General features: G+C 70.8%; 87 protein-coding genes, 1 tRNA gene, 3 rRNA genes and 1 riboswitch (2 of these 92 running past the window's edge). Of the genes, 29 read left to right on the top strand and 62 right to left on the bottom strand.

Annotated features, from left to right (window positions below):
* Positions 1-582 carry the start of a GNAT family N-acetyltransferase gene (locus ACK1X7_RS34640; protein WP_390792731.1) on the bottom strand. It extends 2,334 nt beyond the left edge of the window, so the window shows 582 of its 2,916 coding nt (coding positions 1-582); its start codon is at positions 580-582; its stop codon lies beyond the left edge, outside the window.
* A gap of 189 nt (positions 583-771) precedes the next feature.
* Between ACK1X7_RS34640 and ACK1X7_RS34635 the strand changes: the two genes are divergently transcribed.
* Entirely contained in the window at positions 772-1,053 is a 282-nt protein-coding gene (locus ACK1X7_RS34635) for an HPr family phosphocarrier protein (protein ID WP_020867963.1), read from the top strand.
* 204 nt (positions 1,054-1,257) lie between these two features.
* Here the strand turns inward: ACK1X7_RS34635 and ACK1X7_RS34630 are convergent, their stop codons facing one another.
* From ACK1X7_RS34630 to ACK1X7_RS34615, 4 genes are all read right to left on the bottom strand, one after another.
* On the bottom strand, positions 1,258-2,037 hold the full coding sequence (locus ACK1X7_RS34630; protein ID WP_385151621.1) for a GntR family transcriptional regulator: 780 nt from the start codon (positions 2,035-2,037) through the stop codon (positions 1,258-1,260).
* 238 nt (positions 2,038-2,275) lie between these two features.
* Positions 2,276-3,070, bottom strand: a complete 795-nt coding sequence (locus ACK1X7_RS34625; protein WP_385151623.1) for a M23 family metallopeptidase — start codon at positions 3,068-3,070, stop codon at positions 2,276-2,278.
* Positions 3,071-3,084: 14 nt separating this feature from the next.
* Positions 3,085-3,248: riboswitch (cyclic di-AMP (ydaO/yuaA leader) on the bottom strand.
* A gap of 298 nt (positions 3,249-3,546) precedes the next feature.
* On the bottom strand, positions 3,547-4,929 hold the full coding sequence (locus ACK1X7_RS34620; RefSeq protein ID WP_385151658.1) for a M16 family metallopeptidase: 1,383 nt from the start codon (positions 4,927-4,929) through the stop codon (positions 3,547-3,549).
* 20 nt (positions 4,930-4,949) lie between these two features.
* Positions 4,950-6,320: a M16 family metallopeptidase gene (locus ACK1X7_RS34615; protein ID WP_385151626.1), complete on the bottom strand. Its 1,371-nt coding sequence runs from the start codon at positions 6,318-6,320 to the stop codon at positions 4,950-4,952.
* Between the two features lie 313 nt (positions 6,321-6,633).
* Here ACK1X7_RS34615 and ACK1X7_RS34610 point away from each other — a divergent pair, with 313 nt between their 5' ends.
* On the top strand, positions 6,634-9,087 hold the full coding sequence (locus ACK1X7_RS34610; RefSeq protein ID WP_385151629.1) for a DNA gyrase/topoisomerase IV subunit A: 2,454 nt from the start codon (positions 6,634-6,636) through the stop codon (positions 9,085-9,087).
* A 305-nt stretch (positions 9,088-9,392) separates the two neighbouring features.
* Here the strand turns inward: ACK1X7_RS34610 and ACK1X7_RS34605 are convergent, their stop codons facing one another.
* Entirely contained in the window at positions 9,393-9,719 is a 327-nt protein-coding gene (locus ACK1X7_RS34605) for a sel1 repeat family protein (protein WP_385151632.1), read from the bottom strand.
* A gap of 303 nt (positions 9,720-10,022) precedes the next feature.
* Between ACK1X7_RS34605 and ACK1X7_RS34600 the strand changes: the two genes are divergently transcribed.
* The 3 genes from ACK1X7_RS34600 (at position 10,023) to ACK1X7_RS34590 (ending at position 13,507) form a co-directional block, all read left to right on the top strand.
* On the top strand, positions 10,023-10,997 hold the full coding sequence (locus ACK1X7_RS34600; protein ID WP_390792730.1) for a sucrase ferredoxin: 975 nt from the start codon (positions 10,023-10,025) through the stop codon (positions 10,995-10,997).
* Positions 10,998-11,138: 141 nt separating this feature from the next.
* Positions 11,139-12,809 carry an ATP-binding protein gene (locus ACK1X7_RS34595; RefSeq protein WP_413116102.1) on the top strand — a complete coding sequence of 557 codons (1,671 nt, stop codon included), beginning with the start codon at positions 11,139-11,141 and terminating at the stop codon, positions 12,807-12,809.
* Positions 12,806-13,507: a response regulator gene (locus ACK1X7_RS34590; RefSeq protein WP_364006902.1), complete on the top strand. Its 702-nt coding sequence runs from the start codon at positions 12,806-12,808 to the stop codon at positions 13,505-13,507. The genes ACK1X7_RS34595 and ACK1X7_RS34590 overlap by 4 nt, the downstream gene beginning before the upstream one ends.
* Positions 13,508-13,530: 23 nt before the next feature.
* Here the strand turns inward: ACK1X7_RS34590 and ACK1X7_RS34585 are convergent, their stop codons facing one another.
* The 3 genes from ACK1X7_RS34585 to ACK1X7_RS34575 form a co-directional block, all read right to left on the bottom strand.
* The gene (locus ACK1X7_RS34585) at positions 13,531-15,138 is read right to left on the bottom strand and encodes a solute symporter family protein (RefSeq protein ID WP_413116101.1); all 1,608 of its coding nucleotides are present in this window, start codon (positions 15,136-15,138) and stop codon (positions 13,531-13,533) included.
* The gene (locus tag ACK1X7_RS34580; protein WP_398159941.1) at positions 15,135-15,587 is read right to left on the bottom strand and encodes a DUF485 domain-containing protein; all 453 of its coding nucleotides are present in this window, start codon (positions 15,585-15,587) and stop codon (positions 15,135-15,137) included. The genes ACK1X7_RS34585 and ACK1X7_RS34580 overlap by 4 nt, the downstream gene beginning before the upstream one ends.
* 220 nt (positions 15,588-15,807) lie before the next feature.
* Entirely contained in the window at positions 15,808-17,928 is a 2,121-nt protein-coding gene (locus ACK1X7_RS34575; protein WP_385151649.1) for a DNA gyrase/topoisomerase IV subunit B, read from the bottom strand.
* A 441-nt stretch (positions 17,929-18,369) separates the two neighbouring features.
* Here ACK1X7_RS34575 and ACK1X7_RS34570 point away from each other — a divergent pair, with 441 nt between their 5' ends.
* The gene (locus tag ACK1X7_RS34570) at positions 18,370-18,600 is read left to right on the top strand and encodes a DUF7455 domain-containing protein (RefSeq protein WP_030842698.1); all 231 of its coding nucleotides are present in this window, start codon (positions 18,370-18,372) and stop codon (positions 18,598-18,600) included.
* A 162-nt stretch (positions 18,601-18,762) separates the two neighbouring features.
* Here ACK1X7_RS34570 and ACK1X7_RS34565 read toward each other — a convergent pair whose 3' ends face one another.
* From ACK1X7_RS34565 to ACK1X7_RS34540, 6 genes are all read right to left on the bottom strand, one after another.
* Positions 18,763-19,593: a S1 family peptidase gene (locus tag ACK1X7_RS34565; RefSeq protein WP_385151652.1), complete on the bottom strand. Its 831-nt coding sequence runs from the start codon at positions 19,591-19,593 to the stop codon at positions 18,763-18,765.
* Between the two features lie 178 nt (positions 19,594-19,771).
* Positions 19,772-21,349 carry an RNA polymerase sigma factor gene (locus ACK1X7_RS34560; RefSeq protein WP_385152276.1) on the bottom strand — a complete coding sequence of 526 codons (1,578 nt, stop codon included), beginning with the start codon at positions 21,347-21,349 and terminating at the stop codon, positions 19,772-19,774.
* 461 nt (positions 21,350-21,810) lie between these two features.
* On the bottom strand, positions 21,811-22,764 hold the full coding sequence (locus ACK1X7_RS34555) for a FadR/GntR family transcriptional regulator (protein ID WP_361498745.1): 954 nt from the start codon (positions 22,762-22,764) through the stop codon (positions 21,811-21,813).
* Between the two features lie 206 nt (positions 22,765-22,970).
* Positions 22,971-25,172, bottom strand: a complete 2,202-nt coding sequence (locus ACK1X7_RS34550) for an ATP-binding cassette domain-containing protein (protein WP_385152273.1) — start codon at positions 25,170-25,172, stop codon at positions 22,971-22,973.
* Positions 25,173-25,302: 130 nt separating this feature from the next.
* The gene (locus ACK1X7_RS34545) at positions 25,303-26,064 is read right to left on the bottom strand and encodes an NUDIX hydrolase (protein ID WP_413116100.1); all 762 of its coding nucleotides are present in this window, start codon (positions 26,062-26,064) and stop codon (positions 25,303-25,305) included.
* 257 nt (positions 26,065-26,321) lie between these two features.
* Positions 26,322-27,821: a DUF4192 domain-containing protein gene (locus tag ACK1X7_RS34540; RefSeq protein ID WP_385152270.1), complete on the bottom strand. Its 1,500-nt coding sequence runs from the start codon at positions 27,819-27,821 to the stop codon at positions 26,322-26,324.
* Positions 27,822-27,931: 110 nt separating this feature from the next.
* On the opposite strand from ACK1X7_RS34540, the gene ACK1X7_RS34535 reads away from it, so the two are divergent.
* Positions 27,932-30,097 (top strand): RecQ family ATP-dependent DNA helicase, encoded by a 2,166-nt coding sequence (locus ACK1X7_RS34535; RefSeq protein ID WP_385152267.1) that lies wholly within the window; start codon positions 27,932-27,934, stop codon positions 30,095-30,097.
* Between the two features lie 227 nt (positions 30,098-30,324).
* Entirely contained in the window at positions 30,325-30,942 is a 618-nt protein-coding gene (locus ACK1X7_RS34530) for a hypothetical protein (RefSeq protein WP_385152264.1), read from the top strand.
* A gap of 130 nt (positions 30,943-31,072) precedes the next feature.
* Here the strand turns inward: ACK1X7_RS34530 and ACK1X7_RS34525 are convergent, their stop codons facing one another.
* The 5 genes from ACK1X7_RS34525 to abc-f all read right to left on the bottom strand — a co-directional run bounded on the left by ACK1X7_RS34525 (position 31,073) and on the right by abc-f (position 35,913).
* The gene (locus ACK1X7_RS34525; protein ID WP_385152261.1) at positions 31,073-31,732 is read right to left on the bottom strand and encodes a hypothetical protein; all 660 of its coding nucleotides are present in this window, start codon (positions 31,730-31,732) and stop codon (positions 31,073-31,075) included.
* A 68-nt stretch (positions 31,733-31,800) separates the two neighbouring features.
* Complete coding sequence (locus ACK1X7_RS34520; RefSeq protein ID WP_361498731.1) at positions 31,801-32,502, bottom strand: ribonuclease HII; 702 nt, start codon at positions 32,500-32,502, stop codon at positions 31,801-31,803.
* 190 nt (positions 32,503-32,692) lie between these two features.
* The gene (locus ACK1X7_RS34515; protein WP_385152258.1) at positions 32,693-33,586 is read right to left on the bottom strand and encodes an ADP-ribosylglycohydrolase family protein; all 894 of its coding nucleotides are present in this window, start codon (positions 33,584-33,586) and stop codon (positions 32,693-32,695) included.
* Between the two features lie 11 nt (positions 33,587-33,597).
* Positions 33,598-34,257 carry a histidine phosphatase family protein gene (locus ACK1X7_RS34510; protein ID WP_361498727.1) on the bottom strand — a complete coding sequence of 220 codons (660 nt, stop codon included), beginning with the start codon at positions 34,255-34,257 and terminating at the stop codon, positions 33,598-33,600.
* Positions 34,258-34,266: 9 nt separating this feature from the next.
* Positions 34,267-35,913, bottom strand: coding sequence for a ribosomal protection-like ABC-F family protein (gene abc-f, locus ACK1X7_RS34505; protein ID WP_413116099.1), 1,647 nt, complete (start codon positions 35,911-35,913; stop codon positions 34,267-34,269).
* A gap of 121 nt (positions 35,914-36,034) precedes the next feature.
* Between abc-f and ACK1X7_RS34500 the strand changes: the two genes are divergently transcribed.
* A complete protein-coding gene (locus tag ACK1X7_RS34500; RefSeq protein ID WP_390792725.1) occupies positions 36,035-36,661 on the top strand; it encodes a TetR/AcrR family transcriptional regulator in 627 nt (208 codons plus the stop codon).
* A 76-nt stretch (positions 36,662-36,737) separates the two neighbouring features.
* On the opposite strand, the gene ACK1X7_RS34495 is transcribed toward ACK1X7_RS34500, so the two are convergent.
* From ACK1X7_RS34495 to nrdR, 3 genes are all read right to left on the bottom strand, one after another.
* Complete coding sequence (locus tag ACK1X7_RS34495) at positions 36,738-37,346, bottom strand: YdbC family protein (protein WP_216341753.1); 609 nt, start codon at positions 37,344-37,346, stop codon at positions 36,738-36,740.
* Positions 37,347-37,502: 156 nt separating this feature from the next.
* The gene (locus tag ACK1X7_RS34490) at positions 37,503-40,364 is read right to left on the bottom strand and encodes a vitamin B12-dependent ribonucleotide reductase (RefSeq protein WP_413116098.1); all 2,862 of its coding nucleotides are present in this window, start codon (positions 40,362-40,364) and stop codon (positions 37,503-37,505) included.
* Between the two features lie 114 nt (positions 40,365-40,478).
* Positions 40,479-41,000, bottom strand: coding sequence for a transcriptional regulator NrdR (nrdR, locus tag ACK1X7_RS34485; RefSeq protein WP_014055368.1), 522 nt, complete (start codon positions 40,998-41,000; stop codon positions 40,479-40,481).
* A 442-nt stretch (positions 41,001-41,442) separates the two neighbouring features.
* On the opposite strand from nrdR, the gene lexA reads away from it, so the two are divergent.
* Positions 41,443-42,246, top strand: a complete 804-nt coding sequence (gene lexA / locus ACK1X7_RS34480) for a transcriptional repressor LexA (protein ID WP_385153723.1) — start codon at positions 41,443-41,445, stop codon at positions 42,244-42,246.
* A 201-nt stretch (positions 42,247-42,447) separates the two neighbouring features.
* Here the strand turns inward: lexA and ACK1X7_RS34475 are convergent, their stop codons facing one another.
* From ACK1X7_RS34475 to ACK1X7_RS34460, 4 genes are all read right to left on the bottom strand, one after another.
* Complete coding sequence (locus ACK1X7_RS34475) at positions 42,448-44,448, bottom strand: ATP-dependent DNA helicase (RefSeq protein WP_390792723.1); 2,001 nt, start codon at positions 44,446-44,448, stop codon at positions 42,448-42,450.
* A gap of 238 nt (positions 44,449-44,686) precedes the next feature.
* Complete coding sequence (locus ACK1X7_RS34470; protein ID WP_385153729.1) at positions 44,687-45,385, bottom strand: GNAT family N-acetyltransferase; 699 nt, start codon at positions 45,383-45,385, stop codon at positions 44,687-44,689.
* Between the two features lie 77 nt (positions 45,386-45,462).
* Positions 45,463-47,337: an IucA/IucC family protein gene (locus ACK1X7_RS34465; RefSeq protein WP_390792874.1), complete on the bottom strand. Its 1,875-nt coding sequence runs from the start codon at positions 47,335-47,337 to the stop codon at positions 45,463-45,465.
* Positions 47,338-48,093: 756 nt separating this feature from the next.
* Positions 48,094-49,893: a diaminobutyrate--2-oxoglutarate transaminase family protein gene (locus tag ACK1X7_RS34460; RefSeq protein ID WP_413116929.1), complete on the bottom strand. Its 1,800-nt coding sequence runs from the start codon at positions 49,891-49,893 to the stop codon at positions 48,094-48,096.
* Between the two features lie 260 nt (positions 49,894-50,153).
* Here ACK1X7_RS34460 and ACK1X7_RS34455 point away from each other — a divergent pair, with 260 nt between their 5' ends.
* Positions 50,154-51,326 carry a trypsin-like serine peptidase gene (locus ACK1X7_RS34455; RefSeq protein WP_361512903.1) on the top strand — a complete coding sequence of 391 codons (1,173 nt, stop codon included), beginning with the start codon at positions 50,154-50,156 and terminating at the stop codon, positions 51,324-51,326.
* A gap of 94 nt (positions 51,327-51,420) precedes the next feature.
* Here ACK1X7_RS34455 and hflX read toward each other — a convergent pair whose 3' ends face one another.
* The 6 genes from hflX to miaA form a co-directional block, all read right to left on the bottom strand.
* Positions 51,421-52,923: a GTPase HflX gene (hflX, locus tag ACK1X7_RS34450; protein ID WP_385149328.1), complete on the bottom strand. Its 1,503-nt coding sequence runs from the start codon at positions 52,921-52,923 to the stop codon at positions 51,421-51,423.
* Between the two features lie 120 nt (positions 52,924-53,043).
* On the bottom strand, positions 53,044-54,624 hold the full coding sequence (locus tag ACK1X7_RS34445; protein ID WP_385149331.1) for a M1 family metallopeptidase: 1,581 nt from the start codon (positions 54,622-54,624) through the stop codon (positions 53,044-53,046).
* Between the two features lie 85 nt (positions 54,625-54,709).
* Entirely contained in the window at positions 54,710-56,929 is a 2,220-nt protein-coding gene (locus ACK1X7_RS34440) for a RelA/SpoT family protein (protein WP_413116097.1), read from the bottom strand.
* A 137-nt stretch (positions 56,930-57,066) separates the two neighbouring features.
* Positions 57,067-57,999: a diaminopimelate epimerase gene (gene dapF, locus ACK1X7_RS34435; RefSeq protein ID WP_390792720.1), complete on the bottom strand. Its 933-nt coding sequence runs from the start codon at positions 57,997-57,999 to the stop codon at positions 57,067-57,069.
* A 166-nt stretch (positions 58,000-58,165) separates the two neighbouring features.
* Positions 58,166-58,663, bottom strand: a complete 498-nt coding sequence (locus ACK1X7_RS34430; protein ID WP_361494146.1) for a hypothetical protein — start codon at positions 58,661-58,663, stop codon at positions 58,166-58,168.
* A gap of 108 nt (positions 58,664-58,771) precedes the next feature.
* The gene (gene miaA, locus ACK1X7_RS34425; protein ID WP_361494148.1) at positions 58,772-59,710 is read right to left on the bottom strand and encodes a tRNA (adenosine(37)-N6)-dimethylallyltransferase MiaA; all 939 of its coding nucleotides are present in this window, start codon (positions 59,708-59,710) and stop codon (positions 58,772-58,774) included.
* Positions 59,711-59,899: 189 nt separating this feature from the next.
* Here miaA and ACK1X7_RS34420 point away from each other — a divergent pair, with 189 nt between their 5' ends.
* Together ACK1X7_RS34420 and ACK1X7_RS34415 are read left to right on the top strand one after the other, a co-directional pair.
* A complete protein-coding gene (locus tag ACK1X7_RS34420) occupies positions 59,900-60,154 on the top strand; it encodes a hypothetical protein (RefSeq protein ID WP_413116096.1) in 255 nt (84 codons plus the stop codon).
* Between the two features lie 24 nt (positions 60,155-60,178).
* On the top strand, positions 60,179-60,421 hold the full coding sequence (locus ACK1X7_RS34415) for an antitoxin (protein WP_078644170.1): 243 nt from the start codon (positions 60,179-60,181) through the stop codon (positions 60,419-60,421).
* A 112-nt stretch (positions 60,422-60,533) separates the two neighbouring features.
* On the opposite strand, the gene ACK1X7_RS34410 is transcribed toward ACK1X7_RS34415, so the two are convergent.
* Entirely contained in the window at positions 60,534-61,298 is a 765-nt protein-coding gene (locus ACK1X7_RS34410; protein ID WP_390792718.1) for a class III extradiol dioxygenase subunit B-like domain-containing protein, read from the bottom strand.
* 22 nt (positions 61,299-61,320) lie between these two features.
* Complete coding sequence (gene miaB, locus ACK1X7_RS34405) at positions 61,321-62,772, bottom strand: tRNA (N6-isopentenyl adenosine(37)-C2)-methylthiotransferase MiaB (protein WP_390792872.1); 1,452 nt, start codon at positions 62,770-62,772, stop codon at positions 61,321-61,323.
* A 182-nt stretch (positions 62,773-62,954) separates the two neighbouring features.
* Between miaB and ACK1X7_RS34400 the strand changes: the two genes are divergently transcribed.
* Positions 62,955-63,677: an IclR family transcriptional regulator gene (locus ACK1X7_RS34400; protein WP_413116928.1), complete on the top strand. Its 723-nt coding sequence runs from the start codon at positions 62,955-62,957 to the stop codon at positions 63,675-63,677.
* 97 nt (positions 63,678-63,774) lie between these two features.
* On the top strand, positions 63,775-64,764 hold the full coding sequence (locus ACK1X7_RS34395; RefSeq protein WP_385149348.1) for a TAXI family TRAP transporter solute-binding subunit: 990 nt from the start codon (positions 63,775-63,777) through the stop codon (positions 64,762-64,764).
* Positions 64,765-64,885: 121 nt separating this feature from the next.
* On the opposite strand, the gene ACK1X7_RS34390 is transcribed toward ACK1X7_RS34395, so the two are convergent.
* Both ACK1X7_RS34390 and ACK1X7_RS34385 read right to left on the bottom strand, forming a co-directional pair.
* Positions 64,886-66,331, bottom strand: coding sequence for a sensor histidine kinase (locus ACK1X7_RS34390; RefSeq protein WP_398159935.1), 1,446 nt, complete (start codon positions 66,329-66,331; stop codon positions 64,886-64,888).
* Between the two features lie 19 nt (positions 66,332-66,350).
* Complete coding sequence (locus ACK1X7_RS34385; RefSeq protein ID WP_385149355.1) at positions 66,351-67,061, bottom strand: response regulator transcription factor; 711 nt, start codon at positions 67,059-67,061, stop codon at positions 66,351-66,353.
* Between the two features lie 306 nt (positions 67,062-67,367).
* Between ACK1X7_RS34385 and ACK1X7_RS34380 the strand changes: the two genes are divergently transcribed.
* From ACK1X7_RS34380 to ACK1X7_RS34345, 8 genes are all read left to right on the top strand, one after another.
* Positions 67,368-68,144: an amino acid ABC transporter ATP-binding protein gene (locus tag ACK1X7_RS34380; protein WP_216346816.1), complete on the top strand. Its 777-nt coding sequence runs from the start codon at positions 67,368-67,370 to the stop codon at positions 68,142-68,144.
* A gap of 89 nt (positions 68,145-68,233) precedes the next feature.
* Positions 68,234-69,145, top strand: coding sequence for a glutamate ABC transporter substrate-binding protein (locus ACK1X7_RS34375; RefSeq protein WP_382959837.1), 912 nt, complete (start codon positions 68,234-68,236; stop codon positions 69,143-69,145).
* 73 nt (positions 69,146-69,218) lie between these two features.
* A complete protein-coding gene (locus tag ACK1X7_RS34370; protein ID WP_385149359.1) occupies positions 69,219-69,866 on the top strand; it encodes an amino acid ABC transporter permease in 648 nt (215 codons plus the stop codon).
* Positions 69,863-70,807, top strand: coding sequence for an amino acid ABC transporter permease (locus tag ACK1X7_RS34365; RefSeq protein WP_385149362.1), 945 nt, complete (start codon positions 69,863-69,865; stop codon positions 70,805-70,807). The genes ACK1X7_RS34370 and ACK1X7_RS34365 overlap by 4 nt, the downstream gene beginning before the upstream one ends.
* Positions 70,808-71,030: 223 nt before the next feature.
* On the top strand, positions 71,031-72,782 hold the full coding sequence (locus ACK1X7_RS34360; protein WP_385149365.1) for an FAD-dependent monooxygenase: 1,752 nt from the start codon (positions 71,031-71,033) through the stop codon (positions 72,780-72,782).
* Between the two features lie 184 nt (positions 72,783-72,966).
* A complete protein-coding gene (locus ACK1X7_RS34355) occupies positions 72,967-73,056 on the top strand; it encodes a putative leader peptide (protein ID WP_309471148.1) in 90 nt (29 codons plus the stop codon).
* A 96-nt stretch (positions 73,057-73,152) separates the two neighbouring features.
* Positions 73,153-73,695, top strand: coding sequence for a cysteine dioxygenase (locus ACK1X7_RS34350; protein ID WP_385149368.1), 543 nt, complete (start codon positions 73,153-73,155; stop codon positions 73,693-73,695).
* Positions 73,696-73,700: 5 nt separating this feature from the next.
* Positions 73,701-74,087 (top strand): rhodanese-like domain-containing protein, encoded by a 387-nt coding sequence (locus tag ACK1X7_RS34345; RefSeq protein WP_385149371.1) that lies wholly within the window; start codon positions 73,701-73,703, stop codon positions 74,085-74,087.
* Between the two features lie 162 nt (positions 74,088-74,249).
* Here ACK1X7_RS34345 and recX read toward each other — a convergent pair whose 3' ends face one another.
* The 4 genes from recX to ACK1X7_RS34325 all read right to left on the bottom strand — a co-directional run bounded on the left by recX (position 74,250) and on the right by ACK1X7_RS34325 (position 77,621).
* Complete coding sequence (gene recX, locus ACK1X7_RS34340; protein WP_390792716.1) at positions 74,250-74,861, bottom strand: recombination regulator RecX; 612 nt, start codon at positions 74,859-74,861, stop codon at positions 74,250-74,252.
* Positions 74,862-74,864: 3 nt separating this feature from the next.
* Positions 74,865-76,004 carry a recombinase RecA gene (gene recA, locus ACK1X7_RS34335; RefSeq protein ID WP_361494182.1) on the bottom strand — a complete coding sequence of 380 codons (1,140 nt, stop codon included), beginning with the start codon at positions 76,002-76,004 and terminating at the stop codon, positions 74,865-74,867.
* A 136-nt stretch (positions 76,005-76,140) separates the two neighbouring features.
* Positions 76,141-77,346: an AI-2E family transporter gene (locus ACK1X7_RS34330; RefSeq protein WP_385146324.1), complete on the bottom strand. Its 1,206-nt coding sequence runs from the start codon at positions 77,344-77,346 to the stop codon at positions 76,141-76,143.
* An 80-nt stretch (positions 77,347-77,426) separates the two neighbouring features.
* Positions 77,427-77,621, bottom strand: a complete 195-nt coding sequence (locus tag ACK1X7_RS34325) for a DUF3046 domain-containing protein (protein ID WP_014055336.1) — start codon at positions 77,619-77,621, stop codon at positions 77,427-77,429.
* 79 nt (positions 77,622-77,700) lie between these two features.
* Here ACK1X7_RS34325 and ACK1X7_RS34320 point away from each other — a divergent pair, with 79 nt between their 5' ends.
* Positions 77,701-78,693: a hypothetical protein gene (locus ACK1X7_RS34320; protein WP_398159932.1), complete on the top strand. Its 993-nt coding sequence runs from the start codon at positions 77,701-77,703 to the stop codon at positions 78,691-78,693.
* A 19-nt stretch (positions 78,694-78,712) separates the two neighbouring features.
* Here ACK1X7_RS34320 and ACK1X7_RS34315 read toward each other — a convergent pair whose 3' ends face one another.
* From ACK1X7_RS34315 to ACK1X7_RS34305, 3 genes are read right to left on the bottom strand one after another with little or no spacing between them, the layout of a single operon-like run.
* A complete protein-coding gene (locus ACK1X7_RS34315) occupies positions 78,713-79,015 on the bottom strand; it encodes an AzlD domain-containing protein (RefSeq protein ID WP_385146328.1) in 303 nt (100 codons plus the stop codon).
* Positions 79,012-79,725 (bottom strand): AzlC family ABC transporter permease, encoded by a 714-nt coding sequence (locus tag ACK1X7_RS34310; protein ID WP_385146353.1) that lies wholly within the window; start codon positions 79,723-79,725, stop codon positions 79,012-79,014. Before ACK1X7_RS34310 ends, ACK1X7_RS34315 begins: the two co-directional genes overlap by 4 nt.
* A 28-nt stretch (positions 79,726-79,753) precedes the next feature.
* A complete protein-coding gene (locus tag ACK1X7_RS34305; RefSeq protein ID WP_385146330.1) occupies positions 79,754-80,605 on the bottom strand; it encodes an AraC family transcriptional regulator in 852 nt (283 codons plus the stop codon).
* An 81-nt stretch (positions 80,606-80,686) separates the two neighbouring features.
* Here ACK1X7_RS34305 and ACK1X7_RS34300 point away from each other — a divergent pair, with 81 nt between their 5' ends.
* On the top strand, positions 80,687-85,351 hold the full coding sequence (locus ACK1X7_RS34300) for an ATP-dependent helicase (protein WP_385146332.1): 4,665 nt from the start codon (positions 80,687-80,689) through the stop codon (positions 85,349-85,351).
* 134 nt (positions 85,352-85,485) lie between these two features.
* Positions 85,486-86,292 carry an Fpg/Nei family DNA glycosylase gene (locus ACK1X7_RS34295; RefSeq protein WP_385146334.1) on the top strand — a complete coding sequence of 269 codons (807 nt, stop codon included), beginning with the start codon at positions 85,486-85,488 and terminating at the stop codon, positions 86,290-86,292.
* Here the strand turns inward: ACK1X7_RS34295 and ACK1X7_RS34290 are convergent.
* The 10 genes from ACK1X7_RS34290 to ACK1X7_RS34245 form a co-directional block, all read right to left on the bottom strand.
* Positions 86,226-86,525, bottom strand: a complete 300-nt coding sequence (locus ACK1X7_RS34290) for a hypothetical protein (protein WP_385146336.1) — start codon at positions 86,523-86,525, stop codon at positions 86,226-86,228. The genes ACK1X7_RS34295 and ACK1X7_RS34290 overlap by 67 nt on opposite strands.
* A 336-nt stretch (positions 86,526-86,861) precedes the next feature.
* Complete coding sequence (locus ACK1X7_RS34285) at positions 86,862-87,344, bottom strand: Dps family protein (protein ID WP_385146338.1); 483 nt, start codon at positions 87,342-87,344, stop codon at positions 86,862-86,864.
* Between the two features lie 139 nt (positions 87,345-87,483).
* Positions 87,484-87,870: a helix-turn-helix domain-containing protein gene (locus ACK1X7_RS34280; protein WP_014055327.1), complete on the bottom strand. Its 387-nt coding sequence runs from the start codon at positions 87,868-87,870 to the stop codon at positions 87,484-87,486.
* A 109-nt stretch (positions 87,871-87,979) separates the two neighbouring features.
* Positions 87,980-88,498 (bottom strand): CinA family protein, encoded by a 519-nt coding sequence (locus ACK1X7_RS34275; RefSeq protein WP_385146340.1) that lies wholly within the window; start codon positions 88,496-88,498, stop codon positions 87,980-87,982.
* Positions 88,495-89,127, bottom strand: coding sequence for a CDP-diacylglycerol--glycerol-3-phosphate 3-phosphatidyltransferase (pgsA, locus tag ACK1X7_RS34270; RefSeq protein ID WP_385146342.1), 633 nt, complete (start codon positions 89,125-89,127; stop codon positions 88,495-88,497). Before pgsA ends, ACK1X7_RS34275 begins: the two co-directional genes overlap by 4 nt.
* Positions 89,124-90,620, bottom strand: coding sequence for a 30S ribosomal protein S12 methylthiotransferase RimO (gene rimO, locus ACK1X7_RS34265; protein ID WP_413116095.1), 1,497 nt, complete (start codon positions 90,618-90,620; stop codon positions 89,124-89,126). The genes pgsA and rimO overlap by 4 nt, the downstream gene beginning before the upstream one ends.
* 63 nt (positions 90,621-90,683) lie before the next feature.
* Positions 90,684-91,514: a helix-turn-helix domain-containing protein gene (locus ACK1X7_RS34260; RefSeq protein WP_385146344.1), complete on the bottom strand. Its 831-nt coding sequence runs from the start codon at positions 91,512-91,514 to the stop codon at positions 90,684-90,686.
* 189 nt (positions 91,515-91,703) lie between these two features.
* Entirely contained in the window at positions 91,704-94,526 is a 2,823-nt protein-coding gene (locus ACK1X7_RS34255) for a DNA translocase FtsK (RefSeq protein ID WP_398159930.1), read from the bottom strand.
* A 176-nt stretch (positions 94,527-94,702) separates the two neighbouring features.
* On the bottom strand, positions 94,703-95,380 hold the full coding sequence (locus tag ACK1X7_RS34250) for a response regulator (protein ID WP_385146347.1): 678 nt from the start codon (positions 95,378-95,380) through the stop codon (positions 94,703-94,705).
* Between the two features lie 274 nt (positions 95,381-95,654).
* Complete coding sequence (locus tag ACK1X7_RS34245; protein ID WP_385146349.1) at positions 95,655-101,210, bottom strand: HAMP domain-containing protein; 5,556 nt, start codon at positions 101,208-101,210, stop codon at positions 95,655-95,657.
* Positions 101,211-101,461: 251 nt separating this feature from the next.
* On the opposite strand from ACK1X7_RS34245, the gene ACK1X7_RS34240 reads away from it, so the two are divergent.
* Positions 101,462-104,089: a SpoIIE family protein phosphatase gene (locus ACK1X7_RS34240; protein ID WP_385146355.1), complete on the top strand. Its 2,628-nt coding sequence runs from the start codon at positions 101,462-101,464 to the stop codon at positions 104,087-104,089.
* An 88-nt stretch (positions 104,090-104,177) separates the two neighbouring features.
* Here the strand turns inward: ACK1X7_RS34240 and ACK1X7_RS34235 are convergent.
* The 8 genes from ACK1X7_RS34235 to thyX form a co-directional block, all read right to left on the bottom strand.
* Positions 104,178-104,250 (bottom strand) — tRNA-Thr (locus ACK1X7_RS34235).
* Between the two features lie 61 nt (positions 104,251-104,311).
* Positions 104,312-105,010 carry a DegT/DnrJ/EryC1/StrS family aminotransferase gene (locus ACK1X7_RS34230; RefSeq protein WP_385146351.1) on the bottom strand — a complete coding sequence of 233 codons (699 nt, stop codon included), beginning with the start codon at positions 105,008-105,010 and terminating at the stop codon, positions 104,312-104,314.
* Positions 105,011-105,115: 105 nt separating this feature from the next.
* Positions 105,116-105,232: ribosomal RNA gene (rrf, locus tag ACK1X7_RS34225) — 5S ribosomal RNA — on the bottom strand.
* 92 nt (positions 105,233-105,324) lie between these two features.
* Positions 105,325-108,446: ribosomal RNA gene (locus tag ACK1X7_RS34220) — 23S ribosomal RNA — on the bottom strand.
* Positions 108,447-108,729: 283 nt separating this feature from the next.
* Positions 108,730-110,256, bottom strand: a 16S ribosomal RNA gene (locus ACK1X7_RS34215).
* Together the 16S, 23S and 5S rRNA genes form the textbook arrangement of a ribosomal RNA operon.
* 509 nt (positions 110,257-110,765) lie before the next feature.
* On the bottom strand, positions 110,766-112,451 hold the full coding sequence (locus ACK1X7_RS34210) for a ribonuclease J (RefSeq protein WP_216345254.1): 1,686 nt from the start codon (positions 112,449-112,451) through the stop codon (positions 110,766-110,768).
* 124 nt (positions 112,452-112,575) lie between these two features.
* Positions 112,576-113,475 (bottom strand): 4-hydroxy-tetrahydrodipicolinate synthase, encoded by a 900-nt coding sequence (gene dapA, locus ACK1X7_RS34205; RefSeq protein ID WP_361510289.1) that lies wholly within the window; start codon positions 113,473-113,475, stop codon positions 112,576-112,578.
* Between the two features lie 198 nt (positions 113,476-113,673).
* Positions 113,674-114,414 carry an FAD-dependent thymidylate synthase gene (gene thyX, locus ACK1X7_RS34200; RefSeq protein WP_216345252.1) on the bottom strand — a complete coding sequence of 247 codons (741 nt, stop codon included), beginning with the start codon at positions 114,412-114,414 and terminating at the stop codon, positions 113,674-113,676.
* Positions 114,415-114,592: 178 nt separating this feature from the next.
* Between thyX and ACK1X7_RS34195 the strand changes: the two genes are divergently transcribed.
* A complete protein-coding gene (locus ACK1X7_RS34195; protein ID WP_361510292.1) occupies positions 114,593-114,835 on the top strand; it encodes a hypothetical protein in 243 nt (80 codons plus the stop codon).
* Positions 114,836-114,900: 65 nt separating this feature from the next.
* A protein-coding gene (locus ACK1X7_RS34190; protein WP_385152616.1) for a hypothetical protein crosses the window boundary here: on the top strand, positions 114,901-115,343 show its 5' portion. 109 nt of this gene lie beyond the right edge of the window; only the first 443 of its 552 coding nucleotides appear in the window; its start codon is at positions 114,901-114,903; the stop codon falls past the right edge of the window.

Raw genomic sequence — 115,343 nt, 5'->3', positions numbered from 1 at the left:
CATGACGGCCAGGGAGCGGTCGGTGGGTTCGAGGTCGAATTCGAGGCGGACGACGCCGTCCTCGAAGCTGCGCTTCTGGGTGTAGCCCGCGTCCGTGAACACCTTGATCATCTTGGTGTTGGCGGGCAGCACCTCGGCGGCGAACCTGCGGATGTCCCGCTCGCGCGCTACGGCGGCGATGTGTTCGAGGAGCGCGGAGGCCACCCCGCGGCCCTGGTGGGCGTCCTGGACGAGAAAGGCGACCTCGGCCTCGTCGGCGGGGGAGGCGGCCGGCATCCCCTGTCCGTCGATGCGGTCGTACCGCACGGTGGCGATGAACTCATCCCCCACGATGGCCGCCAGGCCCACCCGGTCGACGTAGTCGTGGTGGGTGAAGCGGTGGACGTCGCGGTCGGAGAGGCGCGGGTAGGGCGCGAAGAAGCGGTAGTACTTCGACTCGTCCGAGACCCGCTCGTAGAAGCTGACCAGCCGCTGGGCGTCATCGGGGGTGATGGGACGGATCTGTGCCGTGCCACCGTCCCGCAGCACCACATCGGCTTCCCAGTGGGTCGGGTAGGCGTGATGGTCCGACGGGCTCCGCATGGGCCCAGGGTACGGGCCCGCCCGGTCCGGATGGTGGACACCCTTGCGTCGGGGCCGAGTGTCGGGGGAAGGTCCGTATCGGGCCAGTCCGGGCACGCTCGGGCTCACTCGGACATCGTCCGGGTGAATCCGGACACCGTATGATTTTGGTCTAGACAACCGCACCCGTCACACCTGAAGGGCAACACCATGGCTGAGCGCCGCGTCACCATCGGCTGGGCCGAGGGCCTGCACGCCCGCCCTGCGTCGATCTTCGTCCGGGCGGCCACCGCCGCCGGCGTCCCCATCACGATCGCCAAGGGCGACGGCACCCCGGTCAACGCCGCCTCCATGCTGGCCGTGCTGGGCCTCGGCGCCCAGGGCGGCGAGGAGGTCGTCCTCGCCTCCGACGCGGACGATGCCGAGGTCGCGCTCGACCGGCTGGCGAAGCTGGTGGCGGAGGGCCTCGAGGAGCTTCCCGAGACCGTCTGACCCCCCGCTGATTCGCATGCGAGTCACACGTGTTTCCCGTGTGATTCCCGTGCGACTCGAGGATTCGGCACGACGGGGCCGCGGTGACCATTACGGCCACCGCGGCCCCGCTGTTTTTCCGCTTCCACCCCGACTCGGAGGACCGGGAACCAGGCGCCACGAATCCGCGCAGAGAATTCCCGAGAATTGTATACGGGATATCTGTTAATTCCGGCCGCTCGCCGTGTTTACGGAATGTTTCGAAGCCCTCACCGGGATCGGGCGGCGCTGCCGGTATTCCGCCAGCGCGCGCTCGGTGTGCGCGGCGGCGAGCGCCCGCGCCCGGTCGGCGTCGCCGCGCGCCACCGCGTCCACCAGTGCGCCGTGCTCCGCCCAGGACTCCACGGCCCGCGCGGCCGGGTCGGGGTGCCGGGCGCCCCCGGGCGATGTGGCGTGCGGTACGGGCTGCGGCGCGGGAGCGGCCGCGTACACCCAGGCGGTCTTGCGGCGCAGTTGGACGAGCATCGCGGCCAGGCTCGGGCTGCCGGACGCCTGGGCGAGCGTCTCGTGGAACCAGTCGCCCAGCGGCGGCAGTTCGCCGAGCCGGCCGTGCTGGGCCCGCTCCCGGCCGAGCCGGACCAGCCCGCGCAGCACCTTCAGATGGGCCTCGGTGCGGCGCTGTGCGGCCCGTGCGGCGCCCAGCGGCTCCAGCAGTGCCCGGATGTCCAGCAGATCGGCCGCCTCGCGCTCGGAGGGCTGGGCGACGCAGGCCCCCGCGTGCCGCCGGGTCGTCACGAAGCCCTCGGACTCCAGGGTGCGCAGGGCCTCGCGGACCGGCACCCGCGAGACGCCGTAGCGCCGGGCGAGAAGTTCCTCGGTGAGCCGGCTGCCGGGCCGATATGTGCCGGAGACGATGTCGTCGCGAATCGCCGTGCACACCGCATGCGCCGAAATCCGGCGACCGCCCTGGACCTCGGTCGTATCCCCGCTCACTTCCGGTCCCATATTGTCGAAACCTCCGCCTTAACGCCCGCGAAACGCATCCATGGAACGCGCATTGAACGACTCTATTCCAATCGGACGTCTTTTCCGATGGCGGAGTGCATTTCATGGATATTTTTTGGTCAGCGGGCGGCGGCACGCCGAAGGCCCCGTCCGGTGGACGGGGCCTTCTCGGATTCTCGCGGGACCGCGGGCGTGCGCGGAGTCCCGCGGGGCCGGACGTTCGCGGAGTGCCGCGAGATCAGACGTTGACGCCGTGCGAGCGCAGATACGCCAGCGGGTCGATGTCCGAGCCGTAGTCCGGGCTGGTGCGGGCCTCGAAGTGCAGATGCGGTCCGGTCACGTTGCCGGTGGCGCCCGACAGGCCGATCTGCTGGCCGGGGGTGACCTTCTGGCCGACCGAGACGCTGATCGACGACAGGTGGCCGTACTGGGTGTAGGTGCCGTCGTTCATCTTGATGACGACGTTGTTGCCGTAGGAGCCGCCCCAGCCCGCCTCGACGATCTCGCCCATGCCCACGGAGTGCACCGAGGTGCCGGAGGAGGCGTGGAAGTCGATGCCGGTGTGGCTGCCGGAGGACCACAGTCCGCTGGACGCGTGGTAGCCGGTGGAGACGTAGGAGCCGCTGATCGGCGTCTCGAAGGTGTTGAGGCGCTTGCGCTCGGCCTCGCGCGCCGCGCGCTCCTTGGCCTCACGCTCGGCCTTGGCCCTCTTCTCCGCGGCCTCCGCCTTTCTGGCGGCCTCCTGGCGGGCGATCGCCTCCGCCTTGGCCTTGGCGGCGGCCTGCGCGGCGGCGGTCTCCTGGGACTGCGCCTGGGCCTCGATCTGGTCCGCGATCCCGTCGCCGATCACGATCGCCTGGGTCAGACCGGTCTGCTGGGGGCTGGGGCCCGTGTCGGCCGCGAACGCCTGTCCGGTGATCCCGGCGACGACGCCCGAGGCGACGGTGGTGATGCCCACGACGTTCGCGCCGGTGCGGACGTTGACCTTGGTGGTCCGGCGGTGTTTCCCGGTGGCAGTGCGGGTGGACGCCATACTGAGGCGCACTCCTTTCCTTCCTTCTCGCCTACCGGGTTAGCTGACGGGTTCGGAGCAGGAAGGTCTCCTACGGACTCCTCCCCCGGCCGGGGAAGGCGCCCGATTCACCCCTGGGGACGTGTGGGTCCCCGGCTCCCCTGGCTCGCGCCGTACGGGGACTCGGCGATGACTGTCCGTGCCGCGGATGCGGCGGGTTGCTGGCGAACAGCCGGACTGACGCTAAACGGGCCCGCTTTCGATCACCAAACGGTTCCGGTTTTTTGTTGCTCTCCCCACAAACCAAACAAGCTGTCACTGCCGCAAATCGGGCATGAAGGAAGGACCCCGGCACCCTTACGGGGGCCAGGGCCCTTCCGCTGTGAACTCGTCGACCGGACCGGCTGCCGGACCGTCAGCCAACCCGGATCGTCGGTGAGCCGGCCGGATCGCGGGTTCTTGGATCGGATCCGGCCAACCGGCCAACTCGAAGCGGCTCAGCCGGAGATGACGCTCACCTCGCCGATGCCCAGCGCCCGGACCGGCTCCTCGATCGCCGAGGCGTCCCCGACCAGCACCGTGACCAGCCGGTCCGCCGGGAAGGCGGACACCACCGCGGCGGTCGCCTCCACCGTGCCGGTCTCCGCGAGGCGGGCGTACAACTGCGCCTGGAAATCGTCCGGAAGGTGCTGCTCGACCTGGTCGGCGAGGGTGCCCGCGACGGACGCCGCCGTCTCGTACTTCAGCGGGGCGACGCCCACCAGGTTCTGCACCGCGACATCGCGCTCCTCGTCGGTGAGCCCCTCCTCCTTCAGCGTGCGCAGCACCTTCCAGAGGTCCTCCAGCGCGGGCCCGGTGACCTCGGTGGCCACCGAGCCGCTGATCGCCAGCATGGCGGCGCCCGCGGAGCCGCCCGAAGGCGCCGGGGGCGCGGAGCGCAGCACCTGGCCGAAGGCGCGCACCCCGTAGGTGTAGCCCTTCTCCTCGCGCAGCACACGGTCGAGGCGGGAGGTGAGAGTGCCGCCCAGGCAGTACGTGCCGAGCACCTGCGCGGGCCAGACCCGGTCATGGCGGTCGGCGCCGACGCGCCCGATGAGCAACTGGGTCTGCACCGCGCCCGGCCGGTCGACGATCACCACACGGCCGAGGTCGTCGGCGACGATCGGGGGAACCGTGCGCGGCACGCCCGCCCCGCCCGTCCAGGCGCCCAGGGTGTCGGCGAGCGCCCCGTCGAGGTCGACCCCGGTGAGGTCGCCCACGATGACGGCGGTGGCCGTGGAGGGGCGGACATGCGCCTCGTAGAAGGCGCGCACGGCCGCGGCGTCGATGCCCTCGATGGTCTCCTGGGTGCCCTGGCGCGGCCGGGACATCCGCGACTCGGCCGGGAAGAGGGCCGCGGAGAGGGCCATCGAGGCGCGGCGGGCCGGGTTGGCCAGCTCATGGGGGATCTCGTCCAGCCGGTTGCGCACCAGCCGCTCGACCTCGCCGTCCGGGAAGGCGGGGGCGCGCAGGGCGTCGGCCAGCAGCCCGAGCGCCTTGGGCAGCCGGGAGACCGGGACCTCCAGGGAGACACGGAGGCCGGGGTGGTCGGCATGCGCGTCCAGCGTGGCGCCGCAGCGCTCGAGCTCGGCGGCGAACTCCTCGGCGTCGTGCTTGTCGGTGCCCTCCGACAGGGCGCGCGCCATGATCGTGGCGACGCCTTCGAGCCCGGCCGGCTCGGCGTCCAGCGGCGCCTCCAGATTGATCTCGACGGCGACGACCTGCTGGCCGGGTCGGTGGCAGCGCAGCACCGTAAGGCCGTTGGGCAGCTCACCGCGCTCGGGGGCCGGGAACGCCCACGGCTTGGGCGCGCCGCCCTTGGGCTGCGGGTGGAAGGTCATGGTCGCGGTGACGGCGTCGCTCACTGGGCCGCCTTCCCTTCTGCGTCGGTCTCGGCGGCTTCGGCGGTGTCGGCTGCGTCCTCGGCGCCCTCGACGGGCTCGTAGACCAGCACGGCGCGGTTGTCGGGGCGCAGCCGCGCCGCGGCCACGGCCCGCACCTCCTCGGCGGTGATGTCGAGCACCCGCTCCACGGCGGTCAGCGCGAGCTGCGGGTCGCCGAAGAGCACCGCGTACCGGCAGAGCTCGTCGGCCCGGCCGCCGACCGTGGCCAGCCGGTCCAGCCACTCGCGCTCGATCTGCGCCTGCGCCCGCTCCATCTCCTGCGGGGTCGGCCCCTCCTCGGCGAAGCGGGCCAGCTCCTCGTCGACGGCGGTCTCGATGGCGGGCACCTCGACGCCGCCGGAGGTCTTCACGTCCAGCCAGCCCAGCGAGGGGGCGCCGGACAGCCTCAGCAGGCCGAATCCGGCGGCTACGGCGGTGCGGTCGCGGCGCACCAGGCGGTTGTGGAGCCGGGAGGACTCCCCGCCGCCGAGGACGGTCAGCGCCAGATCGGCGGCGTCGGACTCACGGGTGCCGTCGTGGGGCAGCCGGTAGGCGGCCATCAGGGCGCGGGCCGGGACCTCCTCCTCCACGACCTCGCGCAACTGGTCGCCGATCACCTCCGGGAGCGTGCCGTCCCGGGGCGGGCGCTTGCCGTCGTGGGAGGGGATGGAGCCGAAGTACTTCTCGATCCAGGCGAGCGTCTGCTCGGGGTCGATGTCGCCGACGATCGACAGCACGGCGTTGTTCGGGGCGTAGTAGGTGCGGAAGAACTCCCGCGCGTCCTCCAGGGAGGCCGCGTCCAGGTCGGCCATGGAGCCGATCGGGGTGTGGTGGTACGGATGGCCCTCGGGGTACGCCATGGAGACGAGCTTCTCGAAGGCGGTGCCGTACGGCACGTTGTCGTACCGCTGGCGGCGCTCGTTCTTGACGACGTCGCGCTGGTTCTCCAGACTCTCCTCGTCCAGCGCGGTCAGGAGGGACCCCATTCGGTCGGCCTCCAGCCACAGGGCGAGCTCGACCTGGTGGGCGGGCATGGTCTCGAAGTAATTGGTGCGCTCGAAGCTGGTCGTGCCGTTGAGCGAGCCGCCGGCCCCCTGCACCAGCTCGAAGTGGCCGTTGCCGGTCACCTGCGCCGAGCCCTGGAACATCAGGTGCTCGAAGAGGTGAGCCAGGCCGGTGCGCCCCTTGACCTCATGGCGCGAGCCGACGTCGTACCACAGACAGACCGCGGCGACCGGGGTCAGATGGTCCTCGGAGAGCACCACGCGCAGGCCATTGGCCAGGCGGTGCTCGGTCGCTTTCAGGCCGCCGGAGCCGGCCTGCTGCGTGGCCGTGTGACCCATGGGCATGTACGTCCCTTCGATCGCGTGATGGAGCGCGTGCCAGCCGCATGCGCAGCGCTTCTGTCACTGTATGCAAGGGGACGGACATCTGGCGAAGTTCCGGTCCGTTCCCGTCCTCCCGAGCTGCCCCGAACCGTTTCCGCGGCCTCTCGGGCGCCGGACCTCGCCCTTCGAGGGGCCGTGATACGGGGCCGCCGGGCCCGGTTTCGGAGCCCGCTCCGGCCCTTGCCACCCCGGCCCGTTCCACACTTGTCGGCGGCGCGGGCCACAATGGTCGGCGTCAGATCCCGTATCGGCAGTTGAAGGAGCCGCAAGCGCGATGGCCCGCCGCCGCACGAAGACCCCGCCGCCGGACGACTTCGAGGAGCGCATCCTCGACATCGACGTCGTCGACGAGATGCAGGGCTCCTACCTCGAGTACGCCTACTCGGTCATCTACTCGCGCGCGCTGCCCGACGCCCGAGACGGGCTGAAGCCCGTGCACCGCCGCATCCTCTACCAGATGAACGAGATGGGGCTGCGCCCCGAGCGCGGCTTCGTCAAGTGCGCCCGTGTCGTCGGTGAGGTGATGGGAAAGCTCCATCCGCACGGCGACGCGTCGATCTATGACGCGCTGGTGCGCATGGCGCAGCCGTTCTCCATGCGCCTGCCGATGGTCGACGGCCATGGGAACTTCGGCTCCCTGGGCAACGACGACCCGCCCGCCGCGATGCGGTACACCGAGTGCCGGATGGCGTCGGCGACCTCGCTGATGACGGAGTCGATCGACGAGGAAACGGTCGACTTCTCACCGAATTACGACGGCAGTGAGCAGGAGCCGGTCACCCTCCCCGCCGCCTATCCGAACCTGCTGGTCAACGGCACGTCCGGGATCGCGGTCGGCATGGCGACCAATATGCCGCCGCACAACCTGGGCGAGGTCATCGCCGCCGCCCGCCATCTGATCAGGCACCCGGGCGCCGACCTCGACACCCTGATGCGCCATGTGCCGGGCCCCGACCTGCCCACCGGCGGCCGGATCGTCGGCATGAGCGGCATCCGGGACGCCTACGAGACCGGGCGCGGCACCTTCAAGATCCGCGCCACGGTGGCCGTGGAGGACGTGACGGCCCGCCGTAAGGGCCTCGTCGTCACCGAGCTGCCCTTCGCCGTGGGGCCCGAGAAGGTCATCTCCAAGATCAAGGACCTGGTCGGCGCGAAGAAGCTCCAGGGCATCGCGGACGTCAAGGACCTCACCGACCGCGAGCACGGGCTGCGGCTGGTCATCGAGATCAAGAACGGCTTCAACCCCGAGGCCGTGCTGGAGCAGCTCTACAAGCTCACGCCGATGGAGGAGTCCTTCGGCATCAACAATGTGGCGCTGGTGGACGGCCAGCCGCTCACGCTGGGGCTCAAGGAGCTGCTGGAGGTCTATCTCGACCACCGCTTCAACGTGGTCCGGCGGCGCAGCGAGTTCCGCCGCACCAAGCGGCGCAACCGGCTGCACCTGGTCGAGGGTCTGCTGGTGGCCCTCCTCGACATCGACGAGGTCATCCGCCTCATCCGGCAGAGCGACAACGCGGCGGAGGCCAAGCGGTCCCTCATCGAGCGCTTCGGCCTCTCCGACGTCCAGACGCAGTACATCCTGGACACTCCGCTGCGCCGGCTGACCAAGTTCGACCGGCTGGAGCTGGAGTCGGAGCGCGACCGGCTCAACACCGAGATCGAGGAGCTGACCCGGATCCTCGACTCCGACGCCGAGCTGCGCAAGCTGGTCTCCGGCGAACTGGCCGCGGTGGCCAAGAAGTTCGGCACCCCGCGCCGCACGGTACTGCTGGAGTCGTCGAACGCACCGGTGACGGCGGTGCCGCTGGAGGTCGCGGACGACCCCTGCCGGGTGCTGCTGTCCTCCACCGGGCTGCTGGCCCGCACCGCCGACGGCGAGCCGTTCCCGGTCGAGGGGAAGGCCAAGCGCGCCAAGCACGATGTGATCCTCTCGGCGGTCCCGGCGACGGCCCGGGGCTCCGTGGGGGCGGTGACCTCGACCGGGCGGCTGCTGCGGCTCACGGTGATCGACCTCCCGATGCTCCCGGAGTCGGCCGGGCCCCCCAATCTGGCGGGCGGCGCGCCCATCGCCGAGTTCCTCTCCCTGGAGGAGGACGAGGAGCTGATCTGCCTCACCACCCTGGACGAGTCCTCACCGGGGCTCGCGATCGGCACGGAGCAGGGCGTTGTCAAGCGCGTGGTCCCCGACTACCCGGCCAACAAGGACGAGTTGGAGGTCATCGGCCTCAAGGAGGGCGACCGGATCGTGGGCGCGGTGGAGCTGCGCACCGGCGAGGAGGATCTGGTCTTCATCACCGACGACGCCCAGTTGCTGCGCTACGCGGCGAGCCAGGTGCGGCCGCAGGGGCGCGCCGCGGGCGGTATGGCGGGCGTCAAGCTCGGCTCCGGCGCCAAGGTGATCTCGTTCACGGCCGTCGACCCGGCGAGCGACGCGGTGGTCTTCACGGTCGCGGGCTCGAGCGGCACGCTCGATGACTCGGTACAGCAGTCGGCCAAGCTCACCCCGTTCGACCAGTACCCGCGCAAGGGCCGGGCCACGGGCGGAGTGCGCTGCCAGCGGTTCCTGAAGGGCGAGGACATCCTGGTCCTGGCCTGGGCCGGCGCGACCCCGGCCCGCGCGGCGGGGGCGAACGGAACCCCGGCGGCGCTGCCGGACATCGACCCGCGCCGGGACGGCTCGGGTGAACCGCTCGCCAAGCCGGTGACGGTGGTGGCCGGGCCGGTGTAGCCCGGCACGAGCAGGACGAGGGGCGCGGCACCGCGAGGGTGCCGCGCCCTTCGCCGTGTGCGGGCGCCCGCGGCGTGTGCGGGCGCCCCAGCGTTGCCAGGCCGACAGGCACGCTCGCCGTTCACGGACACCCGCAGCGTTCACGGGCCACCGCGCCGTTCACAAGCACCCTCGCGGCTCACGGACGCCCGCGGCGTACACAGGCCCCCGCGCCGTTCACTCCCCCGGCCCCGGCACCCTGGGACGGCGGAAGGCTGGCGGCGGGCCCCGAGCCTCGCGGGCGGCGGAGGGCGGCGCCACACCTGTCAGTGGCCGCTGCCGTTGCGCCGGGCGCGCAACTGCCGGAGGGCGAGGCGCGCACCGGCGTGGCCGCGGTCCGCCGCCCGCCGGAAGTGCCGCTCCGCCTCGCCCAGCTCACCGTGGTCCAGATGGACGGTGCCGAGCACCACCATGGCCGAGAGGTCACCCGCCGCGGCGGCCTTGCCGAGCCAGTGGACCGCCTCGGCGTACGCGCCCCGCTCGCCCAGCCCGATGCCGTAGACGGTCATCCCTCGCGGATCACCGGCCTCGGCCGCCTTACGGGCGAGCGGTTCGGGAATCGGCCGCCCCTCGTCGTAGGCCGCCCTCACCATCGCCCTCAGTCCGGGGTCCAGCGAGCGCGCCCCGCGTCTCCCCCGGCGCCTGCGCCACCGCGCCCATAAACCGCCCATATCCGCCCCCTCCACCCCCGAAGCGCCATTGTCGCGCCTGGCTCCCACGCCGTGGAACGGCAGGCACACGGCGGGATGCGGACTGCCGCCCTCCGCCGTATGCGGACCGTAAGGCGCTCATGCGGCTCCCGCCGCCCGCTCTTCCGGGGGCTCAGGTACACACGCACGGGGCATGCTCACGACTCCGGTGCGCACTATCGATCAAGAGAGGTTAGGCTTACCTTCGTGAGCACGTGCGCGACCGCTTCCCGCGACCTGTCCGAGCCGCTCGCCGGGACGGCGGCCACCGCCCCCACCTGGCTGCTGGTGGAACAGCCCGGGCCCTGGGGCACCGAGGCCCTCACCGCCAGCCGGCTCGACAGAGCCCTCGGACGCGCGCTGGAGCACGCCGCAGAGTACACCGGCGTACGGGTCGCGCTGATCCGCCGCCCCGGCCGTCACGCCGATCTGCACACCGGCGCCCGGCACCGGGTCTTCGTGGCCCACACCCGGCCCGGCCGCTCCTGGATCCGCACCACCGCCCTGGACGATCCCGCAGGGCTGCTCGGTCTGGACTTCGCCGCGCTGGGCGCGGGCGATCCCGGCGGGCTCACCCTGCGCCCCCACGACCCCGCGGCCTGGGAGGAGTACACCGGCGATCCGCTGGTGCTGGTGTGCACCAACGGCAAGCGCGACCGCTGCTGCGCCCTCCTCGGCCGCCCGCTGGCGGGCGAGCTGGCCGCCTCCGGTGTCCACGGCACCTGGGAGATCACGCATATCGGCGGCCATCGCTTTTCCCCCACCCTCGTCGTGCTGCCGCACGGCTACACTTACGGCCGCGCCACCGCACAAGGCGTCAAGGACGTCATCGAGGCGCTGCGGCAGGGCCGGGTGGTCACCGAGGGCTGCCGCGGCCGCTCCGCCTGGGAGCGCCCCGGCCAGGCGGCGGAGCTGGCCGTCCGCGAGCTGACCGGCGAGGACGGGGCCGACGCGCTGACCGTCGCAGGGAGCGCGGGCGAGGCCCCGGTCTGGTCCGTGACCGTCGCGCACCGCGACGGCCGGGCCTGGCGGGTGAGCGTCGCGCGGGTCGCCGCGGCGCCCCCGCGGCCGGAGAGCTGCGGTCTCCCGCTGGGCTCCCCGGCCCGGATGGAGGTCGTCGGGATCCGGGCCGCCCGGCGGCCCGCACCCGGCGTACGGGCGATGGCCGCCGGCCGCCTCTGAGCCCACGCCCCGCCCCCGTCGCCCTCCGAGATCGCCGCCCCGCTCCCTGAACCCGAGCCGCCCCGGAAACGCGCCTCTCGGGCCCCTCCCCCGGGTCCTGGCGCGGCCCCTCCGGCCCGCCCTTGGTTACCCTTCGTTGCCATGAGCGCCGCGATACCGCCGGGGCAGGCAGCCACGGCCACAAGGTGGCGCATCGGCTGGCCCCGACGCGTCTTCTCCCAGGTCCTGCTGATGCAGCTCGCCATCGCCACGGGTGTCACCGTGCTCGCGACCGGCCTCTTCCTCGCGCCGCTCAGCGACCACCTCGACGACCAGGCCATGCGCCGCGCCCTCGCCATCGCCCAGACCACGGCCGCCGAGCCCCGGCTGGCCGAGGCGCTCCAGCACACCCGGCCCACCCCCGACGGGCCCGTGCAGACCGAGGCGGAGCGCATCCGCCGGGCGACCGGCGCCGAATATGTCGTGATCATGGATCGGCGCGGGGTGCGCTGGTCGCACACCTCCCCGGGCGAGATTGGGAAGCATGTCTCCACCGACCCCACCGACGCCATAGAGGGCCGGGAGATCATGGAGATCGACGAGGGCACCCTCGGCCGGTCGGCCCGCGGCAAGGTGCCGCTGCGCGCCGAGAGCGGCCGCATCGTGGGCGCCGTCTCGGTGGGCATCTCCTACGAGAGCGTGCGCGCCCGGCTCGTCGCCTCGGTCCCGGAGATGCTCGCCTACGCGGGCGGCGCGCTCGCCGTCGGCGCCCTGGCGGCGTATGTGGTGGCCCGACGGCTCCAGCGGCGCACCCATGATCTGGCCTTCTCCGATATCTCCGCGCTGCTCGCCGAGCGCGAGGCGATGCTGCACGGCATCCGGGAAGGCGTCGTCGCCCTGGACGCCCAGGGCCGCATCCGGCTGATCAACGACGAGGCGCAGCGGCTGCTGGATCTGTGCCCCGAGGACACCGGCCGTGCCCTGGAGGCGGTGCTCGCCCCGGGCCGTACGACCGATGTGCTGTCCGGCCGGGTCACCGGGGCCGATCTGCTGACCGTCAGCGGCGGCCGGGTGCTGGTCGCCAACCGGATGCCGACGGACGACGGCGGTGCGGTGGTCACTCTCCGCGACCGCACCGAACTGGAGCGGCTGGGCCGCGAACTGGACGGCACCCGGGGGCTGATCGACGCCCTGCGGGCGCAGGACCATGAGCACGCCAACCGGATGCACACTCTCCTGGGCCTGCTCGAACTCGAACTGCACGACGAGGCGATGGAGTTCATCACCGAGGCGATCGGAGTGCACCGGGCCACCGCCGAGCAGGTCACCGAGCGGGTGCACGATCCGCTGCTGGCGTCCCTGCTGGTCGGCAAGGCCGCGGTCGCCACCGAACGCGGGGTCTCGCTGTCCGTCGCCGAGGACAGTCTGCTGCCCAACCGGCTGGTGGACCCGCCGGGGCTGGTGACGATCGTCGGCAATCTCATCGACAACGCCCTGGACGCGGCGGTCGGTTCGCGGGAGCCGCATGTCGAGGTGGAGCTGTGCGCGGACGAGCGTACGGTGCTGCTGCGGGTCTCCGACACCGGCCCCGGGATACCCGCCGACCGGCGCGATGTGGTCTTCACCGAGGGCTGGTCGACCAAGGAGCCGCCCGCGCACGGCAAACGCGGCATAGGGCTCGCGCTGGTCCGCCGCCTGGCCGAACGCCAGGGTGGCAGCGTCCGCGTGTCCGACCGCGAGGGCGGGGGCGCGGAGTTCACCGTCGTCCTCCCCGAGGCACTGGCCGAACAGCCGGCCGGGGCACCGCTGACCGCGACAGGAGAGCCGCGATGACCCTTGGATCCGGACCGGGCGGGCTTCTGGAGGTGCTGGTCGTGGACGACGACGTCCGGGTGGCCCGGGTCAACGCCGCGTACGTCGGCAAGGTGGCCGGTTTCCGCGTCGCGGGGCAGGCGCACTCCGCCGCCGAGGCGCTGGCCGTCCTGGAGACCACCCCCGTCGACCTGGTGCTGCTGGACCACTATCTGCCGGATGAGACGGGGCTGTCGCTGGTGCGGCGGCTGCGGCAGCTCGGCCACCACACCGACATCATCATGGTGACCGCGGCCCGCGATATCGCGACCGTCCAGGCGGCGATGCGCCATGGCGCGCTCCAGTACCTGGTCAAGCCCTTCACCTTCGCGGGGCTGCGCGCCAAGTTGGAGGGGTACGCGGCGCTGCGCCGCGCGCTGGAGGGCGACGGCGAGGCCGGACAGGACCAGGTGGACCGGATCTTCGGCGCCCTGGGCGGCGCCTCGGCCGGCCCCGCGGAGTTGCCCAAGGGCCATTCGGTGCTCACCGCCGATCTCGTACGGGAGGTGCTGCGGGGCGCCGAGGGCCCGCTGTCGGCGCAGGAGGTGGCCGAGCGCTCCTCGCTCAGCCGACAGACCGCACAGCGCTATCTGAAGCTGCTGGAGCGCACGGGGCGGGTGCGGCTCAGCCTGAAGTACGGCGAGACCGGCCGCCCCGAGCACCGGTATGTGTGGGTCTGAACCCCGCCCGTAACCCCTGCTTGTCAGGCCGCGCCCGCTCCGGTGAGGGCCCGCACCTCCGTCTCGGCGTGCTTGGCGGCATGTCCGGGGACGTCGGCGGGGGCGGGTGAGGTGACCGTTCCGAGCCAGCCCGCGAGGAACCCGAGGGGCACCGAGACCAGGCCCGGGTTCTGTAGCGGGAAGAGGTGGAAGTCCACCCCGGAGAAGATCGCGTCCCGGCCACCGGAGACCACCGGGGAGAACACCACCAGCACCACCGCCGGAAGCAGCCCCCCGTAGACCGACCACACCGCGCCACGCGCGGTGAACCGCCGCCAGAACAGCGAGTACAGCAGCACCGGGAGGTTCGCCGACGCGGCGGCGGCGAACGCGAGCCCCACCAGGAACGCCACATTGAGGTCGTCGGCGAGCAGCCCGAGCCCGATCGCGGCCGCCCCGATCCCCACCGCGGCGATCCGCGCGACCACCACCTCGCCGCGCGGTGTGCGGCCCGCCCTTCGGCTCAGCGCGCCATACAGGTCATGGGCGACGGAGGCCGAGGAGGCGAGGGTGATCCCGGCGACGACGGCGAGGATGGTGGCGAAGGCGATGGCGGCGACGACCGCGAACAGCACCGTGCCCCCGGTCGATCCGGCGCCGCCGCCGAGATCGAGCGCGAGCAGTGGAACGGCCGTGTTCCCGGCGGCGTTGGAGGCCCGTACGGCATCGGTACCCAGCACGGCCGCCGCGCCGAAGCCGAGCACGATCGTCATCAGGTAGAAGCCGCCGATCAGCCCGATGGACCAGATCACCGAGCGGCGGGCGGCGCGGGCGGTGGGCACGGTGTAGAAGCGCGAGAGGATGTGCGGCAGCCCGGCGGTGCCCAGTACCAGCGCCAGGCCGAGGCTCATGAAGTCCAGCCGGGCGGTCCAGCCGCCGCCGTAGGTGAGCCCGGGGGCGAGGAAGTCCACGCCATGTCCGCTGTTGCGCGCCGCGGTGCCGAGCAGGGCGTCCAGATCGCCGCGGAAGCGGATGAGCACCAGGGTGGTCAGCGCGATCGCCCCGCCCATCAGCAGCACGGCCTTCACGATCTGGATCCAGGTCGTGGCCCGCATCCCGCCCAGCGCCACGAAGACCACCATCAGGGTGCCCACACCGATCACCGTCCAGGCACGGGCACGGCCGCCCGTCTCCCCGATCAGCAGGGCGACCAGACTGCCCGCGCCGACCATCTGGGCCACGAGATAGAGCACACAGACCGTGACCGAGGAGACGCCCGCGGCGATCCGGACCGGGCGCTCCCGCATCCGGGCGGCCAGCACATCGGCCAGGGTGAACCGGCCGCAGTTGCGGACGAGTTCGGCCACCAGCAGCAGGACCACCAGCCAGGCCACGAAGAAGCCCACGCAGTAGAGCACCCCGTCGTAGCCGAAGAGCGCGATGAGCCCGGAGACGCCGAGGAAGGAGGCGGCGGACATGTAGTCACCCGCGATGGCGAAGCCGTTCTCTATCGGGGAGAACAGCCGCCCGCCCGCGTAGAACTCCTCCGGCGAGCGGTGCCGTCGGCGCCCCGCCCAGGTGGTGATCCCCAAGGTGGCCGCCACGAAGGCGCCGAAGAGCAGCAGCGCCAGGCTCCGCTGATCGCCGGTCACCGGCCGCGCCCCCGCATCATCTCCTGCGTCACCCAGCGCAGTTCGAGCGCGACCCGGTCCCGGCGCAGCCGTGCGTGCCGGGCGTACGCCCAGGTCAGCAGGAAGGTGGTGGCGAACTGCCCGAGCCCCGCGACCATCGCCACATTGAGCGTGCCCACGACCGGGCGGGCCATCAGACCGGGGGCGGTGGTCGCCGCGACGACATAGGCGAGGTACCAGAGGAGGAACGCGGCGACCGCCGGGAAGACGAACCGGCGGTAGCGCCGGCGCACCTCCTGGAACGCGGCGCTGCCGTGCACCTCCGTGTAGACCTCCCGGGCGGCGGGCGGCCGCGCGCGCCGAGTTCCGCTGTCCGTGTCGTCCGGCTCGCCCCAGCCGGACGCGAGCGTGTCGTACCACGGATCTTCCACCCGCGCCGCTCCCCTATCGCGAGCGTTGTGCATGTCCACCCCGAACACTCCTTGTTCACCGCCGCATTCGCCGCGTGACCAAGGATGGGCAGACCAGAAAGATCCAGGACCCTTCAATACCGGACGTTCACCCCATCAGGTGACTCAGGTGATGAACAGTCCGGAACCGGCGCTCCGGAAGCGGGCCGGGCGGGAAAACGCCGACGGGGCCTCCCCAGTGGGAGACCCCGCCGAACCGGCCGTGATGACGGGCCGGGCGTCAGACGTCGATGCGCGACCGGTCCAGGGTCGCCGCCGAGTTGGTGATGAACTCCTTACGGGGCGCGACCTCATTGCCCATGAGCAGGTCGAAGGCGCGCTCGGCGGCCTCCAGGTCGCTGATGTTGATGCGCCGCAGGGTGCGGTGGCGCGGGTCCATCGTGGTCTCCGCGAGCTGGTCGGCGTCCATCTCACCCAGACCCTTGTAGCGCTGGATGCCGTCCTTGTAGCGGACCTCGCGGCGCTGGAGGTCCAGCAGCGTCTCCTGGAGCTCCTGGTCGGAGTAGGTGTAGACGTACTTGCTCTGCCCCCGCTTGGGGTTCACCAGCTCCACCCGGTGCAGCGGCGGCACCGCCGAGAAGACCCGTCCCTGCTCGACCATCGGCCGCATATAGCGCTGGAAGAGGGTGAGCAGCAGACAGCGGATGTGCGCGCCGTCGACATCGGCGTCGGCGAGGAAGATCACCTTGCCGTAGCGCGCCTGGTCGATGTCGAAGGTCCGGCCCGACCCGGCCCCTATCACCTGGATGATCGCGCCGCACTCGGCGTTCTTGAGCATGTCCGAGATCGACGACTTCTGGACGTTGAGGATCTTGCCGCGGATCGGCAGCAGCGCCTGGAACTCGGAGTTCCGGGCCAGCTTGGCCGTACCCAGCGCCGAGTCCCCCTCGACGATGAACAGCTCACTGCGGCCCACGTCGTCACTGCGGCAGTCGGCCAGCTTCGCGGGCAGCGAGGAGGACTCCAGCGCGGTCTTACGGCGCTGCGCCTCCTTGTGCTGACGGGCCGCGATGCGCGTACGGGCCGCGGCCACGACCTTCTCCAGGACGGCACGGGCCTGCTGCTTGGCATCCCGCTTGGAGGAGGTCAGGAACTCCTTGAGCTCCTTGGAGACCACATTGGCCACGATCCGGGAGGCCGCCGAGGTGCCCAGCACCTCCTTGGTCTGGCCCTCGAACTGCGGCTCGGCCAGCCGGACGGTCACCACCGCCGTCAGGCCCTCCATGGCGTCGTCCTTGACGACGTCGTCCTCGGCGACGCGCAGCAGCTTTGCGGAGCGCAGCGCCTCGTTGACCGTCCTGGCGATCGCGCGCTCGAAGCCGGCGACATGGGTGCCGCCCTTCGGGGTCGCGATGATGTTGACGAACGACTTCACGGTCGCGTCGTATCCGGTGCCCCACCGCAGCGCGATGTCGACGCCCAGGTCGCGGGTGACCTCGGTCGGCGTCATATGGCCGCGCTCGTCGAGAACCGGCACGGTCTCCTTGAAGCTGCCCTGCCCGGACAGCCGCAGCACATCGCAGACGGCCTTGTCCTGGGCGAGGTACTCGCAGAACTCGCTGATCCCCCCGTCGTAGCGGAAGGTCTCCTCGACCGGCCCCTCCCGCCCCTCCAGGGCCCGCTCGTCCCGGACGACCAGGGTCAGCCCCGGCACCAGGAACGCGGTCTGCCGGGCGCGGGCGTACAGCGTCTCCAGGGAGAGCTTGGCGTCCTTGAGGAAGATCTGGCGGTCCGCCCAGTAGCGGATGCGGGTGCCGGTGCGGGTCTTGGGAACCCTCTTGCCCTTGAGGAGGCCGCTGGACGGGTCGAACGGAGCGTCCGGCCCGGATTCGGTGAAGATCCCGGGGACGCCGCGGCGGAAGCTGATCGCGTGGGTCACGCCGCGGTCCACCTCCACGTCGAGGCGGGCGGACAGCGCGTTCACCACGGAGGCGCCGACGCCGTGCAGACCGCCGGAGGCCGCGTACGAGCCGCCGCCGAACTTCCCGCCGGCGTGCAGCTTGGTCATCACGACCTCGACGCCGGACAGCCCGGTCTTGGGCTCGACGTCCACCGGAATGCCCCGGCCGTTGTCGCGCACCTCCACGGAGCCGTCTTCGTGGAGGATCACCTCGATGTGGTCGCAGAAGCCGCCCAGGGCCTCGTCCACCGAGTTGTCGATGATCTCCCAGAGGCAGTGCATGAGGCCACGGCTGTCGGTCGAGCCGATGTACATGCCAGGGCGCTTGCGCACTGCCTCGAGCCCCTCGAGGACGAGAAGGTGCCGCGCGGTGTAGTTGGAGCCGCCCCGGTCTGCTCCGGTCAGCAGCGCAGTGGACGGCACGGACGTGTCGGCGGTCACGCGGTTCGCTCCTCGCTGAATTTCTTGTTGGCCCAGCAATGGGCACGATGGTGGCATGGTCGCCCGTCAGAGCGTACTGGGGCCTGATAGAGCCTTTGTGCCGCCACCCGTTGAAACGTCCATGCTAGTCGCACCCGCCACCGTTTCGCTCGTACGTTCGATATCCGGCGGGGGTGACGCACACATCACGTTCCCTTTCAGGCATGAACCATTTAGGCTCCGGGCACGTCATCATTCACAACCGGCAACCCGGCCGGGAGGGTGAACCAGACAAACGACTCGATACACCAAAGCTAGGCAATACGGCTCATTCGCCGCCAAACGTCACCATCCGGCCTACTCAGAAGCAATTTTTGGGAAAAAGCCACGAGCGGGAACGATTTCAGGCTGGTTGGATGTTGACCCTGGTACGACAGCTCGTCGAGCTAGAGAAGAGGCGACGTGACTACTGTTCTGACCCCCGCGAGCCCGTTGACGGCCGCTGACCGCTGCGACCGCTGCGGCGCCCAGGCGTACCTGCGCGTGGTGCTGATCAGCGGTGGTGAACTGCTCTTCTGCGCCCATCACGGGCGCAAGTTCGAGCCGGAACTCAAGAAGATCGCCGCGGAAATACAGGACGAGACCGAGCGGCTCACCGCAGCTCCGGCGTCCGCGTCCGACGACGAACGCTGACGCCTCACACCCACACGACGACGAGCGACGCCGGCCCAGGGCCGGATCCCGGGCGGTCTGCCCCCGAGTGGGGCGGCCGCCCACGCTCGTTCCGTGGGCCCGTCCGCACCACCCCACGGGCCCTCCGGGGCTCCGCATTCACCCCCATCGCGGGGCTTCGCATCAGCCATGGGCGGCCACCAGATCGGCCACCGCCGAGATCCTCGTGTAGACCCCGGGCCGCCCCGCCACCGCGCATCCACTGCCCCAGGACACCAGGCCCACCAGCCGCCCCCGGGCGACCAGCGGCCCTCCGCTGTCCCCCTGACAGGCGTCCCGACCCCCGTCCGGCAGCCCCGCGCAGACCATGGACCGCGGGTCGTAATCCCCCTCCGCGTTGCCCGGATAGGCCCGCTCGCAGACCGTGTCGGCCAGCACCTGCACGGACGCCGTGCGCAGCGCCGACGCATAGCTGCCATCGCCCCGCGTATCGCCCCAGCCGTACACCGCGGCCTTTTCCCCCGGCCGGTACGCCCGGTCGCCGCTGCCCGCCATGGGGATGGTGTACGCCGCCGGCACCGCGACCCCCAGGGTGAGGACCGCGATGTCCCCGCCCCTGTTGTCGCCCTCGTACGCCGGATTGACCCACACCCGCGCCGTCGGGTACTCCACCCCGTTGCTCTTCCGCAGGTCATTGCGGCCGATGATCACCCTGAGGTCCTTGACCTGCCGCCAGTCCATGCCGAGCACCCCACGGCTCAGACAGTGGGCCGCCGTGACGACCGTCGTGGGCCCCACCACCGCCCCGCCGCAGAACTGGCCCGACCTCTTCTCCCCGAAGAGCGCACGGCTGGCCAGGGCCACCGTCCAGGGCGCCTCGACCGTACGGGCCGGATGCCCGCCGATCACGACACGGTCGGCCGTCGCCGGAGCGGGTGCGGTGAGCACCATCGCGAGCGCGGCGGCCAGCGGCACCACCAGGACGACGAGGAGCGAGCGGAGCGACGTACGCATGCAGCCTCCTGACCATACGGAGCGTCTCGCACACTCAGAGTTACCCCCTATGTCGCAAACCGCATCCCGAGTGGGCCAAGCGGGGAACATGGCGCCGACGCAGCGCGAAGGCCGGGCCCCTCGAGGGGCCCGGCCTTCGCGCTGCTGTACCGCTTCGGTTATGCGGCGGCGGTCCGCATCAGTCCAGGTAGTCCCGGAGGACCTGGGAGCGGGACGGGTGGCGCAGCTTCGACATCGTCTTGGACTCGATCTGACGGATGCGCTCACGCGTCACGCCGTAGACCTTGCCGATCTCGTCGAGGGTCTTCGGCTGGCCGTCGGTGAGGCCGAAGCGCATCGAGACCACGCCCGCCTCACGCTCGCTGAGCGTGTCGAGCACGGAGTGCAACTGCTCCTGGAGCAGGGTGAAGCTGACCGCGTCGGCCGGGACGACCGCCTCGGAGTCCTCGATGAGGTCACCGAACTCGCTGTCGCCGTCCTCGCCCAGCGGGGTGTGCAGCGAGATCGGCTCACGGCCGTACTTCTGGACCTCGATGACCTTCTCGGGGGTCATGTCGAGCTCCTTGGCCAGCTCCTCCGGGGTGGGCTCGCGGCCCAGGTCCTGGAGCATCTGGCGCTGGACGCGCGCCAGCTTGTTGATGACCTCGACCATATGCACCGGGATACGGATGGTGCGGGCCTGGTCGGCCATGGCGCGGGTGATCGCCTGACGGATCCACCAGGTGGCATACGTGGAGAACTTGTAGCCCTTGGTGTAGTCGAACTTCTCGACGGCGCGGATCAGACCGAGGTTGCCCTCCTGGATGAGGTCCAGGAAGAGCATGCCGCGGCCCGTGTAGCGCTTGGCCAGGGAGACCACCAGACGGAGGTTGGCCTCCAGGAGGTGGTTCTTGGCGCGGCGGCCGTCCTCGGCGATGATCTCCAGCTCGCGCTTGAGCTTGGGGGCCAGCTTGTCCGAGTTGGCGAGCTTGTCCTCGGCGAACAGACCGGCCTCGATGCGCTTGGCGAGCTCGACCTCCTGCTCGGCGTTGAGCAGCGGGACCTTGCCGATCTGCTTGAGGTAGTCCTTGACCGGGTCGGCCGTGGCACCGGCCGCGGCGACCTGCTGCGCGGGGGCGTCGTCCTCGTCCTCGTCGGAGAGCACGAAGCCCGCGTTCTCGGGCTCGGCCTCGGCACCCTCGGGACCGGGCTTGCCCGGTGCGGCCTCCTCGATGACCTCGTCGGCCTCGAGAAGCTCGTCGGTGACGTCCTTCTTGGCGGTGGTCTTCTTCGCGACCGTCTTCTTGGCGGCGGCCGCGGTGGTCTTCTTGGCGACCGTCTTCTTGGCCGTGGCCTTCTTGGCGGCGGCCTTCTTCGCGGGGGACGCCATGGCCTCGTCGGCCGGGATGTCGCCGGCGTCCGCCGATGGGATGGCCGGGGCTGTGGGGGCCTTCTTGGCGGTGACCGTCTTGGCCGCGACAGTCTTGGTGGCGGTGCGCTTTGCCGGGCTCTTCGCTGCGACGCTCTTGCGGGTGCGCTTGGGCGCTTCTGCGGCACTGACCATCAGCGTCACACCCTCCTCGTCGAGGATCTGGTTGAGGCTGCGCAGTACGTTCTTCCACTGGGTTGGCGGAATCTGGTCAGCCTCGAAGGCCCGGCGCACATCGTCGCCTGCGATCTGCCCCTCAGCCTTTCCCCGCTCGATGAGCGCCATGACAGACTCCGACTCGGCGATCTCCGGCGGGAGCGTACGGGATGTGCTGGCCGACACGAACAACCTCTCGGAACGTTGGAAACGGCTTCCGGCTCAGTCCGGTGGGGACCGGAGCCGACGACCGCCGGCAGGGATGAACCGACGGCGCGGGCGGAGTGCGGAGGAGTACAGCGTTACGAGCGACATCCGTATTCCCTCCGCGGCTGCCACCTCTTTAATCATCGCGCTACCCCAAAGAGCGTTACGCCCAATACTCGTGGCCCGAGTCACACCCCATAACGGTCTTAATGCCCATCCAACGGGACAGAAAACTCCCGGTCGTGCACCGATGGGAGCCGTACGGTGCCGACCGATCGGTCGCGCCGCGCCGCCGAACCCGCGGCGCGGGATCCGGCGACGCCCTCTCGTACGCCGTACGGCATCCATCGGGCCGGCACTCGCCGCCTACTGACACCGCCTCGCCGTACGTCGTACGCGGCACGCTCCGGACGCCCGGGGATCCGGGCACCGGACGCGCCGACGGATCAGTGCTCGCGCGGCGCGGGCACCCCGACCTCGGCATGATCGAGATCCGGGTGGACGGTCAGCAACTGGCGCATCGCCGCCTCGGACGCCGCGGCATCGCCCTCGCCGATCGCCTCCACGATCCGGCGGTGGTGGGCGACGCCCGCCTCGGTGAGGCGGTCGCAGCCGGAGACGGGCGCCCCGGAGACGTGGAGCGCGGCGGCGACGATGCCCGCCAGGTGCTCCAGCATCCGGTTGCCCCCGACCTGTAGCAGCAGGGCGTGGAACTCGGCGTCGGCGCGGGAGAAGGTGAGGGTGTCACCCTGTGTCAGCGCATGGGTCATGATCTCGACCATGTCGGCGAGCCGCTGCTGCACCTCCTCGCGGCCGTGCCCGGCGGCGAGCCGGGCGGCCAGCGGCTCGATGGTCCAGCGCAGCTCGCACAGCTCGCGGCGCTGGTCGTCGCGCTGTGGGCCGAAGGCGCGCCACTCGATGATGTCCGGATCGAGCAGATTCCAGTCGCTGACCGGACGGACCCGGGTGCCCACATTGGGGCGGGCGCTGACCAGGCCCTTGGCCTCGAGGACGCGCAGCGATTCCCGTACGACGGTGCGGGAGACCTCGAAGCGCTGTCCGATCTCCTCGGGGACGAGCGGACGGTCCGCGCCCAGGTCGCCGGAGACGATCATCTGGCCGAGCTGCTGTACGAGTTGGCCGTGCAGCCCGCGGCCCCGGTTGCCGGCCGCGCGTCGGCCCACCCGGCCGATCTCTGCCTCGGCGCCGTCCCAGGCGGAGGGGGCGCTGCCGCGGCCGGCGCCGGGGGCGTCGGCGTAGGAGTAGCGGTCAAGCTCGCCCGAACCGGCCAGGCCGGAGTCGGCGGGGCGAGCCGCGGTCATCGTGGTGTGCGCAAGGGTACTCACGCATCCTTTGTCGGCGACGCCTCGGAAGCCCTTGAGGTCTTTGGTGAAAAGCACACGAAAGGGTGATCGCCCATTACCTCATAATTGACGCTCAATCGGACAGAAAGAAGCATGCTGCGGGGAGTTGCGAGCAGTTCGCGCTATGGGTGTGCGAATCCACTTCGGGCCTGATCCACTGGCTCCGCACGGGCCGGGCGACCGGCGGGCCGGGCCCATCCCACCCAGCCCGGGGGCCCGGCCCGGGGTGGGTGGGGTGGGTGTTACTGGCGAGTGCTCCTGCCGCGCAGACCGGTGAGGGCGTAGGCACACAGCAGGACGGCGACGGACAACATCAGGGCCTGTCCGACCGGTTGGGAGGCGAGCCGCAGCGCGACCGCCAGCCCTCGGTCGATCATGGACGGCGGCCGGTCCAGCGTCGCCGCGCGCAGCCGGTGCGGCAGCATGACCAGCGAACGCAGCGACGGATCCTCCGCCGCACGCTGGACGACGGGCACCGCCAGGATCGGCACGGCGAGCAAGGTGGCCAGCCCTAGCGCGGTGGACCGGAAGACTCCGGCGGCCAGCAGCCCGGCCCACGACGAGCCGATGGTCAGTCCGAAGACGCCGACCACCAGCTCCGGCCAGTCGCCCGGCAGCGGTACCGCGTTGCCGCCGACGAGCAGCAGGAGCGCCGCGCTGTCGAGCACGATGACGCCGAGCGACAGCAGGACGGCACCGGCCGCGCAGACCGCGAATTTGGCGGCCAGCAGCCCGAGCCGTCGGGGCACGGCGTCCCGCGTCGCGGCCAGTGCCGGAAAGCGGAACTCGTCGCCGAAGGCGAGGGCTCCCAGAAGACCTGCCGCGATGGCGACGGGAGGCAGCGGGAGGTCGGCGGGCCAGCCGGTGAGCCGGTGCAGTTCCCCGACGCCACCCGCGCGGGCGAGCAGCACGGAGGCGAGGAGGGAGGCGACGATGGCGGCGACGCCGATCAGCCAGCCGGTCCGTACGCCGGTGGTGCGGCGCAGTTCGTAGCGCATCGGCCAGGCGGGGCCGGGGAAGCGGAGCTTGGGGAGCAGGCGCAGCGGGGGCGCCTCGGGGTCGCGGGCGCGGGCGCCCGCGACGGTGCCCGGGCCCAGATCCGCGGTCTCCTCGACCAGCCGGTGGACCACGATGCCGTGGCGGTAGGCGGTCTCCCCGACGGAGGCGGGGGACAGGCCGTAGACGGAGATGTGGGTGTCGTCGTCCCGCACCACGGAGAACGGGTCGGCGGGCGCGGCGACCGGCTCCTCCTCGGCCTCGTTCCCGGCCACGGCCCGGGTCCGCGCGGCGGCCGCATCGGCGTCGGCAGCGGGGGCGGGGACAGGGACGGCGGGGGCGGGGGCAGGGGCTGGGGCAGCCTTCTTCGCCTTGTCCGACTTGGCGGTCTTGCCACCCGACTTGGCCGCCTGGCCATCCGGCTGGACCGCCATGTCATCCGGCTGGGCCGCCTTGTCGCTGGCCGCGGCCTCCGGGGTGGCCTTGGTCGCCTCGGCCCCGGCAGCGGCGCCACGGGCGGCGGGCTGGGCCTTCCTGGCCTTGCGCCAGATCGCCCTCTTCCTGACCTTGGACCCGGCACCCTCGGCCTTGGCGGCCTCGACCCCTTCGGCGACATCGGACGGGGCAGCGTCGGCCTGTGCCGCCTCGGCCTTGGCCGCGAGCTCGGCCGCGGCCCGGGCCTCCTCCTCCGCCTTGGCCTCGGCAAGCTGACGGGCGGCGTGGACCTCCTCCTCCAGGACGGCGGCGAGCCGGCCGACGAGCGGGGAGTGGACCACGACACGGGGGCGCAGCCGGGTGTGGGCGAACTCGTCCACCGGCTGATCGGCCACCAGCCGGCCCGACTCCAGGGTGAGCACCTGGTCCGCGACGCGGATGGCGCCCTCGGCGTCCTCGGTGGCGACGAGGACGGCGCCGCCATGGGCGGCGAATTGGCGCAGCAGCCCGTAGAGCCAGGCGGTCTCCCGGGCCGACAGGCCCCGTGCGGGCTCGTCGAGCACCAGGGTGTGCGGGTCCCCGAGAAGAGCGATGGCGATCCCGAGACGACGCTCCGCGCCGGTCGACAGATCACCGAGACGCTCGTCCGCCAGATCGGTGAGGCCGACCACGTCGAGCACCACATCGGCGCGTGCGGCGGGCACCCCGGCCGCGGCACCGAGCATCCTCAGATGCCCCCGCACGGTGCGGCCGGGGTGACCGGGGACATCCTCGAGGAGAACGCCGATCTCATGAGCCGGGCGCCGGATGCGGTGCAGGGGGCGGCCCCGGAAGAAGGCGGAGCCATGGCCCCGGTCGAGCTGCAGCAGAAGCCGCAGCGCGGTGGTCTTGCCCGCGCCGGGGCCGCCGAGCAGTGCGGTGACCCGGCCCGCCGGGGCCTCGAAGGTGAGGTCGTCGACAACGGGCGGTTGGTTGCGGCGGGGGGTGCTGGTCAGTCCGGTGGCCTGGATCATGGCTTCTCCCGCGGGGCATGGAACCGCTCGACGGCACGTGGGGACTGGTGGCGTACCGGAGCACGTTAACCCGCTATGTCCTATTTCTTCGGGACATAGCTCTCCTGTGGATTCGTCGTGTCATGGCTCGTCACACCTCGGGACGGAGCATGGGCGGATTGAGCAGCGTCGCTCCTCCGGCCCGGAAGAGCTGAGCGGGACGGCCGCCCTGACGGGTCGTCGTACCGCCGGTGGGCACCAGGAATCCCGGGGTGCCGGTGACCTTGCGGTGGAAGTTGCGCGGGTCCAGGGCCACGCCCCACACCGCCTCGTACACCCGGCGCAGCTCGCCGACCGTGAACTCCTGCGGGCAGAAGGCGGTGGCCAGCGAGGAGTACTCGATCTTCGAGCGGGCGCGCTCGACCCCGTCCGCGAGGATGCGGGCATGGTCGAAGGCGAGCGGGGCGGCCAGATCACTGTCGCGGCCGAACGCCCCGTCCTGGTCGAGCAGCGAGCCGACCGGGGCCCAGCGCACGCTGTGCGCGTCGCCTCCGGCCCGGGGCGCGGGCAGATCGGGCGCCAGCGCGAGGTGCGCCACGCTGACCACGCGCATGCGGGGGTCCCGCTTCGGATCGCCGTAGGTGGCGAGCTGCTCGAGATGGGCGGCGTTCGGAGAGACCGGAAGCGTGGGGTCATGGGCGAGCAGCCCGGTCTCCTCGGCCAGCTCCCTGGCAGCGGCGGCGGCGAGATCCTCATCGGCCCGGACGAAACCGCCGGGCAGCGCCCACCGCCCCTTGAAGGGCGCCTCCCCGCGTCGGACGGCCAGCGCACACAGCGAATGCCGCCGCACAGTGAGCACGACCAGATCAACGGTGACGGCGAACGCCGGAAAGGCCGACGGGTCGTAGGGCATGACGCGATCATAGTCGTCTGCCTGACGATAATCAGGCTCTTGAGCATGATCACCAATGTTCGGGAAATCGCTCTCTCAAGCGCTCGCCTGCGCGAATCCCGCACCTCCTTCCGAACGCCTCCGAGCCGCCCCACGCCCCGGATCACCGCACCCCGGCCCACTCACCGGTCCGCCCACCGGCCGTCCACCCCAGGCCCCGTTACAGGGCTCCCCGTCGCCCCCTGGCCCTCAGCCCACGGCCCTCCCGCCGGTCCGGGTCAGCGGCGGCTGCGCGCCCCCCGTCCACCGGTCCGGCGCCGCGCTCGCGGCCGCCCTTCCGGACGACGCCTGCCACCCGGGGCGGCCGTTCCGGCTGGGCCGCTCTTCCCACCCGGGCCCACCGTCCCGCCCGGCCACTCCCGCACAGACTCCCGCTCTCCCTTGGCTTCCGTTTCCGCCAGTTCCTCCGCCTCCGCCGACTCCTCCAACTCCGCCAGTTCCTCCGTCTCCGCCGGCTCCTCCAACTCCGACTCGACCGGTCCGGTCGTCTCCAACGGCTCGGCGTCCGCCAGGTCGCCGAGCCTCTCCAACTCCGCGTGGACTGCCGCGTGCACAGCGCGGTCGGCACGGTCGGCGAGGTCGGCACGCCCGGCGCCGGAGTCCTCCCGCCGGAGGCACCGCCGCAGCAGCTTCGGATGGACCCCCTCATTGCACGCCTGGTGCAGCAGCCTGGCGAAGAGGTAGTCGGGATCGACCCGCAGGGCACGGCCGAGCGCCACCCGTGCCGTGAGCTCATCACCCGCCGACCAGGCGACCCACCCCGCCAGGGTGAGCGGCGCCGCCGCGTGCTCCCCGTAGGAGCCGACGCAGCGACGGGCCAGCGCGCGCCACAGCCGCAGCGCCGCGTCTGCGTCCACTTCCTCCATCCACCCGGCCGCCCGGTCCCGCGTCCGCCGGTCCTGCAATCCGATGATCACCGCAGCCGCCTCCTGATCGTCGAGCAGCCGGTCATCGTGGAGATCGGCAGCACACGCGTCGGCGGCCGACGGCGCGGCCTGGAAGGTGTCCAGCATCCGGCCCACCAGACCGAGGGTTTGCTCACACACCGTCGTGGACTCACCGCCATCCAGGATCCTTGGCACGAGCTCGGCCCCGGCCGCGTCCAGCGCCCGCTCCTGCCCGTCGGCCCGGGGTGCGCCGAGCGGGGCGAGCCTGGCCTCCATCTCGCGCAGCGAGCCGCGCACCTGGACCCCCGCGAACGTCGCCGCCGCGGCCATGACCGAGGTGCCGGGCAGGGCGAGCGGAACGCCTTCCGGCGGGCAGCAGCGCCGGTCGGGACAGACATACGACCAGAACCGGCCGCCGGAGATGCACAGCGCCTCGAACACCGGCACCTCCAACCCGCCGCACGCGGTGCGCAGCCGCTGTGCGAGGGGTCGCAGCCGCTCCATCGCCTCCTCCCCCGACTCGCCCTCGGCCGGCTCCTGGCACAGGAACAGAACGACCCCGTCCGGGCGCCCGCCACGCCGCTCGCTGCCGCTGATCAGGCATTCGGCGAGCTGGTCGCAGACTTCGGGCCACTCCTCCGGGATCCGGGGAATGCCGAGCCTCAGCCTGCCGCCGAACCGGCCGCGGGAGCCGTGCAGCGCGATCATCACGATGCTGTCGTCCGGCTGAAAGCCCAGGACATAGGGCAGGGCATCGGCGAGCTCGGCCGGGCTGCGGAGGGTGACCTGCTCTTCGCCGGGCAGACCGGCCGATTCGTTGTGTCGAGTCATGGCCCGACGGTCCCTCAGCCCCGTCGACCCCGCCACCCCTGTGGATAACGTTATCCACAGGCTGCCGGGGCCGTTGGCGCGATGTCGGCGGGATCGGGTTGCATGGGGGCATGAGCGACGAAGATCTGCGTACCTCGGCCGACCGCGTCCTGGCCCGCCTCGTCGGGGACACCACCGGCTCCGCCCGGCTCCGGGAAGATCAATGGCGGGCGATCGAGGCGCTGGTCGCCGAGCGCCGCCGGGCGCTGGTCGTGCAGCGCACCGGCTGGGGCAAGTCGGCGGTGTATTTCGTCGCCACCGCGCTGCTGCGCGAGCGCGGGAGCGGTCCGACCGTGATCGTCTCTCCGCTGCTCGCGCTGATGCGCAACCAGGTCGAGGCCGCCGCGCGCGCCGGTATCCGGGCCCGCACCATCAATTCCGCGAACACCGAGGAGTGGGACACCATCCAGGCGGAGGTGGCCGAGGGCGAGGTGGATGTGCTGCTGGTGAGCCCCGAGCGGCTCAACAACCCCGATTTCCGCGACCAGGTGCTGCCACAGTTGGCCGCCGCCACCGGCCTGCTGGTCGTCGACGAGGCGCACTGCATCTCCGACTGGGGCCATGACTTCCGGCCCGATTACCGCAGGCTGCGCACCATGCTCGCGGATCTGCCCCAGGGCGTGCCCGTGCTCGCCACAACCGCGACCGCGAACGCACGGGTCACCGCCGATGTGGCCGAGCAGTTGGGCACCGGCGAAGGGACCGCGCGGGCGCTGGTGCTGCGCGGGCCGCTGGACCGGGAGAGCCTTCGGCTGGGCGTGCTGCCGCTGCCGGACGCCGCGCATCGGCTCGCCTGGCTCGCCGAGCACCTCGATGAGCTGCCGGGCTCGGGGATCATCTACACCCTCACCGTCGCCGCGGCCGAGGAGGTGACCGCGTTCCTGCGGCAGCGCGGCCACACCGTCACCTCCTACACCGGCAAGACGGAGAACGCGGATCGCCAGCAGGCCGAGGAGGACCTGCTGGCCAACCGGGTCAAGGCGCTTGTCGCCACCTCCGCGCTGGGCATGGGCTTCGACAAGCCGGACCTCGGCTTCGTGGTGCATCTCGGTTCGCCGTCCTCCCCCATCGCCTACTACCAGCAGGTCGGGCGCGCCGGGCGCGGTGTGGAGCACGCCGAGGTGCTGCTCCTGCCCGGTCGCGAGGACGAGGCGATCTGGCGGTATTTCGCCTCGCTCGCCTTCCCGCCCGAGGAGCAGGTGCGCCGCACCCTCGAGGTGCTGGCGGCGTCGGACCGGCCGGTGTCCCTGCCGGCGCTCGAGCCCCAGGTCGAGCTGCGGCGGTCACGTCTGGAGATCATGCTCAAGGTGCTCGATGTGGACGGCGCGGTGCGGCGTGTGCGCGGCGGCTGGACCGCGACCGGGCGGCCCTGGGCGTACGACGCGGAGCGGTATGCGTGGGTGGCGCGCCAGCGGGAGGCCGAGCAGCAGGCTATGCGGGAGTACGCCTCGACGGGCGACTGCCGGATGGAGTTCCTGCGGCGGCAGTTGGACGATGAGAAGGCGGCGCCCTGTGGCCGCTGTGACAACTGCGCGGAGGCCCGGTTCACCACCGAGGTGTCCGACGCCTCGCTGGACGCGGCGCGCGGCGAGCTGGGGCGGCCCGGTGTCGAGGTGGAGCCGCGCCGTATGTGGCCGACCGGGCTGCCCTCGGTGGGCGTCGATCTCAAGGGCCGCATTCCGGCGGATGAGCAGGCCGCCCCGGGCCGGGCCCTGGGCCGTCTCTCCGACATCGGCTGGGGAAACCGGCTGCGGCCGCTGCTGGCCCCGCAGAGTCCGGACGCCCCGGTGCCCGACGATGTGGCCGGTGCGGTGGTGACGGTGCTCGCCGACTGGGCCAAGGGCCCCGGCGGCTGGGCCTCGGGCGCGCCGGACGCCGCGGACCGCCCGGTGGGCGTGGTCACGGTCGCCTCGCGCACCCGCCCGGAGCTGATCCGGACACTCGGCGAACGGATCGCCACCGTTGGCCGGTTGCCGCTGCTCGGGAGCGTCGCGTACCACGACGGCGAATTCGACACCCGGGTGCCGCGCACCAACAGCGCTCAGCGGCTGCGAGCGCTGCACGGCGCGCTGACCGTGCCGCCCTCGCTGGCGGCGGCCCTTGCCGAGGCGGGTGGGCCGGTGCTGCTGGTGGACGACATGGCGGACACCGGCTGGACCCTGGCCGTCGCCTCCCGGCTGCTCCGCCGGGCCGGAGCGGCCGGAGTGTTTCCGCTGGTCCTGGCCGTGCAGGGGTAAGGGTGGCCGGGGCTGCGGCGGGGCATGAACCGGTCAGGAATATAGAGCGCACATCCAGGTAAAACGGTCAGTGGGACCAACTGCTCATTGCCGCACGCGGGCGCGACCGCAAGAATTGTCCGCAGCTCCCCCGCCCTCGGTCCGTCCGTGGTCCGTCGGGCTGTGTCGTGGCCCGCGCCCGTGCCCGACCCTTCGCACGGACCGTGGGCGCAGACGAAGGGAGGACCGTGACCTTCGGCTTCGCTCCGCCACCGTCCGCCGATTCCGTTTCCCGGGTCGGCCGGATGCTCCAGCCCGCCGAGTGGGCAGCAGCGGGGATCCCGCTGCTGCGCAATCCACGCGAGGTGGTCACCGGACTGCACAGCCGCCATCTGCCGACGCCCTCGACCGTCGTCGTCGCGGTCCTCGATCCGGATGAACGGCTCACGGCGAGCGCCTCCTTCGTCCGCCGAGCCGCCGCCGTCGACGGCTGGGACTTCCGGAACGCGCTGCTGGCGCAGTTGCGCCGGGTGATCCCGCACGATCTGCGGCGCCGCACACCGATCCGCACCGCCGTGCTGCTCTACTGCCGCGAGGGCGAGAGCCGGTGGACGGACGAGGACGGCGCCTGGATGTGGGGGTTGCGCGACGCCTGCACCCTGCACGGCCTGCGCTGCGGCGCCTACATCACGCTGACGCGTGACGGCTGGCAGGTCCTGGGCGAGGGGCGGGGCGGCCGTCGGCCGCACTCCGCTTCGCTGCCCACCGACTTGGATGTGGCCGTCGAGGGCGACGGCGCCCCGAAGGCGCTGCCGCGGCCCCACCGCGGAGCGCGCACGGCGCTGAGCCAGTCCGCCGCCGTCTGACCGGTCGCCGGGCACCCGCGTCCAACCGGTCGCGGGACGCCCGTGGCCACCTCCGTCCGTCCGGATGCCGGACAGCTCCGCCACGGGGGACAGAGCCTGCCGGACACCGGGCGTCCGGGGGCGTACGGCCTCAGGCGCCCGGACCGATGAGGGCGTTGATGCGCTTCGGGTCGCCGCAGACGATCAGCAGTGCCCCGGCACGGCCCATCGCCTCGGGCAGCACGCGGGCCACGGCGTCGTTCGCACCGCCGTTGACGGCGACGACCACGACCGGGCGGCCCTTGGCGCGATCGGCATCCGCACCGGCGTAGAAGACATCGTCTCCTGCGTCGTGCTGCGCCCAGTACGACGCCTCACCGAAGGACAATTCATGCGCCGCCCACGGATGCTGCTCCCCGGTGGTCAGCACCAGGATGTCAGCGGGGGCCCGGCCGGAATCCAGCAGCAGGTCGACCGCCTCGTCCGCCGCGTCCAGCGCGCCGTCCACCGTGGCGGGTATGAGCTGAAGCTGGGGACCGTCCTTCGCGGCGGCGGGTGCGGCCTTGGCAGCCGAAGCCGCCGGGGCGGTCGGCAGGGGCTTCGTCGCATCGCTCGTGGTGCGCTGCGACTGAGCCGACGAGGTTCCGGCGGAGCCACGGTTGGGACCGGGGCTTCCAGGCCGCCGCGGTGCGGGCCGGGGGCCGGGACCAGGGACAGGACGAGGGGTCGGCGCGGTGCGGCCTGCGGCCGGTGTCGCGCGGGGACCCGGGACACTCTCGTGAATCTGAGGCTCCTCGGGGATGAGAGGCATGGGCTGATGTCTATCAAACGTCGGTGCGAGTCGCATCGGCGGGTGGCGGTTTTGACCGCTTGGTCTGCTCAGAAGTCGAAGCCGAGTTGGCCTTCGTCCTCCAGCGCGACCGGTTCTGGGGTGCTGCGGACCCGCTTCAGGTGCCGCCAGCGGGGCAGCCCGTCCATATAGGCCCAGGACAGCCGGTGGTGGGGCGTGGGCCCCAGTTCCCGCAGGGCGGCGCGGTGCACGGGGGACGGATATCCGGCGTTGTCCTCGAAGCAGAAGTCCAGGTGCTCGGCTCCCAGTTCGGCCATCATCGCATCCCGGCGCACCTTGGCGATCACCGAGGCGGCGGCGACGGACACACAGGACTGATCACCCTTGATGACCGTACGGACCGCCCAGGGAGCGCCGAGGTAGTCGTACTTCCCGTCCAGGATCACCGCGTCCGGCCGGACCGGCAGCGCGTCCAGCGCACGCGTGGCGGCGAGCCGGAGGGCGGCCGTCATCCCCAGGCCGTCGATCTCCTCGGGAGAGGAGTGACCCAGGGCGTGCGCGGTGACCCACGAGTGCAACTCCTGGGCCAGGGTCGTGCGCTTCTTCGGGCTCAGCAGCTTGGAGTCGGTGAGTCCGGTCGGCGGACGGCGCAGGCCGGTGACCGCTGCGCAGACCGTCACCGGACCGGCCCATGCCCCGCGCCCGACCTCGTCGATACCGACGACGATCTTGGCTCCCGTCGTGGCGCGAAGCGAGCGCTCGACACTGTGGGTGGGCGGTTCATATGCCATGGCGAGGACAACCTTACGCCGCTCTTACCTGCGTTCGGAACCCGGATCCTCCGCAGCGGTGCCCGGCTCCTCCGGGCGGCCCCTCCCTCGGTGAACCGGGTGTCCGATTCGGCTCAACACGGCGCGGCGGAGGGCCGGTTCGGCGGTGGGGCAAACCGGGCGAGGCACCGCATCACGCACATGGGAGGGGTCAGTCGGCCGGCGCCGGGACCCACTCCGGCAGCGCCTCGGTGCGGTCCAGCCAGTCGGCGGGCGGCGCACCGGCGGCAGCGGCCGCGACCACTCCCCCGACAATGGCGCAGGTGGTGTCCACGTCCCCGCCGGCCGAGGCCGTCCGCCAGAACGCCTCCTCGAAGGAGCCCAGGTGGCGGGCGGCCGCCCACAGGGCGAACGGCACGGTGTCATGGGCGCTGGTGCGCCGGCCACAGCCGAGCACCGCGGCGACGGTCCCGGCGTCCGCGTAGTCGAGCATGTCGCGGGCGCGGCGCAGCCCCGCCTGGACCGCGCTGCGCGGCACCACCTCGACCACCTGGTCCAGCAGCTCCTCCGGCCCACCATGGCCCGCCGGATCCGCCACCAGCGCCGCGGCCGCGGCCACCGCCATGGCTCCCGCCACGGCCTCGCGGTGCTGATGTGTGGTGTACGCCGAGATCTCCGCCTGATGCGTCGCCTGCTCCACATCGCCCGCGTACCAGGCTCCCAGCGGGGCGATCCGCATGGCGGCGCCGTTGCCCCACGATCCCTGTCCCTGGAACAGCCCGGCGGCCAGGTCACGCCAGTCGCCGCCCTCCCTGATCAGGCGGAGCATCCGGTTCACGGCGGGGCCGTAGCCCCGGTCGAAATCATGGTGGTCGGCGAAGGATCGGGCGAGATGGTCCTGGTCGATCCGGCCGTGGTTCACCAGGACGGCCAGGATCGAACAGGCCATCTCGGTGTCGTCGGTCCACTGCCAGGGGTCGGGCGGCAGCTCGCGGCGCTTGAGGAACGGATAGTTGGCGGGGACGAAGAACTGGGAACCGAGGGCGTCGCCCACGGCCAGCCCGCGCAGACTCCTAAGAGCCCGATGGAAACGGTCAGCGGTCATCGCTGCGCACTCTAACCGGTGCGACCGTAGGGCTTGGGGGTGCACCAGCGCTCGAAGGGCCGGTCCAGGTGGTAGCGCCCGTCCGAGCCGAGCAGCAGCGCCCGTGATTCGCCGTTGCCGGGGTTGGACAGCGACTCGAATTCGGCGACGTTCCAGTGCAGCCACCGCATGCAGAACAGCCTCATGGTCAGCCCATGGGTCACCAGCAGGACGTTCGGCGGATGGGCAGGGTCCTGGAAGCTGCGCCACAGGCTCTCCAGGAACGCGTCCACCCGGTCGTAGACGTCGGCGCCCGACTCACCCTGCGCGAACCGGTAGAAGAAGTGTCCGTAGGCGTCGCGGTACGCCATCTGTTTCCGCACGTCCTCGCGGTCCTGCCAGTTTCCCCAGTCCTGCTCCCGCAGCCGCGGCTCCTCCCTGACCCGGGTGCGCGTGGGGTCGAGATCGAGCAGCCTCAGGGTCTGGTGAGTGCGGCGGTACGGCGACACATAGATCGACACGCGCTCGTCGCCGAAGGCGGCGCGCAGCCTCTCCCCCGCCTCCGTCGCCTGCCGACGCCCGGTCTCGGTCAGCTTCAGGGCATGGTCGGGCACCCTTTCGTACACCGAGTCATCAACATTCCCCTCTGATTCTCCGTGCCGCAGGAGGACGATGCGCCGGGGTCGTGCCATGGCGCCACCCTAGATCGAGGCCGCGGCCGGTGCCGCATCCCCCTCCTCGGCCATGAGCCGGCCTCCTCGTATTTCGCACCGGCGCCCGGTGAAGCGGCTGCGCAGCAGCCGGTCGTGTGACACCACCACCAGCGCCCCGGTCCACTGGGCCAGCGCCTCCTCCAGCTCCTCCACCAGGCCGAGGGCGAGATGGTTGGTCGGCTCGTCGAGCAGCAGCAGATCGGCGGGGCGGGCCAGCAGCCGGGCGAGCGCCAGCCGGCGGCGCTGGCCCGCGGAGAGCGATCCCACCGGGACGTGGAGATCGTTCGTGCGGAACAGCCCGTACGACAGCAGAAGGGCGCCCTGCTCCTCCGGTGTCCCCGGCAGCCCACGGCCGAAGGCCGACAGCAGCCGCTCCCGGGGCCTGGCAACCGGTATCTCCTGGGCGAGATAGCCGATCCTGCCCCGGCGGGCCGCCCGGCCGGTATCCGGCTCCTCCCATCCCGCCATGACCCGCAGCAGCGTGGACTTGCCCGCGCCGTTGGCACCGTGGACGAGCACTCTCTCCCCGGCCGCCACGGTGAGCCGGTCGACCGCCAGCCGCTCCCCCACGCGGACGTCGTGGAGGTCGATGAGCACACCACCCGCCGTACCCGCGGCGGGGAGCGCAGAGAACCGCAGCGGCTCCGGCGGGCGCGGCACCGGGTCCTCCTGGAGCCTGCGCAGCCTCTCCCTGGCGTTCCGCACCCTGCTGGACACCGAGGACTGCACACGCCCCCTGTCCCGGTCGTAGGCCAGCTTGTTGCCGTCCTTCATGCCGCGGCCCGGGGCGACCCGCCGTGCGACGGTCGTGGCGGCCTCCGTCAGCGCGGCCGTCTCCACGCACCACTCCTCGTACGCCTGCTCCCAGCGGCGGCGCGCGGCGGTCTGCTCGGCGACGAATCCGGCGTACCCCCCTCCGTACCGCACCAGGGCGCGGCGGTCGGCGTCCACCTCGACGATCGCGGTCGCCACCCGCTCCAGGAAGACCCGGTCGTGGGAGACCGCGAGGACGGTGCCCGAATGCCCCCGCAGCGCCTCCTCCAGCCAGCCGAGCGCGGCCCCGTCGAGGTGGTTCGTCGGCTCGTCCAGCAGCATCACCTCGGGCGCGGCGGCGATCAGGCAGGCGAGCCCGAGCCGGGCCTGCTCACCGCCCGACAGACTGCCGAGCCGCCGCTCGTACCCGATGCCGCCGAGCCCCAGGCCGTGCAGGGCCTTCTCCACCCGGGCGTCCGCCTCATAGCCGCCGCGGGCCTCGAACGCGGTCAGCAGATCGCCGTACGCGGCGAGCGCGCCGGGGGCGCCACCGTCGAGATCCGCCTCCAGCTCGCGCAGCCCGCGCTCCATGGCGCGCACCTCGGCGAGTGCGGCGTCCACCGCGTCACGCACCGTGTGATCCGGGGGCCGCTCGGGCGTCTGGCCGAGGTGACCGATGCCGCCGTCGGCCACCGTCACCACGGCCCCGTCGTCCGGTGACTCGCTCCCGGCCAGCAGCCGCAGCAGGGTGGACTTGCCCGCTCCGTTCTCCCCCACGACACCCACCCGCTCCCCGGGCCGGACCGCGAAGGACACGTCGTCGATCAGCAGCCGGTCCCCCCGGGACAGCGTGACGCCTCGGAGCGAGATCTGCGTGGGCACAGGGGCGCACCTCCAAACACGCGAGCACGTGGGCCATTCGGACCGCACGCTCCAAATACAACTGATGTTGCATTACCCTCACCATGACACAGGAAACCCGCTAACACAACTGGAGTTGCACTTGTCCGCAGAGAGCGCCGCCCCGACACCGGGCACCGTCCGCCCCGGCGGGCGCACCGCACGCACCCGCTCGGCGGTGCGCGACGCCGTGCTCACCGGCCTCGCCGAGCACGGCTATCCCGGTCTGACCGTGGAGTACGTCGCCGAGCGCTCGGGCATCCACAAGACGACCGTCTACCGGCGCTGGGGCAGCGTCGAGGGGCTTGTGGCGGACGCGCTCGACCTCGCGGGCGAGGACGCCTGGACACCGCCCGACACCGGAAGCCTGGAGGGCGATCTGCGCGCCCTCGCCCGCGAGGTGACCGAGACCTTCGGCAGCGCGCCGGCCGCCGCCGCACCGACCGCCTTCATCGCGGCCGCGTTCCAGTCCGAGCGCGCGGCCGAGGCACTGCGCGACTTCTACACCGAGCGCTTCGCCCGCTGCGAATCCGTGGTCCGGCGGGCTGTGGACCGCGGTGAGGCCCCGTCCGGCACCGACGCCGCGGCGGTCGTACGCGCCGTCTCCGCGCCCTTGTTCTTCCGGGCGCTCATCACCCGTGAGCCCATCGATACGCCGCTCGCCGACCAGACGGCGGCCGCCGTCGCCGCCGCGGTCCGGGCCGGGGCGTATTCCCCTGCCCGCCGGTGATCAGGGCCGTTCCTGAGCGCCTAGCCGCCTCCTGAGCGCAGGAGCGCCGCTCGCCGGCCGAGGGCTCGTCCCACCCTCACGCCACCGTCCAGGCGGACTCGACCCGTACGACATCGCCCGCGATCGCCGCCACATCCGCTTCCGTCTGCGCGCGCAGGCCGAGCCGCTCGACCCGCTCCACCCGGTACTTCCCGTGCTCGGCAGCCGAATCCCACATCGACAGCACCAGGAACTCGTTCCCCGGCGCCTCGCCGAACACCCCGCGCAGCATCCCGGGCGACCCGGCCATGGCCGGATTCCACACCTTCTCCTGCACCAGCGTGAAGTGATCCACCCGGTCGGGGCGCACCCGGCAGTGTGCGACGCGCACCACGTCCGCGTCGGAGAACCGCGGCTCGAAGCCGACCTTCACATCGAACCGGTGCTCGAACAGCCGGACTTGCATATCCCGGTACGTGCCCGACTGCGCGGCCGCCAGCCGGTCGTGCGAACGCGCCATGAAGGAGTCGTAGAACGCCCGGCTCTCCCAGAACGCGAAGACATGCGCCACATCCGGACGCCCCCGGCTCCAGCCACCGCCCTGCCCCCGGAATCCCGGTTCGCCGGGCAACCCCGCCCACTTCCGCTGCCCCCGCTCGAAACCCGGGCGGTCCACCACGGTGCAGCGAATCCACTTGACCAGCACCGCGCCATCCTACGGCCGTGCGGTGGCCCCCATCACATACCGGAGAGTCCGCCCCCGGTTCGGCGCCGCACCGTACGACGCCCGGAGACATCGGCGGCGGGGCGCGAGCCCGAAGGCCCGCACCCCGCCGCCGATGTCATCCGTAAGGATCCGCGATCAGCTACAGCCGCTCGTCGAACCGCAGCCCTCGCACAGGTAGCAGCTTCCCGCGCGGCGCATCTTGGTGCCGCAGGAGAAGCAGAGCGGCGCGTCCGCGTTCATCCCGAGCTGGATCTCGACCAGTTCGGTCGAGCTGTGGGCCTCCCTCGCCGACTCGGACGTGGCCCGCGGCTGGGATGTGCTGCTCTTCGGGGCCTCCACATGGCGCGGCGCCGACTGGGCCAGTCCCTCGACGTCCATCTCGTCGTCGCTGGTCTCGTAGGACCCCGTCTCCAGGTGCCGCTGGCGCTCCTCGGCGGAGTGGATGCCGAGCGCGGAGCGGGTCTCGAAGGGCAGGAAGTCCAGCGCCAGCCGGCGGAAGATGTAGTCGACGATCGACTGCGCCATCCGCAGGTCCGGATCGTCCGTCATACCGGCCGGCTCGAAGCGCATGTTGGTGAACTTCGAGACATAGGTTTCCAGCGGCACGCCGTACTGGAGACCGACCGACACGGCGATCGAGAAGGCGTCCATCATGCCCGCCAGGGTCGAGCCCTGCTTGGACATCTTCAGGAAGACCTCGCCAAGACCGTCGTCCGGGTACGAGTTGGCGGTCATGTAGCCCTCGGCGCCGCCCACCGTGAAGGAGGTGGTGATGCCGGGACGGCCCTTGGGGAGCCGCTTGCGGACCGGGCGGTACTCGACGACCTTCTCGACCTCGGGCTCGACCTGTGCCTTCTCCTCCTTCTTCTTGGCGGAGAGCGGCTGGCCGACCTTGCAGTTGTCGCGGTAGATCGCCAGCGCCTTGATGCCGAGCTTCCAGCCCTCGAAGTAGATCTCCTCGATCTCCTCGACGGTGGCCGACTCCGGCATGTTGACCGTCTTGGAGATCGCGCCGGACAGGAACGGTTGGGCGGCCGCCATCATCCGCACATGGCCCATCGGCGAGATGGAACGCTCGCCCATCGCGCAGTCGAAGACCTCGTAGTGCTCGGGCTTCAGCCCCAGCGCGTCGATCACATTGCCGTGGTCGGCGATGTGGGCGACGATCGCCTCGACCTGCTCCTCCTGGTAGCCGAGCCGCTTGAGCGCCTTGGGGACCGTGTTGTTCACGATCTGCATGGAGCCGCCGCCGACCAGCTTCTTGAACTTGACCAGGGCCAGGTCAGGTTCGACGCCCGTGGTGTCGCAGTCCATCATCAGGCCGATGGTGCCGGTCGGTGCGAGCACCGACGCCTGGGCGTTGCGGAAGCCGCTCTTCTCGCCGAGGCGCAGCACGTCCTGCCATGCCTCGGTGGCCGCGGCCCAGACCGGGGTGTCCAGGTCGTCCATGCGCTTGGCGATGGCGTTGGCGTCCGAGTGCTGCTTCATGACCCGCTTGTGGGCGTCCGCGTTACGGGCGTAGCCGTCGTACGGACCGACCACGGCGGCGAGCTCCGCGGAGCGCTTGTACGAGGTGCCGGTCATCAGGGAGGTGATGGCTCCGGCCAGGGCCCGGCCGCCGTCGCTGTCGTAGGCGTGGCCGGTGGCCATCAGCAGGGCGCCCAGGTTTGCGTAGCCGATGCCCAGTTGGCGGAAGGCGCGGGTGGTCTCGCCGATCTTCTCGGTCGGGAAGTCCGCGAAGCAGATGGAGATGTCCATCGCGGTGATGACCAGCTCGACGACCTTGGCGAAGCGCTCGGCGTCGAAGCGCTGGTTGCCCGCGTCGTCGTCCTGGAGGAACTTCATCAGGTTGAGCGAGGCGAGGTTGCACGAGGAGTTGTCCAGGTGCATGTACTCGCTGCACGGGTTGGAGGCGGTGATCCGGCCCGATTCCGGCGAGGTGTGCCAGTGGTTGATGGTGTCGTCGTACTGGATGCCCGGGTCGGCGCAGGCCCAGGCCGCCTCGGCCATCTTGCGGAAGAGGGACTTGGCGTCGACCTCTTCGATGGGCTCACCGGTCAGCCGACTGCGCAGCCCGAACGAGGAGCCGGACTCCACGGCCTTCATGAACGTGTCGTTCACCCGGACGGAGTTGTTGGCGTTCTGGTACTGGACGGACGTGATGTCGTCGCCGCCCAGGTCCATGTCGAAGCCCGCGTCGCGCAGGGCGCGGATCTTCTCCTCCTCCTTGACCTTGGTCTCGATGAACGCCTCGACATCCGGGTGATCGACGTCGAGCACGACCATCTTGGCGGCCCGGCGGGTGGCGCCGCCCGACTTGATCGTTCCGGCGGAGGCATCGGCGCCGCGCATGAAGGAGACGGGGCCGGAGGCGTTGCCGCCCGAGGAGAGGAGCTCCTTGGAGGAGCGGATACGGGAGAGGTTCAGACCGGCGCCGGAGCCGCCCTTGAAGATCATCCCCTCTTCCTTGTACCAGTCCAGGATCGACTCCATCGAGTCGTCCACGGAGAGGATGAAGCAGGCGCTGACCTGCTGCGGCTGCTTGGTGCCGACGTTGAACCAGACAGGCGAGTTGAAGCTGAAGACCTGGTGCAGCAGCGCGTAGGTGAGCTCGTGGTCGAAGATCTCGGCGTCCGCGGGCGAGGCGAAGTAGCCATTGTCCTCACCGGCCTTGCGGTAGCTGCGCACCACGCGGTCGATGAGCTGCTTGAGGCTCGCCTCGCGCTCCGGGGACCCCACCGCGCCACGGAAGTACTTGCTCGTGACGATGTTGACCGCGTTCACCGACCAGAAGTCGGGGAACTCCACGCCGCGCTGCTCGAAGTTGACCGAACCGTCGCGCCAGTTGGTCATGACGACGTCACGACGCTCCCAGACCACCTCGTCGTACGGATGCACGCCGGGGGTGGTGTGGATGCGCTCGATGCGCAGACCCTTGTTCGCCTTGCTTCCCTTGGAGCGGGAGCCTCGTGCCGGGCCGCTCGTCGTCTCTGTCATTCCGCCTCCCTGGTACGGGCGAAAACGCCCTGATGTGCCCATTTCTTCCCCAGGCACGTATCTGTCTTTCACCCGGATGCGGCAAGCGCCCCGGGTAGGTGTGTGGGTCGCCGGTCAGTCGGCGGCGACGGCCGGCGCGGGGGCCTCCGCGGCCCCGTCGGCGCCGGACCCGCGGTCGTGCGCGGGAGGCCGTTGCTGGTCACGCAGCTCCGCCACGGCCGCCTCGAAGTCCTCGAGGGAGTCGAAGGCGCGGTAGACGGAGGCGAAGCGGAGGTAGGCGACGAGGTCGAGCTTCTGGAGCGGGCCGAGTATGGCGAGCCCGACGTCATGGGTGGACAGCTCGGCACTGCCGGTGGCCCGGACCGCCTCCTCCACCTGCTGACCGAGCTTGGCGAGGGCGTCCTCGGTGACCGGACGGCCCTGGCACGCCTTGCGTACCCCCGAGATGACCTTGTCGCGACTGAAGGGCTCGGTGACCCCGCTGCGCTTGATCACCATCAGTGACGCGGTCTCCACGGTCGTGAAGCGACGCGAGCAGTCGGGGCACTGGCGGCGCCTGCGGATCGAGCAGCCGTCGTCGGTGGTGCGGCTGTCGACGACACGGCTGTCGGGGTGCCGGCAGAAGGGGCAGTGCATGACTCCGAACCCTCCCTCACCCTCAAGAACGGCGCATGCCGGAACATGCCTGACTAGCCCCGACCGGGCCGCGAGGCCCGTCGGGACGGCCACAAGCATAGGCGAAAACCTTGGCGGCGAATCCACCAGGGACCACAACTTGTGGGTGGCTTGCATCCATCAAACCACTAGATCTGGTGGCTGGCACTCAACCGAGCCGAATGGCGTGTCACGGCTGGGGAGCAGGCACGAGACTACGCGAGCCCCACGCGTCCCGGATTCACGGGGGTCGGGATGCAAGACTGGGCCCGCCCCCACGGCGACCGGATCAAACGGTCCATACACCTAACCCTGTGATCACGTCAGCCCATCTGCGAAATTTCACTCGAACGTGTGTTTGGCGCAACCTTTCGAAAGCAACTACCGTTGTCCAACTAGGGAGAACATCTCGAGAGGGGCCGTCGTGACCACCACCGCAGAGAGCACCACCGTTACCGCCCAGGAGCGCTCCCAGAGCCGACTCGAACAGACACACGCGATGAACCAGACCCACCCGATCAACGACGACGCCACGAATCCGGAAGGACAGAAGCCCACGCGCTCGCTACCAGGGCGACCTCCAGGCATCCGGGCGGACAGCTCAGGGCTGACCGACCGGCAGCGGCGCGTCATCGAAGTCATTCGCGACTCTGTGCAGCGGCGCGGTTACCCGCCGTCCATGCGGGAGATCGGCCAGGCGGTGGGCCTCTCCAGCACCTCGTCCGTCGCCCATCAGCTCATGGCTCTGGAGCGGAAGGGCTTTCTGCGGCGCGACCCCCATCGGCCCCGGGCCTACGAGGTCCGCGGCTCCGACCAGCCCAGCGCCCAGCCCACGGACACCGCCGGCAAGCCCGCCGCCTCCTATGTGCCGCTGGTCGGCCGGATCGCGGCCGGTGGGCCGATCCTCGCCGAGGAGTCGGTCGAGGATGTTTTCCCGCTCCCCCGGCAGCTTGTCGGCGACGGTGAGCTCTTCGTGCTGAAGGTGGTCGGCGACTCCATGATCGAGGCCGCCATCTGCGACGGGGACTGGGTGACGGTGCGCCGTCAGCCCGTCGCCGAGAACGGTGACATCGTCGCCGCGATGCTCGACGGCGAGGCCACGGTGAAGCGTTTCAAGCGTGAGGACGGCCATGTCTGGCTGCTCCCGCACAACGCCGCCTACCAGCCGATTCCCGGCGACGAGGCCACCATTCTGGGCAAGGTGGTCGCGGTGCTGCGGCGCGTCTGAGCGCACCGGATCGAGGTGCGCCCTGAGCGTGCCCCACGACCGGGCCCCGGGACCACTGCGCCGGTTCCGGGGCCCTGCTGTATGTGGCGACCATCGGGGCGCTGTCGGCATCATGGGGCGACCATCGGGGCCCGTCGCATATGGCGGCCGTGGCGGCCTTGGGGCGCCAGGTCCCGCCAGACCGCCTGGCCCTTGGCCCGGCTAGGCCCCCTGGGCCTTGGCCGCCGCGTCGATGGCGGCCAGCGAGCGGCGCACCTGGTTGCGGTCGGTCGTGTACCAGAAGTCCGGCATGGACTTGCGGAGGAACGAGCCGTAGCGGGCCCGCTCGACCCTCGGATCCAGGACGGCGACGATCCCCCGGTCGTCCGAAGCCCGCACCAGCCGGCCCGCGCCCTGGGCCATGAGCAGCGCGGCATGGGTAGCGGCGACGGCCATGAAGCCATTGCCCCCGGCCTCCTCCACCGCCTTCTGGCGGGCACTCATCAGAGGGTCGTCGGGGCGGGGGAAGGGCACCCGGTCCATCACCACCAACTGACAGCTCGGCCCCGGCACATCGACGCCCTGCCAGAGGGACAGCGTGCCGAACAGGCAGGTCCGGGCGTCGGCGGCGAAGGCACGGATCAACTCGCCCAGCGTCTCCTCGCCCTGGAGGAGGATGGGCGTATCGAGACGCCCGCGCAGCTCCTCCGCGGCTGCCTGGGCGGCGCGCATGGACGAGAACAGCCCGAGCGTGCGACCACCCGCGGCCTCGACCAGCTCGGCGAGCTCATCGAGCATGTCGGCGCGGCTGCCCTCGCGGCCGGGCTGGGCGAGATGCTTGGCGACGTAGAGGATCCCCTGCTTCGAGTAGTCGAAGGGCGAGCCGACGTCGAGGCCCTGCCAGCGCGGCGCGGTCTCCTCGCCGCCCTCCGGATCCTGCGGGCTCTCCGGGGCGAGACCGAGCGAGGCCGCCACCCCGTTGAAATCCCCGCCCAGCTTGAGCGTGGCGGAGGTGAGGACGACGGACCGGTCCTCGAACAGCTTCTCGCGCAACAGCCCCGACACCGAGAGCGGGGCGACCCGCAGCGAGGCACCGAAGCGGTCGTGCCGCTCGTACCAGACCACGTCGTACTCGGAACCCTCGACGATCCGCTCGGCCACCTGGTGGATGTTCTCCACCGAGCCCAGGGCCTGCTTGCGGATCGCGTCCTCGTCCTTGACCGAGGCGTCCCGCGTGGCGCCGAGCGCCGAGATCACCGTGCGGGCCGCGTCGCGCAGCGCCATCAGCACATAGCCGAGGTCCTCGGGGATCTTCTCGAGGCGGCCGGGCAGAGCGAGCTCCATCAGCCGCTCGAAGCCCTCAGAGGCGGTCTGGAGGGCGTCCGCCGCCTGCTCGTTGACCAGCTTCGCGGCACGCCGCACGGCCCGGTTGACCTGGCCGGGGGTGAGCTCCCCGCTGGCGACGCCGGTGACCCGGGAGACCAGCTCATGGGCCTCGTCGACGATCAGCACCTCATGGCTGGGCAGCACGGGGGCGCCCTCGATGGCGTCGATGGCGAGCAGCGCGTGATTGGTGACGACGACATCGGCGAGCTTGGCCCGCTCACGGGCGGCCTCGGCGAAGCACTCCGCGCCATAGGCGCATTTGGACGCGCCGAGGCACTCCCGGGAGGTGACCGACACCTGGGACCAGGCGCGGTCCGAGACACCGGGGCTCAGATCGTCCCGATCGCCCGTCTCGGTCTCGTCCGACCAGTCACGCAACCGCAGCAGGTCCTTGCCGAGCTTGCTGGTGGGCGTGGCGGCCTCGAACGGGTCGAAGAGGCCGGCTTCATCGGCGTCCTCCTGCGGGACGCCCTCATGGAGCCGGTGCAGGCACAGATAGTTGGAGCGGCCCTTGAGCATGGCGAACTCGGGGCGGCGGCGCAGCAGCGGGTGCAGGGCCTCCACGGTGCGGGGCAGGTCCCGCTCGACGAGCTGCCGCTGAAGGGCGAGGGTCGCCGTGGCGACGACGACACGCTCGCCGTGGGCGAGGGCGGGCACCAGATAGCCGAGGGACTTCCCGGTGCCGGTGCCGGCCTGAACCAGCAGATGGGAGCTGTCGTCGATCGCCTCCGCCACGGCTTGGGCCATGGCGGTCTGACCAGGGCGCTCGGTGCCACCGACGGTGGTTACGGCGGCGTGCAGCAGATCGGCGAGTGGAGGCGAGGACGATTCAGTCATAGGGCTGCCAGCCTACGGGGCGGCACCGACATCACTCCCGTCGGTGTGGTCGGTGACGGATGGTTTCGGCGAGCGCGGGGCCGGGGCGGATCCCCGCTTCCGGGGACGGACGGACCCCGCTTTCGTGGGACGGCCGTCCTCGCCGCATGGGAACCGGGACCGGCCGAGCGGTGTATCAACAGTGAAGTCTCGCATCGAAGCAGGCACATCGCCGGGGGGCACGGATGGTTGCGGAGGATCACAGGACGTGTCGCAGGGCACGGTCGCGCAGCATCAGCGCGGCGCGTTTGCCGGGGAGTTCGACTTCCGCGGAGAAGCGGAATCCGGCGCCGAGGAACGCGGCGACGGAGGGGGTGTTACGGAGATCCGGTTCGGCCACGACCCGGGTGCAGGACGGACGGTGCTCGAGGACGAGGTCGGCGGCCGCGCGGAGCAGGATCGTGCCCAGGCCACGGCCACGATCGCCGACCCGGCCGATGAGCAGGTGGATACCCGTGTCGTGCGGCCGGGCCGGATAGTAGCGCGCGAGCGGGTCCAGATCGGCGCGGTACACCTCCCAATAGCTCATCGGGGCGCCGTCCAGGACACCCAGACAGGGGACGCTGCGGCCGTCGCCGTCGAGCTGACCTCCGAGGTGGCTCGCGGTGGTCTCGTCGGGGCCGTCGAGCTCCCAGAAGGCGGCGACGGAGGGGTCGTTCATCCATTGGGCGATGAGCCGCAGATCGCGCCCGATGCGGACCGGGACGAGTTGGAAGGTGCCCAACGGGGTGCTGGTGGGCCGCCATTCGACGATGTGGTCGAGCAGATCCGCCCGGCCGTCGGCTTCCCGTCCGGTCGAGTCCAGGTCGATGAGTCGTGCGATGTCCTCTTCCTGGCGCAGCCGCATGTCGATGGTGTCGTCGGTGCTGGAGCTCGTACCGGAGTCGGTGTGCGGCACGGCGACGCTCTCCTCTCAGGGGGCTCGGCACGTCGTGAGGGACGTGAGGGTGAGGGGCGTGATCGCGGGTCGCGGGGTCAAGCCATGGGGGTGATAGCTGAGATGCCGAAAGGAGAGACAGACGTGACGAGGGGGTTGGCGATGGTCACATAGACGGACTGGGTGTCCACCGGTCCCACGAGTTCGTCCAGGCCGCGCAGCCGGGTGAGCAGATTGGCCTTGCAGCGCAGGGTGGGCGCCTCCAGGAGCCGGGCGGGAAGCGGTGAGCGGGTTCTGCCGGGGCCGGACGCGGTCTCGGTGAGAAAGCGGCGGAACGCGGCCAGCAGAACGCGCTCGTCGACGAGTCGCTGGGACCCGAAGGCGCCGATCATTCCGAGGACGTTGTTGACACCCAGGTAGTAGGCGAACCGCTCGTCGGTGACCTCGTCGGGTACGAAGGTGTCGCTGCGGCCGCCGATACCGGGCAGCCGGCGCTGGAGTTCGGCGTGCCGGGACGCGCGGAAGTAGTAGCCCTGGTTGTCCCGGTAGCGGCCGCCGATCGGCCAGCCGTCGGGGTCCAGCAGCACCAGGGTGTTCTGCTGGTGCGCCTCGAGCGCGATACCGGCTTCTCCGTCCAGCCAGAGCATGGGGCGTACGACCGTGTGCAGATAGCGCAGGAACCACTCCGCGCCGACGGCCGCTGTGGAACGGCCGGTGCGAGCGGCGAGCCGGGCGACGAGGTGGGCGAGCCGGGAGCGCATCACCGGCTGTCCGCGCCAGGGGCGCAGCGCGAGGAGTCCGGCGACGCAGACGGCGTCGTCGCCGGGGCCGAACGGGTTGTGCCGGATGACGACGTCGAGGCCGGAAACGGGTTCGCCATCCGGTCCGTCGACGGCGAGCCAGGCCGGGTCCCGGACGATGTCGAAGCCCGGAAAGCCGGGGAAGGCCGCCCGCCACTGCTCGGCCAGTCCGCTGCGGAGCAGCCGGTGCACCTCGACACCGCGGCGGAGTTCCTTACGGAGGTTTTCACGACGGGAGTTGGTGATCCGCAGAGCGAGGGAGAGTTTCAGCATGGCAGGAGCGCCGGGCCGGTAGACGGTGCGGACCGAGGAGGTGGGGTGCCAGTGTCCGCCGGACGGCCCGAGGTCGTGCAACAGGCCGGAGTCGAAGAGCGCGGCGGCGTCCGGACGGTGCCGGATCTCGCGAGCCTGCCAGGGATGCAGCGGCAAGGGGACGGTCGCATCGGGCAGTTGGAGGCCGCTGCCCGCCAGGGAGAGGGCGAGCCGCTCGGCGGGCACGGTCCGGCCGCGCTCCGTCCAGGCCGACTCGCAGGCCAGTACGGACCGGGCGACCGCGATCCAGTGAAGGGGGAAAGAGCCACGCGATTCCGGTGAGCAGACGGTGGATTCGCTGTCGGAGAGGCCCTCGCGGCTCTTCGGCGTGGGATGCAGGGGGTGACCGAAGAGGAGGGACTGCTCCGCGTTGAGAAACGGGGTGCTGGTGCCGGGATCGGCGGGCGCCGCACGGCGCTGGGCGAGGAAGACGGCGGTGCGTCGTACGGAGTCCGCGACACGGCCGACGAGTTCGGTGGCGTCCGCGTCGGGGTCGTCCCGCCGTGCGCTGTATGCCGCCTCGCGGGTGAGGAGGGCCGCGAGGGTGACCGCCCCGACGGCGGGCGCGTCGTGGGGGCCATGCTCCAGCAGCGGCGGGCCGAAGCGGTGCCAGCCGGTGGGCGACCAATAGCGCACGGGGACGAGGAGGACGGTTCCACTGGCGGCGAGGGGGATGCGCAGGGTGTCCCTGTCGGGGGGCACGAGGCCGCTCTCGCGTACCCAGCAGCGCAGCAGGTTCTCGACGGCCGCGCCGTCGGCCGCGATCTGCGGATCGGGGTCGTCGAGTGGGTCCACGCCAACCACACGGGCACGGTCGGCGGGCACTCCATGGCTGTCGCGGTCCTGCCGGGGAACGGCCATCGCAGGGAGGGGCGGCCCCTGGGCGGGCAGTTGCGGCACGGGCGGCTCCTCCACCGAGGGCCCTGGGACGGAAGGCTGGGGCGCTCTCGCTCCCGCACCCGCTTCCGCACTCGCTCCCCCACTCGTTTCCGCCGCGCTGACGAGGGGCGCCGCGGCGGGCGACACCGCCAGGGGCAGTGGCTCCTCCACGGGGTGTGGCGGCACCGCCGCCGGGGGAAGCGGCACCGCCGGGGGAAGTGGGCCTGCCGACGGCGGTGAAGCCGCCGCCGAGGGTGGCACTGCCGCCGGGGGTGGCACTGCCGCCGGGGGTGGCGTCGCAGGGAGAAGTGGCCCTGCTGCCGCGGATGCTGGCACTGCTGCCAGGGGTGGTGGCACCGCAGCGGGGGTTGGTGGCGGTGCTGGGGGCTCCGCCTGGTCTCCGGCGGCCGCCGCGTCGGTGGACGGTGCCCTGACCGTCGGGACCGCCGCGGGTGGGGCGGGAGGGGCGGGATGGGCGGGAGGTCTCGTCGTCCCGGCCGGGGGAGGCGCTGTGTGGGAAGGGTGCGGGAGGGGTGGCGGCGGGGGGCCGGGGTGGGCGGAGTCGCCGGAGTCGGTCAGGGCGCCGGGCACGGGCTGCGGTCGGGGAGACAGGGGGGCTCCCCCGGGGGTGTGCGGCATGGTGGGTGTGGCGCGGGCATCACGGCGTTCACGTCCTGGGCCCGGCGCCTGCCTCCTTCGGTGGTGCGATGGCGGTGCGGTCGTACGGTGCGGGGCACGTCAGCGTCGGTTTCCGGCGGTCGGTGGGGCGAACGGGGCAGCGGCGGGCGGGAGTTCACCGGAGCGGGCTCCGGAGGTGCGGATCGCCGCGTCCAGGGCGTCGGCGAGCCGGTCCAGAACGGCCTCTGTCTGCTCGTCGGTGATGGTGAGTGGAGGGAGGAGGCGGATCACCGCGTTGTGGCGTCCGCCGAGTTCGACGATGAGCCCGCGCCGCAGGCACTCCTGCTGGACCGCCGCCGCGAGCGCGGGGTCGGCGGGCGGAGCCGCCGTACGTGCGACACCGTCGTACGATGCCCTCCCGCCCGGGGCTTGGCGCGCACCCCTGCCCGGGGCTTGGCGCGCACCCCTGCCCAGGGCTTGGCATGCATCCCCACCCGGGACTCCGCGCGCACCCCCGCCCTCGGCGCCTGTCAGCCAGGCTCCTTCGCACGGGGTCACTGCGCCCAGGGCCACCTCGCTCGGGGGTGTTCCGTACGGGGTTGCGCCGCCCTGAGTCCGCTCCCAGGCGGGGCTCACGACGGGCCCGGCCTGCGCCGCGGGCCCGACCCGCGCTGCGAACCCGGCCTGCCCGGCCTCCGCGGTTGCCTCCGCTTCCGCGGTGGGCTCCGCTTCCGCGATGGGCCCCGCCTCCGCCGTGGGCCCCGCCTCCGGGGTGACCAGTTCCAGGCCGATCATGAGGCCGCGGCCGCGCACCTCCCCGATCTGCGGGCGTCCGGCGGCGAATCGGCGCAGCCGCTCCAGCATCCGTCGGCCGACGACCGCCGCCCGCCGGGCGAGGTGGTTCTCCCGGACGTACGCGAGAGTGGCCGTGCCCGCGGCCATCGCCAGTTGGTTGCCGCGGAAGGTGCCCGCGTGGGCTCCGGGGGGCCAGACGTCGAGCTCCTCCCGGTAGACCACGACGGCCAGCGGCAGGCCCCCGCCGATGGCCTTCGACAGCACCATCACATCGGGCACCACCCCGCTGTGGTCGACCGCCCAGAAGGCTCCGGTACGCCCGACGCCGGTCTGCACCTCGTCCGCGATGAGCGGGATGGAGCGGGCCGCGGTGATCTCGCGCATCCGGCGCAGCCAGCCGTCCGGTGCCGGGATCACCCCGCCCTCGCCCTGTACGGGTTCGAGGATCATCCCGGCCGGGTCGGGCGCCCCGCCCTTCGGGTCGTCGAGCAGCTTCTCGGCCCAGCGCGCGGAGAGTTCGGCACCGCGCTCCCCGCCGACCCCGAACGGGCAGCGGTAGTCATATGGAAAGGGCAGCCGGGTCACCCCGGTCGCAGAGGCCCCGGTCACAAAGGCCCCGGCCGCAGCGGCCCCACCCGAGGCGGCCAACGCACCGGCCGTCATCCCGTGGTACGCCCCGGAGAAGGCGAGCAGGCCATCGCGCCCCGTGGCGGTCCGCACCAGCTTGAGCGCGGCCTCGACCGCGTCCGTGCCCGCCGGTCCGCAGAACTGCACCCGCGCGCGGGCGGCGAGTCCGGGCGGCAGGGTCGCGAACAGCTCGTCCGTGAAGGCGTCCCTGACCGGTGTGGCCAAATCCAGGACCTGGAGCGGCGCTTCCGAGTCCAGGACGGCCCGGATCGCCTCCAGCACCACCGGGTGGTTGTGCCCCAGGGCCAGCGCCCCGGCACCGGAGAGACAGTCGAGATAGCGGCGGCCGTCGGCCCCTTCGACCGTCATCCCCCGGGCGCGCACCGGAACGATGGGCAGCGCCCGGGCATAGGTGCGGGCAGCCGACTCACGCAGCGCCTGGCGCCGCAGAATTCCCTGGGTGACGCCACCGTCGTCGGAGACGGCGGACAGGGCCATCGGCGGGAGCTGGGTCACGGCCACGAGTCTCGGTCCTCCTGCTGCTGAACACCCTCCGGCTGTCCCCCGTACGTACCAACGACGCGTGAGGCTCTGGATCACGGGCTGAGCGAAGATCCTTGCGGCCGGGAACCAAGGACCCGCTCGCAGCCGTCGTAGGCGGCACCGGCATAGTGGGATACCACCCCATTGCCGGGGCGGTGCATGACAATTCCACATAGGCCGTAGAGCAGATCAGTACCTCAGGGGGAGTTCCGCCCATGCCATCCTCACGCCGACCCGCACTCGCCGTGGCCGCCATAGCCTCGGTTCTGGCGCTCACCGCCACCGCGTGCGATTCCTCGGACGACAACACCGACGCCAGGCCGACCGCGTCGTCGGAGCAGGGCGTGGACGACATCAAGCTGCCCGACAACCTCAACGACAAGTTGAAGAACCTCGGCATCGATCTGGACCAGTGGAAGAACGGTGCCTGGAACAAGTGGGACCGGGACGACTGGCTGCGCGAGGCCGGTGACTTCATCAACCCGATCATCAAGGGTCTGTGGAAGCCGGACAGGATGCGCGACGCGCAGGAGCCCGACAAGCCGGTCGACGACAGCGACATCGCGGACGACCAGGGTGTGACCGACCCCGATCCGCAGCCTGTCCAGGCCAAGGAGGTCACCAGCCCGTACAGCTCCAAGGTCCCCTACGCGGGCAAGGTCTTCTTCGACGGCCCCGAGGGTTCGATGGTCTGCTCGGCGACGGTGGTCGAGGACCCGGCGCACCCCGGCAAGTCCAACCTGGTGTGGACGGCGGGCCACTGCGTCCACGCGGGCAAGGGCGGCGGCTGGTACAAGAACCTGATGTTCGTCCCCTCCTACAACGACGCGGGCAAGTCGCAGGCGGAGCTGGAGAACGCCACCAAGGAGGAGCTGGCTCCCAAGGGCGTCTGGTGGGCCGACTGGGCGCAGACCTCCTCGCAGTGGATCGACAGGGGCGCGGCCGTGGGCGGCAAGGGCGCACCGTACGACTTCGCGGTGATGCATGTGAAGCCGGAGGTCAGCGGCGGCAAGTCGCTCGAGGAGATGGTGGGCGGCGCGCTGCCGGTCGACTTCAACGCCCCGGCGGTGAAGTCCATCGACGAGATCACGGCCACCGGCTACCCGGCCGCCCCGCCGTTCGACGGCCAGAAGATGAACCAGTGCGCGGACAAGCCGGGCCGGCTCTCCCTGGACGCCAAGCAGCCGACGATGTACCGCATCGGCTGCACCATGACCGCGGGTTCCTCCGGCGGTGGCTGGGTCGCCGAGGGCGCGGACGGCAAGCCCGCGCTGGTGTCCAACACCTCGATCGGTCCGTCCAACGCGACCTGGCTGGCGGGCCCGCACCTGGGCCCCGAGGCGAAGGGCGTCTACAACGCCGTCAGCAAGAAGTTCGCGAGCCAGTGACCGGCTGAGCCGGTAGCCGTCTGGCACCATGACGGCGAGGGCCCGCCCCCGGAGTTCCGGGGGCGGGCCCTCGCCATTGTGGTGCCTGACGTGGCTAGTGCTGTCCGGCGGCCGCGGCCGGGACGAAACGCCGCAGCTCCGCCGCGAGCTCCTCGTGCACCCGTGCCTTGAGCAGCGTGCCCTCGGGGGTGTGCTCCTCGGAGAGCACCTCACCCTCGGCGTGGGTGCGTGCGACCAGCTTGCCGTGGGTGTACGGCAGCAGCACCTCGATCTCGACCTGGGGCCGGGGCAGCTCCTCGTCGATCACCGCGAGCAGCTCGTCGATGCCCAGTCCGCTGCGGGCCGACACCGCCATGGCGCGCCGCTCCATGCGCAGCAGCCGCTGCACGACCAGCGGATCGGCCAGATCCGCCTTGTTGATCACGACGATCTCGGGCACATCGACCGCGCCCACATCGCGGATCACCTCGCGCACGGCGGCCAACTGCTCCTCCGGCGCCGGATGCGAGCCATCCACCACATGGACGATCAGATCGGCGTCGCCGACCTCCTCCATCGTGGAGCGGAACGCCTCGACCAGGTGGTGCGGCAGGTGCCGGACGAATCCGACGGTGTCCGCCAGTGTGTAGAGCCGCCCGCTGGGGGTCTCGGCCCGGCGCACGGTCGGGTCGAGGGTGGCGAACAGTGCGTTCTCCACCAGGACGCCCGCACCGGTGAGCCGGTTGAGCAGCGAGGACTTGCCCGCGTTGGTGTATCCGGCGATGGCGACGGAGGGGACCTTGTGGCGCCGGCGCTCCTGCCGCTTGATGTCGCGGCCGGTCTTCATCTCGGCGATCTCGCGGCGCATCTTCGCCATCTTCTCGCGGATGCGGCGCCGGTCCGTCTCGATCTTGGTCTCACCGGGACCACGGGTGGCCATACCGCCGCCCGAGGATCCGGAGCCACCGCCACCCATCTGCCGGGACAGCGACTGGCCCCAGCCTCGCAGCCGCGGCAGCATGTACTGCATCTGGGCGAGCGAGACCTGCGCCTTGCCCTCTCGGGACTTGGCGTGCTGAGCGAAGATGTCGAGGATCAGGGCGGTCCGGTCGACCACCTTGACCTTGACGACGTCCTCGAGGTGGATGAGCTGGCCGGGGCTCAGCTCACCGTCGCAGACCACGGTGTCGGCGCCGGACTCGACCACGATGTCGCGCAGTTCCTCGGCCTTGCCGGAGCCGATGTAGGTGGCGGGATCCGGCTTGTTGCGCCGCTGGATCACGCCGTCCAGCACCAACGCGCCCGCGGTCTCGGCGAGGGCGGCCAGCTCCGCCAGGGAGTTCTCCGCGTCCTGCGCGGTGCCGGAGGTCCATACGCCGACCAGCACCACGCGCTCCAGGCGGAGCTGCCGGTACTCGACCTCGGTGATGTCCTCGAGCTCGGTGGACAGCCCCACCACTCGCCGCAGCGCGGCACGGTCGGAGCGGTCGTACTGGTCGCCGTCACGCTCCTCGTCGATCTCGTGACTCCAGGCGACGTCCTCTTCCATCAGGGCGTCGGCCCGAAGGCTCTCGGCGGGTCGCTGCCGGTCCTGCGGAAGGGAAGAGGAGTGGGTCAAAGGAATCCTTACGTCGTGGAATACCGTCACTGTCGACAACGCGTGGCGGGCCCGCGGGATTCCCCGCCGGGACCGGCCGCGACGCCGACTCCTTGATGGTCGCACGCGGCGGCCGGGCCGTCACCCTGGTTTCACGGCCCATGGCACGGCGTAACGCACCGCATGCCGCCCCGCCCGGGCGCCCGGCAGCGCGGCGCCCTTCGTGCTCTCCTTCGCCGTCGGCCGCCAGTCGGGGTGTCCCGGCATCGGCGGCGTCTTCTCGCCGTACAGCCAGGGACGGAGGAATCCGCTCAGATCGCGCCCCGCCGCCTGAGAGGCCAGGCGGATGAAGTCGGCGGTCGAGGCCACACCGTCACGGTGGCGGAGCACCCATTGCCGCTCCAGCCGGTCGAAGGCGGCCCGGCCGATCCGCTGCCGCAGCGCGTACAGCACCAGCGCGCTGCCGTCGTAGACGACCGGGCGGAAGATGCCGATCTGCTGGTCGGAGTCGGCCGGCTTGGGGGCGGCGGGCGGCCCGTCCTCGGCCCGCCAGGCATCCGACTGCTCGTACGCCTTGCGCATCCGCCGCTTCATGCTCGCCTTACCGTGCTCATCGGCGTACAGCGCCTCGTACCAGGTGGCGTGGCCCTCGTTGAGCCATAGATCGGACCAGCGGCGCGGGCTGACGCTGTCGCCGAACCACTGGTGCGCCAGCTCGTGCACCATGATCGATTCGATGTACCACCGGGGCAGTTGCTCGCTGGTGAACAGATCGCGCTCGAAGAGGGAGAGCGTCTGTGTCTCCAGTTCGAAGCCGGTGGTGGCGTGGGCGATCAGGACGCCGTAGTTCTCGAAGGGGTAGCGCCCGGCCTTCTTCTCCATCCAGGCCAACTGGCCGGGAGTACGTGCGAGCCACTTCTCCAGCCGTGCGCGGTCCGCCGCGGGTACGACGTCGCGCACCGGCAGCCCATGGGGCCCGGTGCGGCGCGGCACGGCGGAGCGGCCGATGGAGATCTGCGCCAGTTCGGTGGCCATGGGATGGGCGAGGCGATACGTCCAGGTGGTCCGCGATCCCTTGCGGACGCGGGGTCCGGGAAGACCGCCCGCGACGACCGTGAGGTTCTTCGGTGCGGTGACCCGGAAGGTGAAGCGGGCCTTGTCGGCGGGGTGGTCGTTGCAGGGGAAGACCCGGTGGGCGGCGTTGGCCTGGTTGGCCATGACCAGCCCGTCGCTGGTGCGGACCCAGCCGCCGTTGGCACCGCCCCGCGGATCGCTGGTGTGGTGGACGGTGACCCGGAAGGCGGCGCCCTTACGGAGCGGGGTGGACGGCGTGACCACCAGGTCCTCACCGGCCGTCACGAACCGGGCCCGCGCGCCGTCGACCCGCACCGAAGCCACGACGCCCTGGGCGAAGTCGAGGTTGACGGTGCGCAGGGGCGCGGTGGCGCGGGCATCGATGGTGGTGACGGCGTCGAGCGGCCGGTCCTGACGGCGGTAGTCGAACGCGATGTCGTACGCCGTGACGTCGTACCCGGGGTTGCCCAGCTCCGGAAAGAGCGGGTCGCCGATGCCCAGGGGCCCGGGGTGGGTGGACGAAACCGGCCCCGCGGCGGAGGAGGGGCCGACCGCGAGGAAGACGGCGGCCATGGCCGCGGCCACCAGCGCGGTCCTGCGGCGCCCCGTGCGCGGCGGCCAGGGGCGGCGCCCCGAAGAAAACGTCATGCCCTACGGCTACCAGCGCCCCGGCGCCGACGCAGTCGCTCCCGGCCTTGATCCACCCGAAGGAGTTCAGGCGGCCCGGCCGCGTTCAGGAGCGCGCCGCGGCCATGCTGCGGCCCTCGCGTGTCACGTCGTAGACCCCGGGGACGTTGCGCATGGCCCGCATCAGCGTCGGCAGCCTGCCCGCGTCGGGCAACTGGAGCGTGTAGGTGTGCCGGACCCGCTGCTCACGGGGCGGTTCGACGGCGGCCGCGACCACCTCCGCGCCCTCGGCGGCGATGGCCTCGGTGAGGTCCGCGAGCAGATGCGGTCTGCTGAACGCCTCCGCGAAGAGGGTCACGCGATAATCGCCGCCCCCGTCTCCGTCGTCCTCGTCCGCCCAGCGCACCGCGACGGCCGTGCGCCCGGCCGCGGTCATCCGCGCCACCCCGGGGCAGCGCTCGCGGTGCACGGTGACGGCACCGCCGCGCACCGCGAAGCCGGTGACCGCGTCGGGCGGCACGGGGGTGCAGCAGCGGGCGAGCCGTACGGTCGCGCCGGGCCGGTCGACGACGATGCCCGCCTCGCGGCGGACCGCCCCGGCCGCGGGGACGGCGGTCTCGCCGCCCTGCGCGGCCTGCGAGCCCTGCGCCTCCTGGCCGTCCTGCCCGTCCTCGCCGGAGAGCGTGGAGGCGGAATCCGCCTCCTGGGCCGCTTCCCGGGACTCGTGCTGCGCGGGCTGCGGCGCCGGGTGGGCGGCCAGCCAGCGGTTGATGGCGATGCGGGCGGCCGGGGTGCGGGCGTGGTCGAGCCACTCCGGCGAGGGGCCGTGCGAGGCGGCGTCCCGGGTGTCGCCGGCCATCAGCAGTTGCAGGGTGTCGCCGTCGCGCAGCACGGTGCTCAGGGTCGCGATCCGGCCGTTGACCCGGGCGCCGATACAGGAGTGCGCGTCCTCGCCGTACAGGGCGTACGCGGCGTCCACACAGCTTGCGCCCGCCGGCAGGCCGAGCGTCCCGCCGTCGGAGCGGAAGACGGTGATCTCCCGGTCCTGGGCGAGGTCGTCGCGGAGCGAGGTCCAGAAGAGGTCGGGGTCGGGGGTGGCGCTCTGCCAGTCGAGCAGCCGGGACAGCCAGCCGGGGCGGGTCGGGTCGGCCCGCTCGCCCTCGGGGGCGTCGGCGCCCTCCGTCGGGGTGTACGGATTGCCGAGGGCGATCACTCCGGCCTCCGCGACCCGGTGCATCTGATGGGTGCGGATGAGGACCTCGGTGACCTCGCCGTCGCGCCCGGCCACGGCCGTGTGCAGCGACTGGTAGAGGTTGAACTTGGGAACCGCGATGAAGTCCTTGAACTCCGAGATCACCGGGGTGAAGCAGGTGTGCAGCTCGCCCAGGACCGCGTAGCAGTCCGCGTCGTCGGAGACGAGGACGAGGAGGCGGCCGAGATCGGTGCCGGTCAGCTCGCCGCGCTTGAGCCCGACCCGGTGGACGGAGACGAAGTGCCGCGGCCGGACCAGGACTTCGGTGGTGATGCCCGCCTCCTGGAGCACGCCCCGTACGTCCTCGGCGGCGCGGGCCAGCGGGTCGGGGCGCCCGGCGTGGGCTTGGAGGAGCTCGCGGGTCCGCGCGTACTCCTCGGGGTGGAGGATGGCGAAGACCAGGTCCTCCAGCTCGGTCTTGAGCGCCTGCACCCCGAGCCGCTCGGCGAGGGGGATCAGCACATCGCGGGTGACCTTGGCGATGCGCACCTGTTTCTCGGGACGCATCACGCCGAGGGTGCGCATGTTGTGCAGCCGGTCGGCGAGTTTGATCGACATCACCCGGACGTCGTTGCCCGTGGCGACGAGCATCTTGCGGAAGGTCTCGGGCTCGGCCGCCGCGCCGTAGTCGACCTTCTCCAACTTGGTGACGCCGTCGACGAGATAGCGGACCTCCTCGCCGAACTCCTCCCCCACCTGATCGAGGGTCACCTCGGTGTCCTCGACGGTGTCGTGGAGCAGCGAGGCCGTCAACGTGGTGGTCTCGGCGCCCAGTTCGGCGAGGATCAGCGTGACGGCCAGCGGATGGGTGATGTACGGCTCACCGCTCTTGCGCATCTGGCCGCGGTGGGAGGACTCGGCCAGGACATACGCCTTGCGGAGCACATCCAGATCGGCTCCGGGATGGTGTGCGCGGTGGACCTTGGCCACATGCTCGATCGCGTCCGGCAGCCGGCCGCGGGAGGCCGGCCCGAGCAGGGCCGCCCGGCTGAACCTGCGGAGATTGCGCAGGTCGATGCGGGGGAGGCCGCGCCTGCGGCCGAACGGGGCCTGGTCGGTGGCCTCTGCGCTCATGGGCAACCTCCGGCGGCGTCGAGCGTCAACCGGCGTGGGTACTCCCCCGGGGCCGGTGCTTGATGCTATCGAGCCCATCACGCACGGCCGACCGGCTCTCGCCCAGAGTGAAACGGATCACCCATTCGAGGGAAGTGTCAGCCGAGGTCCGTGCCCAGCCAAGCGGGATCCAGTTCCCCCTCGGCCACGATCACGGCAGGGCCGGTCATCTCCACCGTACCGTCAGGCCGTTCACTGATCACAAGGCGCCCTCCGGGGACGTCCACGGTGTACGTGACGGGGTGGCCGGTGACCGCCGGGTCGGCCCCGTCACGGCGCGCGGCGGCCACCATCACGGCGCAGGCGCCGGTGCCGCAGGAGCGGGTCTCACCGGAGCCGCGCTCATGCACGCGCATCGCGACATGGCGCGGGCCGCGGTCGACGACGAACTCGACATTGGTGCCGTGGGGGTACGCGGAGGCGGGGCGCACGGCGGGGGCGGCGAGCAGATCACCGGCCTGGGCGAGGTCGTCGACGAAGGCGACCGCGTGCGGGTTGCCCATGTTCACGTTGCGCGCGGGCCAGCTCCGCTCACCGACCGTGACCGTGATCTCCGCCTCGGGGCCGGGCCCGGGCAGCGTGGCCTCGCCCATCACCACGGTGATCGGGCCGTCGGGCCCCGTCGTGGCCTCGCCCGGCCGTGCGGCGTCGCCGGCGTCCTTGGCGATGTGGACCCGGCGCACTCCGGCCCGGGTGGCGACCGCGAGATCGCCCGCCTCGGCGAGCCCGGCCCGCTGGAGATACCGGGCGAAGACCCGGACGCCGTTGCCGCACATCTCGGCGATGCTGCCGTCGCTGTTGCGGTAGTCCATGAACCATTCGGCCTGGTCGGCCATGGCCCGCGCCTCGGGGTGCGCCGAGGACCGCACGACGCGGATCAGCCCGTCACCGCCGATACCGGCACGGCGGTCGCAGATCCGGGTGACGGCGGCCGCGGACAGCTCCAGGCTGCCGTCCAGGTCGGGGACGATGACGAAGTCGTTCTCGGTGCCGTGACCCTTGAGGAAGGACAGCCGTGGTGCGGTGCTCATCCCTCGATCCTACGGGGCACCGTGTGCGCCGTCCCTCCGTGCCCGGACCGTCGGCGCCGGGCGGGCCGCAGGGCCGCCACGAGCGCACCGCCGCGAGGCGCCATGCGGGCGCGTGCCGGGCGCCGTGCCAGGCGCCGTAGGGCCGCGGAGATCCGCCAGAAGGGCCCTAGCGGAGGCGGGCCACCCGCCAGAAGGTGAGGGCGGCCAGCAGGGCCACGATCACCACGTAGAGGACGACGAAGCGCCAGTCCGGGCGGCGTCCGGAGCCTCTGGGGGGAAGGCCCGGCCAGGTGTAGCCCACCCGGCGGGCGGCCATCAGGCCCCAGCCCGCCGCGCAGCAGCTCAGCAGCAGGCCGAGCATGGCCACGACCGCCCCTCCGTCGCCGAACTCGAAGGCGAGCGGGAAGGCGAACATCAGCGAGCCGAGGATGGCGAGGCCGACGATCGGCGCGATCTGCCAGATCCGCAGCCGGCGCGGCGGGCGCAGCTCCCGGAAGGACTCCCCGGGGACGGATCCCGCGCCGTCCGGGTCCTCGGAGCCGTCATCGAGGACCGGTGCGCCGGTCTCGTGGAGCCCTCCGGCCTCATCGGGGCCGTCGGGGGTCAGCGGCCCCGCGTCTCCGTGCGGCGATTGATGCGATGCGTCGCGAGGGCCGGCCTCCATCGCCACACGCCCTCCCCACTCCAGACACCACGGCACGATCGGAGCTTGATGATGGCATGCCCGCCGGGGCCCGAATGACGAGCTGAGCGTCCCGATGCCATGACGTGATCAGGCTGTGACCGCCCGTTCAACCAACGCGAGCGCGCTCGCCAGGAGTTCCCCTCTGCGGTCGGCGGCTCCGCTGAGCCAGTGGACCCGGGGATCGCGGCGGAACCAGGAATCCTGGCGGCGCGCGAACCGCTTGGTGGCGCGCACGGTTTCGGCCCTGGCCTCCTCCTCGGTGCACTCCTGCGCGAGCGCGGCCAGCACTTGCTGATAGCCGAGGGCGCGGGAGGCGGTACGGCCGGCGCGCAGCCCGGCGGCCTCCAGCAGGCGGACCTCCTCGACCAGCCCGGCGTCCCACATCCGGTCCACCCGCAGGGCGATCCGCTCGTCCAGCTCGGGCCGCTCGACGTCGACGCCGATCTGGAGGGTGTCGTAGACCGCCTCGTGCCCGGGCAGATTGGCGGTGAAGGGGCGGCCCGTGATCTCGATGACCTCCAGCGCCCGGACCACCCTGCGGCCGTTGCTGGGCAGGATCGCGCGGGCCGCCTCGGGGTCGGCGGCGGCGAGCCGGGCGTGCAGGGCCCCGGAGCCCCGCTCCTCCAGCTCGGCCTCGAGCCGGGCCCGGACGGCGGGGTCGGTGCCCGGGAACTCGAGCGCGTCGATGGCCCCGCGGATGTAGAGGCCGGATCCGCCGACCAGGACGGGGGTACGGCCCTCGTCGAGCAGGCGGTCCATCTCGGCGCGGGCCAGCCGCTGGTACTCGGCGACGCTCGCGGTCTGGGTGACGTCCCAGATGTCCAGCAGCCGGTGTGGCACCCCCTGCCGCTCGTCCTCCGTCAGCTTGGCGGTGCCGATGTCCATGCCCCGGTAGAGCTGCATGGAGTCGGCGTTGACGACCTCGCCGTCGAGATGTCTGGCGAGCGCGACGCCCAGATCGGACTTTCCGGCCGCGGTGGGGCCGACGACGGCGATGACTCGCGGCGGGTGGCCTGCAGTATTCACCGGGCCAGTCTCGCAAACGCCGGGGGTCTCCTCGAATGAGCGACGTGACGGGGCTCCGCCGGGTTCGTTGCCCGCTTGCGAGGTTCCGAGGGCCGGTTCACGGAATCGGCCTCCGCGCGCGGCGCAAGTGAACGCTCCGAGCGGCACGGGATTTCGCCCGCACGAGTAAGGTATGGAGTAGATATGGGCGTGTTTTCCAGGTTTCGTCGCGATCGTCATGTGCCGAAGGAGGCGAGCCGCTCGTCCGAGAAGGCACCGTCCGCACAGGACATCCAGGTCACGGCCGACGCCATCACGGCGGAGGCCGCGTCCGGGACAGGCGACGGGGCTGAGACCGCGCGGAGCGGGAAGGAGAACCCGGTGGGTGAAGGCGCCGGGATCCCCAGGCAGCAGTCCGCCGCCGAGGCGGCCGACAGTGAGACCGGTGAGAGCGCCCGCACATAGGCAGCCGACGAGGGTAGGTGGCACATGGGCCTGATGGACAATCTCAAGGCCAAGGCCGGTCAGATGAAGGGCAAGGCCGGCAGCCTCGCGCAGCAGCACGAGGCCAGGATCGAGCGGGGCCTGGAGAAGGCGGCCAAGACGGTCGACACCAGGACCAAGGGCAAGTACAGCGCCAAGATCGAGACTGGCAGGGGCAAGGCGAAGGGCGCGCTCAACCGCCTCTCGCACATGGACGAGGACAAGCCCAAGCGCAAGCGCGACGAATAACGCCGGCCAGGCCAGGACGGCGCCCAGGACGGGGGCGGGCGACGCCGGGCCCCGACCGGCCGGCCCCGCCGGTACGCGGCCGTGGAGCGAAGGCTCCACGGCCGCGAGCGGTCTATGAAGACCAGCTCGCCACGAAATACCCCACGCCGTACGGCGCTTCGTCATACCGCAACTCCCCCTTCAGGGGCGCCCCCTCGGCCGCCCCCGCGAGCACCTGCAACGGCGCGCGGCCCGCCGCCTTGAGCTCGTACGCCAACTCCTCGTCGAGCGCGGCCAGCGCCCCGGTGTCGGCGGCCGCCAGCGCCCGCGCCACCTCGGCGTCGAACGGGGCCGCCCGCTCGTCGAGATAGCCCGGCGCCTTCAGCGTGCGGCATGCGGTGCCGTCGCCCATCACCAGCAACGCCATCCGCTCCGCCCGCCCGGCGAGCTCCCTTCCAACTTCAATACACCGCTCGGCCGCGAGAGGTTCCCCCACACCCAGCCCCTCGACGGGCACCGCCGGATCCCACCCCGCGTACTCCAGCAGCCAGGCGGCGACCGCCAGCGACAGTGGCAGGGAGGGCGACGGCGGCAGCGAGGGCGCGGAGCCCTGCCCCGCGGCATCGTCGCCGCCCGACACCCCGTCCGCCGCCGCCAGCCGCACATCCAGCTCCACGCCGAAGCCGCGGAACGATCCGGCCGTGCCCTGCGCATGCGGTCCGCGCCCGGCACGCTCGGCGGGCCCCACCACGATCAGGCGCTCCGGACCCGCCGCCGCGAGGGCGCGGACGGCCTCGGCACATGCCGCGCGCAGCCCGTCCAGCTCGGGGGCGGCCCCGGCGGCGACCTCGGGCACCAGCAGCGGCGGACACGGGCAGACGGCGGCGGCGATCAGCATGATCGTCAGCCTAGCCGTGCGCTCAGTCGCAGCCGCAGCCCGCGGCGGGCGCGGCCGGCAGCGACGGCGGGGCGCCCACCGTCGGCAGGCCCAGCATCACACCCGCGGGCTTCTTCTCCCCGGCCGCGTTCCGCCGCTCCCAGGCGTCTCCGGCGCGGGTGCGCCGCACGCCCCGGGCCGGGCCCTCGGCCAGCAGATGGTGCGGGGCGGCGTAGGTGATGTCGACGGTGACGACGTCGCCGGGGCGCACCGGCTCCTCGGGGCGCGCGAAGTGCACCAGGCGGTTGTCGGCGGCGCGGCCGGAGAGCCGCCGCGTGGCGTCGTCCTTACGGCCTTCGCCCTCGGCGACCAGCACCTCCAGCGTGCGGCCGACCTGCTTCTTGTTCTCCTCCCAGGAGATCTCCTCCTGGAGGGCGACCAGCCGCTCGTAGCGCTCCTGGACGACCGCCTTGGGCACCTGGCCTTCCATCTCGGCGGCGGGCGTCCCGGGCCGCTTGGAGTACTGGAAGGTGAACGCCTGGGCGAAGCGCGCCTCGCGCACCACGTGCAGCGTCTGCTCGAAGTCCTCCTCCGTCTCACCGGGGAAGCCGACGATGATGTCGGTCGAGATGGCGGCGTCCGGCATCGCGGCGCGCACCTTCTCGATGATGCCGAGGTAGCGCTCCTGCCGGTACGAGCGGCGCATCGCCTTGAGCACGGTGTCCGAACCGGACTGCAACGGCATGTGCAACTGCGGCATCACGTTCTCCGTCTCCGCCATGGCGGAGATGACGTCGTCGGTGAAGTCGCGCGGATGCGGCGAGGTGAACCGGACCCGCTCCAGCCCCTCGACCTTCCCGCAGGCGCGCAGCAGCTTGCTGAACGCCTCGCGGTCGCCGATGTCGGAGCCGTACGCGTTCACGTTCTGGCCGAGCAGGGTGATCTCGGTGACGCCCTCGGCGACCAGGGTCTCCACTTCGGCGAGGATGTCGCCGGGGCGGCGGTCCTTCTCCTTGCCGCGCAGCGCCGGGACGATGCAGAAGGTGCAGGTGTTGTTGCAGCCGACCGAGATGGAGACCCACGCGGCGTACGCGGACTCGCGCCGCGTCGGAAGGGTGGAGGGGAAGGCTTCCAGGGACTCGGCGATCTCGACCTGGGCTTCCTCCTGGACCCGGGCGCGCTCCAGCAGCACCGGCAGACTGCCGATGTTGTGGGTGCCGAAGACCACATCGACCCAGGGGGCCTTCTTGACGATGGTGTCGCGGTCCTTCTGGGCCAGACAGCCGCCGACGGCGATCTGCATGCCCGGCCGCCGCGCCTTGATCGGTGCGAGCCGGCCGAGGTTGCCGTAGAGGCGGTTGTCGGCGTTCTCCCGCACCGCGCAGGTGTTGAAGACGACGATGTCCGCCTCGCCCTCACCGGTGCCCTCCGGTGCGCGGACGAAGCCCGCCTCTTCCAGCAGGCCCGAGAGCCGCTCGGAGTCGTGGACATTCATCTGGCACCCGTAGGTGCGGATCTCGTAGCTCTTGGTCGCTTGAACGTCCACTACCGGGCTCCGGTCGCTGCTGATGGTCACGCATCAAGGGTAGGCGCTCACAGAAGCCCCCCTGCCTGGCGGTGGGCCGGACACCCCTCGGCACACTGTGTTCCATGACACGGAACAGCTCCCAGGGCAATATGCTCGACAAGGCAGTGGCGGTTCTCGACTGCTTCCGGCCCGACGGCGGCGCGTTCCGTCTCACAGAACTCTCCGTGCGTACGGGACTGGCCAAGACCACCGTATTCCGGCTCTGCGCCGTTCTGGTCCGGCTCGGCCTGCTCGAACGTGACGCCGAGACCTATCGGCTCGGCGGCGCTCTGTTCGAGCTCGGCTCGCTCGTCCCGCGCCGACGCGACCTGCGGGAGGCCGCGCTGCCGTTTCTCCAGGACCTCTTCGAGGCCACCCACGAGACCGTGCACCTAGGGGTCCGCGAGGGCCGCGAGGTGGTCTATGTCGAGCGCATCCACGGCCACGACGCCCTGCGGCTGCCGTCCCGCATCGGCGGCCGGCTGCCCCTGACCTGCACCGGCGTCGGTAAGGCGCTTCTGGCATTCTCGGGCTCCGAGCTGGTCGAGGACGTCCTGGCCGCGGCTCTGCCCCGACTCACCCCCCACTCGATCATCGATCCGGACCGGCTGCGCACGGCCATCGAGCAGGCCCAGGTCGCGGGTCTGGCCTATGAGGAGGAAGAGGCGGCTTCGGGGGTTAGCTGTATCGCGGCTCCCGTCTTCGACGGTCCTACGGCGGTGGCGGCGCTGTCGGTGGCCGTACCCCGCAGCCGCTTCCGGCCCGCGCAGCTCGCACCGGCGGTCCGGACCGCGGCCCTGGGGCTGTCGAGGGCCCTGCGGTCCGGCACATGAGACCGGATGCCCGGCGGTCCGGCACATGACCGGGTGCCCGGCGGGATCCGCGGCTCGCCCCTCCCCTCCCGGGAGCGGGGCTGGCAGGATCCTCGCCATGGCCGTCACCCTTCCGCGCCTGGACCGGCGCCGTGCCCTTCAGTCCGCCGCCGCGGGCCTCGTCGCCCTGGGGCTGTTGCTGTGGTGGCTGCCGGCAATGGGCGGCGGCCCCTCCCCCAGCGGCCGGGCGACCTTCGCGACCGGGGTCTCCACCGGGGTCTACGACACCTACGGCCGGATGCTCGAGCGGGACCTGGCCCGGGACCTCCCCGATGTCGATGTGCGGCTGGAACAGACCAGAGGGTCCCCGGACAACGTCCAACGGCTGGCCCGGGGCAGGGCCACCTTCGCCATCGCCGCCACCGACGCCGTCGCCGCCTACCGGGGGGAGGGCGCCGGGCGGCTGCGGGCCTGCGCCCGGCTGTACGACGACTACATGCAGCTCGTCGTACCGAGGGGCTCGTCCGTGCGATCGGCCCGCGACCTGAAGCATCTGCGGGTGGGCGTGGGCGACGACGGCTCGGGCGTACAGCTCATCACCCGGGCGCTGATCAAGGCCGCCGGGCTCGACTTCAATCGGGACATCCGGGCCGAGCGGGTCGGCATCGACGTCATGCCGAGGCTGCTGCGGCAGGGCAAGCTCGACGCCTTCTTCTGGTCGGGCGGGCTGCCGACCACCGCGGTGCGCACCCTGGCCCACGCCTACCCGATCCGGCTCGTCCAGCTCGGCGACCTCACCGGGCCGCTGCACCGGCAGGGCGGGGTGACGCGCTACTACCGGGCGGCCACCGTGCCCGCCGACGCGTACGAGGAGATACGCAGGCCCGAACCGGTCAAGACGATCGCCGTACCGAACCTCCTGGTCACCACGGACCGGGTGGACCCCGATCTGGCGGAGGGCGTCACCCGCACGGTGATAGAGAACCGGGACCGCATCGGGGCGAAGGTGCACGCCGCCCAGAAGGTGGACCTGCGGACCGCCGTCTTCACCGACCCGCTCGCCCTCCACAAGGGCGCGGCGCGCTATTACCGGTCGGTCAAGCCGTAGCCGGGCTACGTCCGAGGTCGGCCCAAACGGCCGAGGTCCCACGGGAAGGTCCGGCAGGATCCTCGCCGGTGCGACCCTCTCGCCGCACGTCCTTACGGTCTTCGGCACGTCCTTACGGTCTTCACGTTCTCATCGGGCCCGGCCCCTTCACCTGCTCACTCGGCCCGGTGCGCGGGACGGTAATGGTCACGCGCAGCCCGCGGGGCTCGTTGGGGGCGTAGTCGATCGTGCCCCCGCCCGCCGCGAGCAGAGCGCGGGTGATGGACAGGCCCAGGCCCGAGCCCGAGATGTTCTGGTGGCGGCTGCTGCGCCAGAAGCGGTCGCCGACCCGGGCGAGTTCTTCCTCGGTGAGGCCCGGGCCGCCGTCGGCGACGACGATCGCGACGGTGTCGCCGTCCGTGCGCGCCGAGACCTCCACATGCGCCCCCTCGGGCGTGAACTTCAGGGCGTTGTCGACGACGGCGTCCAGCGCGCTGGACAGGGCCACCGGGTCGGCCCAGCCGGTGATGGCCGCGGGGCCGGTATAGGCGAGCCCGACCTCCTCCCGCTCGGCCACCAGAAGCCAGGCGTCCACCCGATCGGCGGCCAGCTCGGCGATGTCGGTGAGCCGCAGATCGGCTGCGGAGTGCTCGGCCAGGGCGAGGTCGAGCAGATCGTCCAGAACGCTGGCCAGGCGCTTGCCCTCCGCGCGCACCGAGGCGATCTCCTCATGGCCGTCCGGCAGTTCCAGCGCCAGCAGCTCGATGCGCAGCAGCAGCGCGGAGAGGGGATTGCGCAACTGGTGGGAGGCGTCGGCGACGAACGCCCGCTGCTGCTCCAGGACTTGTTCGACGTTGTCGGCCATCTCGTTGAACGAGCGGGCGAGCCGCCGCAGTTCCGGGGGCCCCGAGGCGGCCGCGACCCGTGACTGCATCCGCCCGGTCGAGATGTCGTGGGTCGCGGTGTCCAGGACGCGCACGGGCCGCAGCACCCATCCGGTCAGCCGGACGGCGGCCCCCACGGCCAGCAGCATCGCGGCGCCTTCGCCCGCGCCGATGACCAGCCAGCCGTGCAGAGTCCGCGACCGCATCTGGCCGGTGGGCGAGTCGGTGACGACGACGGCCACCACGTCCCCGTCGCGCACGACGGGGGAGGCGACGGTGAGCCTGCCCCGCTGCCAGGGCCACACCTGGGGCGGATCGTGGCTGCGGCGCCCGGCGAGGGCCTCGTCGAAGGCCCGGGCGCTCTCGCCCGTGTCCGGCAGCCGCCAGTGGCCGGGCGCCTCGGCCATGGGCGGGGCGTCCCGGTCCCGGTAGAAGACCCCGGCCCGGATGCCGTACAGGTCGTGGTAGCGCTTCAGCTCGGCGCGCAGCGTGTCCAGCCGCTCGTCCCCCTCGGCGCCGACCGCTCCCGTAGGCCCGGCGGTGACGAACTGGGCGAGCGCGGCGAAGCGCGCGGTGTCGTCGATCCGGTCGACGACCACCCGCTGCTGCTCCCGGGCGGCCACGCTCCCGGCGAGCGGGAAGCCGAGCGCGAGCAGCACGCCCGCCATAAGGACGATGAGAAGCGGGAGAAGTCGGGTGCGCACCGTAAGGAGCCCCGGTCGCTCAGCCGGCCGGGGCGACGAGGCGGTAGCCCACCCCGCGCACCGTCTCGATCAGGGCGGGCATCCGCAGTTTGGAGCGCAGGGAGGCGACATGGACCTCCAGGGTGCGCCCGGTCCCCTCCCAACTGGTGCGCCAGACCTCGCTGATGATCTGCTCCCGGCGGAAGACGACACCGGGGCGCTGCGCGAGCAGTGCGAGCAGATCGAACTCCTTACGGGTGAGCGAGACGGTCGTGCCGTTGACCGAGACCTGGCGGGTGGGCAGTTCGATGGTCACCGGGCCGAGCCGCAGCGGCGGATGGGGGCCATCCGGGCTCTCGTCGGCGCCATGGCCCGGGTCCTGGGCGGCGGTGCGGCGGCTGACGGCGTGGATGCGGGCGAGCAGCTCCATGGTGTCGTACGGCTTGACCACATAGTCGTCGGCACCGAGGTTGAGCCCGTGTATGCGCGAGCGCACATCAGCGCGCGCGGTCACCATGATCACAGGGGTGGCGGTGCGCTTGCGGATCTTGCCGCACACCTCGAAACCGTCCTGGTCGGGCAGGCCGAGGTCGAGGAGTACGACGCCGAAGGGGGCCCCGGAGTCGGGCAGTAGCGCCTGGAGCGCCTCCTCGCCGCTGCGGGCGTGGGTGATCTCGAAACCGTGCCGGGAGAGGATCGCGGACAGGGCCGCGGCGACGTGGTTGTCGTCCTCGACGAGCAGCAGTCTCACCAGCCCCTCCGCCACCTTCCCGTACCAGCGGAGACGCGCCCCGTACGCGCCCCCGTCACCATGGCTTCGAATACGGCCACGAACATGGCCACAGGGCATCCACCCTGATCGAGGGGCACCCGTCAAGACGCATTCGGTCACACACCGGTTTCCGTTATGCAGCCGGTACGGCCCGCGTCGTCTCGTTCACGCAGCGTGTCATGCCGCAGCCATATCGTTATCCTCAATTTCAGCTCAGATGTAATGACGCTGGTCGCGGCCGGTCACTACTGTCCTCCCAACCGAGGAGGACGGAGCGAGACGCCGATGAGCGAAGTATCGGTGACCAAGGACGCCGCACCGGTGGCGGACGCGTTGGTTGCGCTGTCAGGGGTCAACAAGCACTTCGGCGCGCTGCATGTGCTCCAGGACATCGACCTGACCATCAGCCGGGGCGAAGTGGTCGTCGTCATCGGGCCGTCCGGGTCCGGGAAGTCGACGCTGTGCCGCACGGTCAACCGGCTGGAGACGATCGACGCCGGATCCATCACGATCGACGGCAAGCCGCTGCCCCAGGAGGGCAGGGAGCTCGCCCGGCTGCGCGCCGACGTCGGCATGGTCTTCCAGTCCTTCAACCTCTTCGCGCACAAGACGGTGCTCGAGAACGTGATGCTGGGCCAGGTCAAGGTCCGTAAGACGGACAAGAAGGCCGCCGAGGAGAAGGCCCGCACGCTGCTCGACCGGGTGGGCGTCGGCGCCCAGGCGGACAAGTACCCCGCCCAGCTCTCCGGCGGCCAGCAGCAGCGCGTGGCGATCGCGCGCGCCCTGGCCATGGACCCGAAGGTGATGCTCTTCGACGAGCCGACCTCGGCGCTGGACCCGGAGATGATCAACGAGGTGCTGGAGGTCATGCAGCAGCTCGCCAGGGACGGCATGACGATGGTCGTCGTCACCCACGAGATGGGCTTCGCCCGCTCCGCCGCGAACCGGGTGGTCTTCATGGCCGACGGCCGGATCGTCGAAGAGGCCGAGCCGGAGCAGTTCTTCAGCAACCCGCGCAGCGACCGGGCCAAGGACTTCCTGTCGAAGATCCTTCACCACTGAGTCCGCGCCGGCCCGGCAGACCGCCGGCACGTTCGCCACTGCGTATCTGGACCACTGGACCACGTACTGAACACAGAGGGATGGGCACCATGAGGATTCGTAAGACGGCCGCGGCGGCCACGGTGGTTCTCGCGCTGGCCGCGACGGCGACCGCCTGTGGCGGCGAGAAGGGCACCGCCGGGGACAAGCCGAAGGGCGGCGAGGTCTACAGCGGCGACTACACGGTCGCGAAGGACGTGAAGATCGACTCACCGACCCTGAAGGCGGCGCAGAAGCGCGGCAAGATCGTCATCGGCGCCAAGGCCGACCAGCCCTTCCTCGGCTTCCAGGACACCGAGGGCAAGCGCTCCGGCTTCGACATCGAGATCGCCAAGATGGTCGCCGCCGACCTCGGCTTCTCCGCGGACAAGATCACCTTCAAGACGGTGGACTCCAACGTCCGCGAGACCTCGATCTCCAAGGGCCAGGTCGACTACTACGTCGGCACCTACACCATCAACGACGAGCGCAAGAAGCAGGTCGGCTTCGCGGGCCCGTACTACCAGGCCGGTGCCGACCTCCTGGTCCGCATGGAGGACAAGGGCAAGATCACCGGCCCGGACAGCATCAAGGGCAAGAAGGTCTGCTCGATCGTCGGCTCCACCCCGCTCCAGGAGATCAAGAAGCCGAAGTACGGCGCCAAGACCACCGAGCTGAGCAAGTACTCGCTCTGCGTCAAGCAGCTCCTCGACGGCCAGGTCGACGCGGTCACCACCGACGACGCGATCCTCAAGGGTTACGCCGCCCAGCGCTCCACCAAGCTGCACGTGGTCGGCAAGCCGTTCACCGAGGAGCCGTACGGCATCGGCATGAACAAGAACGACAAGGCCCTCCGCGACGCGATCAGCGACTCGCTCGAGAAGCACATCAAGAACGGCGACTACAAGAAGGCGTACGAAGGCACGCTCGGCAAGTCCGGCTCCTCCTACGTCGCCCCGAAGACCCCCCTGCCCCGCTACTGAGCAGGATTCCCCGTTCGCCTGGAAGCCGGTGCGCTCCGCACGCCGCTGACCTGACCGCTACCGCGGAGAATCGATGAACGTACTCCTCGATCATTTGCCCCAGTTCCGTGAGGGGTTCCTGGGAACCCTCTCCATCACGGCGGCCAGTGCGGCGCTGGCTCTCGTCCTGGGCATTGTCATAGCCGGCTTCCGGGTGTCGCCCATACCGCCGCTGCGCGCCTTCGGGACGGCGTGGGTCACCCTGCTGCGCAACACCCCGCTGACCCTGCTGTTCCTGATCTCGTTCTTCGTGATCCCGCAGATCTTCTTCCCCGGAACGAGCCCGTTCGTTCTCGCCATGGGGGCGCTGGGCTGCTACACGTCGTCCTTCGTCTGCGAGGCCGTGCGGTCCGGTATCAACACCGTGCCGCTCGGCCAGGCGGAGGCCGCCCGCAGCCTGGGGATGACCTTCTTCCAGACCCTGCGGCTGATCGTGCTCCCCCAGGCCACCCGGTCCGTGATTCCCCCCATGAGCAGCATCTTCATCGCGCTCACCAAGAACTCGGCCATCGCCGGGGCGTTCAGCAACACCGAGCTGTTCAATGTCTCGAAGCTGCTGAGCGACAAGGGCTTCGCGATCGGCTGGATCTTCCTGTGGATCGCGCTGTGCTACCTGGTCATCACCTTCGCCATCAGCGGTCTCTTCCGACTGCTGGAGAGCCGCCTGGAGGTGGCCCGATGAGCTCGAGCGTCCTGTACGACGCCCCAGGCCCCAAGGCCCGCGTCCGGAACCGCATCTACTCCGTCGTCGGCGGCCTGGCCGTCCTCGGGCTGATCGTCTTCGCCGTGGTGCGGCTGAACGACAAGGGTCAGTTCGCGCCCGAGATGTGGGACATCTTCAACTACGCGGGCGTACGGAACAGCATCCGCGACGGTGTGATCACCACCCTGAAGGTGTTCGCGGTCGCGGCGGTCCTCTCGCTGGCCCTCGGCGTCCTGCTCGCCGTCGGCCGGCTCTCGGACCACAAGGCCGTCCGCTGGTTCGCGACCGGCTTCATCGAGCTGTTCCGGGCCGTCCCGCTGCTGATCACCATCTACGTGCTGTGGGTGCTCTTCCTGACCTACCGGTCGGACCTGGGCCTCAGCGGTGACAACACGGGCTTCTGGGCGCTGGTCATCGGCCTGACCGTCTACAACGGCTCGGTCCAGGCCGAGGTGCTGCGGGCGGGCATCAACTCGGTGCCCAGGGGCCAGAGCGAGGCCGCCTACGCCCTGGGCATGCGCAAGACCCAGGTCATGATGACGGTCCTGGTGCCGCAGGCCGTACGGGCGATGCTGCCGACCATCATCAGCCAGCTCGTGGTGACGCTGAAGGACACCTCCCTCGGCTATGTCATCACCTACCAGGAGCTGCTGTTCCAGCTTCAGCAACTGGCCGGGAACATCGTCGTCAACGACGACAACCCCTACGTTCCGGTGATCATCGTCGGCGGCGCCATCTACATCGCGATGTGTCTGGCCCTCTCCGCCCTCGCCACCTGGATCGAGCGGCGCGGCCGGCGCGCCAAGACCGGCATCCGGGTCGCGGACGCGGGCCAGCCGCTGGCGGCCGCCGACGCGCTCGACGTCGTCGACCAGTCCGCGGTCGCCGCCCCGGACGCGCCCACCGGCAAGACGAACTGAGGGGCCGTCCGGACGACCGTCCCGGGTGCTGGGCGGACGACCGTCCGGGGGGCCGGGCGGATGAGCGAAACCCTTACCAGGGCGGTGGCGCACGCGCCACCGCCCTTCGTCGCTTGACGCGGGCAGCGGCAGTGGGTTGCATGCTTTCTGTGATCGCTCACCGGGTTTCAACTGCCAATTTCCGTACGTCACGTACGACCCGCAGGGCCACAGGAACCGCACCGTGGACCCGGTGATCGTCGCCGGGGCGGGCCCGGTCGGCCTCACCCTGGCCCTCGCCCTGGCGCGCCTCGAGGTACCCGTCATCCTGCTGGACGAGTCCACGGGCGGTGAGGAGAGCCGGCTGGCCCGCACCGTCGTGCTGCGCCCGGACGCCGCCGCCCTGCTGGAGCGGCTCGGCTGCCGGGTCACCGCCCGGACGCGGCCATGGACCGGATGGCGCACCATGCGGCGGCGGCAGCTCGTACGGCAGGTGGCCCTCACGCCGGGCAGCCTCTTCGGCGGCGAGCGCGGGACCGGCGGTCCCTTCGGCGGCGAGCGTGGCGCCGGCGGCTGGGACGGCGGCCTTACGGAGACCATGGACTCCCCCGGCGCTGACGGGCCGGAGGACGAGGCGGCACCGGGGCCGACGGCCTCACCGGTGCATCTGCCCCAGCATGAACTCACCCGGGCGCTGCGGGGCTCGCTGGCCGCCATCGGCGACGAGGACCTCGTCCGCATCGTCTCCGGAAGCCGGATCGACAGCCTGGAGCAGGACGACCACGGGGTCGGGGTGCGCACCCGTGGCGCCCAGGGCACCTGGTGGCGGGGCAGCTATCTGGTGGGCTGCGACGGGCCGCGGTCCACCGTCCGCAAGCTCCTGGGCGTGCGCTTCCCGGGCCGTACGGCGGTGGAACGGCACGCCGTCGCGGCGCTGCGCGCCGAACTCCCCTGGCCCGGCGAGGCCGTGCTGCACCGCTCCCCGCCCTGGCGCAGCATCGACGCGGAGGTGACCGCCCGGCCGCTGCCGCACAGCCTGTGGCGGGTCGACTGGCTGCTGCCGCCCGGCCGCGATCTCGTCACCCCTGATGCCCTGCTGGTGCGGGTGCGCGACACCCTCACGGGGTGGTGCGGGGATTCCGAGCCCCCCTATGAGCTGCTGGACACCGGCGTGCACACCGTGCACCACCGGCTCGCGCTGCGCTGGCGCGTGGGGCGGGCCTTCCTGGCCGGGGACGCCGCCCATCTGCTGGGCGCGCTCGGCACCCAGGGGCTCGAAGAGGGGCTGCGGGACGTCGACAACCTCGCCTGGAAGCTGTCCCTGGCCTGGCACCACGGGGCCTCGGAGGCGCTGCTGGACAGCTATCAGGCGGAGCGGCGCGGAGCCGTGGGGGCCCGGCTGCGCGCCGCGGACCAGGCACTGCCGCTGGTACGGGCGGCCGGCGGCTGGCACGCGGTGCGGCGCACCGTGCGGCCCGGCGGGGCGCGCGGGCACGACGCGCTGCTCACCGACGGCCATCTCGGACAGGGTCCGCTGGGCGCGCCGCCGGTCTACGACCGTTCGCCGCTGGCCCCGGCGGCGGCGCCGGATGGCTCGATCACGGTGGGCACGCCGCCCGGGGCGCCGGTCGCCGATGTGCCGGTGACCGCACCGGACGGCTCGGTCGTACGGCTGCGGGAACGGCTCGGCCGGGAGCTGCTGGTGGTGCTGGTCGCCCCCGGCACCGGGGTGTGGGACCGCCGCCACTGGATGCGCGCCGGGCTGATGCCGAGGCTGGCGGCGGCCGCCGCGGCGCTGCCCATGCGCACCGAGCTGCTGGTCGCCGAGGCGTATCCGGGCGCCCCGGCGCACACCGTGCTGCTGGTGCGGCCGGACGGCCATCTCGCCGCAGCGCTGTCGGGGGTGCGGCCGAGCGCGCTGTACGCGTGCGCGGACGCGGCCCGGGGCGGGAACGCGGCCAGGGGCGTACCGGCGGAGGCGAGCGCGCGGCGGTAGCGCGGGCTCGAACAGCGAGACCGCGCCGGGGTCGCGCTCGGGCGTGCGGCGGTTTCCGCGCGCCCGGCCCGTGTTCGGGCGTGCGGTCGGCGTCCGGGCGTGCGGTCCGTGTCAGGGCGTGCGTGGTCCGGGCGCGAGCCGGTGAGGTTGACCTTTCTTTCCGGCACATGATTCACTTCGCAGCGTGACTGACACCTGCTTGCCTCGCTTCTGGCGGAGGGTCCATCTGGACCTGGTCCGCTACGCGGGCTGTGTCTGTCGTCCGTCCTGTTGATCCGCCTTTCTTTCCCGCGCGGTGCGGCCGCGCCCCTTTCGCGATCACTCAGGACGGTTCTCTGTGCCCGACGTACGCACTTCCACCCCCGGTCCCGTGCGCCCCTCCACGGACGTCATCACGGACCCGGCATCCGGCCCGGCCGCTCCGCCCAGCGCCACGGAGCTGCTCGACTTCGCCCGCCGGACCGCCGCCGACGCCGAGCTCGTCGCCTCGCTGCCGCTCGACCCGGAAGGCCGCACCTGGCTGCGCCTCGACGGGCCAGGCGGCAGCGAAGCCTGGCTGATCGGCTGGCCTCCGGGCACCGGCACCGGCTGGCACGACCACGGCGGCTCCCATGGCGCCTTCGTCGCGGCGGCGGGTGAGCTCAACGAGCAGTCACTCGCCGCGCGTCTCCCAACCGAGGGCTGGAAGACCCTTGAGCTGGCCGACGATGTGGACCGTGAGCGGCGGCTGCCCGCCGGGCAGGGCCGGGCCTTTGGACCGCATCATGTGCATGAGGTGATCAACCCGTCCGACACCGAGCATGCGGTATCGGTGCACGCCTACTATCCGCCGCTGCCGCTCATGCGGCGCTACAGCCGCACCGGTCATACGCTGCGGCTGGAGCAGGTCGAGCGGCCCGAGGAGTGGGGATAAACGCGATGGGCACGACCAAGCGGAGCGTGGACGAGCTGCTGGCCGAGGCCCGCGAGGGGCTCGACCGGCTGGAGCCGCTCGATGCCGCGGCGGCGCAGGTTCAGGGCGCGCTGCTGGTGGACATACGGTACGCGGCGCTGCGGGAGCGCGACGGCACCATCCCGGGGGCGCTGATCGTCGAGCGGAACGAGCTGGAGTGGCGGCTCGACCCGCAGTGCGACCACCGGCTGCCCGAGGCCACCCATCACGATCTGCGGGTCGTGGTGGTGTGCAACGAGGGCTACGCGTCCAGCTTCGCCGCGGTCTCGCTGCGTCAACTGGGCCTGGAGCGGGCGACCGACCTCATCGGCGGCTTCCAGGCGTGGCGCGCGGCGGGCCTCCCGGTGCACTAGTGCCACCGGGCTCGGGGACCGCGCGGTACAACGCCGCTCGGGACACGCGTCTCAAGGGTCGCGTGTCTCCCGCACGGCCGGACATCGCTCTTTCTCGGTAACCGGCTTCGCCGGATTGACCCGAGCCCCCTCGCAGCCCCGCCGCGACGGAGCCGCTGGGGCTCAGAGGTCAGGGATGTGTTGCTCCAGGAGCTCCGGGTCCTCTCCCTCCTCCTCCAGCGCACGCCGCACCACCCGCAGCGCCAGCCCCTCGGAGTAGCCCTTGCGGGCCAGCATCCCGGCGAGACGGCGGATCCGCTTATCCCGGTCGAGGCCACGGGTGGCCCTCAGCTTGCGCTCGACCAGCTCCTGCGCCGTGCGCTCCTCCTGATCGGCGTCGAGCTGTCCCACGGCGTCGTCGATCAGGGCGGAGTCCACGCCCTTGGTGCGCAGCTCACGGGCGAGCGCCCGCCGGGCGAGCCCCCGGCTGTGGTGCCGGGACTCCACCCATGCCTCGGCGAACGCCGCGTCGTCGATCAGGCCGACGCCCTCGAACCGGGAGAGCACCTCCTGCGCCGCGTCATCGGGAATGCCCCGGGTGCGCAGCGCGTCCGCGAGCTGCTTACGGGTGCGCGGGGTCCCGGTGAGCAGGCGCAGGCAGATCGCCCGCGCCTGCTCCTCCGGGCCGGGCGGCGGCCCCTGCTCGGCCCTCGGCAAGGAGGGGGCGCCGCTGTCCGGACGGTCCGGGCGCTCCGGACGGCCCGAGCCCTCCGGCCATTCGGTCCGCCGTGTCATGGATCAGCTCTTGGCCGCGGCGGTCTTGGCCGCCTTCGCCCCGGTCTTGGCCGCCGGGGCGGCCACGGCCTTCGCCGGTGCGGCGTCGGTCACGCCCGCGGCACCAGCCGCGTCCGCGGTGGGTGCCGCGGCCGCCGGGTCCTGGGGCCTGACTCCGATGCCGAGCTTTTCCTTGATCTTCCGCTCGATCTCATTGGCGAGATCGGGGTTGTCCTTCAGGAAGTTGCGGGCGTTCTCCTTGCCCTGGCCGAGCTGGTCGCCCTCGTAGGTGTACCAGGCACCGGACTTGCGGACGAAGCCGTGCTCGACGCCCATGTCGATCAGACCGCCCTCACGGCTGATGCCCTGGCCGTAGAGGATGTCGAACTCGGCCTGCTTGAAGGGCGGCGCGACCTTGTTCTTGACGACCTTGACGCGAGTGCGGTTGCCGACCGCGTCGGTGCCGTCCTTGAGGGTCTCGATGCGGCGGATGTCGATGCGCACCGACGCGTAGAACTTCAGCGCCCGGCCACCGGTCGTGGTCTCCGGGGAGCCGAACATCACGCCGATCTTCTCGCGGAGCTGGTTGATGAAGATCGCGGTGGTCTTGGACTGGTTGAGCGCGCTGGTGATCTTACGGAGCGCCTGGCTCATCAGCCGGGCCTGGAGGCCGACGTGGGAGTCGCCCATCTCGCCCTCGATCTCCGCGCGCGGCACCAGGGCGGCGACGGAGTCGATGACGATGAGGTCGAGGGCGCCGGAGCGGACCAGCATGTCCACGATCTCGAGCGCCTGCTCGCCGTTGTCCGGCTGGGACAGGATCAGGGAGTCGGTGTCCACGCCCAGCTTCTGCGCGTAGTCCGGGTCGAGGGCGTGCTCGGCGTCCACGAAGGCCACGGTGCCGCCGGCCCGCTGGGCATTGGCCACCGCGTGCAGGGTCAGGGTCGTCTTACCGGAGGACTCGGGGCCGTAGACCTCGACCACCCGGCCGCGCGGCAGACCGCCGACACCGAGGGCGACATCGAGAGCGGTCGATCCGGTGGGGATGACCTCGACCGGCTCGTTTGGCCGATCGCCCATGCGCATCACGGCGCCCTTGCCGAATTGCCGTTCAATCTGTGCGAGCGCGGCGTCGAGCGCCTTCTCGCGGTCGGTTCCTGCCATGGGTCCCACCCGGTTTGCTTGAGTCGATCGCTTCACGTCCATGACGCTAGCGCCTGCCACTGACAAGCGACCCAGACGTCCTCGGCCTGTGGATAACCTGCCGGACCTCCATAAGAATGGATGTTCGATTTTTGTGTCAACTACGCCGCGCCAACGCGGCGCGCATCCGCGCGAGGGCCGACATGCCGCGCCGCCGCGTGCGCCCGTGCACCCGCAGATCGTCGGTCACGTCATAGCGCTTGATGTACGCGCCGAGGAACGCCTGGAGCGTCGCGGTCGCCGGAATCGCGATCAGCGCGCCCACCGCGCCCAGCAGCGCGGTGCCGGCTATCACCGATCCGAAGGAGACGGCCGGGTGGATGTCCACCGTCCTGGCGGTGATCCTCGGCTGGAGCAGATAGTTCTCGAACTGCTGGTAGATCACGACGAAGATCAGGACCCACAGCGCGTACCAGGGGTCGATGGTGAACGCGATCAGCATCGGCAGCGCCCCGGCCAGATAGGTGCCGATGGTCGGGATGAACTGCGAGATCAGCCCCACCCAGACGGCGAGCGCCGGGGCGTAGGGCACGCCCAGGGCCTCCAGCAGGATGTAGTGGGCGATACCGGAGATCAGCGCCATCAGCCCGCGGGAGTAGATGTAGCCGCCGGTCTTGGCGACCGCGATCTCCCAGGCGCGCAACACCTCGACCTGCCGGGTCGGCGGCAGCACCGAGCACAGCGCGCGGCGCAGCCGGGGCCCGTCGGCGGCGAAGTAGAAGGCGAACAGGGTCACCGTCAGCGTCTTGAACAACCCGCCGAGCACCTGTGCGGAGACGTCCAGCACATTGTCGGCGCTGTTCTTGACGTAGCTCTGGAGCCAGTCGGAGTGCACCAGGCTGTCCTGGATCTCCAGCCGCGACAGATGGGTGTGGAACGTGTCGTTGATCCACCTGACGACATTGTCGAGGTACTGCGGGAAGTCCTGGACCATGGTGATGATCTGATCGGCGAGCATCGAGCCGAGCAGGGTGAAGAAGCCCGCGGTGCCGATGAGGATGGCGAGAAAGACCAGCCCCGTGGCCAGCCCTCGGCGCATGCCGCGGGCGGCCATCCGGTCCACGGCCGGTTCGATCGCGAGCGCCAGGAAGAACGCGATCAGGATGTTCAGCAGCAGCCCGGTGAGCTGATCGAAGGCCCAGGTCGCAAGGCGGTAACAGGCCACCAGCGCGAGTGCGAGCACCATGGCGCGCGGCAGCCAGCGCGGCATGCGCGCGTCGGGTTGCGGGGAATCCGAGGAGGCCCGAGCGGCGCTCGGGGTGTCGTCGGCGTCGGAGGGGAGGGTCTCTTCGGTCGGGGCCACGGAGCAAGTGTGGCGTACACCGGACGAAGAAATCCGGCCACCCCGGGAAGCCGGTGCACCCGCAGCGGCCGGAGGGTCGCTCAGCGCCTGCTCTCGGGGATCTCCATCGCGGCGCAGACCGCGCGCCAGACGTCCTTGGCCTCCCAGCCGTCCGTCAGCGCCTCGTGCACCGTCCGGCCGCCGAGTTGCGACATCACATGATCGCGCGCGAAGGAGTCGGCGTACGCCTCGCCGAAGTGATCCGCCATTCGCTGCCAGAAGTCCGTCAACCGCATGCGACCAGTATCGCGCTCCCGGGGGTGCACCCAGGCGTGAGCCCCCTACCGACCGTGTCCCGCGGCCTACGGTCTGTCCATGGATCGATCCGCAAGCCTCCCCTCCTCGCCCTCCCTGCCCACGCCCGGGTCCGCCGAGCCGGCTCAGCCGGCCGAGTCCTCCGCGCTCGCCCGCGCCGAGCGGTTCGTCTGGCTGACCGCCCGGGTGCTGGAGCAGCGCAGATTCGCGTATCACTTCCTGGGCGGCGGCGCCGAGGCGGTCGAGACCGCGCTGGCCGCGTATCTGGGGCCCGACGGGGGCTACGGCCATGCGCTGGAGCCGGATCTGCGCGGCCCGGTGAGCCAGCCGCCGCATGCCGTGCACGCCTTACGGGTGCTCGATGGGATCGGGCGCTGCGGCGGGCAGCGGGTGGAGCGCCTGTGCCGCTATCTGACGTCCGTGTCCACCCCGGACGGCGCGCTGCCCGTCTGCCACCCCTCGCTGCGCGGCTATCCGGCGGCCCCCTGGGTCCCGTCGGGGGACGATCCGCGCAGTGATCTGCTGACCACCGGGCCGGTGGTGGGGCTGCTGCACCGTAACGAGGTGTGGCATGCGTGGCTCTTCCGGGCCACGGACTTCTGCTGGGCGGCGGTCGCCGCCCTGGGGGAGAGCGGCGCGATGCCGCGTCCGTACGAGGTCGCGGCGGCCGTCGCCTTCCTCGACGGGGCGCCGGACCGGGCACGCGCCGAGGCGGCGGCCGAGCGGCTCGGCCGCCGGGTGCGGGAGGAGCGGCTGATCGCGCCGCCGGCCGCCCCCGAGCGCGCCGAGGACCGCCCCGTGCCGCAGGGGCAGTGCCCCGGTGAGCCCCTCCAGGTGCACGACATCGCCCGTACGCCCGGCTCGCTGGCACGCCGCTGGTTCACCGACGCCGAGCTGGAGCGGTCCCTGGACATGCTCGTGGCCGCGCAGCAGGAGGACGGCGGCTGGCCGCCGCACCGGCGCCCATGGGCGCCTGGGGCCTCGCTGGAGTGGCGGTCGGTGGTGACCGTCGAGGCGCTGCTGACGCTGCGGGCCTACGGACGGCGGATCTGAGCGCGGGCGTCCGCGGCGGTCACAGGGCCCGGACGCCGGCCGTGACGACGACGGCCACGGCGACCACCACCAGGAAGGGGGCGCGGAGCACCAGCGCGAGCGCCGCCGCCCCCACCCCGGCCGCCCTCGCGTCCAGGAGGAGGTGCTGCCCGTCGCTGAAGGTCTGCTGGGCGGTGAGGGCGGCGAGCAGGGCCACGGGCAGCAGGGCGGCCAGACGCCTGACGAGCGGGCGTTCCAGGACCCCGGCGGGCACCGAGAGGCCCAGCAGCTTGACGAGATAGCAGCCCACCGCGGTGACGCCGATGGCGATCCAGATGGTCATCGGCGCTCACCGGGCTCCGTGCCGCGCGACATCCGCCCGTGCACCGTAAGGACGACGGGGGCGGCGAGTGCCGCCACCAGGACCGGGACCCCGGCGGGCAGCACCGGCTGGCACAGCAGCACCAGCAGGACGCCGAGACCGGCCACCGCACGCTCGACGGTGCCGCTGAGCATGGGGGCCAGCAGGGCGAGGAAGACGGCGGGCCCGGCGGCGTCCAGGCCCCAGGCGTCGGTGTCGCCGAGCGCGGACGCCCCCAGGGCGCCGATCAGCGTGGTGAGGTTCCACAGGATGTACAGCGTCAGCCCGGTGATGGTGAACCCGAGACGCGCGGTGCGCCGGTCGGGCTGGGCGAGGGTGACGGCGGAGGTCTCGTCGATGACCCAGTGGGCGGCCAGGGGGCGCACCGCGCGCGGCAGTCCGAGGAGTCCGGACAGCCGCAGCCCGTAGAAGGCGTTGCGCACTCCGAGGAAGAACGCCCCGGCGGCGGCGGTGAACGGATTGCCGCCCGCCGCCAGCGCGCCCACGAGGGCGAACTGCGACGCCCCGGTGAAGACGAGCAGGCTGAGCGCACAGGTCTGGAGCAGGCCGAGCCCGGCGCCCGCCGACGTCACCCCGAAGGCGAAACCGGAGAGCCCTACAGCGACACCGACGCCCAGGGCGTCGCGGACAACGGCCGAGTCCGCCGGAGGTGCGGCGGAATCGGTTCGCATCTCTATCTGTTCTGACACACCGCGCACATTAGGAGAGCGCTTCGGATTCGGTCTTGTACGTTCTTGCGCGCTCCCGCCGGTAGGCGCCCGGTGGCACTCCCACGTTGCGGGTGAAGTGACGGTTCAGATGGGACTGGTCGGTGAAGCCGACGGCGACGGCCGCCTCGGCGGGCGCGGTCCCGGCGTCCAGCAGCAGCCGGGCCCTGCGGACCCGGGCGTCGGTCAGCCAGGTGTGCGGCGGCATCCCGTAGGCGGCGCGGAAGGCGCGCAGCAGGGCGAAGGGACCGGTCTCCAGCTCGGCCGCCAGCCGTTCCAGGGACGGCGGGTCGGCCATGCGCTCCTGGAGGATCGCGCGGGCGCGCGCCGCCCTTCGCGCACCCGCGGTGCGCGCCGTGCGCTCGGGGAGCGGGCCGCCATGGTCGCGCAGCAGCCGGGCGAGGGCGATGCGCAGCAGGCTGTCGGCGGCCAGCGCGTTGCCCTCCTCGGCGGCCCGGTGCACCGCGGTGACCAGCCGCGCGCTCTGGGGGTCGTCGACGGAGGGGATCCGGAACCCGGCCGTACCACGGAGCGTGGTCGTCTCGGCGGCGACACCGGCGACCAGGTCCGCGGCCGGGTACAGCACGCTGTACGCCCACCCCTCGGGCGCCCCGGCCCGCCCGGTGTGCGGTACCTCCGGATTGATGAGCGCGACCCCGCCGGGCCCGGTGCGCTCGACGGCACCGCGGTGGTGGAACTCCTCGACGCCCTCGGTGATCGCGGCGATCACGAAGGACTCATGGGTGTGCCATACGAAGGTCTTGTGGATATAGCGGGCCCGCAGCAGATCGACGCCCGGAAGCTGGGGGTACCGCCAGTGCCGCGCGCTCTCCCGGATTCCCATGGCACCATTGTGCGCCCCGCCCGGGCCCCCGCTGACCTGCGACTCCGTCCATTGTCAGTGGTCCGGTGCACGATGGAGGGCATGGCAGGCTCGGCGCTCGACGCATTCTCCCCGGCCACCCGCGGATGGTTCACGGGCGCCTTCACCGCGCCCACGCCCGCGCAGGAGGGTGCGTGGCGGGCGATCGGCGAGGGCTCGGACGTCCTGGTGGTCGCCCCCACCGGCTCGGGCAAGACCCTGGCCGCCTTCCTGGCGGCCCTGGACAGGCTGGCCGGTGAGCCGCCGCCCGCCGAGGCGAAGAAGCGCTGCCGGGTGCTGTATGTCTCCCCGCTGAAGGCCCTGGCGGTGGATGTCGAGCGCAATCTCCGCAGCCCGCTGACCGGTATCCGCCAGGAGGCGGTGCGGCTGGGCAGGCCCGAGCCGGAGATCCGGGTGGGCACCCGCTCGGGCGACACCCCGGCCGCCGAGCGCCGCGCCCTGGCCACCCGCCCGCCGGACATCCTCATCACCACCCCCGAGTCACTGTTCCTGATGCTCACCTCCGCCACCCGGGAGGCGCTGCGCGGGGTGGAGACCGTGATCCTGGACGAGGTCCACGCCGTCGCGGGGACGAAGCGGGGCGCCCATCTCGCCCTCTCCCTGGAGCGCCTCGACGAGCTGCTCGATCGCCCCGCCCGGCGCATCGGCCTGTCCGCGACCGTGCGGCCGGTGGACGAGGTGGCGCGGTTCCTGTCGCCGCGGCGCAAGGTGGAGATCGTCCAGCCGCCGTCGGGCAAGGAGTTCGACCTGTCGGTGGTCGTGCCCGTGGAGGATCTGGGCGAGTTGGGCGGCTCCCCCGCCCAGGAGGGCGAGGCAGGCGAGCGGCCGTCGATCTGGCCCCATGTGGAGGAGCGGATCACCGATCTCGTCCAGGCCCATCGCTCCACCATCGTCTTCGCCAACTCCCGGCGGCTGGCCGAGCGGCTTTGCAACCGGCTGAACGAGATCGCCTACGAGCGGGCCACCGGTGAGGCCCTGCCCGAGGACCACTCCCCCGCCGAGCTGATGGCCGAGGCCGGTGCGGCCCGCGGCGCGCCCCCGCTGCTGGCCCGCGCGCACCACGGCTCGGTATCCAAGGAGCAGCGGGCGCTGGTCGAGGAGGACCTCAAGGCCGGCCGGCTGCCCGCCGTCGTCGCCACCTCCAGCCTGGAGCTCGGCATCGACATGGGCGCGGTCGACCTGGTCGTCCAGGTCGAGTCGCCGCCCTCGGTGGCCTCCGGTCTGCAACGGGTGGGCCGGGCCGGCCACCAGGTGGGCGCGGTCTCCACCGGCGTCGTCTTCCCGAAGTACCGCGGGGATCTGGTGCAGGCCGCGGTGGTCACCGAGCGGATGCGCGAGGGGGCCATCGAATCGCTGCGGGTGCCCGCCAACCCGCTGGACGTGCTCGCCCAGCAGCTCATCGCCATCACCGCCATGGACACGTGGGACGTGGACGAGCTCCTGGCCCTGATCCGCCGCGCCGCACCGTTCGCCGCGCTCCCGGAGTCGGCGTACACCTCGGTCCTCGACATGCTCGCGGGCCGCTACCCCTCCGACGCCTTCGCGGAGTTGCGGCCGCGCCTGGTGTGGGACCGCGTCGCCCATACGGTCACCGGCCGCCCCGGGGCGCAGCGGCTCGCGGTGACCTCCGGCGGCACCATCCCCGATCGCGGGCTCTTCGGCGTCTTCCTGGCGGGCGCCGACCCCAAGAAGGGCGGCGGCAGGGTCGGCGAGCTCGACGAGGAGATGGTCTACGAGTCGCGGGTGGGCGATGTGTTCACCCTGGGCACCACCTCTTGGCGGATCGAGGACATCACCCGCGACCGGGTCCTGGTCTCCCCCGCCCCCGGCGTCCCCGGCCGGCTGCCGTTCTGGAAGGGCGACCAGCTCGGCCGCCCCCTGGAGCTGGGCCGAGCCCTGGGCGCGTTCCTGCGCGAGGTCGGCGCGCTGCCGCCCGAGGACGCCCGCCTGCGGCTGCTGGCCGCCGGTCTGGACGCCTGGGCCGCCGAGAACGTCATCGGGTACCTGGACGAGCAGCGCCGCGCCTGCGGGCATGTGCCGGACGACCGCACGATCGTGGTGGAGCGGTTCCGCGACGAGCTGGGCGACTGGCGGGTGGTGGTCCACTCCCCCTTCGGCGCGCAGGTCCACGCCCCCTGGGCGCTCGCCCTGGGCTCCCGCCTGTCCGAGCGGTACGGCATCGACGCCCAGGTCATGCACGCCGACGACGGCATCGTGCTGCGGCTGCCCGACGCCGATCTGATGGGTCTCGACCTCCTCGACGCCGACCCGATGCGCCAGGGCGCCGAGTACGACTCCGATCAGTCCCCGGTGGGCGCGGCCGATGTCGCCTTCGACAAGGGCGAGATCAACCAGATCGTCACCGACCAGGTCGGCGGCTCTGCGCTGTTCGCCTCCCGGTTCCGCGAATGCGCCGCCCGCGCGCTGCTGCTGCCCCGCCGCGACCCCGGCAAGCGCACCCCGCTGTGGCAGCAGCGCCAGCGCGCCGCGCAGCTCCTCCAAGTGGCGAGCGAGTTCGGCTCCTTCCCGATCGTCCTCGAAGCCGTCCGCGAATGCCTCCAGGACGTCTTCGACGTCCCCGGCCTCACCGAGCTGATGGGCGACATCGAGGCCCGCCGGGTCCGGCTGGTGGAGGTGACCACCCCCGAGCCGTCCCCCTTCGCCCGCTCGCTGCTCTTCGGCTATGTGGCGCAGTTCCTCTACGAGGGCGACTCCCCGCTCGCCGAGCGCCGCGCCGCCGCCCTCTCCCTCGACGCGCGGCTGCTGGCCGAGCTCCTGGGCCAGGCCGAGCTGCGCGAGCTGCTCGACGCCGACGTCCTGGCCGAGCTGGAGCACGAGCTTCAGTGGCTCACCGAGGACCGCCGGATCAAGGACGCCGAGGGCGTCGCCGACGTCCTCAGGCTGCTCGGCCCGCTCACCGCCGCCCAGTTGGCCGAGCGCGGTGCCGAGCCCGGATGGGCCGAGGACCTGGCCGGGGCCCGGCGCGCCATCCGGGTCCGGATCGCGGGCGAGGACCACTGGGCCGCGGTGGAGGACGCGGGGCGGCTGCGGGACGCACTCGGCACGGCCCTGCCGGTCGGCGTCCCCGAGGCGTTCACCGAACCGGTCAAGGATCCCCTGGGCGATCTGCTGGCCCGCTATGCCCGCACCCACGGCCCGTTCACCTCGGCGCAGGCCGCAGCCCGCTTCGGCCTCGGCGTGGCCGTCACGGAGGGCGCCCTGCACCGGCTGGCCGCCGACGGCCGCGTCGTCCAAGGCGAATTCCATCCCTCAGGCATCGGCCAGGAATGGTGCGACGCCACCGTGCTGCGCAGGCTGCGGCGCCGCTCCCTGGCCGCGCTGCGCCATGAGCTGGAGCCCGTGCCGCCCTCGGCGCTCGCCGCGTTCCTCCCGCAGTGGCAGCATCTGGGCACCCACAGCCTGCGCGGTATCGACGGGCTGGTGCGCGCGATCGAGCAGCTCCAGGGGGCGCCCGTGCCCGCCTCCGCCCTGGAGAAGCTGGTCCTGCCGTCCCGGGTGAGCGATTACGCCCCCACGATGCTCGACGAGCTCGCCGCCTCCGGGGAGGTCGTCTGGGCCGGGGCGGGAGCGCTGCCGGGGAAGGACGGCTGGGTCACCCTGCATCTGGCCGACACCGCCCCGCTGCTGCTCCACACCCCGCACCCCCTTGAGGCGGGCCCCCTCCACCAGGCCGTCCTCGACTCCCTGGCCGGGGGGTACGGGCTGTTCTTCCGCCAGATCGCCGAGCAGGCCCGCGCCGCCGGGCACGAGTTCCAGGACCCCCAGCTCGCCGAGGCTCTGTGGGACCTGGTCTGGTCCGGCCGGGTCACCGGCGACACCCTGGCCCCGCTGCGCTCACTGCTGGGCTCGGGCCGTACGGCGGGCTCCACCGCCCATCGCGCCAAGCGCGCGGTCCCCCGGGGGCGCTACGGCGGCCTCACGGGCCGCACCGGCCGTCCCACGGCATCGCGCAACGGCCCGCCCACCGTCGCCGGGCGCTGGTCCCTGCTGCCGGAGCGCGAGCCCGAGCCCACCCACCGCGCCCACGCCCTGGCCCGCACCCTGCTCGACCGGCACGGCGTCGTCACCCGCGGGGCGGTCGCCGCCGAGGGGGTCGAGGGCGGCTTCTCCGCCGCCTACCGGGTGCTGTCCGCCTTCGAGGAGACCGGCCAGGCGCGCCGCGGCTATGTGGTCGAGGGTCTCGGCGCCGCCCAGTTCGCGATGGACGGCGCGGTGGACCGGCTGCGCGCGGTCAGCACGGCCCGCGACCGCACGGCGGCCCCCGCCTTCGACGGGCAGCGGGGGCAGTCCCGGCGCGCCTTCGTGCTCGCCTCGGCCGACCCCGCCAATGCCTATGGCGCCGCGCTCCCCTGGCCCGATCCGCCCGCGGACGCGGGCCACCGGCCGGGCCGTAAGGCGGGGGCGATGGTGGTGCTCGTCGACGGAGAGCTGGCGCTCTACATGGAGCGGGGCGGCAAGACCCTGCTCGCCTGGCCCTCGGGCGAGGCCGAGGCCGCCTCCCCCGAGGACGACGCCCGGCTGCGGACGGCGGTGGAGTCGCTGGCCGAGTCCGCCCGCGCGGGTGCGCTCGGCTCCGTCACCGTCGAGCGCGTCAACGGCGTCCAGGCGCTCTCGTCCCCGATCGGCAAGCTCCTGGAATCGGCGGGCTTCCACCCGACCCCGCGGGGCTTCCGGCTGCGTCCCTGACCAGCAAGCAAGGCCCTCGGCACCATGCAGCACCATGGAGCGCCCCTCGTGGCGCCCTTGATCCAACGGGGGCTCCGCACCGGACGGAGACGGAGCGCTCCCACCTGCCCGCGCCCACCGGCATCATGGATGCCATGCCCGAAGGAGACACCGTCTGGCAGACCGCACAGCGCCTTCACCGGGCCCTCGCCGGTTCTCCGCTCATCCGCAGTGACCTGCGCGTCCCCCGCCTGGCGACCGCCGACCTCACCGGCCGCCGGGTCCTCGAGGTCGTCCCGCGCGGCAAGCATCTGCTGACCCGCCTCGAGGGCGGGCTGACCCTCCACTCCCATCTGCGGATGGACGGATCCTGGCAGGTGTACGGGCCGGGCGAGCGATGGCGTGGCGGCCCGCACCACCAGATCCGGGCCATCCTGGCCACCGCCGCCCATACCGCCGTCGGCTACCGCCTCCCCGTCCTCGAACTGCTCCGCACCGGCGACGAGGACAAGGTCGTCGGCCATCTCGGCCCCGATCTCCTCGGCCCCGACTGGGATCCGGACGAGGCGCTGCGCCGACTGCTCGCCGATCCGTCCCGGCCTCTGGGCGAAGCGCTGCTGGACCAGCGGAACCTCGCCGGGATCGGCAATGTCTACAAGTCCGAGCTGTGCTTCGTACTGCGTGTCTCGCCCTGGCTGCCGATCGGCGAGGTGTCCTCCCCCGAGCGCCTGGTCGTTCAAGCCAAGAAGCTGCTGGAGGCCAACAGGAACCGGCGCGCCCGGGTCACCACGGCCGAGCCGCGCCCCGACCGCCGGCTGTGGGTGTACGGGCGCCCGGGGCGGCCCTGTCTGCGCTGCGGTACGCCGGTGCGCGCCGCCGACCAGGGCCGTGCGGGTCAGGAGCGCTCGACCTTCTGGTGCCCGAGCTGCCAGGCGGGACCGCAGGGGCCCGCCCCGCCCTGACGCGGAGGGCCTCCCCCACGGGCACCGCCCCTTCTGGGCGAGGGACCGCAGTGCACCGGCAGCAGGCTCAGCCCCCAGCCGCCGACCGCTAACGCCCCCTCCACCGGCCCGGCCTCTCCCGGCTGTATCGCCAGCCGCAGCACGGACCACCACCAGACTCCGCCCAGAGCGAGCGCGAGCACCCAGCGGACCGGCCTGAGGCCCTGGGCGTCGGCCCCTCCGACGGCTGCCATGACTGCCTCCTTCGGCGACGCTAGACGCCTGTTCGCATACGGCGGGAGGGCGCACAGGAAGCACGTCGGCGCGTGTCGGACACTCGCGATCCCCCCAGTGTGCCCAGCCGGGCCAAACTGCGCACCCAGAGCGGGCCGTCGAGCCGAAACACCAGGTCGAAGGGGCGGAAAAGAAAATCGCCCGGCGGCGGGACGGGCCGACCATTCCGGTCGTCCGCCCCGAAGCCGGGCCGGCGCCCGTCCCGGTGCCCGGTCGGCCTCGGCACGGCGAGGCCCGGCTCAGCGCCTCGAAGCCTCAACCGGCGCCTCAGCCCGCCCGAGGCCCGGCTCAGCGCCTCAGGCTCGATGGCCGCCGTTCTCGGCCTGGAACATCCAGTGGTGCTTCTCCAGGTCACGGGTGACCTCGATGAGAATGTCCTGGGTCACCGGGTCCGGTTCGTCGGTCGCGCGGATCCGCTCCCGCATCCGCGCGATCACCGCTCCAAGGGTGTCCACGAGCGTGCGGATGGCCTGGGTGTCATCGGTCCAGCCGTCCTTGACCGTGTCGACACCGCTGGTCGCGGCGACCGTCTGAGCCCGTCCGTCCGGCGCCACCCCGAGCGCCGAGGCCCGCTCCGCCACCGTGTCGGCATGATCCCTGGTCGTCGCCACGACCTCGTCGAGCTGCAAATGGATCGTGCGGAATCGCGGGCCCACGACCGTCCAGTGGATCTGCTTGCCCACCAGGTGGAGGTCGACCAGATCGACGAGGGCGCCTTGCAGCGCGTCAGCGACGACCTTGAGGTGTTCCTCCGGCAGCGGGCTCCTCACCACAGACATCCGGTTCCTCCTGTTCGACCGTTTGGCCCCTCTTGATTACTTCTCCTCATGTGGGGTGACCCGAATCCGGCCGGACAAACATCGAGGCCCCGGCCGGTATGGCTACCGGCCGGGGCCTCGAAGAACTCTGGTCAGGCCCTCAGGCCGCCACCACGTCCACGGCTTCCTTGGGGGACTTGATGGTCACCCGCTCCTCCGGAACGCCCGTCACGGACGTCACAGAGACGGGATTGAGCACGGGCCGCATGGGCGCCGGGACCTTCTCGGTGGTGGACGCGGCCGACTCGGCCAGTTCGGCGAGCGACAGCTCGTCGCTGACCTCACGCATGACCTGCGACATCCGCACCTCAAGGGCGTCGCAGATCGCCGACAGCAGCTCGGACGAGGCTTCCTTCTGGCCGCGCTCGACCTCTGACAGATAGCCGAGCGACACCCGGGCGGAGGAGGAAACCTCGCGCAGAGTACGGCCCTGGCGCTGGCGCTGCCGGCGCAGCACGTCACCCAGCAGGCGACGGAGCAGAATCATCGCTGGCTCCCTCCTCGGACCTCGGATCCGGATCCTTCACGCCCCACCGTACCGCCTCGGGCTGCGCCCGTGCGGGGAGCGATGTCGTGTTCACTCAGGGCTGCAAACATCAAAACTCGTCGTGTTGTTCCGTATCCTTTGCCCCTGCCGTCGCGATCAATTCGCTGAACAGCAGCTTGACTGTGGCGCGGACGGTCTGCCCGCGAATTCCGGCACGGTCTCCTTCGAGCCGCAGCGCCGCCGCGGCCACCGCCTCCGAGGGCCCCGCGACCGCCACATGAACGGTGCCCACGGGCTGGCCGTCCTGCGGTGTGGGACCGGCCACACCGGTGGTGGCCACGCCCCAGTCCGTGCCCAGCACACGCCGTACGCCGCGGGCCATCTGCCGGGCCACCTCGGCGTCGACCGCGCCGCGCTCGGCCAGCAGGGCCCCGTCCACGCCCAGCAGCTCGTGCTTGAGGTCGGTGGCGTACGCCGTCACCGAGCCGCGGAAGGAGCGGGAGGCGCCGTCCACCGCGGTCAGCTCGGCCGCCACCAGCCCGCCGGTGAGCGATTCGGCGACGGCCAGGGTCTGCCCGCGCCGCTCCAGCAGCGCCAGCACCTCGGCCGCCGTCCCGTCGCCGCTCACCTCGTGGCCTCCTCCGCCGCCCGGCCCGCCCGGCGCAGCACGATCGCCTGCCGGACGTAGTCGAGGCCGGTGACCACCGTAAGGATCACGGCCACGGCCATCACCCAGAACCGCAGCGTGGCCAGCGGCCCGGTGAGCGCCAGGATGTACATCCCGACGGCGGTGCCCTGCGCGAGCGTCTTCAGCTTTCCGCCCCGGCTGGCCGGAATGACCCCGATCCGGATCACCCAGAACCGCATCAGTGTGATTCCGATCTCACGGAAGAGGATCACCCCCGTCACCCACCAGGGAAGGTCGGACAGGGCCGACAGACAGATCAGCGCCGCGCCCATGATCGCCTTGTCCGCGATCGGATCGGCGATCTTCCCGAAGTCGGTGACCAGGTTGTACCGGCGGGCCAGATGACCGTCGAAGAGATCGGTGATCATGGCGATGGCGAACGCCGCCCAGGCGACGGAGCGCCACGCCGGGTCGTACCCGCCATTGTGCAGCATCAACAACACAAACCCGGGCACCAGGAGCAGCCGCACCATGGTGAGGATATTGGCGATGTTCCACAAACCGGCGGGCCCGACAGCGGCCGCCGGGCGGCGGTGACCTCCCGCGGCGGAGGCCGGGACACCCGTCATCTGTCCGCCTTCCCGGTGGGCTCTCCGCCACCCTGCCGCTCCAGCGGCTCAAGCGGCTCCGCGACGAGGTCCACTCCCTCCGTCGCGATCACCTTCGCTTCGACCATACGGCCCACCTCCGGCTCCCCGTCGGTGCTGAGCAGCGTCTGGCCATCGGTCTCCGGCGCCTGGTGGGCGCCACGGCCCAGGACTGCCCCGGTGTCGTCGATCTCCTCCACCAGCACCTCGACGACCTCGCCGAGCCGCTCCTCCGCCCGCTGGGCGGTCAGCTCCTCCGCGAGCCGCGAGACGCGCTCCAGGCGCTCGGCGACCACCTCGGGGTCGACCTTGTTCTCATAACCGGCCGCTTCGGTGCCGTCCTCGTCCGAGTACCCGAAGACGCCGATGGCGTCCAGCCGCGCCTCACTGAGGAAGCGCTCCAGCTCCGCCAGGTCGTCCTCGCTCTCGCCGGGGAAGCCGACGATGAAGTTCGACCGGGCGCCGGCCTGCGGCGCCTTGCCTCTGATGGTCTCGAGCAGCTCCAGGAACCGGTCGGTGTCGCCGAAGCGGCGCATGGCGCGCAGCACCCCGGGCGCCGAGTGCTGGAAGGACAGGTCGAAGTACGGCGCGACCTTCTCGGTCGAGGTGAGCACGTCGATCAGCCCGGGACGCATCTCGGCGGGCTGTAGATAGCTGACCCGGATCCGCTCGATGCCGTCCACCGCGGCCAGCTCCGGCAGCAGCGTCTCCAGCAGCCGGATGTCCCCGAGGTCCTTGCCGTACGAGGTGTTGTTCTCGGAGACCAGCATGATCTCCTTCACCCCCTGCTCGGCCAGCCAGCGGGTCTCGCCCAGCACATCGGAGGGGCGGCGCGAGATGAAGGAGCCGCGGAAGGACGGGATGGCGCAGAACGAGCAGCGCCGGTCGCAGCCGGAGGCCAGCTTCACCGAGGCCACCGGGCTGCTGTCCAGTCTGCGGCGCAGCGGGGCCCGCGGCCCGGAGGCCGGGGCCACCCCCTCGGGCAGGTCCTCGGGCGCGGTGTCCTGGGCGTGGCCGGGCAGTGCCACCGAGGCGGCGTCCTGCCGCTCGGCCGGGCTGATCGGCAGCAGCTTGCGGCGGTCGCGAGGGGTGTGGGAGGCGTGGACGCCACCGGCGAGGATGGTCCGCAGGCGGTCGGAGATATCGGCGTAGTCGTCGAAGCCGAGCACTCCGTCGGCCTCGGGCAGCGCCTCCGCCAGCTCCTTGCCGTACCGCTCGGCCATGCAGCCGACGGCCACCACGGCCTGGGTGCGGCCGTGGTCCTTCAGATCGTTCGCCTCCAGCAGGGCGTCGACCGAGTCCTTCTTGGCGGCCTCCACGAAGCCACAGGTGTTGACGACGGCGACGTCCGCCTCGGTGGCTTCCTCGACGAGCTCCCAGCCGTCCGCCGCCAAGCGGCCTGCGAGCTCCTCCGAGTCCACCTCGTTACGGGCGCAGCCAAGGGTGACAAGGGCGACGGTGCGGCGTTCGGGCATGGGGTCAGACTACTTCGTCCCCACGACAGCCTCCGCTGGCAGGGCTCCCGATCTTGCCGCGGCTCAGCCGGCTTCGGGGTCTCCCTTGGTGTAGCTCAGCCGCTGGACGGCCCCGCTGGTGCCCACGTTCTTCACTTCCTTGCCGTTCACGAACAGCTTGATCGCCCCGGCGTTGCCCAGCACCAGGTCGATGCGCCTGCTGTCGCTGAAGGTCTTGGAGTCGCCCTCGCGCAGCACGCCCTCCTCGATCAGCCGGCCGTTGTGATCCTGGGCGGAGATCCAGCTCTGGCCGTCCTCGGCGGTCAGCTTGACGGTGACCTTGTCCGCCGGGACGCCCGCGATGGCGCTGTCGGACGGGTCGGGCTTGTTCGGGGCGGCGGGCTTGGAAGGGGCGGCGCTGTTGGTGGGCGCGGAGGCGCTGGGCTTGGGCGAGCCGGTGTCGTCGGCGACCGTCGAGCCGTCTCCGTTGCCGCCCCTGAAAAGAGTGAAGCCCACGAACCCGACGACGGCGACGATCGCCGCGACCATCGCGGCCGTCCAGTTGGGGCGCCGGGGGTCGGGGCGGATCCGCTCGGCCTCGAACAGCGGCGCCGGCGCGGTCGGCGTGGGCCGGCCGCCGTGTTCGGCGTCGAACTGTGCGATCAGGGACTCCGGATCGCAGCCCACGGCGCGCGCGAGCACACGGATGTGCCCGCGGGCGTAGACATCGCCGCCGCAGCGCGAGAAATCGTCCTGCTCGATGCCCCGCACGATGGGGGTGCGCACCCGGGTGGAGGAACTGACCTCGTCGACGGTCAGCCCGGCGGAGATACGGGCCTGCTGGAGGGCGCGACCGATGGAAACCCGGTCGTCTTCGGGGGAGTTGCCGTCTTCGGGAAGGTTGCCGATGGACACGGGGGCGCCTTTCGAGCGTGAGCCACCTGCTGGGGGTTCAGTCTAGGGGTGGGGCGAAAGGGTCGGGCAAGCGGGAGGACGGAGTTTGTCCGCCATCGGGATTGCCGTTCGATCACGATTCTGGGGTCTCACTCCGCCACCTCCCTCAACTTGACGTTTCGGTAGGGGAAACGGTTGCCCGCCAAACCCTTATGAGTGAGCCTTACCGCGGATCACGTCGAGCACGCCATCCAATTCATCCGGCTTGACGAGCACATCGCGCGCCTTGGATCCCTCGCTCGGACCGACGACGCCCCGCGACTCCATGAGATCCATCAGCCGCCCCGCCTTGGCGAAACCCACCCGCAGCTTGCGCTGCAACATCGACGTCGAGCCGAACTGGGTGGAAACCACCAGCTCAGCGGCCTGGCAGAGTAGATCGAGATCATCGCCGATCTCCTCGTCGATCTCCTTCTTCTTCGCCGACCCGACCGTCACGTCCTCGCGGAAGACCGGTGCCATCTGCGCCTTGCAGTGCGCGACGACCGCCTCGACCTCGGCCTCTGTGACATAGGCGCCCTGCATCCGGGTGGGTTTGTTCGCGCCCATCGGCAGAAAGAGGCCATCGCCCTTGCCGATCAGCTTCTCGGCGCCGGGCTGGTCCAGGATGACGCGGCTGTCGGCCAGCGAGGAGGTGGCGAAGGCGAGCCGTGAGGGCACATTGGCCTTGATCAGACCCGTGACGACGTCCACCGAGGGCCGCTGGGTGGCCAGCACCAGGTGGATACCGGCCGCACGCGCGAGCTGCGTGATCCGCACGATCGAGTCCTCGACATCCCGCGGTGCGACCATCATCAAATCGGCCAGCTCGTCGACGATCACCAGCAGATACGGATACGGCTTGAGCTCCCGCTCGCTCCCCTCGGGCTGCTTCACCTTGCCCTTGCGGACCGCCGCGTTGAAGTCGTCGATATGGCGGAAGCCGTACGCCGCGAGGTCGTCATAGCGAAGATCCATCTCGCGGACGACCCACTGGAGCGCCTCGGCGGCGCGCTTGGGGTTGGTGATGATCGGTGTGATCAGATGCGGAATGCCCTCGTAGGCGGTCAGCTCCACGCGCTTGGGGTCGACCAGCACCATCCGCACATCATCCGGCGTGGCACGGGCCATGACCGACGTGATCAGGCAGTTGATGCAGGACGACTTGCCGGAACCGGTCGCGCCCGCCACCAGCACATGCGGCATGGTGGCCAGATTGGCCGCCACATAGCCGCCCTCGACATCCTTGCCCAGCCCGACGAGCATCGGATGGTCGTCGCCGACGGAGTCCGCCGAGCGCAGCACATCGCCCAGGTTGACCATCTCGCGGTCGCTGTTTGGGATTTCGATGCCGACCGCCGACTTGCCGGGGATCGGGCTGATGATCCGCACATCGGGGCTGGCGACCGCGTAGGCGATGTTCTTGGTCAGCGCGGTGATCCGCTCGACCTTGACCGCCGGGCCCAGTTCCACCACATAGCGGGTGACCGTCGGGCCGCGGGTGAAGCCGGTGACGGCCGCGTCCACCTTGAACTCCGTGAACACCTTCGTCAGCGAGTCCACGACCGCGTCGTTGGCCGCGCTGCGCGTCTTGCCGGGACCGCCGCGCTCCAGCAGCTCGAGCGAGGGCAGCGAGTAGGTGATGTCGCCGGAGAGCTGGAGCTGCTCGGCGCGCGGCGGCAGCGGCTCGCTCGTCTCGGCCGCGGGCCGGGTGAGGTCGGGGACCCGGCCCGGGTCCGCCTCGCCGGCTCCCTCCGTACGGCCCTTACCGCCCGCAGCATTGCCCCTGGCGCCGCTCTTCCCGGACTCCTTGTCGGCGTCGCGCGCGACCGGCACCCCGCCGCTCGCGGCCCCGTCCTCACGCTCGCCCGAAAGCCCGCTGCTGAGCCCGGCCACGAGCGGCGAGGGCTGCACACCGTGCAGCACGGCCCCGTCCAGCGAGGCGGCGGCCGCGGCCGCCACGTCCACGGCGTCCATGGGCCGGTCGAGCGGCGGTTGGGCGGACGACGAGCGGCGCGAGCGCCGGCGCTTGCGCAGCGCCTCCTCCTCGGCCCGCTCCGGTCCTCCCGCACCGTCCGGGTCCTCTTTGGCGAGCGAGGTCCTGCGAGCCCGTCTGGCGGGCGTCTCGCGCCATTCGTCGGCGTACTCCCCCGTGTCGTACCCGGCCTCCGACGCGTACGCGTCCTCGTCGTCCCGCACCAGGCCGAGCCGGACGCCAAGCTGCCGCAGCCGCTGCGGAATGGCGGCGACCGGCGTCGCGGTGACCACCAGCAGCCCGAAGACGGTGAGCAGCACCAGCAGCGGTACGGCCAGCACGTCGCCCATCAGGTAGATCAGCGGCCGGGACACCGCCCAGCCGATCAGGCCGCCCGCGTCCTGTATCGCCTCGGTGCCCTGGCCGCGCCCCGGGGCGCCGCAGGCGATGTGGACCTGCCCCAGGACCCCGATGACGAGCGCCGAGAGCCCGATGACGATCCGGCCGTTGGCCTCCGGCCGCTCCGGATGGAGGATCAGCCGGGCGGCGATGGTGCCCAGCAGTATCGGCACCACCAGGTCGAGGCGGCCGAAGGCGCCGGTGACCAGCATCTCGACCAGACTGCCTACCGGCCCGTCCAGGCTGGACCAGGTGCCCGCCGCGACGATCAGGGCGAGAGCGAGCAGCAGCAGGGCGCTGCCGTCCTTACGGTGGGCGGGGTCGAGTCCCTTGGCGCCGCGTCCTATCCCGCGGAACATCGCCGCGACGGCGCGCGCCGTGCCCATCCACACGGCGCGCACGGCGCGGTACACGCCGCTGGTGGGGTTCGGTGCGGGAGGGGGGGCCGCCTTCTTCGCCGCGGCCTTCTTCGCGGGCGCGGCGGACTTCTTGGCGGGTGCCTTCTTCGCGGGCGCCTTCTTGGCGGCCGTCTTCTTCGCGGCGCCTCCGGACTGCCCGGCGCGCTTCTTCGAGGTGCCCGCGGTGCTCTGGGAACCCTTGCCGGACGTACGAGAGGCCATGGGGGCGAGATTACCCGCGTCCGCCGTACGGAGCACGCATGGCGGGGGTATCAGGCGCCCCGGACGTCACACCGGTGCCGCTGCACCGTCGGGACGGTGAGGCGACCGTGACGGCGCGTCAAAGTGCGGGTGACCGGTCGGCGATGACCGACCGACGGTGACGGTGGGGCGACCGCTCAGTTCTGCGAGGGGACCTGGCCGGCCCCGCTGCCCGCCCCCGGCTCCAGCGCGTCCAGCGCCCGCCGCAGACCGGTCAGCTTGCGCTCCAGATGGGCCGCGGTGGCCACGGCGGCCGCATCGGCCGACTCGTCAAGCTGCTTCGAGAGCGCCTCGGCCTGCTCCTCGACGGCGGCGAGCCGCGCGGACAGCTCCGCGAGCAGCCCCGCCGACTCCTTGGCCTCCCCGGCGGCGGGCTGACCGCCGTCCAACTGCAACCGCAGCAGCGATGCCTGCTCCCGCAGTTGGCAGTTCTTCATGTACAGATCCACGAAGACCGAGACCTTGGCTCTGAGCACCCAGGGGTCGAATGGTTTGGAGATGTAGTCCACCGCGCCGGCCGCATAGCCCCGGAAGGTGTGGTGCGGGCCGTGGTTGATCGCGGTGAGGAAAATGATCGGGATGTCGCGGGTCCGCTCCCGGCGCTTGATGTGCGCCGCGGTCTCGAACCCGTCCATGCCCGGCATCTGGACGTCCAGCAGAATCACCGCGAAGTCGTCCGTCAACAGCGCCTTGAGCGCTTCCTCCCCTGACGATGCCCGCACCAGGGTCTGATCGAGCGCGGAGAGAATGGCCTCCAGCGCCAGCAGATTCTCCGGCCGGTCATCGACCAGGAGGATCTTGGCCTTCTGCACCATGCCCCGTCCTCCTCGTCCCGGCTTGGGGTCTCCCCAGCTCGAAGAGCTGGGGGAAGCACCGGGCGCCGCCCCAGGGGACGACTCCCTTGCGCCGCCCGTCCTTGTGCCGGTCATGGTAGCCGCACCCCGCTGTTCGCCACACCCTGTCACCGCGATGTCACTGTGCACGTAGCAGAAACGCGGTGGGAGACCAGAAGGTTCCCCGAATACCGCGTTCCCACACGTGTTCGGCGACACTCAGTCAACACCACGGCCGCCCCGGGCGTGCCGCGGGTTACTCAGTCGACATCCAGTGCTCCATCACTGTAAGGAGATGATCGGTGTCGACCGGCTTGGTGACGTAGTCCGACGCGCCCGCTTCGATGCTCTTCTCCCGGTCGCCCTTCATCGCCTTCGCGGTGAGGGCGATGATCGGCAGCCCGGCGAACTGGGGCATCCTGCGGATCGCGGCCGTCGTGGCGTAGCCGTCCATCTCCGGCATCATGATGTCCATCAGGACGAGCACGACGTCGTCGTGCTGCTCCAGGACCTCGATGCCCTCCCGGCCGTTCTCCGCGTACAGGACCTGTAGCCCGTGCTGCTCCAGCACGCTGGTCAGCGCGAAGACATTACGGATGTCGTCGTCGACGATCAGCACCTTCTCGCCGTGGAAGCCGCTCACCGGCTCCGGCACCACCAGGTCCTGGCCGCCCAGCAGCCATGGCTCGGGGGCCTGCGGCTGCCGTCCCGGGCGGCGGGCGGACGAGCGGGCGCTCAGCTCCGCCTGCTGCGGCGCCTGCTCCTCATCGGCCCGCGACGCCTCCTGCTCGGCCCGCTGACGCCGCCGGAACAGCCCGGAGCCGCCTCGGCCGCGCGCCGCCGAGGAGGCGCCGGAGACGTCCCGTGCGCCCTCCTGCTCCTCGACGGCCCCGTCCTCCGTGGTCTCCTGCACGCCGCTGGGGAGCGCCGCGAGCGCCAGCGGGCCCGGCCCCGAGCTGCTCGGGGCGAGCTGCGGGTAGCCCTGCGGCGGCAGCTCGCTGGGGTGCAGCGGCAGATAGAGCGTGAAGGTCGAGCCGCGGCCCGGTTCGCTGGCCGCGTGGATCTCGCCGCCGAGCAGCCGGGCGATCTCCCGGCTGATCGACAGGCCGAGCCCGGTGCCGCCGTACTTCCGGCTGGTGGTGCCGTCGGCCTGCTTGAACGCCTCGAAGATCACCCGCATCTTGCTGGCCGCGATGCCGATACCGGTGTCGGTGACCGAGAAGGCGATCATGTCGGCGTCCGCATCGCGCAGGGCACCGTGCTCCAGCAACTGCTCCCGGATGGCGTGCGGCACATCCGCGCCCGCCGGCCGGATGACCAGCTCCACGGCGCCGCTGTCGGTGAACTTCACCGCGTTGGACAACAGGTTGCGCAGCACCTGGAGCAGCCGCTGCTCGTCGGTGTGCAGAGTCGCCGGAAGCTCCGGTGACACCCTTACGGAGAAGTCCAGGCCCTTCTCCGCGGTCAGCGGCCGGAAGGTGGCCTCCACATAGTCGACGAGCTGGACCAGGGCGATACGGGTCGGGCTGACGTCCATCTTGCCCGCCTCGACCTTCGACAGGTCCAGGATGTCGTTGATGAGCTGGAGCAGGTCCGAGCCCGCGCCGTGGATGGTCTCGGCGAACTCCACCTGCTTCGGCGAGAGATTGCCATCGGCGTTGTCGGCGAGCAGCTTGGCGAGGATCAGCAGCGAGTTGAGCGGTGTGCGCAGCTCATGCGACATGTTCGCCAGGAACTCGCTCTTGTAGCGCATCGAGACGGCGAGCTGCTCGGCGCGCTCCTCGAGCACCTGCCGGGCTTCCTCGATCTCGGTGTTCTTGACCTCGATGTCGCGGTTCTGGCGGGCCAGCCGCTCGGACTTCTCCTCCAGCTCCGCGTTGGACGCCTGGAGGGCCTTCTGCCGGTTCTCCAGCTCCGCGGACCGCTCGCGAAGCTGCTCGGTCAGCTCCTGCGACTGCTTCAGCAGCACCTCGGTCTTGGTGTTGACGCTGATGGTGTTGACGCTGGTGCCGATCATCTCGGCGATCTGGTTGAGGAAGTCCTTCTGGATCTGGGCGAAGGGCTGGAACGAGGCCAGCTCGATCACGCCCAGCAACTGACCCTCGAAGAGCACCGGCAACACGATCACATGGGCCGGAGCCGCCTCGCCGAGCCCCGAGGCGATCTTGAGATAGCCCGGTGGCACGTTCTCCACCAGGATCGGGCGCTTCTCCTCGGCCACCGTCCCGATCAGCGTCTCCCCGGCCTTGAAGCGCGTGGGCATCGAGCCGAGGGTGTAGCCGTAGGAACCCACCAGCAGCAGTTCGTAGCCGTCGTCGGAGGTGCTGTCCGCGACCACCTCGGTGCCCTCACCCAGCGGTACGGCCAGGAAGAACGCGCCGTGCTGGGCGGAGACCACCGGGGTCAGCTCGCTCATGATCAGCCGGGCGACGTCCTCCAGGTCGCGCCGTCCCTGCATGAGACCGGAGATCCGGGCGAGGTTGCCCTTGAGCCAGTCCTGCTCCTTGTTGGCGAGCGTCGTCTCGCGCAGGTTGGCGATCATGGTGTTGATGTGGTCCTGGAGGACCTGGATCTCGCCCGAGGCGTCCACATCGATCTTGAGGTTGAGATCGCCGCGGGTCACCGCGGTGGCGACCTCGGCGATGGCGCGCACCTGACGGGTCAGGTTGCCGGCCATCTCGTTCACCGACTCGGTCAGGTCCTTCCAGGTGCCGGCCACGTCCCGGACCCGCGCCTGGCCGCCCAGTTGGCCCTCGGTGCCCACCTCGCGGGCCACCCGGGTCACCTGGTCGGCGAACGACGAGAGCTGATCCACCATCGTGTTGATGGTCGTCTTCAGCTCGAGGATCTCGCCACGCGCCTCGATGTCGATCTTCTTGGTCAGATCACCCTGGGCGATGGCCGTGGTGACCATCGCGATGTTGCGGACCTGTCCGGTCAGATTGGACGCCATCGAGTTCACGGACTCGGTGAGGTCCTTCCAGGTCCCCGAGACGCCGGGCACCCGCGCCTGGCCGCCCAGGATGCCGTCCGTGCCCACCTCACGGGCCACGCGGGTGACCTCGTCGGCGAACGAGGACAGCGTCGTCACCATCGTGTTGACGGTGTCGGCCAGCGCCGCGACCTCGCCGCGCGCCTCGACCGTCACCTTCTTCGTCAGATCGCCGTTGGCGACCGCGGCCGAGACCTGCGAGATGTTCCGCACCTGGATGGTCAGGTTGTTGGCCATCAGGTTGACGTTGTTGCTCAGGTCCTTCCAGATACCGGTCACGCCCGGAACCCGCGCCTGACCGCCCAACTGCCCCTCGGTGCCCACCTCACGGGCCACCCGGGTCACCTGCTCGGCGAAGGACGAGAGCTGATCCACCATCGTGTTGACGGTGGTGACCAGCTCCAGGATCTCGCCCTTGGCATCGACGGTGATCTTCTTCGACAGATCGCCCTTGGCGACCGCCGTCGTCACCTCCGCGATCGAACGCACCTGGGACGTCAGGTTGTTGGCCATGCTGTTGACGGACTGGGTGAGGTCCTTCCACGTCCCGGAGACGCCCTGCACCTCGGCCTGACCGCCCAACTGGCCCTCGGTGCCCACCTCGCGGGCGACCCTGGTGACCTCCTCCGCGAAGGACGAGAGCTGGTCGACCATCGTGTTCAGGGTGTTCTTGAGCTCCAGGATCTCGCCGCGCGCATCGACGTCGATCTTCTGGGAGAGGTCACCGCGCGCGACCGCCGTGGCGACCTGCGCGATATTCCGCACCTGGGCGGTCAGATTGCCCGCCATACCGTTCACCGAGTCGGTCAGATCGCGCCACACACCCGCCACACCGGGCACCTGCGCCTGACCGCCCAGCCGGCCGTCCGTACCCACCTCACGGGCGACCCGGGTCACCTGCTCGGCGAAGGCGGAAAGCTGGTCGACCATCGTGTTGATGGTGTTCTTCAGCTCGAGGATCTCGCCGCGCGCGTCCACCTCGATCTTCTGCGACAGATCGCCGCGCGCGACCGCCGTCGTCACCTGGGCGATACCGCGCACCTGCGCGGTCAGGTTCCCGGCCATGGAGTTGACGGAGTCGGTCAGGTCCTTCCAGACACCGCTGACCCCGTCCACCCGGGCCTGACCGCCCAGCCGGCCCTCGGTGCCCACGTCCCGCGCCATCCTGGTGACCTGGTCGGCGAACGAGGAAAGCTGGTCCACCATGGTGTTCACGGTGTTCTTCAGCTTGAGCATCTCGCCGGAGACATCGACGGTGACCTTCTGCGACAGGTCGCCGTTCGCCACCGCCGTCGTCACCTGCGCGATGTTGCGCACCTGTCCGGTGAGGTTCCGGAAGGCCGTGTTCACCGAATCGGTGAGGTCCTTCCACGTGCCCGCCGCACCCGGCACCTGCGCCTGACCGCCCAGCTCGCCCTCGACGCCGATCTCCCGGGCGACCCGTGTCACCTCGGCGCCGAAGGACTGGAGCTGGTCGACCATCGTGTTGGTGGTGTTCTTCAGCTCCAGCATCTCGCCGGCCACATCCACGGTGACCTTCTGCGACAGATCGCCGTTCGCCACCGCCGTCGTCACCTGCGCGATGTCCCGCACCTGCGCGGTGAGGTTCCGGAACGCGGTGTTCACCGAATCGGTGAGGTCCTTCCACGTACCCGCCGCACCCGGCACCTGCGCCTGACCGCCCAGCAGTCCCTCGGCGCCGACCTCGCTGGCCACCCGCGTGACCTCGTCCGCGAAGGTGCGCAGCGTCTCGGTCATGGTGTTGATCGTGTCGGCGAGCTGCGCGACCTCGCCGCGTGCGCTCACCGTGACCTTCTGCGACAGATCACCATTGGCGACCGCCGTGGTGACCTGGGCGATCCCGCGCACCTGCGCGGTCAGGTTCCCCGCCATGAGGTTGACGGAGTCGGTCAGGTCCTTCCAGACGCCCGCGACACCCGGAACCTTCGCCTGGCCGCCCAGCTCGCCCTCGGTGCCCACCTCACGGGCGACCCGGGTGACCTCGGAGGCGAACGAGGAGAGCTGGTCCACCATCGTGTTGACGGTTTCCTTCAGCTCGAGCATCTCCCCGGACACATGAACCGTGACCTTCCGGGACAGATCACCCTTGGCCACCGCCGTCGTCACGAGAGCGATATCACGCACCTGGGCGGTGAGCCGGGAGGCCATCGTGTTGACGGACTCCGTGAGGTCCTTCCACGAACCCGACATTCCACGCACCCGGGCCTGGCCACCCAGCTTGCCCTCGGTGCCGACCTCACTCGCGACCCGCGTCACCTCGTCGGTGAACGCCGAGAGCTGGTCCACCAGGCCGTTGACCGTGCGCCCCACCTTCAGGAACTCGCCCCGCAGGGGATGCGCCGATCCATCGGCGCCCTGCGCCCGCAGATCCATGCGCTGCTCGAGATCGCCCTCGGCGACCGCCGACAGCACCCGGCCCACCTCGGACACCGGCCGCACAAGATCGTCCACCAGGGCGTTGGACGCGTCAATGGCCGCGGCCCACTGGCCCTCACAGGCGCCGGTCTCCAGCCGCTCGGTGAGCTTGCCCTCGCGGCCGACCACCCTCCGCACCCGGGTCAGCTCACCGGTGAGCTGGAGATTGCGGTCCGCGACCTCGTTGAAGACCGCGGCGATCTCGGCCATCACGCCCTCGCCCGAGACCGTGAGCCGCTTGCGGAAGTTCCCGTCCCGCATCGCCGTCATCGCGGTCAGCAGCCGGTTCAGGGCCGCCGTATCCACTTCAGTCGTCCCATTGCTCCGGGACCGTCCGCCTTTCGCGCGCGTATTCGTGCCCCGCGCCGCTGCGCCAGACTCCACCGTGTCCCTCCCGCAGGGTTGACCATCCTCGTCGGGTTCTTCTTCCAGCTTCCCCAGTGTTTCACCATGCCCCAACCAGGCCATAACAGTTCGGCAGCATCCCACACCCCCGAACGCCCACTCTGGGGGGAATCAAAGCCGACCGGCATTCGCGCGGGCGTCGGTGGTAAGTAACCTGGCAACCGGCCAGGGCATCGGAGGGGCGCTGCGACATGGGTGAGCAGTTCGCCGAGACACATATGAGGAGACCTGTGATCACCGCGCGGGCAGCCGCCACCTTCGAGCCGGTGGGACGCTCGGTCGCCGCCGCCCGCACTTTTGTCCGGGACACCCTCCAGGGGTGGGGCCTCACCGACATCGTGGATGACGCCGTCGTCCTGACCAGCGAACTTGTCACCAATGCGGTGGTGCACGCCGGTACCACCGCCGATGTGGTCTGCATCCGCGCCGACACCGGCGTGCGCGTCGAGGTCGCCGACCGCTACCCCGAGCGCGAGGTCCCGCTGCAAAGCAACGGCGGCCACCACTTCGGAAACCCCGACCGCGAGGGCGGCCGCGGTCTGCTGCTGTGCGCGGCCCTCGCCGGCCGCTGGGGCGTCGAGTACACCGCGACCCACAAGCAGGTCTGGTTCCAGCTCGATTTCCCCGACCGTCCGGCCGGGACCCGAGCCGCCGGGCCGGCCCTGCCCTCCAGCGCCCTGCCCATCGCCGACGCCCGGGTCCGGGTCGGAGTCGTCCAGGTCGACAGCGGCGGGCTGATCAGCGCCTGGAACGACGACGCTCAGGAGCTGTTCGGCTACCCACCGGAGCAGGTCATCGGCAAGCCGCTGACCGACCTCGCCGCTTGGCCGCACACCCCCGGCACCGGCACCGGCGTCGCCGAGGCACTTCTGCTCTCGCGCTGGGAGGGCTCCTACGGCATCCGCGGCGCCGACGGCCGGGTCGCCCCCGTCTACGCCTCCCATCTGCGCATCCGCGACGCCGAGGGCGAGCCGTCCACCGTCTGTCTGCTGGTGCGCGAACGCGAGCGCGCCGTACTACAGAGCCCGATGCGCGGTGCGAGCGCCGACACCGCCGAAACCTCCGATCGCGGCCAGTCCACCGACGCCTTCGAGGTCTTCATCGGCTCCCCGGCCCCCGACGACCTCGACGGTCTGCTCCAGCGCACCGTAGAGCGGGCCCGTGACATGCTCGACGGCGACGCCGCCTATCTGCTGCTCGCCACCGACGACGAGACCGAGTTGGAGGTCCGCGCCTCCACCGGGCTGCCCTCCGCCCGCCAGCGGTTCGCCCGCGTCCCCGTCGAAGCGGGCACCGGGCGCTACGGCTCGGCCAGGATGCCCGCCGTCCACGAGGACCTGTCCGCGGTGCCCGGCGCCGTTCCACTGCTGGTGAACACGGGGATGCGTTCCGTCGTCACCGTCCCGCTGAAGGTCGAGGGCCGGCTCACCGGCTCACTCGGCGTCGCCGCCGAATCCCCCGCCCGCTACAGCAACGAAGAGGCCCTGCGGCTCCAGTTCGCCGCCGACCGCATCGCCCTCGCCGTCGAGCGCGCCCGCCTCACCGAGCTGGAGCGGCTGCGCCGCGGCTCCCTGTCCTTCCTCGTCGAGGCGTCCGACCTCCTCGCGGGCACCCTGGACCGCGACCAGACACTGGCGCTGATGGCCCAGATGACGGTGCCCACGCTGGCCAGTTGGTGCGCCGTCTATACGGTCGCCGACCAGGCGTCCGAGCCCGAGCTGTCGTACGTCCTGCACGAGGACGAGGACCGCATCGACGGCCTCAAGGCCCTGCTGATGAAGATCGACCCACCGGAGCAGGTCCCCACCGGCGGCGCCCGCAGTTGGTCCGGCCCCTATGACGCGGCCCACGCCGCCGCCCTGCGCACCTCGCTGCGCAGCCTCAGCCTCGGCGACTCCGCCCGACCCTCCTCCGGCCCCGGCGCCTCGCTCGCGACCGCCTCCGCGGTCGGCGGGGAGACGGTCGTGCTGCCCCTGGTGGCCCGTAACCGCGTCATCGGCATGCTCATCCTCGGCAAGCCCACCGACGAGCACTTCCGCCAGGAGAACCTGGAGCTCGCCGAGGACCTCTCCCGCCGGGCCGCGCTCGCGCTGGACAACGCGCGGCTCTACTCGGAGCGCACCGCCATCAGCCAGTCCCTCCAGCGGAGTCTGCTGCCGCCCGAGCAGCCCGAGGTCCCCGGAGTCGAGGTCGAGGTCATCTACCGCGCGGCGGGCGAGGGCAATGAGGTCGGCGGCGACTTCTACGACCTCTTCCCGATCCGCGACGGGGCGTACGGCTTCGCCATCGGCGATGTCTGCGGCACCGGACCGGAGGCCGCCGCGGTCACCGGACTCGCCCGGCACGCCCTGCGGCTGCTCGCCCGCGAGGGTTTCGGGGGCCCGGCGGTCCTGGAGCGGCTCAACGCGGCCATCCTCGACGAGGGCGCCCGCAGCCGCTTCCTGACCCTCCTCTACGGGGAGTTGTGGCCCCAGCACGACGGCAGCGCGGTGCTCAAGGTCGTCTGCGCCGGACACCCCCTGCCGCTCCGGCTGCGCCAGGACGGCAGCGTGGAGGCGGCGGCCGAGCCCCAGCCGCTGCTCGGCGTCATGGAGGACCTCGAGCTGTACGAGCAGACGGTGACGCTCGACCCGGGCGATGTGCTGCTGTGCGTCACCGACGGGGTGACGGAACGGCGCGAGGGCACCAGGATGCTCGGCGACGACGGCCTCATCGACGTCCTCACGACCTGTACCGGCCTTACGGCGGGCGCGGTGGCCGCCCGGGTGCTCCGGGCCGTGGAGCGCTTCGCGGCGGAGCCGCCGTCGGACGATATGGCGATCCTGGCGATGCGCGTCCCCGAGCCCGCCGACTCCTGAGGCGGGCGGCCGGGGGCGCCGGGCGCCCCTGCGCAATACCCGAACATGACGAAGGCCCCCGCCATATGACGGGGGCCTTTCGCAGGAGAGCCCCAATACGGAATCGAACCGTAGACCTTCTCCTTACCATGGAGACGCTCTGCCGACTGAGCTATTGGGGCGCGTCGACGGGATAGATCATACCCGAACTCGGGTGCGCTCCCGACCACTCGCCCCCATGCCTCAGGCGGCTGACTGGAGCAGCCCGCCCAGCGCGTTGCAGGCCGAGACCACGCGCTGCAACTCCCGCCGCGACATGGTGGGATCCACGGGCAGCGCCAGGCATTCATCGGCCGCCCGCTCGGTCTCCACGAGCCACAGATCGCGCCGGAAGCGCGCGGTGCGGTGCGCGGGTGTCTGTACGGGCACATGGCATACGACGCCGCGAGAACGCAGCGTACGGGCGAAGGCGTCCCGGTCCGGCCGGCCATTGCCGGGGACCCGAACGACGTACTGCTGATAGGTGTGTTCCACGCCCGGCGCGACCGGCGGCGTGAGAACCCCGCGCAACTTTCCGTCCAGATAGGCCGCGTTGGCCTGCCGCCGCAGAATCTCCCCGGCGGGCTCACCGGCCGACCCGTATCCGATCACCAGCACGCCGTGCCGCTGGCCCAGGTCGGTGAGGGCCACCATGTCGGCGGGATGTCCGAAGGTGTGAATGGCCACGATGGCCGCGGTCCTGGGCGACAGCGCCTCGGCCACCGCGGCCGGGTCTATGCAGTAGGTATGGGCGTCGATGTCCACGAACACCGGCCTGGCACCGGCCAGCAGCACCGCTTCAGCGGCCTCAGGAGTGCCGTAGGACGGCACGATTACCTCGTCGCCCGGCCGCACCCGCGCCCGGGTCAACTCACGCAGCAGCTCATCCGTAGGTGTCCCCATGAGCGGCATGTTGCCCAGGCAACATGAACACCGAGTAGCCCACAACACAACAGCAGAAGAGCCCTGCCGGTGACCGAAGTCCCGACAGGGCTCTTTGCAATATTTGTTCGGCGGTGTCCTACTCTCCCACAGGGTCCCCCCTGCAGTACCATCGGCGCTGAAAGGCTTAGCTTCCGGGTTCGAAATGTAACCGGGCGTTTCCCTAACGCTATGACCACCAAAACACTATGAAACCTGAACCGGAACCACACCCCAAGAGGGGGGTTCAAATACGGTTCGTTGCTTCAGAACCAACACAGTGGACGCGAGCACCTGAGGACAAGCCCTCGGCCTATTAGTACCAGTCAACTCCACCAGTTACCCGGCTTCCATATCTGGCCTATCAACCCAGTCGTCTACTGGGAGCCTTAACCCATCAAGTGGGTGGGAGTCCTCATCTCGAAGCAGGCTTCCCGCTTAGATGCTTTCAGCGGTTATCCCTCCCGAACGTAGCCAACCAGCCATGCCCTTGGCAGAACAACTGGCACACCAGAGGTTCGTCCGTCCCGGTCCTCTCGTACTAGGGACAGCCCTTCTCAAGACTCCTACGCGCACAGCGGATAGGGACCGAACTGTCTCACGACGTTCTAAACCCAGCTCGCGTACCGCTTTAATGGGCGAACAGCCCAACCCTTGGGACCGACTCCAGCCCCAGGATGCGACGAGCCGACATCGAGGTGCCAAACCATCCCGTCGATATGGACTCTTGGGGAAGATCAGCCTGTTATCCCCGGGGTACCTTTTATCCGTTGAGCGACGGCGCTTCCACAAGCCACCGCCGGATCACTAGTCCCGACTTTCGTCCCTGCTCGACCCGTCGGTCTCACAGTCAAGCTCCCTTGTGCACTTACACTCAACACCTGATTGCCAACCAGGCTGAGGGAACCTTTGGGCGCCTCCGTTACCCTTTAGGAGGCAACCGCCCCAGTTAAACTACCCACCAGACACTGTCCCTGATCCGGATCACGGACCCAGGTTAGACATCCAGCACGACCAGAGTGGTATTTCAACAATGACTCCACACTAACTGGCGTTAATGCTTCACAGTCTCCCACCTATCCTACACAAGCCGAACCGAACACCAATATCAAGCTATAGTAAAGGTCCCGGGGTCTTTCCGTCCTGCTGCGCGAAACGAGCATCTTTACTCGTAGTGCAATTTCACCGGGCCTATGGTTGAGACAGTCGAGAAGTCGTTACGCCATTCGTGCAGGTCGGAACTTACCCGACAAGGAATTTCGCTACCTTAGGATGGTTATAGTTACCACCGCCGTTTACTGGCGCTTAAGTTCTCAGCTTCGCCACACCGAAATGTGACTAACCGGTCCCCTTAACGTTCCAGCACCGGGCAGGCGTCAGTCCGTATACATCGCCTTACGGCTTCGCACGGACCTGTGTTTTTAGTAAACAGTCGCTTCTCGCTGGTCTCTGCGGCCACCACCAGCTCAAGGAGAAAATCCCATCACCAGCAATGGCCCCCCTTCTCCCGAAGTTACGGGGGCATTTTGCCGAGTTCCTTAACCATAGTTCACCCGAACGCCTCGGTATTCTCTACCTGACCACCTGAGTCGGTTTAGGGTACGGGCCGCCATGAAACTCGCTAGAGGCTTTTCTCGACAGCATAGGATCATCCACTTCACCACAATCGGCTCGGCATCAGGTCTCACCCTTGAATGAGGAACGGATTTACCTACTCCTCGGGCTACACCCTTACCCCGGGACAACCACCGCCCGGGCTGGACTACCTTCCTGCGTCACCCCATCACTCACCTACTACAGGTCTGGACCGTCGGCTCCACCACTCCCCTCAACTCCGAAGAGATCAGGGCGGCTTCACGGACTTAGCATCGCCTGGTTCGACGTTGGCGCTTCAAAGCGGGTACCGGAATATCAACCGGTTGTCCATCGACTACGCCTGTCGGCCTCGCCTTAGGTCCCGACTTACCCTGGGCAGATCAGCTTGACCCAGGAACCCTTAGTCAATCGGCGCACACGTTTCCCACGTGTGTATCGCTACTCATGCCTGCATTCTCACTCGTGAACCATCCACAACTCGCTTACACGGCTGCTTCACCCGGCACACGACGCTCCCCTACCCATCACAACGGTCGTTGGACCACATGCTGCAATGACACGACTTCGGCGGTACGCTTGAGCCCCGCTACATTGTCGGCGCGGAATCACTTGACCAGTGAGCTATTACGCACTCTTTCAAGGATGGCTGCTTCTAAGCCAACCTCCTGGTTGTCTCTGCGACTCCACATCCTTTCCCACTTAGCGTACGCTTAGGGGCCTTAGTCGATGCTCTGGGCTGTTTCCCTCTCGACCATGGAGCTTATCCCCCACAGTCTCACTGCCGCGCTCTCACTTACCGGCATTCGGAGTTTGGCTAAGGTCAGTAACCCGGTAGGGCCCATCGCCTATCCAGTGCTCTACCTCCGGCAAGAAACACACGACGCTGCACCTAAATGCATTTCGGGGAGAACCAGCTATCACGGAGTTTGATTGGCCTTTCACCCCTAACCACAGGTCATCCCCCAGGTTTTCAACCCTGGTGGGTTCGGTCCTCCACGAAGTCTTACCTCCGCTTCAACCTGCCCATGGCTAGATCACTCCGCTTCGGGTCTTGAGCGCGCTACTCTAACGCCCTATTCGGACTCGCTTTCGCTACGGCTTCCCCACACGGGTTAACCTCGCAACACACCGCAAACTCGCAGGCTCATTCTTCAAAAGGCACGCAGTCACGACGCAGAGACGAATCCCTGCGCGACGCTCCCACGGCTTGTAGGCACACGGTTTCAGGTACTATTTCACTCCGCTCCCGCGGTACTTTTCACCATTCCCTCACGGTACTATCCGCTATCGGTCACCAGGGAATATTTAGGCTTAGCGGGTGGTCCCGCCAGATTCACACGGGATTTCTCGGGCCCCGTGCTACTTGGGAAATACTCAAGCAAGTTGCTGACATTTCAGCTACGGGGGTCTTACCCTCTACGCCGGGCCTTTCGCATGCCCTTCGCCTACATCAACAATTTCTGACTCACCGACCAGCCGGCAGACCGATCAAGAGCACTCCCACAACCCCGCATGCGCAACCCCTGCCGGGTATCACACACATACGGTTTAGCCTCATCCAGTTTCGCTCGCCACTACTCCCGGAATCACGGTTGTTTTCTCTTCCTGCGGGTACTGAGATGTTTCACTTCCCCGCGTTCCCTCCACATACCCTATGTGTTCAGGTATGGGTGACAGCCCATGACGACTGCCGGGTTTCCCCATTCGGACACCCCCGGATCAAAGCTCGGTTGACAGCTCCCCGGGGCCTATCGCGGCCTCCCACGTCCTTCATCGGTTCCTGGTGCCAAGGCATCCACCGTGCGCCCTTAAAAACTTGGCCACAGATGCTCGCGTCCACTGTGCAGTTCTCAAACAACGACCCGTACCCCGTCACCCACACTCACCGCATGGTTCACCGGGACCGGCCGAAGGACGAGCGTGTTTCCAGCCCGTGCCCTCAGACACCCAACAGCGTGCCCAACACCCTCTCTCCGCTCACTCTGTGTTCCACGCCGAAGCAGTACTGACAGAGAAGAGCATCCAGACGATGCCGAATAGTCAACGTTCCACCCATGAGCAAACCGTGCGAGACACTTGCTCGCAGTCGGCTATGCGCTCCTTAGAAAGGAGGTGATCCAGCCGCACCTTCCGGTACGGCTACCTTGTTACGACTTCGTCCCAATCGCCAGTCCCACCTTCGACGGCTCCCCCCACAAGGGTTGGGCCACCGGCTTCGGGTGTTACCGACTTTCGTGACGTGACGGGCGGTGTGTACAAGGCCCGGGAACGTATTCACCGCAGCAATGCTGATCTGCGATTACTAGCGACTCCGACTTCATGGGGTCGAGTTGCAGACCCCAATCCGAACTGAGACCGGCTTTTTGAGATTCGCTCCACCTCACGGCTTCGCAGCTCATTGTACCGGCCATTGTAGCACGTGTGCAGCCCAAGACATAAGGGGCATGATGACTTGACGTCGTCCCCACCTTCCTCCGAGTTGACCCCGGCAGTCTCCTGTGAGTCCCCATCACCCCGAAAGGCATGCTGGCAACACAGAACAAGGGTTGCGCTCGTTGCGGGACTTAACCCAACATCTCACGACACGAGCTGACGACAGCCATGCACCACCTGTACACCGACCACAAGGGGGCACCCATCTCTGGATGTTTCCGGTGTATGTCAAGCCTTGGTAAGGTTCTTCGCGTTGCGTCGAATTAAGCCACATGCTCCGCCGCTTGTGCGGGCCCCCGTCAATTCCTTTGAGTTTTAGCCTTGCGGCCGTACTCCCCAGGCGGGGAACTTAATGCGTTAGCTGCGGCGCGGACGACGTGGAATGTCGCCCACACCTAGTTCCCAACGTTTACGGCGTGGACTACCAGGGTATCTAATCCTGTTCGCTCCCCACGCTTTCGCTCCTCAGCGTCAGTATCGGCCCAGAGATCCGCCTTCGCCACCGGTGTTCCTCCTGATATCTGCGCATTTCACCGCTACACCAGGAATTCCGATCTCCCCTACCGAACTCTAGCCTGCCCGTATCGAATGCAGACCCGGAGTTAAGCCCCGGGCTTTCACATCCGACGCGACAAGCCGCCTACGAGCTCTTTACGCCCAATAATTCCGGACAACGCTTGCGCCCTACGTATTACCGCGGCTGCTGGCACGTAGTTAGCCGGCGCTTCTTCTGCAGGTACCGTCACTCTCGCTTCTTCCCTGCTGAAAGAGGTTTACAACCCGAAGGCCGTCATCCCTCACGCGGCGTCGCTGCATCAGGCTTTCGCCCATTGTGCAATATTCCCCACTGCTGCCTCCCGTAGGAGTCTGGGCCGTGTCTCAGTCCCAGTGTGGCCGGTCGCCCTCTCAGGCCGGCTACCCGTCGTCGCCTTGGTAGGCCATCACCCCACCAACAAGCTGATAGGCCGCGGGCTCATCCTGCACCGCCGGAGCTTTCCACACACATCCCATGCGGGAGCGTGTCATATCCGGTATTAGACCCCGTTTCCAGGGCTTGTCCCAGAGTGCAGGGCAGATTGCCCACGTGTTACTCACCCGTTCGCCACTAATCCCCGGCCGAAACCGGTTCATCGTTCGACTTGCATGTGTTAAGCACGCCGCCAGCGTTCGTCCTGAGCCAGGATCAAACTCTCCGTGAATGCTTCCGGGATATCCCGGCAACACAGTCACGAGAGCGGAGCAGACCGGAGGAATAATCCAGTCCGCTCACAGCGTCCTCGCTGTGTATTTTCCAAAGGAACCTCGTCCGAGATGGACGGGGTATCAACATATCTGGCGTTGACTTTTGGCACGCTGTTGAGTTCTCAAGGAACGGACGCTTCCTTCGAGACCGTTTCACCGGTTTCTCCGGGCGCTTCCCTTCGGTGTTTCCAACCTTACCAGATCCGTTTTCCGTTCCGTTTCCGGTCCGAATTCCGTTTCCGGTGGCCGTTGGAGGGCCTTCCCTTTCGGTGTCACCGACTTTATCAGAATTTCTCTGAGCCGATTTCCACCCCCGCCGGTGGGCTCCTCCGGAGACCGTTGAGTCCTCCGGGTTCCCCTCTGGCGGAGCCGTAAACGTACTGGAGCGGGGCTCCTCGATGCAAATCGAGGAGCCCCGCCAGATGTTCAGCGCCGGTGTGGTGCTGAGGAGGTGTCAGGCCGGACGTCAGACCTCGACGACCACAGGAAGGATCATCGGGCGCCGTCGGTAGCTGTCGGAGACCCACTTACCGACCGCACGTCGCGCCAACTGCTGGAGCTGATGCGCGTCCACGACCCCGTCGGATGCCGACTTCACCAGGGCATCCTCGATCTTCGGGATGACCGCGGTGAAGGCCGAGTCCTCGATCCCGGAGCCCCTCGCGTGGATATGCGGACCACCCACGACCTTGCCGGTCGAACTGTCGACGACCACGAAGATCGAGATGATGCCCTCCTCACCGAGGATGCGGCGGTCCTTGAGCGAGGACTCCGTGACATCGCCGACCGAGAGGCCGTCCACGTACACGTATCCCGCCTGCACCTTGCCGACGATCTTGGCGATGCCGTCGACAAGGTCGACCACGACACCGTCCTCGGCGATGACGCAACGGTTCTTCGGAACCCCGGTCAGCGCGCCCAGCTCGGCGTTGGCACGTAGATGGCGCCATTCGCCGTGCACCGGCATCAGGTTCTTGGGCTTGCAGATGTTGTAGAAGTACAGCAGCTCGCCGGCCGAGGCATGGCCGGAGACATGGACCTTGGCGTTGCCCTTGTGGACGACCGTGGCGCCCCATCGCGTCAGCCCGTTGATGACCCGGTAGACCGCGTTCTCATTGCCGGGGATCAGCGACGAGGCCAGGATCACCGTGTCGCCCTGGACGATCCGGATCTGGTGATCGCGGTTGGCCATCCGGGACAGCGCGGCCATCGGCTCGCCCTGGGAGCCCGTGCAGACGAGCACCACCTCGTCGTCCGGTAGGTCGTCGAGGGTCTTCACATCCACCACGAGACCGGCCGGCACCCGCAGATAGCCGAGGTCGCGCGCGATGCCCATGTTGCGGACCATCGAGCGGCCGACGAAGGCGACCCTGCGTCCGTACTCATGCGCCGCGTCGAGGATTTGCTGGATGCGGTGCACATGGCTGGCGAAGCTGGCGACGATGATGCGCTTCTGCGCGTTGCCGAAGACCTGGCGCAGTACGCCTGAGATATCGCGCTCGGGCGGTACGAACCCGGGGACCTCGGCGTTGGTGGAGTCCACCAGGAGCAGATCGATGCCCTCCTCGCCGAGCTTGGCGAAGGCGGGCAGATCCGTGAGGCGGCCGTCCAGCGGCAACTGGTCCATCTTGAAGTCGCCGGTGTGCACGGCCATGCCGGCCGGGGTGCGGATGGCGACCGCGAGGGCGTCCGGGATGGAGTGGTTGACCGCGATGAACTCGCACTCGAAGGGGCCGATCCGCTCGCGGTGCCCCTCCTCGACCTCGAGGGTGTACGGGCGGATCCGGTGCTCCTGGAGCTTCGCCTCGATCAGGGCGAGGGTCAGCTTGGAGCCGATCAGCGGGATGTCTGGCTTCTCGCGCAGCAGGAAGGGGACGCCGCCGATGTGGTCCTCGTGCCCGTGGGTCAGGACGATGCCGTCGATGTCGTCGAGGCGGTCCCGGATGGATGTGAAGTCCGGCAGGATCAGGTCGACTCCGGGCTGCTCCTCCTCGGGGAAGAGCACCCCGCAGTCGACGATCAGCAGCCGGCCGCCGTACTCGAAGACCGTCATGTTCCGGCCGATCTCACCGAGGCCGCCGAGCGGGGTGACACGCAGACCGCCCTCGGGGAGCTTCGGCGGAGGGCCAAGCTCGGGATGCGGATGACTCAAAAGACTCTCCTCACCACACGCGCCACATGCCCCCTGGGCACATGGCGCGCATGACATTCGTGCACTTGCTGATGTGTCTGTATGCAGTTGTGAAGTATGAAGGTGCGACCAATCGCCTCTTTGCTTAGAGCTGTACCCCGCCCGCGGCGAGATCGCGCTTTAGCTGTTCCGTTTCCTCGGCGGTCAGCTCGACCAAGGGCAGGCGCAGCGGCCCGGCGGGCTGGCCCTGAAGGGCGAGCGCGGCCTTGGACGTGATCACTCCCTGGGTGCGGAACATGCCGGTGAAGACCGGCAGCAGCTTCTGGTGGATCTCCGTTGCCTTCGCGACGTCGCCCGCGAGGTGGGCCTCCAGCATCGCCCGCAGCTCGGGGCTGACCAGGTGGCCGACCACGGAGACGAAGCCGACCGCGCCGACCGACAGCAGCGGCAGGTTCAGCATGTCGTCGCCGGAGTACCAGGCGAGGCGCGAGCGGGCGATGGCCCAGCTTGCGCGTCCGAGGTCGCCCTTGGCGTCCTTGTTGGCGACGATGCGCGGGTGCTCGGCGAGCCGGACGATGGTCTCGGTGCCGATCGGGACACCGCTGCGGCCCGGGATGTCGTAGAGCATGACCGGCAGGCCGGTGGCGTCGGCGATGGCGGTGAAGTGCCGGAGGAGACCTTCCTGCGGAGGCTTGCTGTAGTACGGCGTGACCGCCAGCAGCCCGTGGGCACCGGCCTGCTCGGCCGCGCGGGCGAGCTCGACGCTGTGCCGGGTGTCATTGGTACCGGCTCCGGCCACGATGTGGGCGCGGTCCCCGACCGCCTCCACCACGGCGCGTACGAGCTGGGCTTTCTCCGCATCGCTGGTGGTCGGGGACTCGCCGGTGGTGCCGTTGAGGATCAGGCCGTCATTGCCTGCGTCCACCAGATGAACGGCGAGCCGCTGGGCGCCGTCGAGATCGAGCGCGCCGTCAGTGGTGAATGGCGTGACCATGGCGGTCAGCACCCGCCCGAAAGGGGTCTGCGATGTGGATGTCGGTGCCATGGGGCCCACGCTACTCGTAGCGCGCCCCACGGCGCTCGCTCGGGGCGGCGGACGGAGCGAAGAGATGGGACCCGGCACTGCCTGCTCGGGGGTTCAAGCAGTGCCGGGCCCGTTTGTTCAGCCTAGATGAACTTCTCGAAACGCCGCAATACGGACACTTCGCCCGGTGATCCGTCCGGGGAGCGGGCCCGGCCCGGACTACGGGGCCACTCGGCCGTTGGCGTTGAAGGCCGCGTGGGTGAGCGGCATCAGCCCCGACCAGGCCGCCTCCATCTTCTCGCCCACCATCTCGATCTCCCGCTGCGGGAACGAGGGCACCGCGGCCTGCTCATGCTGGGTGCGCAGGCCGAGGAAGTGCATCAGCGAGCGGGCGTTGCAGGTCGCGTACATCGAGGAGAACAGGCCGACCGGGAGCACCGAGCGGGCCACCTCGCGGGCCACTCCGGCGGCCAGCATCTCCTGGTACGCCTCGTACGCATGGCGGTACGCGTCCTCCATCACCCGGCCGGTCAGCTCGTGCTGCGCCGCGGTGCCCTCGACGAACTCGTACTTCCCCGGGCGGCCCTGCTGGACGAGCTTGCGGGCCTCGCCCGGCACATAGAACACCGGCTCCAGGCGGCGGTAGCGACCGGACTCCTCGTTGTACGACCAGCCCACGCGGTGCCGCATGAACTCGCGGAAGACGAAGATCGGGGCGCTGATGAAGAAGGTCATCGAATTGTGCTCGAACGGGCTGCCGTGGCGGTCCCGCATCAGGAAGTTGATCAGCCCCTTGGAGCGCTCCGGGTCCTTGGTGATCTCCTCGAGGGACTGCTCGCCCGCGGTCGACACCCGCGCGGCCCACAGCACATCGGAGTCGGCGGCGCTGTGCTTGACCAGCTCGACGGTCACATCGCTGCGGAAGCCGGCCTTCTCGGTCTCGGCGGGGATCTCGGTCACGCGCGGGTCCTTCCGTGGTGCATCGCTCGGGGCGGCGCCCAGCTTACGGGCCACCACCGACAGCCCCGCTCCGCCAAACTTTTTGACAGAAAGTGGACGGATCAGGGCACCCAATCGCCCATTCACACGTCCTACACATTGAAGTACTCACGTTCGAGGTTCCAAGGAGAGCCCGCAGATGTCCCGCCGGCGAGAGCCCGTGCCGTTCGCCTTCGTCGCCGAAGCCGACCGTTTCCGCAGCAATGTCACCCCACCGTCCCGCCCCCGCGCCACACCGTCCCAGATAGCAGGGCGGACTCTGATCGGGCTCACGATCATCGCGGGGTTCATCGGCTCGCTGATGTTCGGGATGCCCGCCCTCGACAGCCAGTCGCATCCCACCCACCAGATCCAGCAGCCCGAGGCGTCCGACGGACGCTGACCGGCGCTGGGATAGCCTCACCCAGCACAGGCCCATCCGGACATGTGTGTGAGTGAGGACCTTCCGTGCCCCTGCCCTTCCTGACCGCCGACCGCGCCCACGATGACGACGCGGCGGCCGGAGCGGACCCGCTCGGCTACGAAGACCGGGACCGCTGGCGCCGTCCTTACCGACCGGGGCCCTGGAGGGTCGGGGGCGCCGCTCTGCTGCTTCTGCTCGCCTCGTACGTCCTCTTCTCCGCCATGATCATCGCGATGGCGGGATCGCTGCCCGCGGCGGGCATCTGCGCCGCCGTCGGGGCGCTGATGATCGCGACAGCCGTAAGGCTGGTGCGCATCGGCGTCGAAGTGAGCGCCCAGGGGCTGCGCCGGATCGGCCTCCTCCGCGGCACCACCGTGCGCTGGCAGGACATCGCCGCGATACGCACGGTCCAGCAGCCGGTCCAGTGGCTGGGCCTGCCGCGGACCGTCCAGGGCCAGGCCGTGCTGCTGGAACCGGTGGGCGGCGG

The organism is Streptomyces sp. CY-1, from assembly GCF_047218265.1.
Taxonomy (GTDB): domain Bacteria; phylum Actinomycetota; class Actinomycetes; order Streptomycetales; family Streptomycetaceae; genus Streptomyces; species Streptomyces niphimycinicus.
Note: the sequence above shows the minus strand (reverse complement) of the source record. Positions and strands in the feature narration are given on the sequence as shown.

Excerpts from the sequence above, each read along its gene's own strand:
- ACK1X7_RS34635 (WP_020867963.1), top strand. The coding sequence starts at position 772 with ATGGCTGAGCGCCGCGTCACCATCGGCTGGGCCGAGGGCCTGCACGCC.
- ACK1X7_RS34630 (WP_385151621.1), bottom strand. The coding sequence starts at position 2,037 with ATGGGACCGGAAGTGAGCGGGGATACGACCGAGGTCCAGGGCGGTCGC.
- ACK1X7_RS34625 (WP_385151623.1), bottom strand. The coding sequence starts at position 3,070 with ATGGCGTCCACCCGCACTGCCACCGGGAAACACCGCCGGACCACCAAG.
- ACK1X7_RS34620 (WP_385151658.1), bottom strand. The coding sequence starts at position 4,929 with ATGACCTTCCACCCGCAGCCCAAGGGCGGCGCGCCCAAGCCGTGGGCG.
- ACK1X7_RS34615 (WP_385151626.1), bottom strand. The coding sequence starts at position 6,320 with ATGCCCATGGGTCACACGGCCACGCAGCAGGCCGGCTCCGGCGGCCTG.
- ACK1X7_RS34610 (WP_385151629.1), top strand. The coding sequence starts at position 6,634 with ATGGCCCGCCGCCGCACGAAGACCCCGCCGCCGGACGACTTCGAGGAG.
- ACK1X7_RS34605 (WP_385151632.1), bottom strand. The coding sequence starts at position 9,719 with ATGGTGAGGGCGGCCTACGACGAGGGGCGGCCGATTCCCGAACCGCTC.
- ACK1X7_RS34595 (WP_413116102.1), top strand. The coding sequence starts at position 11,139 with ATGAGCGCCGCGATACCGCCGGGGCAGGCAGCCACGGCCACAAGGTGG.
- ACK1X7_RS34590 (WP_364006902.1), top strand. The coding sequence starts at position 12,806 with ATGACCCTTGGATCCGGACCGGGCGGGCTTCTGGAGGTGCTGGTCGTG.
- ACK1X7_RS34565 (WP_385151652.1), bottom strand. The coding sequence starts at position 19,593 with ATGCGTACGTCGCTCCGCTCGCTCCTCGTCGTCCTGGTGGTGCCGCTG.
- ACK1X7_RS34550 (WP_385152273.1), bottom strand. The coding sequence starts at position 25,172 with ATGATCCAGGCCACCGGACTGACCAGCACCCCCCGCCGCAACCAACCG.
- ACK1X7_RS34545 (WP_413116100.1), bottom strand. The coding sequence starts at position 26,064 with ATGCCCTACGACCCGTCGGCCTTTCCGGCGTTCGCCGTCACCGTTGAT.
- ACK1X7_RS34540 (WP_385152270.1), bottom strand. The coding sequence starts at position 27,821 with ATGACTCGACACAACGAATCGGCCGGTCTGCCCGGCGAAGAGCAGGTC.
- ACK1X7_RS34535 (WP_385152267.1), top strand. The coding sequence starts at position 27,932 with ATGAGCGACGAAGATCTGCGTACCTCGGCCGACCGCGTCCTGGCCCGC.
- ACK1X7_RS34525 (WP_385152261.1), bottom strand. The coding sequence starts at position 31,732 with ATGCCTCTCATCCCCGAGGAGCCTCAGATTCACGAGAGTGTCCCGGGT.
- ACK1X7_RS34520 (WP_361498731.1), bottom strand. The coding sequence starts at position 32,502 with ATGGCATATGAACCGCCCACCCACAGTGTCGAGCGCTCGCTTCGCGCC.
- ACK1X7_RS34515 (WP_385152258.1), bottom strand. The coding sequence starts at position 33,586 with ATGACCGCTGACCGTTTCCATCGGGCTCTTAGGAGTCTGCGCGGGCTG.
- ACK1X7_RS34510 (WP_361498727.1), bottom strand. The coding sequence starts at position 34,257 with ATGGCACGACCCCGGCGCATCGTCCTCCTGCGGCACGGAGAATCAGAG.
- ACK1X7_RS34490 (WP_413116098.1), bottom strand. The coding sequence starts at position 40,364 with ATGACAGAGACGACGAGCGGCCCGGCACGAGGCTCCCGCTCCAAGGGA.
- nrdR (WP_014055368.1), bottom strand. The coding sequence starts at position 41,000 with ATGCACTGCCCCTTCTGCCGGCACCCCGACAGCCGTGTCGTCGACAGC.
- ACK1X7_RS34475 (WP_390792723.1), bottom strand. The coding sequence starts at position 44,448 with ATGACTGAATCGTCCTCGCCTCCACTCGCCGATCTGCTGCACGCCGCC.
- ACK1X7_RS34465 (WP_390792874.1), bottom strand. The coding sequence starts at position 47,337 with ATGGCCGTTCCCCGGCAGGACCGCGACAGCCATGGAGTGCCCGCCGAC.
- ACK1X7_RS34460 (WP_413116929.1), bottom strand. The coding sequence starts at position 49,893 with ATGGCCCTGTCCGCCGTCTCCGACGACGGTGGCGTCACCCAGGGAATT.
- ACK1X7_RS34455 (WP_361512903.1), top strand. The coding sequence starts at position 50,154 with ATGCCATCCTCACGCCGACCCGCACTCGCCGTGGCCGCCATAGCCTCG.
- ACK1X7_RS34445 (WP_385149331.1), bottom strand. The coding sequence starts at position 54,624 with ATGACGTTTTCTTCGGGGCGCCGCCCCTGGCCGCCGCGCACGGGGCGC.
- ACK1X7_RS34440 (WP_413116097.1), bottom strand. The coding sequence starts at position 56,929 with ATGAGCGCAGAGGCCACCGACCAGGCCCCGTTCGGCCGCAGGCGCGGC.
- dapF (WP_390792720.1), bottom strand. The coding sequence starts at position 57,999 with ATGAGCACCGCACCACGGCTGTCCTTCCTCAAGGGTCACGGCACCGAG.
- ACK1X7_RS34430 (WP_361494146.1), bottom strand. The coding sequence starts at position 58,663 with ATGGAGGCCGGCCCTCGCGACGCATCGCATCAATCGCCGCACGGAGAC.
- ACK1X7_RS34415 (WP_078644170.1), top strand. The coding sequence starts at position 60,179 with ATGGGCCTGATGGACAATCTCAAGGCCAAGGCCGGTCAGATGAAGGGC.
- ACK1X7_RS34410 (WP_390792718.1), bottom strand. The coding sequence starts at position 61,298 with ATGCTGATCGCCGCCGCCGTCTGCCCGTGTCCGCCGCTGCTGGTGCCC.
- miaB (WP_390792872.1), bottom strand. The coding sequence starts at position 62,772 with ATGAATGTCCACGACTCCGAGCGGCTCTCGGGCCTGCTGGAAGAGGCG.
- ACK1X7_RS34400 (WP_413116928.1), top strand. The coding sequence starts at position 62,955 with ATGCTCGACAAGGCAGTGGCGGTTCTCGACTGCTTCCGGCCCGACGGC.
- ACK1X7_RS34395 (WP_385149348.1), top strand. The coding sequence starts at position 63,775 with ATGGCCGTCACCCTTCCGCGCCTGGACCGGCGCCGTGCCCTTCAGTCC.
- ACK1X7_RS34380 (WP_216346816.1), top strand. The coding sequence starts at position 67,368 with ATGAGCGAAGTATCGGTGACCAAGGACGCCGCACCGGTGGCGGACGCG.
- ACK1X7_RS34375 (WP_382959837.1), top strand. The coding sequence starts at position 68,234 with ATGAGGATTCGTAAGACGGCCGCGGCGGCCACGGTGGTTCTCGCGCTG.
- ACK1X7_RS34370 (WP_385149359.1), top strand. The coding sequence starts at position 69,219 with ATGAACGTACTCCTCGATCATTTGCCCCAGTTCCGTGAGGGGTTCCTG.
- ACK1X7_RS34365 (WP_385149362.1), top strand. The coding sequence starts at position 69,863 with ATGAGCTCGAGCGTCCTGTACGACGCCCCAGGCCCCAAGGCCCGCGTC.
- ACK1X7_RS34345 (WP_385149371.1), top strand. The coding sequence starts at position 73,701 with ATGGGCACGACCAAGCGGAGCGTGGACGAGCTGCTGGCCGAGGCCCGC.
- recX (WP_390792716.1), bottom strand. The coding sequence starts at position 74,861 with ATGACACGGCGGACCGAATGGCCGGAGGGCTCGGGCCGTCCGGAGCGC.
- recA (WP_361494182.1), bottom strand. The coding sequence starts at position 76,004 with ATGGCAGGAACCGACCGCGAGAAGGCGCTCGACGCCGCGCTCGCACAG.
- ACK1X7_RS34325 (WP_014055336.1), bottom strand. The coding sequence starts at position 77,621 with ATGCGGTTGACGGACTTCTGGCAGCGAATGGCGGATCACTTCGGCGAG.
- ACK1X7_RS34320 (WP_398159932.1), top strand. The coding sequence starts at position 77,701 with ATGGATCGATCCGCAAGCCTCCCCTCCTCGCCCTCCCTGCCCACGCCC.
- ACK1X7_RS34315 (WP_385146328.1), bottom strand. The coding sequence starts at position 79,015 with ATGACCATCTGGATCGCCATCGGCGTCACCGCGGTGGGCTGCTATCTC.
- ACK1X7_RS34310 (WP_385146353.1), bottom strand. The coding sequence starts at position 79,725 with ATGCGAACCGATTCCGCCGCACCTCCGGCGGACTCGGCCGTTGTCCGC.
- ACK1X7_RS34305 (WP_385146330.1), bottom strand. The coding sequence starts at position 80,605 with ATGGGAATCCGGGAGAGCGCGCGGCACTGGCGGTACCCCCAGCTTCCG.
- ACK1X7_RS34300 (WP_385146332.1), top strand. The coding sequence starts at position 80,687 with ATGGCAGGCTCGGCGCTCGACGCATTCTCCCCGGCCACCCGCGGATGG.
- ACK1X7_RS34295 (WP_385146334.1), top strand. The coding sequence starts at position 85,486 with ATGCCCGAAGGAGACACCGTCTGGCAGACCGCACAGCGCCTTCACCGG.
- ACK1X7_RS34290 (WP_385146336.1), bottom strand. The coding sequence starts at position 86,525 with ATGGCAGCCGTCGGAGGGGCCGACGCCCAGGGCCTCAGGCCGGTCCGC.
- ACK1X7_RS34285 (WP_385146338.1), bottom strand. The coding sequence starts at position 87,344 with ATGTCTGTGGTGAGGAGCCCGCTGCCGGAGGAACACCTCAAGGTCGTC.
- ACK1X7_RS34280 (WP_014055327.1), bottom strand. The coding sequence starts at position 87,870 with ATGATTCTGCTCCGTCGCCTGCTGGGTGACGTGCTGCGCCGGCAGCGC.
- pgsA (WP_385146342.1), bottom strand. The coding sequence starts at position 89,127 with ATGACGGGTGTCCCGGCCTCCGCCGCGGGAGGTCACCGCCGCCCGGCG.
- rimO (WP_413116095.1), bottom strand. The coding sequence starts at position 90,620 with ATGCCCGAACGCCGCACCGTCGCCCTTGTCACCCTTGGCTGCGCCCGT.
- ACK1X7_RS34255 (WP_398159930.1), bottom strand. The coding sequence starts at position 94,526 with ATGGCCTCTCGTACGTCCGGCAAGGGTTCCCAGAGCACCGCGGGCACC.
- ACK1X7_RS34250 (WP_385146347.1), bottom strand. The coding sequence starts at position 95,380 with ATGGTGCAGAAGGCCAAGATCCTCCTGGTCGATGACCGGCCGGAGAAT.
- ACK1X7_RS34230 (WP_385146351.1), bottom strand. The coding sequence starts at position 105,010 with ATGGGGACACCTACGGATGAGCTGCTGCGTGAGTTGACCCGGGCGCGG.
- dapA (WP_361510289.1), bottom strand. The coding sequence starts at position 113,475 with ATGGCACCGACATCCACATCGCAGACCCCTTTCGGGCGGGTGCTGACC.
- ACK1X7_RS34195 (WP_361510292.1), top strand. The coding sequence starts at position 114,593 with ATGTCCCGCCGGCGAGAGCCCGTGCCGTTCGCCTTCGTCGCCGAAGCC.